The organism is Variovorax sp. W1I1, from assembly GCF_030815625.1.
Taxonomy (GTDB): domain Bacteria; phylum Pseudomonadota; class Gammaproteobacteria; order Burkholderiales; family Burkholderiaceae_C; genus Variovorax; species Variovorax paradoxus_C.
On the sequence record NZ_JAUSWZ010000001.1, the window covers coordinates 2,866,835 to 2,980,190 of the forward strand.

Genomic DNA, 113,356 nt, shown 5'->3' on the forward strand with positions numbered 1-113,356 from the left:
CGGATCGGCTCGCGAATGTGCGGGCCTGCGTGGCCGATGGGCATCGACAGCTTTGGGACACGTATAGGGGGGAGCACCCGACGTTTCGTGCTGCTGCGTTTCGCAAGGGGCAGTGCGATCCCTTGTGGCTCGAACTCGATCAGCTTCTGTTGGAGTGGCCGGCGTCTTAGGGGCCTGTTCGGGGCGGCGTGCGCAGGCCACCGGGTACTCCCCTCCGCGAATGTCCCCCGGGCTTCGCCCTCCTCCTTGATTTCGCTGCGGGGAGCACCCGATGCCCTGCGCACTTGGGCGCGCTGTCGGTGATGGGCTGAGCCACCGGTGCTCTGATCACTGCCCGCAGCTTGGATGCTTGTGCCCTTCTGTCGCGTTGGGCAGGCCCATGAAATCCAGGATGTGCGGCGTCGTGCCGTCCACCTGCAGCATCGCGGTCGCGCTGAGGTTGCCCTGGCAATAGCTGGGCTTGAGCGGGTTCGCGTAGTTGTTGTTCAGGATGAGCAAGGTGTCGCGCTCCGCCGCTGTCTGCCCGCCATGGCCGCTGCCGGTGCCGCCGTGGTCGGAGGTCACGACGATCAGCCACTCTTCGTTCGCGTAGTTCGGGCGTGCTGTGAGTGCGGCGAGCACTTGCGCAATCTGCTGGTCTTCGCCGGCGATCTTGCTCTGGTAGTTGGCGTTCAGCGAGTCGTAGCTCGGCGCGTGGATGTCGACGTTGTGCAGGTAATAGAAGATGGCCGTCGGCGGGTTCTTCCAACCGAGCCAACCCTTGACCGCATCGGTCGCCTGCTGCGAATTCTTGGCCGCGTTGGCGACGACGAAGTCGGCCTTGGCGGGGCGCAGGTTGTGGGTGATGTTGAACCAGTCGCCGACCACCGCCGTCGTGGCCGTGGGCCAGGCTTGCTTGATGAGGTCGAACACATGCATCTTCTTCAGCGGCAGGCCGGTGTCGTTCGAGGTCACGCCGTGCTTGTCGGCCCAGAAGCCGGTGAATACCGAAGACCAGCCGGGGCCGCTCACGGTCGCCTGCTTGGTGCCGCCCGCCAACACGTTGCCGTGGAAGGCACCGCCCGCGAGCAGCGCCGACATCGCGGGCGTCTGCACGCAGCCCTGGCACTGGATCGCGTCGCCGCGCAGGCCGTCGATACCGATCAGGAGCACGTGCTTGTTGCCCGGCACGGGGTTGGGAATGCCCTCGCCCGCGATCAGCGCGTAGTGGTCGTAAGGGTTGCCGGCGTAGTCGGTCTTCAGGCCGCCGACATCGCTCGCGCGCTTGTCGCTGAGGTCGCAGCGCTGCGGGGTCTTGTGGTAGTCGAAGGACTTGCACCATGCGGCGCGGCTCGCGTCGGTGCAGGCGGTGGCGCAGTCCGCGGGCGTCACGGCCTGCAGGGTCTCGGTGTTGTGGCCGCTGATCGCCGCATCGGGCGTGCGTGTGAACGCCTTCAGCGGATCGGGCTTCAGGCTGTAGTGGTCGTAGGGGTTGCCGGGGTAATCGGTCTTCAGGCCACCGACGTCGGCCGCCTGCTTGTCGCTCAAGTCGCAGCTCTGGTTGGTCTTGTTGAAGTCGAACGAAACGCACCAGGTGGCGCGCGGTGCGGACAGGCAGGCCGTCGCGCACATCTCGGGCGTGGACTGCGCCAGGTTCTCGACGTTGTAGCCCGAAATCGCGGCGTTCGGCGACTGCGTGAACGCGTCGAGCGATGCTGCGGCGGCATGGCCGGCGAGCGCTGTGAACAGGCACGCCAGGCCGGCGCGGATCGATGGCTTCATGTGATGTCTCCTCATCGCGTGAACGTTGGATGAATCCCGTGTTGCCCGCTTTTTCGCGTGGCTCCTGCAACTCCGGGCGGAGTAAATCACTGACGCCTGCTATCGATCCAATTCAAAAATCTTCGGTGTCGTATTGAGTGGGCCTATACGTCGGGCTGTCATCGGCGTGTGCTTGGCCTATGGTTTTTCGTCGGCGCGCTGCGCGGCAGGTCCCTTGCCGATCATCAGCCACGCGCTCAACGCACTGAGCACGGCCAGCCCCGCGCTCAGCAGCATCACCCAGCGGAAACCCGCCACGAACGATTCGGCCACGGCGCGCTTCACCGACGCCGCTGTGGCCGCATCGACGCCCGGCGGCATCACCGCGCCGGCGAGCTTGCTGCGCTCGCCTTCGAGGAATCTCGACACCTCGGCCGAGGCGCCCATCTTGCGCAAGCCATCGGCCAGCGCGGCATCGAAGGCCCAGGCCATGACCGCGCCGAACACGGCGATCGCCAGCACCGCCGCCGCGCGCGACACCGCATTGTTGACACCCGAAGCCACGCCCGCGAGATCGGGTCCGACCGCGTTCATGACGGTGGTGGTGAGCGGCGCGACCGTCACCGCCATGCCGAGGCCCAGCACTACGACCGCGGGCAAAAAGCCAGTCCAGTAGCTCGCACTGATGCCCGGCACCGCGAACAGCACGAAGCCCACCGCCGCAATGCTCGGCCCGATGACCAGTGGCAGCCGCGGCCCGAAGCGGTCGACCAATTGCCCGGCCCAGCCCGAGAGCGCGAACATGATGAAGATGAACGGCAGCAGCGCCGCGCCCGCCGCAGTGGCCGAGTAGCCCTGCACCTGGATCATGTTGAGCGGGAAGAAATACAGCCCGCCGCCCAGGGCCGCATAGAGCAGCAGGGTCAGCAGGTTCGCGCCGCTGAAGTTACCGATGCGCAGCAGGCCCAGCGGCAGCATCGGCGAGCGCGCCTTGCGCTCGACCGCGATGAAGCCCGCGCTGCCCACGATGCCGACGGCCAGCGCCGCGAGCACGTACGGCGAATGCCAGCCCTGTGTGGGCGCCTCGATGAAGGCATAGACCACGCCGCCCAACCCGGCGGTGGCGAGCAGCGCGCCCCACACATCGAGCCCGCCGCTGGCCGATGCGCCGTGGCTCTCGGGCACGTGGCGCCAGGTGATCCACAGCACCAGCAGCGCCATCGGCACGTTGATGTAGAAGGCCCAGGTCCAGGAAAAGTGGTCGACCAGGAAGCCGCCGAGCACCGGCCCCACGGCGGCCGTGATGCCGCTGAAGCCCGACCAGGTGCCGATCGCTTTGCCGCGTTCCTTCTCGGGAAATGCCGCGCTGATGAGCGCCAGGCTGCCGGGCACCAGCAACGCCCCGCCGACGCCCTGCACGGCGCGTGCGGCGATGAGCTGGTGCACATCGGCCGCCAGCCCGCAGGCCACCGAGGAGAGCGCGAAGATGCCGACGCCGATGGCGAAGATGCGGCGGCGGCCGTAGTGGTCGCCGAGCGCGCCGCCCACCAGCAGCAGCGCCGCCAGCAGCAAGGCATAGGACTCGACCACCCACTGCGCCTGGAAGGCCGTGGCGTTCAGGTCGGCCTGGATGGCCGGCAGCGCGACGTTGACCACCGTGCCGTCGATGAAGGCCATGCTGGAGCCGACGATGGCCGCGGCGAGCACCCAAGGTTTGGAGCGCTCGGGGCAGGCGCTTTCTTCCGCCCTGGCGCCATGCAGGATCAGCTTGTCGTCGCAGGGCGCCTTGCCGATCTGTGCCATGGGGCCTCCGATCTATCGGGTTCCGGTCTTGCCCCTTCCCCTTCCGGGGGAAGGTTGGGATGGGGGCAAGCGGCGCTTGCAATGTCGCAGCGCCTGGTCGAGGGCCGCGTGCCCCCACCCCGGCCCTCCCCCGGGAGGGGAGGGAGAAAGAAAAAGGATCAGAGCGCGCATGCCGTAGAGGCCGGATTCGCGCGCGCCGCGCTCACGCTGCGCGCCATCGCAGCGGCAGCAGCGGCCGTCACGCGCTGCGCGCCCTGCGCCACCGCGTCCATGCCGCCGGCGACCGCCTCTCCGACGTTCAACTGGCACACCACCGTGCGCGCTTCGTCGGAGCGGCGCAGCGTCCAGCTGAAGCTCGCATCGACGCGCCCGCCATCGACCGCATCGAACTGCTGCAACTGCACCGCGACGCGCCAGACCGGCTGCGAGGTCTGGCGTCCGCCCTTGGTTACGTCGAGCGCACCCAGCCGCGCGGAGATGTTGCCGGACAGCGCATCGCGCAGCTCGTTCTCGAACGACGAGGCCCAGCGGTGCTGCTCGAGCACCTCGACCTGCACGCTGCCGCCCGGCTGGCGCACCACCATCTGCGGCCGCGCGAAGCGCTCGGGCACCGACACGGGCGCGAGCTCGATGTAGAGCGGCGCGGGGCTGCCCAGCGTCGAAGGCGCCGCATCGGCGGCCGCAACCGGGCTGGCGAGCGTGTAGTACTTGTCGGGCTTGCTCGCGCAGCCGGCCAATGCCAACAGCGCCGCTGCAACGATCAGCGCAGGTTTTCCGAATGCAAAGGTCTTGCTCATCATTTCTTGTCGTCCGGTTTGCCGCGCAGCAGCGACTCGGGATGGCGCTCCAGGTAGTCGGTCAGTACGCGCACCGAGCCCGCGGCTCGGGTCAGTTCCCGCAGCGTCTGGCGCATGTCCTGTTGCAACGGCGAATCGTCGGCCAGGGTGCGCTCGGCCGTGTTGACGGTCTTGCGCACATCCTTCATGGCCGCGGCCAGCTCGGGCGTCACGTCGTTGTTGATGCGGGTCACGGTCTGCTCGGCGCTGGTGAGCGTCTTGTTGAGCGTGGCGAGCGTGGTGCGCACGTCCGCCGCGATCTGCTCGTAGGGCACCTTGTTGAGCTTGCTCGCGATTTCCTGCACCTGCGACTGGATCTCGTCGAGGCTGTTGGCCACCGTGGGCAGCTCGATCGGGTTCTTCGCGAGGTCGATCTTCACGGGCGGCGCCTTCGGGAAGAAGTCGAGCGCCACGTACACCGAGCCGGTCAGCAGGTTGCCGTTGCGCAGTTGCGCACGCAGGCCCTTCTCGGCCAGGAAGCGCAGGCGCTCCTGCTGCGTGGCGCGCGATTCGGTGCCCTGCGGCTGCCCGGTCTCGCGGCGGCGCAGGCGGTCGGGGTAGATCTGCACCAGCACCGGCATGCGGAACTCACGCTCGGCACGGTCGAACTCCACGCCGATCGACTTGACCTCGCCGATCACCACGCCGCGAAAGTCCACCGGCGCGCCGGGCACGAGGCCGCGCAGCGACTGGTTGAAGTACATGAGCAGCGTCTGCGACGGGCCGTCGGGCTCCTTCATGGCCGCCACTTCGTCCTGCGCCAGCATGAAGGCGGTGTTCTCCTTGGCCAGCGGACCCATCGCGTCGTCGGGCGCCTGGAAGGCGATGCCGCCGAGAAGGATGGTCGCGAGCGACTGGGTGCGCAGCGTGAAGCCGCTCGCGCTCAGCTGCGCATCGATGCCGCTCGCCTGCCAGAAGCGGGTGTTGACGCCCACGAACTTGTCGTAAGGCGCGTTGACGAACACCCGCAGCGTGACGCCGCGGCCGTCGCCGTCGAGCTCGTATGCGGCGACCTGCCCGACCTTGATGCGGCGGAAGTACACGGGCGAGCCCACATCGAGCGAACCGATGTCGGTGGCGCGCAGCAAGAACTGCTGGCCCGAGTCGTCGCGCGTGACGATGGGCGGCGCCTCCAGGCCCTTGAATTCGCCAGCGGTTTCCTTCGACACGCCGGCATCGGCGCCGATGTAGGCGCCCGACAGCAAGGTGCCCAGGCCCGAGATGCCCGAGGTGTCGAGGCGCGGCCGCACGACCCAGAAGCGCGAATCGTCGGAAGTGAAGCTCTCGGCGTCCTTGTTGAGCTGCACCAGCACGCGCACGTGCGAGCGGTCGCGCGCGAGGCGCAGGCTCTGCACGAGACCGATCTGCACGTCCTTGTATTTCACGGCGGTCTTGCCGGCTTCCAGGCCCTCGGCGGTCTTGAAGGTGAGCACGATCTCGGGGCCGCGCTCCAGCAGGATGCGCGCCACCAGCGTCACGCCGACCAGCGCTGCCACGATGGGAATCAGCCAGATCAGCGAGGGCAGCCAATCGCGGCGGCGCTTGACCTGGGGTTTCGGCAAGGGGGGCGCGGACGGTGCCGGTTTGCCGCCTTGCGGTTGCGGATCTTCTTCACTCATGCTGTTTGTTCTTCCCTGTTCTCGAAACTCTCTTGCATCGCCTGCGCCTCCTTGCTGTCCCAGGTGAGCTTCGGATCGAAGCTCAGCGAAGCCAGCATGGTCAGCACCACCACCGAGCCGAAGGCCGCGATGCCCACGCCCGCGGTAATCACCGCAAAGCCCTGGATCTGCACCAGCCCGGTCAGCAGCGACACCACGAACACATCGAGCATCGACCAGCGGCCGATGATCTCGATGATGTGATACAGCTTTGCCCGCTCGTGCTGGCGCCAGGTGCTCGCGCGCTGGGCCATCACCACAAGCAGGAAGAGCACCGCCAGCTTGAACAGCGGCACCAGAAAGCTCGCGATGAAGACGATGGCGGCCAGCCCGTAGGCACCCGACACCCAGAAATAGATCACCCCGCTCAGGATGGTGTCGTACTGCGCGCCGAACAGCGTGCGCGTGATCATCACCGGCAGCAGATTGGCCGGGATGTACATGATGCAAGCCGCGATCAAGAAGGCCCAGGTGCGCGTAAGGCTCTGGGGCTTCCGCGTATGCAGGTGCGTGCCGCAGCGGCCGCAGGCATCGCCCTCTTGTGCGCCTTGCCACACGGCTGCGCAGTGCGGGCAGGCCATGAGACCGAGCGACGCGGCAGTCGCGACCGGGGCGTCGGGATCGTGTTCGACCTCCTGATGCACCGGCTTCGCTTCGCGCGACCTGCGGAAAGGGAGGAACTTCATGCGGAAGCCTCCTCCCGCTTCTTGTCTTCATCACCGGCGGCGCGGAAAGTCATTTCCCAGAAGGCACCCGGGTTGAACGACAGCACCGCCGTCAGCGTGACCGTGAGTGCCATGAAGGCCCACAGCGCCGGCCCCGGCACCACGGTCGCCATGCTGGAGAGCTTGACGATGGCCACCAGCACGCCGAGCAGGAACACCTCGATCATTCCCCAGGGGCGCAGCGACTGCATCATGCGCACCAGCATCGCGAAGCCCAGCGGCCGGTGCTCGCGGCGCAGCGGAATCAGCAGGTACGCAAGGATGCACAGCTGCAGCAGCGGAAAAAGAATGGTCGTTGCCAGCACCAGCAGCGCCACCACCGACATGCCCTCGCCCGCCAGCACCACCACCGCGCCGGCCAGCGTGGTCTGGCTGCGCAGGCCGCGCAGCTCGATCTCGACGATGGGAAACAGGTTGGCGATGGCGAACATGATCAGGCTCGCCACCGTCAGCGGCAGGATGCGCTGCTGCTGCGAGCCGGGGTGCCTGTCCAGCTCGGTGCCGCAGCGCGGGCAGCGGGCCACGTCGCGCGGCTTCAGGGGCGCGCGAGTGTAGACCGCGTCGCAGCCCGGGCAGACCACGGTGTCGGGTACTTCCTTCATGGGGCCGTACCCTACCCTATTCAGTGCTGCGGCTTTGTCGTCTTCAACCGCAGGCTGCTGAAAACCGCCGCCACCGCCGCACAGCAGGCGGCCAGCACCAGCGCCACCACCGGGCCGTGCCCGCCGTGCGGGCTCCAGACGCTGAAAACCCCTGCCAGCACCACCGCGCCGAGGGTCTGGCCCGTGAGCCGCGCCGTGCCCAGCATGCCGCTGGCCGCACCGCTTCGGTGCGCGGGCGGAGAGCTGACGATGGTGTGGTTGTTGGGCGACTGGAACAGTCCGAAGCCCAGCCCGCACAACGCCATGCGCCAGGCGATGTCGGCATTGCCCGGATGCGCCGGCAGCGCCGCCAGCAACGCGAGGCCCGCAGCCAAAAGGCCGAGACCGATGCCGCCGAGCAGCCCGTCCGGATATTTGCCGATCAGCTTCCCCGCGATGGGCGCCATCACCACGATGGCCAGCGGCCACGCGGTGATGAGCAAGCCCGCCTCGATGTGGCTGCGGCCGTACACGTCCAGCAGCAGGAACGGCAGCGCGATGTAAGCCAGCATCTGCGCGCAGAACGCGGCCACCGAAGTGCCCATGGACAGCGCGAACACCGGAATGCGCAGCAGGTCGATGGGAAAAAGCGGCACCGCCTGCGTGCGCTGGCGCCGGAGGTACACGAAGCCCACCGCCAGTCCGGCCAGCAGGATAGCCCAGGCGGACCAGTGCGAGCCACCGCCCTCCACCCCGCCTTCGCGCACGCCCAGCCGGTCCACACCCAGGAACACCAGCGAGAACATCAGCACGTTGAGCGTCACGTCGATGGGCGAGAAGCGCAGCCCCGCCGCCGGTGCCACGCGGTTGAACGGCAGCGCCTTCATGCCGAGCGCGAAGGTGACGATGCCCAGCGGCACGTTGATCGCGAAGAGCCAGGGCCACGAAGCCACCGAGAGAATCGCCGCGGCCACCGAAGGCCCCGCCACGGACGACGTGGCGACCACCAGCGAGTTGATCGCCATGCCCTTGCCCAGTTGCGACGACGGGTACGTGAGCCGCACCAACGCCGCATTGACGCTCATGATCCCCGCCGCGCCCAACCCCTGGAAGGCGCGCGCCGCGATCAGCGTGCCGAGCGAATTGGCGAAGGTCGCGGCCAGCGACGACAGCGCGAACACCGCCATGCCCACGAGGTACACGCGCCGGTAGCCCACGAGGTCGCCGAGCGAGGCCAGCGGCAGCAGCATGACCAGCGTGGCGATCTGGTAGGCGTTGACCACCCAGATTGCCTGCGAAGGGCTAGCCTGCAGTTCGCGCGCGATGCCGGGCAGCGCGAGGTTGACGATGGTGCCGTCGAGCACCGCCACGATCAGCCCGAGGATGATGACCAGCATGGCCCAGCCGCGTGCGGGCGAGTCCAGGCCGTCGATGGGCTTGGGTGCGCCTTCTGTGGCGGCCGCGAGCGCGGCGCCGGGGTGTATCGAGCTCACGCTTCCTGCGTCCTTCGTGTGGGTTCGGAGCGCACGCCGCCCAGTGTGAGCCAGGTCAGCACCAGCGCGATGAGTGCACCTGCGGCCATGCCCGCCACCATCGGCAACGGCCGGCCATCGGTGAAGAGGCCCACCAGCGCCATCGCCAGCGCGCCCGTCAGCATCTGCAGCGTGCCGAGCAGCGCCGACGCGGTGCCCGCGATGGCGCCATGCATCTCGAGCGCCAGCACGCCGGTGGTTGGAATCACCAAGCCCATGAAGCCCGAGGCGATGAAGTACAGGACGATGAGCACCCAGATGCTGTCGCCGCCCATCGCGAAGTAGATGAACATCGCGACCATCGCCGCGCCGCAGCACACCACGCCGAACTTCACGAGGTTGACCAGCCCGTAGCGCTCGCCGAGCGAGCCGGTGAACTGCGAGGCGCCGATGAAGGCGGCCGCGTTCACGCCGAAGGCCACGCTGTAGAGCGCGGGTGAGAGGCCGTAGTGGTCGATCATCACGAACGACGAATTGGCCAGGTAGGTGAAGAAGCCCGCCATCGCGAAGCTGCCGATGAACACCAGCCCGAGGTAGTGCCAGTCGCGCAGCAGCAGCCAGTAGGCCGAGAGCGCGCTGCCCAGGCTGCTCTCGACGCGCTCCGAGGCGGGCCGGGTTTCATCGAGCAGCTTGACCATCATCACCAGGCCCGCCACCGCGGCGATGGTCACCGCCCAGAACACGCCGCGCCAGCCCGCCACGGCGATGACCGCGCTGCCCGCGAGCGGCGCGAGGATCGGCGAGACGCTGAACACCAGCATCAAGAGCGACATCAGCCGTGCCGCGTCGGTGCCGGTGTGCAGGTCGCGCACGATGGCACGCGGAATCGCCATGCCGGCCGCGGCGCCCAGGCCCTGGATGAAGCGCAGCGCGATCAGCGTCTGGATGTCGGTGGCCAATGCGCAGCCCACGCTGGCCAAGGCAAAGAGCACCAGCCCGGCGTACAGCGGCGGCTTGCGCCCGACCATGTCGGAGATCGGTCCGTAGAGCAACTGGCCCGCGCCCAGCGAAAGAAAGAACGCCGTGAGGCTCATCTGCACCGCGCCGATATCGGCGCGCAGGCTCTGCCCGATGGCGGGCAGCGCGGGCAGGTACATGTCGATGGCGAAGGGGCCGATGGCCGAGAGCAGGCCCAGCAGCAGGGCCATCTTGAAGAAAGGGGAAGAACGCATTGCCCCGATTGTCGCCAAGCGAGGCGATCGGCGCAGGCGTGGGGTCGAGCGCCCGTGGCCGCGCGCCGGCGCTAATTCAGTACAAAGAATCGGCTGGCAAGCCGCGGCCGGTGCGGCGTACGAACTTGGTATTCAGGCGGCCGGCCAGAACACCAGCGCCCGCAGTTCGATGCTCCGGCGTGCCGGCGCTTCGGGTGCGCCGGTCGGGTCTTCGAACGCGGTGTGCGCGGTGAAGCGCGCGGTGCCGTCCTCGCGCGAGTCGTAGATCTTCAGGAGTAGCGCCTCGTCGGGCCGCAGCCGCGGGAACCAGTACCACTGGTGCCTGGGGTTCCAGGTGAAGGAGTAGGTCTCGCCCACCCTGTCGGGGTAGACCAGGTCGCTCGGCACCATGTCCTCGCGTGCGATGGAGCGCGCGTCGCACACAGCTAGGGGCAGTCGCTCCACCGTGGCCAGCGGGCGCCACAGGTTGATGATGGCGAAGCGGTGCTTCAGGCGCTCCTCCGCTTCATCGGGCGGCAGGTGGTCGCTCACGCGGCGCGGCGCGGAGGCGAAGGTCTGGTCGTTATGCACGCGCCGCACCGGTTCGCGCAGCTCGGCCGTGCGGCGCGAGCCCTGCGCGCTGTCGCGCAGCGTGTGCTCGAAGACGACGATCTTCTCGGCGCCGGTCACGTCGCGCAGCAGCGCCTCGGCTTCGCGGTAGTAGATGTCGCGGATGGTCGCGTCATGCGAGAAGTCGGCCACCACGCTGCGGTGCGAGATCTGCGTGAAGCCGCTGCGGTCGAGCGAGAGTTCGTGCAGCGCCACGAGCGGACGGCCATCGCGAATGGCAACGCGGCGCGGCTCCAATTCCCCCGTCACCCACGGCACGCCGGGCGGCGGCTCGAAGGTGTAGCTCACCGGCCTGCCCTGCCCCGCCTTCAGGTAGTTGAGCTCCGCTTCCACCGAGGAAAGCGTGGAGGCCACCAGTTGGCCATTCGATCCAGTGCCCATGCGGCATGACTCCAGAAAACGTTCTTGAAAAGGGCTGCGGTTGCGTCTCCGCCCCCCACTCATGGCGAGAGATCGCCGGCAGTTCGTCGATGAAGGCTATACCCGCGTCCGGCGGCGCGGAACGATGCAAAGGCGATAACCATATTCGTTGGCTGGTTGGCACACGCGCGCGCTTGACGCATCCCGGAATTTCGCCGTTACGCAAACGGCGGCTACCCTATCGGCTTCCCGGACCGCTTCCACAACAACTCACAGCAATTGCTTTCCTGGAGGAGTTACCCATGGCCTTCGCCCGCACGATCCACGCCGATCTGCTTCGCGTGTTTCTTCTGACCCTCGTGTCGCTCTTCGCCATCCCGGCGGCGACGCTGGTCTTCACCGAATACGCACTGCGCTCGCAAGACGCCGAGTTCCTGCAGTCGATCGAGAACCGCATCAACACCGATGCCCGCCTCAACGCCGCCGACAAGGCGGAGGCCACCGCGTTCTACCGCAGCCATCCGCTCTCCAAGGCCTGCGACGCCACCGCGCCGGAAGACAAGAACTTCCACGACAAGGTGTGCAGCCCCTACTCGATGCAGTGGCAGTTCCACTGGGCCGACCGCGCCGCCCTCTGGACGCTGGCGCTCGGCGCGGCGCTGCTCACGGCGGCGCTCGTGCTCGGCGCGCTGGCCTTCGCGAATCGGGGCCTGCGCTACGCGAGCTTCGTCGCGGGCTGGCGGCTCATGACGGTATCGAGCGCCGTCGAGGTCGTGCTGCAGAGCGCGATGCTGGTGTGGCTCTCGTTCTGGCTCACCGCTTTCTTCTGGCACAGCTATTACGTCAAGCTGATCGCCATTGCGGGCATCGCGGCCGCGGCGGCCGTGTTCTATGCGGTGTACACGCTCTTCAAGAAGCTGCCTTCGGTCAACGCGATCGACGGCGAACTCATCGTGGAGGCCGATGCGCCGCGCCTGTGGGAGCGCATCCGCCAGCTCGCGGGCCGCGTGAAGACGGCGCCGCCCGACCAGATCGTTGCCGGCATCGACACCAACTTCTTCGTGACCGAAGCGCCCATCGAAGTCAGCGGCCGTGCCTTGAACGGCCGCACGCTGTTCGTGAGCCTTCCGCTCCTGCGCGTGCTCGACCAGTCCGAGGCCGATGCGGTGCTGGCCCACGAGCTGGCCCACCTGGGCGGCGGCGACACCCGCAGCAGCGCGGCGCTCGGGCCGAAGCTGCGGCAGTTCGACCAGTACACCTGGAAGATGCGCAGCGGCGGCCTCACCATCGTGGCGCACTACCTGCTGCGCCTCTACCGCATGATTTTCGAGTTCGCCCTGGCGCGCGACAGCCGCGAGCGCGAGTACAAGGCTGACCGCGTGTCCGCGAGCCTCACGGCGCCGAGCGCCATCGTCCAGTCGCTGATCAAGATCTCGGCCTACGCGAGCTACCGCAACGACGTCGAGCAAAAGCTCTTCGCGCAGAACCGCCAGCACGACGGCGCACTGGGCATCGCCCGCTTCGTGGCCGACGGACTGCCGCCCTATGCGAGTTCCGAGGCGTTCATCGAGACGATGAAAACCGCCGACGTGCCCCACCCCTACGACAGCCATCCGCCGCTGCTCGAACGCATGCGCAACGTCGATCACCATGTGCCCGAGAGCGTGTACGGCGCCATCGTCGCGACCCCGCCCGAGGCCACCTGGGCCGACGAGATCGAGACGGCGCCTGCCATCGAGCAGCGCCTGTGGAGCGAGTACGAGCAGCGCTTCGTGCAAAACCACGAACTGGCCCTCGCCTACCGCTACGAACCCGCCACGGAGGAAGAGCGCATCGTGGTGCTGCGGCACTTTCCGCCGCTCGAATTCGCGCTGAAGAACAACGAGCGCATCGTGGTCGACTACGCCGGCCTCCACCCGAGCGCGGACGGCGGCTCGACCATCGCATGGGACGAGGTGAAGGGCCTCACCTACAAGGACGGCAGCTTCGGCGACACGCTGATCGTCACGCACCACGACAAGGCCATGCTGGGCGCGCGCACCACCAAGGTCAAGGTGGCGGGCCTCGGCAAGCAGAAAGACAACTTCAGGGGCGCCGTCGGCCACTACTGGCAACGCCACCAGGTCATGAGGGCGCAGCAGAAAGAAGAAAAGGAAGGAGAAAACGACCCCGCGTCCTGAGCATCCTTTCCTTTTCTTTCCTTCACCTGTCACCGGACAGGCTCCACAAAAACCTTCACATAACAGGAGACGTACACACCGTGAACCCCGTCGAACAGAGAACCATCTCGAAGATCAGCTGGCGGCTCTTGCCGCTTCTGATGATCAGCTACTTCATCGCCTACCTCGATCGCGTGAACCTCGGCTTTGCCGGGTCCGCGATGTCGAAAGACCTGGGCTTCACCGCCGCCGTTTTCGGCAGCGCGGCCGGCATCTTCTTCCTCGCGTATTTCCTGTTCGAGGTGCCGAGCAACATGGCGCTGGAGCGCTTCGGCGCGCGCCGCTGGATCGCCCGCATCATGTTCAGTTGGGGCATTCTTTCCGCGGCGCAGGCCTGGGTGGGCGGCTCGACCAGCTTCAACGTCGTGCGCTTCTTGCTCGGCATTGCCGAGGCCGGTTTCTTTCCGGGCGTCATCTTCTACATCACGCTGTGGTTTCCGGCGGCGTACCGCGCACGCATCGTGGGCTGGTTCATGTTCGCGATTCCGATCTCCACCGTCATCGGCTCGCCCATCTCGGGCTACATCCTCAACATGGACGGCATCGGCGGCATGCACGGCTGGCAGTGGCTCTTCATCCTCGAGGCGATTCCCTCGCTGATCCTGACCTTCTTCATCCTGTTCTACCTGCCCGATGGCCCGAAGGATGCGAAGTGGCTCTCGAATGAAGAGCGCGACTGGCTGCAGCACACGCTCGACGGCGAGCGCCGCAACCGCGAAGCGCTCCACACCATTTCATGGAAGCAGGCGCTGCTGAATCCGCGCGTGATCGGCCTGGGTTTCGTCTACATGGGCATCACGGTGCCGCTCTATGGCCTGAGCTTTTTCCTGCCGCAGATCATCAAGGGCTTCGGCGGGCTGGGCAACGTGGAGATCGGCTTCATCAACGCCTTCCCGTACCTGATCGGCGCCATCGCCATGGTGTTCTGGACCCGTGCGTCCGATGCGAAGAAGGAGCGCAAGTGGTTCCTGTTGATCCCGCTGGCCTGCATCTTCGTCGGCCTCGTCGCGGCCGCGGAAACCAGCGCGCCCATCCCCAAGATGGCGGCCGTGACGCTCGCCGCCTTCGGCATCTTCAGCGCGCTGCCGATGTTCTGGACGCTGCCCACCGCCATCCTGAGCGGCACCGCGGCCGCGGCCGGCATCGCGTGGATCAACTCCATCGGCAACCTCGGCGGCTACATCGGCCCGACGATCTTCGGCGCGCTGAAGGACCGCATGGGGAACGATTTCTACGCCGTGCTTTTTCTGGCGCTGCTCGCAGCGCTGGGGTTCGTGCTGGTGCTGGTCATCGGGCACGACGCGCGGGCGGAGCAGGCGGCGTCTGGGCAGGCCTGAGTCGAGTCGTCAGGCGGACTTGCTGCGCGCCGTCTTCTTGCCGCCCTCGGCGCGCGGCGCAGCATCGTTGCTCGCCGGCGCATTCGCCTGATCGACCCACAGCAACGCGTCGACATACGACACGAACTTGTTGAGGTACTCGGGCGACAACTCGCGCATCAGCGTGAGCGATTGGTGCACGAGGTTGTGCGAATTCAGCGGGCCGGCGTTCTGCGGCAGCTTCGCCAGCGACTGCATCAGCCGCCGTTCGGCGCTGAGCTTCGACCAGGTGCTCCGGAAGAACGGGAGGACCTTCAGTTCGTTGGTTGCCGGGTCCATCCGCTCGGACGATCCGTGTTGCGCGAGGTGGTTGGTCAGTTCCGCGAGCGGGCCGCGTGAAGCTTGTCTTGCGGCCGCGGCAATTTCGGCGCCCGAAGCTTTCTCGAGATCCTCGCCATAGGCCGCAAGCAGCGTGGACACCCGCTCGTCCAGGATGCGCCGGGCTTCGCCGCTGTATTCAGCGGCCCGCCTGGCCAGCGTCTCGATGAAGTGAAAACGGACCGGGTCGAGGCGATGCGCCCCGCGCTCGCGCCATGCGCCGAGCGTTGCGTCGATTCCGTCGGCTTCGTCGCTGCTACTCACGTGGCTTCGTCTTCACGTCCGAACGCTTCGGCGTGGGCGCCATTTCCACGCGCCGATTCTTCGAACGGCCATCGGCATCGGCGTTCGACGCCACAGCCTGTTCGGCGCCGAATGCGGCCGCGAAGACGGAAGAAGACGGAATGCCCTCCTCGATCAGCGCCCGTGTCACCGTCAACGCGCGTTGGGCCGAGAGCTCCCAGTTGTCCGCAAACTGCCGGTTGCCGCCGCGCACCTGCCGGTCATCGGTGAAGCCGCTCACCATCAGCATCTCGTTGCGGGCCTGCAGGTAGGCGGCGAGCGGCGCGGCCAGGCTCTTGAGCAGTTGCCGGCCTTCGGGCTGCAGCTCCGCGGAATTCAACGCGAACAGCACGCTGCCGCTGATGCCGATGCGCCCGTTGTCCAGCGTCACGCGGCCCGCAGCGAGCGGGCCGGCCAGCGCCTGTTCGAGCGTCTGCAAGCGTTCGGCCTCGACCTTGCGCTGCTTGACCTCGGCTTCGAGCTTGGTCGCGAGTTCGAGCTGCATGCCGATCACGCAGACCAGGATCAGCACGAAGGCACCCAGCAAACCCGACATCAGGTCGCCGAAGACGGCCCATACCGGGACCGAGGCCTCGGTGCCGGCGTCGATGTCCTCGGTCATCACGCTTCGCTGCTCGCCACTGCGCGGTGATCGCGTTGCGCGGCGAGCTGCTGCAGGTCTTCGACGATCTGCTTCTGCGACGAGATGCTGAGATCGATGACCTCGCGGGCCTGCGCCACGTAGTACGCCAGCTGCTCGTCACTGCGTGCGATCGATTTGCCCAACGCGGCTTCGATGCGCTGCAGGTGCGCGCTCATCTTGTCGTTCGATTCGGTGAAGAGCTTCACCGCGAAGCCGAAGGCCTCGCCCAGGCTCGCGACCTCGACGGCGCTGCCGGTGATCTGCGCGGCCACGTCGGCCATCTTTCCTGTTTCGGTGTCGACCTTGTCGGTGAAGCGCGTGCCGACGCGGTCGAGCAGGTCCGCCGACGTGGCCACGAGCGCGTCGATGGCGCTGCGCTGTTCGGTGGAGGCGTGGTTCACCGCATCGAGCAGCGTTTCCAGCGTGCCGAGGATGCGGCTGCGCTCGTCGAGCATCGCGTTGTCGCGCGCCATGCTGTCGGACAGCTTCTGGCGGAGTTCGGCGATGACTTCAGCCGCGGCGCGCGGCGCCTCGGAGGCGGCCTGCATGAGCTGGCCGATTTCGGCGATGGTGCTCTTCGCGTGCGCTTCGCTCTGGGCGGAGATGTCGCTGGCGGTCTGTGCGAGCGTCTTGCAGATTTCCTGCTGCTGGGTTTCGCTGCGCGCGCCTGCCTGCTGCCATTCCTGCTGGAGCGACACGGCCATCGCTTCGAGCGCCTGTGTCCAGGATGCCAGCCGCTGCTGGTCGCGCGATGCCATCTCGGCCTGCAGGTCGGTGTGCGCCTGGCCCACCGTGTTCAGCAGCGATGCCGAGTGCTGTTCGAAAGTGGCTGCGGCGGCCGTCAATGCGCGTTGCGTGTCGCCCGAGAGGGTTTCGCTCGCGCGTTCGTGCTGCGCGAGCGCGCTGCGCCAGTTGTCGGACACGCGCTCGACCGTGGTTTCGAGGCGGGCGGAAACGCCGTCCACCAGCGAAGCCGAGCGTTGCTCGAAGGTCTGCGTGAACTGGTCGAGCGTGGCGCGCAGATCCTTGGCTTGCGCCTCGCTCGCGCGTTGCTGACCGGCGAGCGCGGTCTTCCAGATGTCCGCCACGGTGGTGGTGTTGGCCTCGAAGCGGGTGGAAAGGCCGTCCAGTTGCCGCTGCACGCCCTGCTCGACCGTGGCGTGCAGCGCGGCCGTCTCGCGTGCGATGCCGGCCATGGTGGCTTCGACCACCGGCTGGATCGTCGCGCCGGCGATGCGGGCGCTGTCGGCGAGACCTTCCTTCAGCGATTGGCCGACGGAAGAAGCCAGGCCCGCGTACACGGCCTCGGCCTTGCCGTGGAAGCTGTCCTGGCTGGAAATCAGGCGCTCGTTCAGAGCCTGGCTCTGGCGCTCCATCGTCGCCATCATCGATTGCAGGCGGTCGACCAGTACAGGCATCGCCTCGCCCTGCCGTTGCAGCAGCTTGAAGGACTCCTCGCGCTGATGCGCCTGCGAGAAGACGCGCAAGGTGGTGGCAATCCGCGTGTCGAGCAGTTGCCCGGCCTGCATCCTGTCGCGCCGGCTCAGGGCCGACAGAAGGCCCAGCGTCGCCGACGTGGCCACGCCCGCGAGCGAGGTGCCGAAGGCCACGCCCAGCCCCTTGACCGGCGCGGCCAGCGAGGCGCGCATGGCTTGCAGGTCCGACGCGCTCTCCAGCGCCGTGCCCGTGCCGTTCAGCGTGACCACCATGCCGAGGAAGGTGCCGAGCATGCCCAGCAGAACGAGCAAGCCCGCGAGATACGGCGTGAGACTCGGGCCGGGCAAGCCGACGCGCTCGCCCTCGATGCGCAGGCGCACCGCGTTGCGCAGCGACGGATGCAGCTTGTCGAGCCATTCGCCCAAGCTGGCCGGCGGGCCGGTCATGTCTGCAACGGCGGTGGTCAGCGTTGTGGTCGCCTGCCCGAAGCGGTGCAGCTCCAGCGCGCCGACCACATAGAACGCCCCGATGAGCACGGTAACCGCCAGCGCCAGCGGGTTCGAGCCGATGTAGCCGATGCCGACCCAACAGACTGCGGCCAGGCCGACGACGAAAACGATGCGATGAAGAAGTTGGGTCATGAACTCTGGTTAGCTCGCGCGAAGGGCTTCGAGCAGCCCTTCGACGGGTTGAAATCGGATTTCCATCTCGGCAAGCAGCACGTCGTGCATGTCCTTGCGGAACACGGGCAGCCATGCGCCGGGCTCGGCGTCGCTGTCGGCGAGGTTGGCATCGGCTTGGCCGAGGCGCTTGAAATGCTTCTCGAGCATCGCCGGGATGCTCCCCAGCAGCCGATGCTCCTGCGCGCTCAACACCTGCTCCATCACCACATCCACCGCCGCCAGCCGCGCCATGTCGGGCGAGCGCGTCGCCAGCGTCGAACGCAGGCGGCCGCGCAAGGGGCCGATGCTCGTCTGCATGGCCTGCTGCCTGGCGTGGTAGCGCCGGCGGTAGGCCGCAAAGTCGGTCGTGTTGTCCCTGGAGGCGCTGTGCATGTCTTCTGCGATGGCGTTGGTCATCGCGGTCCGCACCCGCTCGCATTCGCGTGCTTCGGGGTTGCCGGCCGCACGCGCGCCAGAAGACGACGCAGCCAGGCCGCCGTTCAACGCTGCAGAAAGGGAAATGGCATCGGTCCAGCCGAGCCATTGACTCAATCGATCCGCGAAAGCCTGTTTGGGCTCGGGAACTTCGATGTCGGTCAATCGAGCGAGCAAGCGAATCAGCGCCGAGCCGGTGAAGCCTGTGCGCCTTGACACTTGCACCATTACCGCCACTTGGAAAAACCTGGCAGTCTACACTGCCGCCCCCTGCTGACCGGCCGGTCGCGCCCTGGCCAAAGCGCCTTTTGCGTGACATCTTGTAGCGCGCAAAAGGCGGCCATCGGCGGGCCGGGTGCCTGCCCTTGCAGGGCTCAGTACAGAGTGGCCTGCTGCCTGGCAGGCAGTTCCCGGTCGTAGGTCGCCCCATCGAACGCGGCATTCGTCAACGCCGAAAGGATGGCCCCGGCCGTCGGCACTTCGCGCATCGCATCCGCCGCCACCGGCGCCCAGAGCTTCGAACGCTGGATCGCGCGGGCGCACTGGAAGTACACCGTCTCCACCTGCACCTCGATCACGCACTTCGGCAGCTTGCCTTCCATCTCGAAGCGCGCCAGGACGTCCGGCGCGACGGTGATGCGCGCTCTTCCATTCACCCGCAGCGTCTCGCCGACACCGGGAATCAGAAAGAGCAAGGCCACGCGCGGATCGGCCACGATGTTGCGCAGGCTGTCGATGCGGTTGTTGCCTCGTCGCTCGGGCAAGAGCAGCGTCTTCTCGTCCTGCACCATCACGAAGCCCGGCGGATCGCCGCGGGGCGATGCGTCCAGGCCGCCGGGGCCGATGGTGGCGAGCACCGCGAAAGGCGATGCGGCGATCAGCGCCTGGTAGCTCGGATGCAGGTACGGCACTTCCTTCTTCAGCGAGGCCTCGCCGGGCTGGCCGAACAGCGCTTCGAGCTGCTCGACGGTTTCGATGGCGTGGGGCCTTGTCATGACGTTCGCTCCTGCGTGGGGGGTGGTGTCGATTGTGGCGATGGATTTCGCCCGCAGGCCAACGCCATGATGGCCAGCAGCACTGCGGCAATGCCATAGAGCCACGGCGGCGATGCGACCGGCAGCAGCAACCCCGCGATGAGCGGTCCGGCGCCGGCGCCGATGTCGCGCCACACCGAGCGCGCCGCCAGCGCCTGTACGCGGTCGGGCCCTGGCGTGCGGCGCGCCACGATGGGCGACAACAGAGGCAGCTGCAAGGCACGCAGCACGACGATCAACGCCGCGCAGCTCCAGAGCCATCCGAGGCCGAAGCCCACGAGCGCGATGGCCGTCATGAGCGAAAGGCTCACCAGCAGCCGCTCCGCGCCGAAGCGGTCCGCCAGGTGCCCGCCGACCGGGCTCAGGAAAATCTCCGCCAAGTAGCGCAGCGCCATCAGCAAGCCCGCCACGATCACCGCGCCGCCCGGCAGCAGGTCCTTGCCGAGGTAGGACAGGCCGACGATGAAGAGCCCGTCGAGCGCCAGCCCTTCCATGAACGACCAGCCATCGAGGCTGTTCGGCCACTGGAAGCGCCGCGTGGGTTTTTCCGTGCGATGCGGCGCCGACGGCAGTCGCCGCGCCGCGAACACCGCCAGCAGCGAGAACACCGCGAGGATGCCGAAGATCGCGCGCGGCCCGACCCAGTGCGCCATCAACGCGCCCAGCGGCAGCGCCAGCACCGGCCCCATGGCAATGAACGCGCGCGATCGGCCGTTGCGGTGCGCTGCACCGATGGGGTCGGCCGTGGCCAGCGCCTGGGTCGACAGGTTGAGCGCCGCGAAGCACAGCCCCCACATCAGCCGCAGCGGCAGCAGCGCCCAGAAGCCCGAGAGCGTCGCGTAGCCCACGCCGCAGACGGCGGCGGCCACGACGGCGATGGTGCAGGTCGGCCGGTCGCCGTTGCGCGCATAGAAGCGTGCCACCCAGCGATAGCCGGCGATGCGCACCAGCCGGTTGGCGGCGAGCAGCATGCCGGCTTCGGCCAGCGTCACGCCGAACTGGTCGGCGTACATCGGCAGCAAGAGGTAGAGAACGACGTCGGCCGGCAGCGAAAGCCCGAGCGCGATGGCTGCGTGGCGGGAATTCAGATCGGTGGCGCTGGGCGCTGCGGGGGCTGGTGCGAGGGGCGTGGAAGGCATCGAGACCCCATCGTGCGCCGCGGCAAGGCGGGCTGACAAACGAGATTAACGCCCCTCATGCGTGAGAAAATTGCACGCATGCCGCTTCGAGAACCGCCCCTCAACGCCGTGCGCGCCTTTGTCGCCGCGGCCCGTCACCAGAGCTTCACGCGTGCGGCCGAGGAGCTGCATGTCACCCACAGCGCGGTGAGCCGGCAGATCAAGAGCCTTGAGGAATACCTGGGCGTCGCGCTCTTCGAGCGCCGCATCCGACAGGTGGCGCTGACGGCGGAAGGCCAGCAGTTCTTCGCGGAGGCCGGGCCGGCGCTGGCGCAGATCAACACGGCCGCCCATGCGCTGCAGGCGCAAGGCCCGGCCCGCGCGGTGCGGATCAACGTGCGGCCCTCGTTTGCCGTGCGCTGGCTGATTCCGCGGCTGCCCTCGTTCGTCGAGCGCCATCCCGACATCGAACCGCAGGTCGTCACCAGCACGGTGATGCCAGAGCAGGCCACCGGCAGCTTCGACATCGCGGTGCGTCGCGGCCTCGAGGGCTGGCCCTCGTCCGCCCGGGTGCATCCCTTTCTCGAAGACGAAGTGCTGGTGGTCGGCGCGCCTGCCCTGTTCAAGGCGCATCCGCTGGCCGACCTGCGCGCGCTCGCGTCGCATGTGCAGCTCTCGGCCAAGACGCGCAAGGACGACTGGGACGCCTGGAAGAAGCAGGTCGGCGCGCCGCGCACGAAGCCTGCCGGCCGCCTGCAGTTCGACCACCTGCACTTCGTGCTGCAGGCTGCGGTCGATGGCCTCGGCATCGCCCTCGCGCCGACCTCGCTCGTGTCGCACGACCTGGCCTCGGGCCGCCTGCAATCGCCGCTGCCTGCGCTGCGCATGGCGCTCGATCGCTATTACTACGGCCTCGCTTCCGACGCCGCCGCAGAAGCCCGGCACGTGGCTGCATGGTTCGAGGAGATGCTGCCCGCCACTTAACTCGCTAATGAGCGGATGACCTCGATGAGACCGACCTTGCCCTTGCGCACTGTCGCATCGCCGCCCTCGAAGGTGATCCACCCCTCGTTGAAACCGTCGAGCATCTGGATCCGCGGCATCGGGTCCTTCATTCCCTGCGAGAGAAACAGCGAACCCCAGGTCTCGCGCGGCACCGCCTCGGCCTGAACCGGGCGATCCAACACCGTCGAGAGCGCCGCGGCGATCGCGTTCGGGCTCACACGCTCCGGGCCTTCGAGTTCGACGATGCGTTCGACTGGGCCCTCCTGCACCAGCAGCTCGGCCACGACACGCCCGACATCGGCCGCGGCGACCATCGGCACCGGCCTGTCGAGCGGCTGCAGGAAGCTCGCGAAAACGCCCTGCTCGCGCGCGCCTGCAATGTCCCAGGCAAGGTTGTCGAGAAACCATGCGGGCCGCAGGAACGCGACGGGCAGCGGCAGCGCCGACAGCGCCTGTTCCATCAGGGTGCGCTGGCTCAGCAGGTTCGATTGCGTGGCCTGTGCGCCGACGGTCGAGAGGCAGATCACGCGGGCCGGCCGCGCTGCGACGAGCGCGCGGCCCACCGCGTCGATGACGGCCTTCGCTTCCGGGAAGCCGGGCGTGGGATCGAAGTTCGGCGGCGGCAGGACGAAGACACCTCGAACGCCCGTGAAGGCGCGCGTCAACGCCGCCGCATCTTCCATCTCGGCGATGGCGACTTCGCAGCCCAGGTCGGACCAGACCTGGCCCTTGGCTGCATCGCGCACCACCGCGCGAACGGAATGGCCCTCGGCCAGCAAGGTGCGCGCGACGGCGCCGCCGACATTGCCTGTGATACCGGTGATTGCGTACATGAGACTTTCCTTCTTTCTTCCAGTGAATCGATTGCGATGGAAGGAATGTAGGAATCCGGCGTCTTTGAGTAAAGCGACCCAGAGGCATATCATTCATGACACCCGATCACGAATACAGAACATGGCACTCGACGGACGACTCCTCTCCAACGTGGGCGTGCTCGCCGCTGTCGTCGAAGGCGGCAGCTTCGCGAGCGCGGCCAATGCGCTCGGCCTCACACCCTCGGGCGTCAGCCGCGCCATCGCACGGCTGGAGGTGCGCATCGGCGTGCGCCTGTTCGACCGCACGACGCGCTCGCTCAACCTCACGGACGAAGGCCGGCTGCTCTATGCCAACGTCAATCCACTGGTGCTGGGCATCGAGGACGCAGTGACCATCGCCGCAGGCGCTGCCGGCGCGGTGCGCGGGCGCTTGCGCGTCAACACCGACGCCTTCACATCGCGCCTTTTGCTCGCGCCGCATCTCCCGCGCTTTCTCGACCAGTACCCCGAGCTGTCGCTCGACCTCGTCGCACGCGACCAACTCGGCGACCTCGTGGCCGAAGGCTTCGACATCGCGGTGCGCTTCGGCGAACCACCTTCGTCATCGCTGGTCGCGCGCAAGCTCATGGACACGCGCATCGTGACCGTCGCGACGCCTGCCTACCTGAAGCGCCATGGGCGCCCCGCGAAGCCCGCGGATCTCGTGAACCACGCCTGCCTGCAGGTGCGCAACCCGGTCACGGGGCAGCCCTACACATGGGAATTCCAGCGCGGCCGAAAGCTCGTCAAGGTGCCCACCACCGGCCGGCTGCTGCTGACCGATGCAGGCACCATCCTCGCCACCGCGCTCGCGGGCGTGGGCGTTGCGCAGATCAAGGCGGTGGGCATCCAGCAGCACCTCGACAGCGGCGAGTTCGTCGACCTGTTTCCCGACTGGCCCGACGAGCGCTTTCCGCTCTATGCGCTGTACCCGTCGCGCCACCTGCCGGCGGCGAAGGTGCGGGCGTTCATCGACTTCGTGATGGCGGCGATTGCTCCCGAGGCGAAGCCCGGATCGCGCCGATGAGACGGCTGCTCGCAGGTCCCTGAGCGGCGGAACTCAGAACAGCGAAGCCATCCCGTTCGGCCGCGCATCTTCGATGCCCAGCATGCGCAGCTTCGTCAGCGCGCCGCCGCCGGCCGAGAACCCACCGGGCTTGTTGCCCGCCGCGAGCACGCGATGGCACGGCACCACAGGCGCGAAGGGGTTGTGGCCCATGGCCTGCCCCACGGCGCGCGACAGCCCCTTGTCGCCGAGCTCCTCGGCAATCTCGCCGTAGGTACGCGTCTGCCCCGGCGGAATGCTGCGTGCAATGGCGTAGATGCGCTGGTGAAACTCCGACACGCCGCGCATGTCGAGCACGATGTGGCTCAGGTCGTCGTGCACGCCTTGCAGCAGGCTTTGGATGGCGGCGATGGCGCGCTGCGCCATGTCGTTCGGCGGGCCTTCACGCAGCTCTGGAAAGCGGTGCCGCATGCGCGCCCGCGTGGCCGGCTCGCCCTCGTCGGTAGGCAGTTGCACGCCAACCAATCCATGCGGCCCCCAGGCCAGCGCGCACATGCCGATGGTGGTTTCGAACAGTGCGAAGCCGGTGGCGTCGTCTCGTTCCGTCATCCGATCTCCTTCAACGCATGCTGGCGCGATGCCAGTACCGCACCGAGCCACAGTGCGATCGCCGAAGCCACCAGCCCGCGCGCGAGGCCGCCAGGGCCGTCCGAGATCCAGCCCGTCACCGTCGGGCCGACGATCTGCCCGAGCGCGAAGACGATGGTGAACAGGCTGATGCCCTGCGCCCAGCGTGCTGGCGGCAGGTTGTGGCGCACCAGCGCGGTGGTCGAAGCCACCACCGACAGGAACACGCCGCCGAACAGCACGCCCGAGGCCAGTGCCACGGGCGCCGAAGCGCTCAGCACCGGCAGCAGCGTGGCCACGCCGAGCAGCCCGTTCAGCAGCGCCTGCGGCTGGCCGCCGCGGTAGCGGTCGAGCAGCCCGGCCCACAACCGCGACGAGGCCACGCAGGCGATGCCCAGCAAGGCATAGAACAGGGTGACGAAGCCGGCGCTGGCGCCCTGCTCCCGCAGCAGCGCGATCACGAAGGTCATGTAGCCGATGTAGCCCATGCCGAAGAGCGCGTAGCCCGCGAGTGCCCAGCCGAAGTGGCGCAGTGCGACGGGCGCTGCGTCGGCCGCGACCACAGCCGATGGGGCTCCCGAAAGTGGCGTGTCCGGCATCGCGCGCCCGGCCCAGGCCAGCAGGCAGGTCGCAACGCCGCTCGCAAGCGCCAACGCCCACCACGCCCAGGTCCAGCCGTGCGGCACATCCGACGCCGCGCGCAGCACTTGCGGCACGAGCAACGCCGACAACAGGATGCCGAAGCCAGTACCGCCGTAATAGATGCCCAGCAGCAGCCCGCTGCGCGAGGCGCCGGTCCGTGCATCCGCTTCACCGAGCCGCGCGGCGAGCAACCCGCCCGCCACGAACACCCACGCGCTGGCCACGCCCGCCAGCAGGCGCTGCAGCAGCAAGGCCGGCGCATCGGTCACGAAGCCGCTGCCCGCCATGAACACGCTGGCCAGCACGGCGCCGACGATGAGGAGCCGCGTCACGCCGAAGCGCCGCATCAGCGCCGGCGTGACCAGCGCGCCGGCCAGGTAGCCGACCGCGTTGGCGGTGTTCATGCCGCCGGCCAGCGCGTAGCTCCAGCCGAGGTCGGCGCGCATCGGCGGCAGCAGCAAGGCGTAGGCAAAACGGGTGATGCCGAGCGACACGGCCGCGCCCATCGACAGCGCGAACGCAAGGCGCAGCGTGGGCTGCGCGCGAAGGGAGGGAGAAGTGAGGGTGGTCGACATCGGATCGGGCGGCGCAGCCATTTTGCGGCAGCCCGCGCGATCCTGCCCGTGTGCCGGCCGGTTACCGCGCCGTCGAATCCGGCTTCACCACCAGGTGACGCGCCAGCAGCACCGCCACGTGCACCGCCTCGCGCTGCGCCCCGTCGCCGATCTGGTGGCGGCAACTGGTGCCATCGGCCACCACCACCGCATCGGGCTTCGCACGGATGGCAGGCAGCAGGCTCGCCTCGGCCATCTGCATCGAGACGTCGAAGTGGCTCGCCTCGTAGCCGAAGCTGCCGGCCATGCCGCAGCAGGAGCTTTCGATCAGCTCGGGCTCGGCGCCGGGAATGAGCTTGAGCACCTCCAGGATCGGGCTCACCGCGCCGAAGGCTTTCTGGTGGCAATGGCCGTGCAGGAGGATCGGCGCGGCAGATGGTTTCAGCGACAGCTTGAACCGGCTCGCCTTGATTTCGCGCGCGATGAATTCCTCGAACAGCAGTGCCTGCTTCGCCACGGTCTGCGCCTTGTCGCCGAAGCCCATCACCAGCGTCTCGTCGCGCAGCGTGAGCAGGCAAGAAGGCTCCAGGCCGACGATGGGAATGCCCGCTTGCGCGAGTGGCAGCAGCGCATCGATCAGCGCCTCGGCGCGCACCTTGGCCTCGTCCACCATGCCGCTCGCGAGGAAGGTGCGACCGCAGCAATGGTGCCCGCCGCCCTTTCCACCGCTCTTCTCGACCGTGTGCAGCACATAGCCCGCGGCTTCGAGCACGCGCGCGGCTGCAAAGGCGTTCTCGCTTTCGAAGGTGCCGTTGAAGGTGTCGACGAAAAGCACCGCCGCCTTGCCACCGCGCGCCGCCACCGACAGCACCGAGGCTTGATCCGCGAACAGGCCGGGCTCGTTGCCCTTCGCACGCCAGAAGGTGTCGCTGCGCCACTCGGGCAGCGACCGCTTCGCCGAAAAGCCCAGCAACTTTTCGCCGAGCCACGCCGCTCCGGGCACGCTGTTGCGCAGGTTCAGCAGCCACGGCATGCGGCTCGCTTTGTGCGCGTAGTCGGGCATGTAGGCGACCAGCTTGTCCTTCAGCGTATGGCCGTGGCGCTTCTTGTAGTGGTCGAGAAACTCGATCTTCATCTTCGCCATGTCCACCCCCGTCGGGCAATCGCGCTTGCAGCCCTTGCAGCCGACGCACAGGTCCATGGTCTCGTGCATGGCTTCGCTGGTGAAGGCGTCGGCGCCGAGCTGGCCCGAGAGCGTGAGGCGCAGCGTGTTGGCACGGCCGCGCGTCAGGTGCTGTTCGTCGCGCGTCACGCGATAGCTCGGGCACATGGTGCCGGCATCGAACTTCCGGCAGTGGCCGTTGTTGTTGCACATCTCCACGGCTTTCGCGAGGCCGCCGGTGCTGTCGCCGCCGGTGCCGGGCGCGGTGGTTACTTCAGTCACCGGATCGGCGTTGACGTTCCAGGCCGACCAGTCGAGCACCGGCTTGAGTTCGATGCGGCGGTAAGGCTTCGGCGCAGTCGGCGGCGCAAAGCGGAACAGCGCGCCGTCGTCCATGCGCGGCGGATCGATGATCTTGCCGGGGTTGAACAGGTCGATCGGGTCGAGCTTCTTCTTGATCGCGCGGAAGGCCTCGTTGATGGCCGGGCCGAACTGCCATTCGATCCACTCGCCGCGGCAGAGGCCGTCTCCGTGCTCGCCGCTGAAGGCGCCCTTGTACTTGCGCACCAACGCGCTCGCTTCTTCGGCGATGGCGCGCATCTTCGTGGCGCCGTCTGCCCGCATGTCGAGGATCGGCCGCACATGCAGCGTGCCGACCGAGGCGTGCGCGTACCAGGTGCCGCGGCTGCCGTACTTGGCGAACACCTCGGTCAGCGCGTCGGTGTATTCGGCCAGGTGTTCGAGCGGCACCGCGCAGTCTTCGATGAAGCTCACCGGCTTGCCGTCGCCCTTGAGGCTCATCATGATGTTGAGGCCGGCCTTGCGCACTTCCCACAGGTTCTTTTGCCGCGCGTCGTCGGGCATCTCGACCACGCTGCCGGGAAGGCCCAGGTCTCCCATCAGTTCGACCAGTTGCTTCAGTTGCGGCAGCAATGCGGCCTTGTCGGCGCCGGAGAACTCGACCAGCAGGATGGCTGCGGGCTTGCCGATCAGCGCGGTTTCCACCGTCGGCTTGAAGGCGGGGTTCGCCAGGCTCAGCTCGATCATCGTGCGGTCGACCAGCTCCACCGCTGTCGGCCCGAGCTTGACGATATGCTGCGCCGCATCCATGGCTGCATGGAAGGTCGGGAAGTTCACGATGCCCAGCACCTTCGCGCGCGGCAAGGGCGCGAGCTTGAGCTTCAGGCTCTTGGTGTACGCGAGCGTGCCTTCCGAGCCGATCAGGAGATGCGCAAGGTTCACGCTGCCATCGGCGGTGTACGGCTTCTCGCTCTGGTTGTCGAAGATGTCGAGGTTGTAGCCGGCCACGCGGCGCATCACCTTGGGCCAGTGCTCGGCCATCGCATCGCGGTGCTGCCGCGCGAGGCCGCGCACGAACTGCGCGATGCCGGCCGCACGCACGCCGAGCGTGCCCGTCGGTCCGAACTCCACCAGCTCGCCGTTCGACAACCACGCGCTCGCGCCCAGCACGTTGTGCACCATGTTCCCGTAGGCGATGGAGCGGGAACCACAGGAGTTGTTGCCCGCCATGCCACCCAGCGTGGCTTGCGCGCTGGTCGATACATCGACCGGATACCAGAGCCCGAGCGGCTTGAGCTTCGCGTTCAGGTGATCGAGCACGAGGCCGGGTTCCACCGTCGCCGTGCCCTCCTCCGCATTCACCTCGAGCACGCGCCGAAAGTGCTTGCTGTTGTCGATGACCAGCGCCGCGCCCGTGGTCTGCCCGCACTGGCTCGTCCCGCCGCCGCGTGCCAACACCGGCACCTTGAGGTCGCGTGCGATGTCGATGGCGGTCGCGATGTCCTTGTCGTTCGTCGGCACGAAGGCGCCGACCGGCGTGATCTGGTAGATCGACGCGTCGGTGGCATAGCGCCCGCGCGAACCGTCGTCGAAGAGCACCTCGCCTTGCGTCTCGGCGCGCAGCCGGCGCGAGAGCAGCTCGCAGGTGTCGTTGGGCGGAAGAACGGTTCCGGCTGGCTGCATGTGGCTGGCGGGATCGATGCGCATGGTGATGGTGGGTGTGGCGTCAGTTCGCCTTGTTGGCCTGGGGATAGATCTCGCCGGCGCGCAGCAGCTCCAGCACCGTGTCGCGCTTGCGCAGCACATGCGCGATGAGCACCTTGCGCATCGCCTGGGCATCGCGCGCGGCCAGCGCCTGGATCATCTGTTCGTGCTCGTCGACCGCATGCTTCCACTTGGTCTCGTTCTGGTTGGTGCGAAAGCGCAGCGACTGCACCCGCGCATTGATCGATCGGTAGGTGCCCGCGAGCACCGGGTTCCCCGCGGCCTCGTTGATGGCCGTGTGGATGCGCGCGTTCAGGCGGTAGTAGCCCGAGAGATCACGCCGCGAAAAGCAGGCCAACATTTCGTAGTGCAGTGCGCGCACCTCGGCCAGTTCTTCATCAGTGATGCGCTTGGCGGCAAGCTCGCCCGACATGCCCTCGAGCATCGCCAGCACCTCGAAGGTGTCGAGCACATCGGTCTCGGTGAGTTTCACCGCCACCGCGCCGCGATTCGGCAACAGGTCGACCAGCCCTTCGGCCGCGAGCAGCTTGATGGCTTCGCGCAGCGGCGTGCGCGACACGCGCAATTGCAGGCACAGCTCGCGCTCGTTGAGCTTGGCGCCGGGGGCGATGTGCCCCTCCACCAGCATGGTGCGAAGGCGCGCAGCGACCTGGTCGTGCAATGCGAGCCTGGAGATTTCGATGATTTCTGCGGTCATGGTTGGATTCCCTTGAATGCATTTTGAATGCAAAGATTAGGACCTACAACCCCAGCAATCCAGGGTAAACCAGCATACGTAAATCAATTTTGAATGCAAAACTGAAAGCGAAAGGACAGTCCATGCTGCAACTCGACATCCATCCCACCGGCCGCCATTTCCTCCAGATTCCCGGCCCGAGCCCGGTGCCCGACCGCATCCTGCGGGCCATGAGCCTGCCCACCATCGACCACCGCGGGCCCGAGTTCGGCACGCTCGGTTTGAAGGTGCTCGGCGGCATCAAGCAGATCTTCAAGACGAAGCATCCGGTCGCCATCTACCCCGCTTCGGGCACTGGCGCGTGGGAGGCCGCCCTGGCCAACACGCTGAGCCCGGGCGACCACGTGCTGATGTACGAGACCGGCCACTTCGCCTCGCTCTGGCAGAAGATGGCCACGCGCCTCGGCCTCTCGACCGAATTCCTCGCGCTCGCCGGCACCGACGAACATTTGCCGAATGCGCCGAGTTGGCGCCGCGGCGTGCAGGCCGAGCTCATCGAGGCGCGCCTTCGCAAGGACACCGAGAAGAAAATCAAGGCCGTGTGCGTGGTGCACAACGAAACCTCCACCGGCGTCACCTCCGATATCGCCTCGGTGCGCAAGGCCATCGACGCGGCCGGCCACCCTGCCCTGTTGATGGTCGACAGCATCTCGGGCCTCGCGAGCGCCGACTTCCGGCACGACGAATGGGGCGTGGACGTCACCATCAGCGGCTCGCAGAAGGGCCTGATGCTGCCGCCGGGTATCAGCTTCAACGCACTCTCGCCGCGCGCGCTCGAAGTCTCGAAGACCGCCAAGCTCCCGCGCGCCTTCTGGGCCTGGGACGAAATCGTCGAGATGAACAAGGACGGCTACTGGCCCTACACGCCGAACACCAACCTGCTCTACGGCCTGTCGGAATCGCTCGACATGATCCTGGGCGAAGGGCTGGACAACGTGTTCGCGCGCCACCAGCGCTGGGGCGCCGGCGTGCGCGCCGCGGTCAATGCTTGGGGCCTCCCGATCCAGTGCGCGGACCCTGCCGTCTACTCGCCCGTGCTCACCGGCGTGATCACACCCGAAGGCGTCGATGCCGACGCGCTGCGCCGCCTGATCCATCAGCGCTTCGACCTCTCGCTCGGCACGGGCCTCGGCAAGCTCAAGGGCCGCATGTTCCGCATGGGCCATCTGGGCGACAGCAACGACCTGACCCTCGTGGCCATGGTCGCGGGCGTCGAGATGGGCATGAAGCTCTCGGGCATCAAGCTCGCGGGCAGCGGCGTGCAGGCCACGATGGACTATTTCGCCAATCACGCGGCGGCACCGGTCGGCCTGCAGAAAGCCGCATAGGCCTGCGACACACCGGCCGCAACGCGTCGCTCGAACGAGGCGGCGGCCTCCACCTTGCCGGCCCCTTCGACAGGCCGGCACGCATCGGACCCCAACACCACGGAGACAAAGATGATGCAAAGACGTTCCCTCATTCAAGCCGCCGGCGCCGCGGCCGCCACGCTGGGCGTGCCCCGGCTCTTCGCACAGGAGTGGCCCTCGGGCCCTGTGCGCATCGTGGTGGGCTTTCCACCCGGCGGCGGCACCGATGCGCTCGCGCGCGTGGTCGCGCAGAAGCTCACCGTGATGTGGGGCCAGCAGGTCATCGTCGAGAACAAGGGCGGCGTCGCCGGTGTGCTCGCGGCCGACTACGTGGCCCAGCAACCCAGCGACGGCAGCACGCTGCTGATGGCGCACATCAACAGCCACGCGCTCGCGCCCAGCCTGCAGCCCAAGCTGCGCTACAGCGTGGAGCGCGACTTCGTGCCGATCGTGCTCGTGGGCGTCACGCCCAACCTGCTGATCGCGAACCCGGGGCAGAAGGCGTTGAGCGTGAAAGACATCGTGGCCGCCTGCAAGGCCGCGCCCGGCACGGTGAGCTTCGGCTCGGCCGGTGCGGGTTCGGCGCAGCACCTGGCGCTCGAGATGTTCAAGCTGCAAGGCGGTGTCGATGCGCTCCACGTGCCTTACAAGGGCAGCGGCCCGCTGCTCGCCGACCTGATGGGCGGTCAGATCCAGTACAGCTTCGAGACGATGACGGCCGCCACGCCGCACGTGAAGAACGGCCGCGTGATCGCTGTCGCCCAGACGCGCACCAAGCGCGCCAAGGGCCACCCGAGCGTGCCGACGATGCAGGAGCAAGGCTTCGCAGGCTTCGAGGCCACCACGTGGTACGGGCTTGTCGGCCCGGGCAAGCTGCCGCCTGCGATTGCGCAGAAGGTGAATCGCGATGTGAACACGGTGCTTGCGATGCCCGATGTGCAGGAGCGCATGGACACCTACGGCGCGGAAGACGGCGGCGGTTCGCAAGACAAGTTCAAGCAGTTCATCAGCACTGAAATTGCCAAGTGGGCGAAGGTCGTCAAGGACGGCAACGTGCACGTGGAAACCTGAAGCCCTTGTTCAGGGCGCGATCACGCCCCGAACAGCAACTGACAAAATCGCAGGATGACTCCATCCATGACCGCCCTCGCCGACGCCTTGATCGCCGCACGCCGCAGCAACCGCACCCTCGATGCCGCCCCCTGGACCGATGCGCTGCAAGACGCCGCCCAGGCCTATGAAGTGCAGGACGCCGTGGCCGCCGCGCTGGACTGGTTCGGTGACGACGGCGCCGTCCCCGGCCACTGGAAATCCGGCGGCGGCTCGCGCAGCGTGACGCTCACGCACGCGCCGCTGCCTCCATCCGGCGTACGCCAGAGCCCCGCGAATTTCGACGACCTCGTGTTCCACACGCCCGGCATCGAATCCGAAATCGCGTTGCGGCTCGGCCAGGACGTGACACTTGAACAAGCCGTCAAACTCGATCACGACAACTCGGGCTCGCTCATCGACGCGATGGCCGTCTCCATCGAAATCGTCGACTCGCGCTGGCAAGACCTCGCCTCCACGCCCGCCCTGCTCCGCCTGGCCGATTCGCAAGTCCACGGCGCGCTGGTGCTCGGTGAATGGCAACCCTATGCGGCCATCGACTGGGCCTCGCAGCGCTGCGAAACACGGATCGGCGATGGCGAAGTCGTCGTGCGCGAAGGCACCCATCCGCTGGCCGATCCGGCGTGGCTGCTGCCGATCTGGCTGCGTCACATCACGCGGCACGGGCAGACCGCGCGCGCCGGCACCGTCGTCACAACGGGCTCATGGGTCGGCGTGCTGCCCTGCCGCCGAGGCGATCAGGTGACGGCCGAATTCGCCGGCATCGGCGCGGTCCGCTTGCGCGTGTAGCGCCCGTCTCCCACACCCGAGCAGGCGACCAGGAAGTCGAGCACCGCCCGCACCCGCGCGGGCAGCGTGCCGGCCTTGCCGATGTAGACCGCGTGGATCGGTTCGACCTCGCCCGGGTTGAATTCTTCGAGCAGCGGCACCAGCCGCCCCGCATCGATGTCGTGCTGCACGTGATATAGCGACAGCCGCGTCACGCCCGCGCCTGCAATAGCGAGGTGCCGCAGCGTCTCGCCGTCGCCCGCGCGCACCGGACCCGCCACCGGGATCGCGATCGTCCGGCCATCCACGCGCAGCGGCCAGTCCGGCGTGTTGCGCCGGTAGCTCCACCCGAGCCGGTTGTGCGCCTCCAGTTCCTGCGGTGTGTGCGGCGTGCCGTATTTCTTGAGGTAGCCGGGCGAAGCCACGATGGCCTGGCTCGTTTCGCCGAGACGCCGCGCCACGAGGTCGGACGCCGGCAGTTGGCCCCAGCGGATCGCGATGTCCGCGCGCTCGTCCATCAGGTCGACGATGCGGTCGGTGAGCGCGATGTCCAGCGTGATTTCCGGATGCATCTCGAGCAGGCGCGGCACCAGCGGCACCAGCTTGTGATGGCCGAACGAAACACTGGCATTGATGCTCACCCGCCCACGCGGTGCCGCACCGGCGGCGGCGCAGCGTTCGGCCTCGTCCATGTCGGCCAGCACGCGCGTGCTGCGCTCGTAGAAATGCAGCCCTTCGGGCGTGAGCTGCAGCTTGCGGGTGGAGCGGTGCACGAGCTGGATGCCCAGCCGCAGTTCGAGCCGCGCCACCAGCTTGCTGATGGCCGAGGGCGTCATGTCCAGCAGGCGCGCCGCCGCGGAGAAACCGCCGGACTCGACCACTTGCACGAAAGCCTCCATTTCACCGGAGCGGTTGACGTCGATGCGCGGCATGGGCTTCCTTTTCTGTGACTTCAAATCACAAGTGCATGTAGCGGCGGCATTCTAGTCACAGGCCCTGAATGTCCGCACAGTACAGGGCATCATGCCAATCGCTCTACTTGCCCTCACCGCCGGTGCCTTCGGGATCGGCACCACCGAGTTCGCATCATGGGCCTGCTGATGCAGGTGTCGACGGACCTTCATGTCTCCATCACGATGGCCGGCCTCCTGATCTCCGGCTATGCGCTCGGCGTCGCGGTCGGCGCGCCCGTGCTCACCATCGCCACCCGCAAGCTGCCGCGCAAGACCGTGCTGCTCGCGCTGATGGCGATCTTCACGCTCGGCAACCTGGCCTGTGCGCTCGCACCCAACTACGAGATGCTGATGGCTGCGCGCGTCGTCACCTCGCTCGCGCACGGCACCTTCTTCGGCGTCGGCTCGGTGGTGGCCACCGGGCTCGTCGCGCCCGAGCGCCGCGCCTCGGCCATCGCGATCATGTTCACCGGCCTCACCGCCGCCACGCTGCTCGGCGTGCCGGCCGGCGCCTGGCTGGGCCTGCAGTTCGGCTGGCGCTCGGCCTTCTGGGCAGTGACGCTGATCGGCGTGCTGGCCCTCGTGGTGCTCGCGGTGTTCGTGCCGCGCGTGAAGGGCGAGGCCAAGCCCGCGCCGCTGCGCGAAGAACTCGCCGTGCTGGCCCGCCCGCAGGTGCTGCTGGGCCTGGCGATGACAGTGCTCGGCTTCGCCGGCGTGTTCGTGGTGTTCACCTACATCCAGCCGCTGCTGACGCAGATCACAGGACTCTCGGAATCGGCCGTGTCGCCGATCCTCCTGGTGTTCGGCGGTGGTCTTGCGGTCGGCAACATCCTCGGCGGCAAGCTGGCCGACCGCGCACCGATGGCCGCCGTGCTCGGCACGCTGGTGGCACTGGCCGTGGTGCTCGGCGCGATGCAGTTCACCATCGGCACGCCGTTCACCGCGGTGGTCTTCGTCGGGCTGCTGGGCGTCGCCTCGTTCGCGACCGTGGCGCCGATGCAATTGCGGGTGCTGGAGAAGGCCTCGGGCGCGGGGCAGAACCTCGCATCGAGCCTCAACATCGCAGCCTTCAACCTCGGCAATGCGCTCGGCGCGTGGGTGGGCGGTGTGGTGATCGACCATGGCCCGGGCCTGCGCGCACTGGGCTGGGTGGCGGCGCTGCTCACGCTCCTGGGACTGGCCATCGCGCTCTGGAGCCGGTCGCTCGACCGGCGGGAAACCGGTCGCCCCGTGACCGATTGCGCTTCGGCGCGGGCCTGATCGATCGTTCGGCTACTTCGAGACCAGCCGGCGCGCGAAGAACGAAAGGATCTCGTCGCGCGCCGCGATCGTCGGCTGGCCCGCTTCATCGATGAGGTGGGCCGTCACCACGCTGTGCGGGCTCGCCACCACTTCCGCGAAAAACGAAGGCAGCGATTTCTGTTGGGCCGCGCTGTCGGGCAGCACCCGTGCGACGAAGCGGGTGCCAAGCGCTTCGGCATAAGCGGCGAAGCGCTGCGCGGTGCAGAACCTGTCGCCTTCGAAGCGATAGGCTATGACGGTCAGGTCCTCGCGGTCGAGGCGCTGTCTCACCGCCGAGATTTCTTCCGGCGATATCTCGATGCCCACCGGGTTGTCCAGCGGCAAGGCCGGCTGCGACAGCACCGGCGCCAGCACCGAAGGCTCCAGCATCATCGTGAGCGCGAAGTTGCCGGTGAAGCACATGCCGATGGCACCGACGCCCGGCCCGCCGCATTCCTTGTGCGCCAGCCTCGCGAGCGAACGCAGCCACTGCGTCACCGGGCTCGACTTGTTGCCCGCGAACGCGCGGAACTCCGCGCTCAGGCAGGCATGCTGGAACACGGCCTTGCCCTCCTCTGCATCCGCCACCGCGCCATCGCGGCCGAACAGCGAAGGCATGTACACGGTGAAACCCGCATCGCGCACCCAGCGGGCAAAACGCGCGACGTGCGGGCTGATGCCGGGCATCTCGGTCATGACGATCACCGCAGGCCCGGTGCCTGCGACGTAGACCTTCTTCATCGCGTCGTCCAGGGTGATCTCGCGGCGCTCGAAGTCTTCGAGCGGGTCGGTTTCGTTGAGGTTGCGTGTCGTCGTCGGCATCGTGGCTGGCTCCTGCGGGTCTTCTTCAGGTGGATCGGAGCGCCCATTACACGTGGCGAGTCGCTAGACTGACAGTGTCTAATTCGACATTTATCAGGCGTTTCAAGCCATGCACGATTTCACTGTCCTGGTGCTGCCCAGAGCCTTTGCCACCAGCGTTTCCATCACGCTCGACGTGCTCGATGCCGCTGCAGGATTGGCGCCTGGCATGAAGATGCCGAAGCCGACCTGGCGCGTCGTGTCGCCGGACGGCGGCATGGTTCCGCTGAGCAGCGGCGTGCAGGTGACGACCTCGGCGATTCCCGCACGCGCCCGCGCCGACACATCGACGTGGATCGTTCCCGGCCTCGGTGTCGACCGCCCCGCCGATCTGGCCGAGCGCCTGACTGACGACTGCGCCACCCGCGCCATCGCCGCTGTGCGCCGCCACGCCGCACAAGGCGGCGCGGTGGCCGCATCGTGCTCCGCCGTCTTTCTGCTGCAAGCCGCGGGCGTGCTGCAGGACCGGCGAGCCACCACCACGTGGTGGCTCGCGCCGGAGCTGCGCCGCATCGAACCGCGCTGCAACGTCGATGCCGACCGCATGGTCTGCGCCGACGGGCCGGTCAGCACGGCGGGTGCCGCGTTCGCGCAGTCCGACCTCATGCTCCATCTGCTGCGCACGCGCTTCGGCCCCTCGCTGGCCGATGCGGTCGGCAAGGTGTTGCTGATCGATGGTCGCGAGGCGCAGGCGCCGTTCGTCGTGCCTTCGATGATGTCCAACGGCAGCGAGCTGATCCGCCGCCTGACGCAGCGCATCGAATCGTCGCTGCCGCATCCGCCGAGCGTCGCGCGCCTGGCCGACGAGTTCGCGATGTCGCAGCGCACATTGGCCCGCCATGTGCGGGCCGCCACGGGCCTGGGTCCGCTCGCACTGGTCCAGAGCGTGCGGCTGTCGCGAGCCAGGATGCTGATCGAGACAAGTCGGATGACGATCGACCAGGTGGCAGCGCAGGTCGGCTACGAAGACGCCACGGCGCTGCGACGCCTCATGCGCAAGGCGGCAGGTGCCACACCGAGCAAATTCCGCGCGAACCTTCAGGCGTCATAGAAACCGGGTTGCGGTCGCGCGCACAAGCCGTTCCTGACAGAATCGAGCCGCCCAAAAACGAGCTGCCGTGACACCTCCACCCATCTCCGTTCGGCCCGCGCGCGCAGCCGATGCGCACACCCTCGCCGCCCTGTCGATCCAGGTTTGGCTTGCCACCTACACCGAGGGCGTGAGCGACCTCTTCGCGCGCTATGTGCTGTCGGAATTCACGCCCGAGAAATTCCTCGCGCTGGTGAATGCGCCCGATGTCTCGCTGCACATCGCCGAGGTCGATGACCGCCTCGTCGGCTATTCACTGGTGCGCTCCGGCGTGCCGCAGCCCTTGGTGCCCGAAGCCGATTCGGAACTCTGCTCGCTGTATGTGCAGGAGCCGTTCACGCGGCACGGCGTGGGGTCCGCATTGCTGCGGGCGGCACGCGCGGGCAACGACGGGCTGTGGCTCATGGTCAATGTGCAGAACCTGCGCGCCTGCCGTTTCTACGAGAAGCACGGCTTCGTGGTTCGCGGCAGCACCGATTTCGTTCTCGGCGAAGGCCGGCACAGGAACCATGTCCTGGCGATGCCACAGGCCTTGTCTAGCGGGGACTGATCATCCGTGCGATCGCCGTCGAGCGCGCCAGCATCCGCCCGTCCGCATCGCTCAGGTGCGCCTCCAGGAACGAGAGGGTCTTGCCGAGCTGCACGACCCCGCCCCGATCGTCGCGACGGTGCTGCTCGCACTTGGCATGTCGATGATCTCGCTGCCGTTCAAGCTGTTGCTGTTCGTGATGCTGGATGGGTGGACGCGGCTGGTGCACGGGCTGGTGCTTTCGTACCGCTGAGTTCGTCCACGAGCCGGTCGACCGCGGCCTCGGCTTTGCGCATCGATTGCGCGAGCTGCTCGCCGCCGAATTCGTCGCACTCCACCGCCGCCTCATGCACATCGGTGATGCCGATGTAGCCGAACACCGAGCGCACAGAAGCTTCCGTGTGGTTCAGGTGCGCGATGCGGCCGCCCGGGTCGTAGCCATGGTCGCCGCGCGCCCCGAGCAGCACCATGCGCTTGCCGGCGTCGGCGAGCATCGGCCAGTAGGGCACCGCGCCCCGCGCGCGGTCGAAGCCGAAGGTGCGGCCCACGCGCACGATGTTGTCGATGTACGCCTTGAACTGCGCGGGCACGCTGAAGTTGTACATGGGCAGTCCCACCACGATCAAGTCGGCGGCCACGAGCTGGTCGACAAGGCGGTCGCTTTCTGCGAGCACGTCGGCCATCCAGGATTCGCGGTCAGCCGGTGCGGTGAAGGCGGCGTGGATCCAGCGGCTGTCGACGAATGCGGGCGGGTGCTGGCCGACATCGATGTGGTCGATGCGGTCGGCGGGCCGGGCCGCGCGCCAGCGCTCGACGAAGCGTGCCGAGAGGCGCCGCGTGTGCGAGCCGTGCGGGTCGGTGCCCGAGATGCCCGGGCGGGCGCTGGCGTCGATGTGGAGCAGGTTGAGGGTCATGTCTTTCCTTCGGTGAATGGATGAATTGATCTACGCTGTGTTGCGCTGTCAGAATGACTGCACAGGCCTTGAATCTATGGATACGAGCGGCCCTTCACAAACGATCATTTCTCCCGTCATGCAAGAGATTGGCTCATCCGTCCGCCCGCAGCGCCGCCTGCCTCCCCTGCTCTCGCTGCGGGCCTTCGAAGCAGCGGCCGCGCACCTGAGCTTCCAGCGCGCGGCGGTCGAACTGTCGGTCACGCCCTCGGCCATCAGCCACCAGGTGCGCGCGCTCGAAGACACGCTGGGCCAGCCGCTGTTTCGCCGGCTCACGCGGCAGCTCGCGCTGACGCCGGCGGGCCAGCGGCTCTTCGACGATCTGCGCATGGGCTTCGACGCGCTCGAAGCGGGCGTCGACCGGCTGCGCCGGCCTGCGGCTTCGCAGTCGGTCACGCTCACCACCAACACGGCCTTCGCGGCGCGCTGGGTGCTGCCCCGCATGACGGCTTTCCGCAAAGCTTGTCCCGGCATCGAACTGCGACTGCATGCAGGCGACACGCTGGTCGACCTCGCGCGCGGCGATGCGGACATCGCGGTGCGCTCAGGTAACGGCAACTGGCCGGGGCTGGTATCGAGCGAGCTGATGCCCGAGCGCTACGCGCCCTTGTGCAGCCCGATGCTGGGCCTGCGCCGCAAGAGCGATCTGCCGAAGCACCAGCTGATCCATTGCGACTGGCAGCCGAATGCGCTGGCGCCGGCGCTGTGGTCGCGCTGGTTTCGCGAGGCGGACATTGCACAGCCGCGTGGCCGTTCGGCGAAGGCCACGGGGCTGTCGTTCTCGGACGAGACGCACGCGATGCTCGCCGCACTGGCGGGACATGGTGTTGCGCTGTTGAGTCTCACGCTCGCGGCCGAGGAGTTGCGCAGCGGCGCGCTGGTGCAGCCCTTCGGACCGGCACTCGACACAGGGAGCTACTTTCTCGCGACCGCGAATGGACGCGAGAACGAGCCTGCGATCCGGGCCGTGTGGCAGTGGATCGAATCGCAGGCCAGTACCGATTGATCACGCCAACGGATCAGTGATCTCGCGAATCGCCATGCGCTTGTAGCCCTCCACCAGCGCCGCACCTTCGGCCGCATCGACCGCGATGGCCAGGCGAATGGTCGCCTCGCCCATCTCCCAGATCAGGAGGGCGGTTTGCTCGACGCGCCTGATGTCGGCACGGGCCCGCACCTTGTACACCTTGAACATCGCGTCGGCCAGCATCTGCCCGCAGACGCGGCTCTCGGCGAGTTGCAGGGTCAGCAGTTGCCTGTCGACCTGCATGCCGCTCCAGATGTCGCGCATGACGGGGCGCTCGTTGACGATGGCGTAGTACACGTCCACCAATGCCGCGAAGGACGACTGCAGGCTCGCGAGGTCCGTCACGTCCTTGAGGCCGTCGCGGATGCACTCGCGACTCGCTGCATTGATGCGCTCGGCCAGCATGCGGATCAGCGCGGCCTTCTCGGGGAAGTACTGGTAGAGCGAGCCGATCGAGATGCCGGCGGATGCAGCGACCTCGCTCATCTTCAACAGGTCGCTGCCGCTGCGCGCGATGAGCTCGGCGGCCGCTTCGAGGATGCGCTCCACGCGCGCCTTGCTGCGCTCCTGGATCGGGCTCTTTCGGGCCGAAGGCGCTTCCAAGACGGCCACCTGCGATTGCAAAGGTGCGCTGCGTTTCATGGCACGCCCCGAGGGTTGACATTCAAAATGTGAGTAACTATCATTTTTTACGTGAGCATTTCTCACATTATCTCAAGGAGATCGGAAATGGCAATCAGCAGCAGCCCCCGGGATGACGCGCATCCCATCCTGGTTCTCGGCGCGAACGGCAAGACCGGCGGACGTGTTCTGGACCGACTCCGCGCCGCCGGGCATGCCGTGCGTGTCGGCTCGCGCTCCGCGCAGCCGCGCTTCGATTGGGAAGATCGCACCACCTGGACCGCGGCGCTCGAGGGCGTGCGCGCCGTCTACGTCGCCTACCAGCCCGACCTGTGCGTGCCGGGCGCCGTCGAGACGGTGACGGCCTTCTACGACGCCGCCGCCGAGGCCGGCGTCGAAAGGGTCGTGCTCCTGTCGGGCCGCGGCGAACCCGAGGCGCAGCACGCCGAGAAGGCCCTGCAGGCCACCACGCTCGACTGGACCATCGTGCGCGCGAGCTGGTTCTTCCAGAACTTCAGCGAAAACTACTTTCTGGACGAGATCGTCGCCGGCGCGATCACCCTGCCCGAAGGGCTGGCGCCAGAGCCTTTCATCGACGCCGACGACATTGCCGACATCGCCGCCGAAGCGCTGATCGACACCCGCCACAGCCACAAGCTCTATGAGCTGACCGGATCGCAGGCCTTCACCTTCCCGGAGGCCATCGCAGAGATCAGCCGCGCGACGAATCGGCGGATCGACTGCAACATCATCTCGATGGACGACTATGCAAAGTTGTTGTCCGAAGCCGGCCTGCCGCCAGACCTTTCGTGGCTCGTCATCTACCTGTTCACCACCGTGCTCGATGGCCGCAACACGCCCATCGCTCACGGCGTGGAGCAGGCGCTGGGCCACCCGCCGCGCACCTTCGCCGACTACGTGGCACGCACGGCCCCGACCGGCGTCTGGGGAGCGAAGTGATGATGGGCAAGACCGCCACGGTGCTGATCCTCGTCAGCGCCTTCTCCATCGCGATGGTCGCCGGCATCTTCTACGCGTTCTCCTCGTTCGTGATGCCGGCACTCGCGCGCATCCAGAACAGCGAAGGCATCCACGCGATGAATTCGATCAACCTCACGGTGATCACGCCGAGTTTTATGCTTTTGTTCATGGGCAGCGCCGTGCTGGGCGTCGTGCTCGGCGGCTGGTCTCTGTTCTCGATTTCGCAACTGGATTCGCAACTCGTACTGCTCGCGAGCCTGCTCTATGTGGTCGGCTGCTTCGGCGTGACGATGGTGCTCAACGTGCCGCTGAACAACCAGCTCGCCGCGACCTCGCCCACCGGCGGCCATGTGTTCTGGCAGACCTACCTCAAGACCTGGACGCTGTGGAACAGTGTGCGGACTGCCTCTTCAGCCCTTGCCGCGATCGTCTTCATTGCAGCGGCGTTGAAACGGGCTGCCGCCTAAGACCTGTTCACCCTACGGGCTTTGCAGCTTGTGCCGCCGCACGGAACATGGTTTCATCCAAAAGAAACAGGGAGTAAGTAGAAGACCGATTCAGGAGAGGATCGAGATGAAGCACCATGACTCGCGCGCACTCGCGGCACTGGCATTGCTGACCACCTGCATGGCATCGATCGATGCGCGTGCGGCGGACGGCACCATTCATTTCACGGGCGAGATCGTTGCCGCCCCTTACGAGATGCGCCTCGCGGCGCACGCGCCGGCACCGGCGCCAACGGTGGCCCACCGCAAGAGCGGCTTGGGCCCCGTCGCCGAACTCTCCTTCGTGCAGCAACGCGTGGACCGGCCCAGCGGCACCGTGCGCATCGAAGGGCTCGGCGCCCTGCCCCTGCGCACCGTGTACACCGACGCTCAGGGCCGACAGCATTCGTTCGATCCATCGCAGGCGCAGGCACTCGGCCTGGATGGGGGCAAGCTGTCCATTGCGGCGCTGCGGCAGCCGCCTACAGGCCGCGTGGCGGCCGCCATGGTGACGGTCAGCTACAACTGACCGCGCACTTCCGATGGTTCAGGCTGCGCGAAGCTGCTCGCGCAGCTTCTGGCCGATCTCGGGCCTCTCGAGGAACGGATCGGCCGGGTTCACGACCGCCACGATGTTCTCCATCCGGGCGCGCACATTGCCCAATGCCTTGGGGTGGCTGAACACGTAGAACTGGTTGTCGCTGATCGCATCGAACACCTTCGCCGCGACTTCGGCCGCGGTGATCTTGCCGCTGCTCACCGCCTTGTTGCTCATGGCCTGGCCGATGAGCTGGCTCTTGGTGAGTTCGCTGTCCTTCGGCGCGTTCGGGCGATTGCGCTCGCTGCTCGTGATGCCGGTCGGCACGAAGTACGGGCACAGCAGGCTCGCGCCGATCTGGTCGGTAACCAGCGTCAGGTCTTGATACAGCGTTTCGGTGAGGCTCACGACCGCGGCCTTGGCGGCGTTGTAGATACCCATGTTGGGCGGCGTGAGGAGGCCCGCCATGCTGGCGGTGTTGGTGATGTGGCCGCGGTAGGCCGGGTCTTTCGCAGCGGCCTCGAGCATCATCGGCGTGAAGAGGCGCACGCCGTGGATCACGCCCCAGAGATCCACGCCCAGCACCCATTCCCAGTCGGCAACCGTGTTCTCCCACACGAGCCCGCCCGCGCCCACGCCAGCGTTGTTGAACACGAAGTGCGGCGCGCCGAAGCGCTCTTTCACCGCAGCGGCCAGCGCTTCCATCTGGGCGGCATCGGACACATCGACCTTGCGGGCCAGCACCTGCACGCCGGCAGCTTCCATTTCAGCAGCAGCCTTGTCGAGCGCGTCCTGCTGCACGTCGACCAGCACGAGGTTCATGCCGCGTGCGGCGCCGATGCGCGCGCATTCGAGGCCGAAGCCCGAACCCGCGCCGGTGAGAACGGCGGTCTTGCCCTTGAAGTCCTGAATCATTTGCCGGTGTCCTTCTTGCGTTGAATGTCTCTGACGTTAGAGCCGCTATTGAAGTACGGAACGCGCCATCGCGCAGTCACGAAGGTGCCCGACGCCGACGCTTTTCAACGCCTTCTAGGCCTCGGCTTTCTTCAGCACATAGCCGATGCGCGGAAAGTGCACATGCACCGTGCCGATGCGTTCGTCGCTGCGCTCCAGCGTGTAGTGCGTGCGCGTGGCGGCCACCAGCGTGCCCGACGTTTCCTCCAGGCCGAAGCTCTCGGCGCGAATGGTCACCGCGCTGCCGAGCGGGATGCCGTGGTCGTCCTGGAAGGTGCTGTCGGTCAGCAGCGTGTGCGGCGTCGCGGCCTTGGCCACGGCAACGGCCTCGTCGGCGCTGAACTTCTCGGGCGCACCATGGCCGATGGCGGCCATGCGGTCCATCCAGTCGACCACCGCGGGCGTCAGGTCGAGGATGGTGCGGACCGACTCGATCCGGCGCGTGTACCAGAGCGGGTGATAAGCCGCGAAGTCGCTGATGCTCGGCACCTCGCCCAAGAGGTAATGGCGGTCGTCCAGCATGTCCGACAGTCGCCGCAGGTACGACTTGTAGGCGCTGGTGGCATCGGCCGGGCGCAGGCGCGTCATGTTGCCGGCGCTCATCTTGCCGCGGTCTTCGCCGAAAGCCTTGGCTGCTTCGGGCGGCGCCTTGGCAAACACCTCGGCCGCGCCCTTGGGCTGCAGGTTCCAGGCCATCGCGGCCCAGAACAACGTCGTGTCGGCCCACTGCGCGAGGATGCGCGACAGGCCCTTCTCGGGCTCGGGGTACAGCGTGGGCTCGGGCTGCAGATGCTCCAGCACATCGGCGATGAGCGCGCTGTCGCAGTACATGTCGGCGCCGATCTGCAGGAACGGCGTCTTGCGGTAGCCGCCGGTGAGCAGCTCCACATCGGGCTTGGGCATGATCGGCGGAATGAAGACCGACTTCCACGGCAGCTGCTTGGCGCCGAGGATCAGCCGCACCTTTTCCGAGAACGGCGAGGTGGTGTAGTGGTGGAGGATCAGGTCGGCCATGGGTTGTTTTTCCTGTGGGATGTTCTTGTGTCGGGTCAGCGTGGCTGGGCCCGCCGGATGATCGAATCGAAATCGGTGCCCGCGCCCAGCGTGCCGAAGGCATTGCCCCAGTCGCCGCCGAGGCGCGATGCGCAGAACGCACCGACCACCGCGGGCGGTGCGGTCTGTGCGAGCAACGAAGCCTGCACGGCCAGCGCCACGTCCTGTGCCAGACGACGCGCCTCCACTTCGGAGGCCATCGCCTCGATGCGGGCTGGCAGTGCGTCCGCCAGGCGGTCGAGCGCGGCGTGCTGGCCACGTGCAGGAGCAAGCTCCTTGGTCAGCGCCGCCACCGCATCGCCCTTGCGCAGGCCCCGCAGCAAGTCGAGCGCCATGATGTTGCCCGCGCCTTCCCAGATCGAGTTGAGCGGCATCTCGCGGTAGACGCGGGCCATGATGCCTTCGCCGCCCTCTTCCACATAGCCGTTGCCGCCCAGGCACTCCATCGCCTCCTGCGCAAAGTGGCTGCCGCGTTTGCAGATCCAGAACTTGGCGACCGGCGTGAGCAAGCGCGCCATCAGGCGCTCGTGTTCGTCGTCCGGATGATCGAAGGCACGGGCCAGGCGAATAGCCAGCGCGGTCGAGGCTTCGCTTTCGAGCGCGAGGTCGGCCAGCACGTTCTTCATCAGCGGCTGCTCGATCAGCGGCTTGCCGAAGGCATTGCGCTGCGACGCGTGGTTGATGGCGATGCTCAACGCCTGCCGCATCAGGCCGCTCGTGCCGAGCGCGCAGTCGAGCCGGGTCATCGTGCCCATTTCGAGGATCTGCGGAATGCCGCGCCCCTCCTCGCCCACGAGCCAGGCGCTGGCGCCGTGAAACTCGACCTCGGAACTCGCATTGGCCTTGTTGCCGAGCTTGTCCTTCAGGCGCTGGATGTGGATGGCATTGCGCGTGCCATCGGGCAATACGCGCGGCAGGAAGAAGCAGCTCAACCCGGCCGGCGCCTGCGCGAGCACCAGGAAGGCATCGCACATCGGCGCCGAGAAGAACCACTTGTGGCCGGTGATCGCGTAGCGTTCGCCCCACGCATCACTGCCGTCGCGCACGGCTTGCGTGGTGTTGGCCCGCACGTCGGAGCCGCCCTGCTTCTCGGTCATGCCCATGCCCATGGTCACGCCGGGCTTGTCCTTGAAGGACTTGAGTGCCGGGTCGTACCAGAGGCTGGTGAGCTTCGGGCCCCAGTCGGCGTATACGGCCGCATTGCTGCGCAGCGCGGGTGTGACCGCATAGCTCATCGAGATCGGGCACAGCATCGACGGCTCCAGCTCGGTGAAGAGCATGAAGCCGGCCGCGCGCAGCACATGCGGCGAAGCTGAAGTGCCGGCCCACGGCGTGCCATGCAAACCGGCGCCCACGGCAGCGGACATCAGCACGTGGTAGCTCGGATGGAACTCCACCTCGTCGATGCGCCGCCCGAAGCGGTCGTGCGTGTGCAACTCGGGCGTGTGAATGTTGGCCAGCCGCGCATGCGTCTGCATCTCGGCCGAGCCGATGGTCACGCCCAGCTCCTGCAACGGCGCCACCTGCAGCTGCGGCGCATTGAACTTCAACGCATCGCGCAAAGGCCGGTTGGTTTCGAAGAGGTTGTAGTCCGCCAGCGGTGCGGGCTGGTTGAACACCTCGTGCGTCGTTTCCATGGTCGGCTCCTTTGCCGTGCGCTCAGTTCATTTCAGATCAGCTTGACGAGTTGCTTGCCGAAATTCTTGCCTTTCAGCAATCCCAGGAAGGCCTCGGGGGCGGATTCGATGCCCTGCGCGATCGACTCGCGCGGCTTGAGCTTGCCGGTGCCCACCAGCGTGCCGAGCTCGGTCAGCGCCTCGGGCCACACTTCCATGTGCTCGCTGACGATGAAGCCTTCGATCTTCAGCCGGTTGATGAGGATCAGCGCCGGGTTCGCGAGCGGCAGCGGCGCGCCGTCGTAGCCGGCGATCATCCCGCACAGCGCCACGCGCGCAAAGGCGTTGCAGCGCAGCAGCACCGCGTCGAAGATGTAGCCGCCGACGTTCTCGAAGTAGCCGTCGATGCCGTCGGGGCAGGCTTCCTTCAACGCCGCGCTCATGGACTTCACGTCGGGGTGCTGGCGGTAGTCGATGCAGGCGTCGAAGCCGAGTTCGTCGGTCACGTACTTGCACTTGTCCGGGCCGCCCGCGATGCCGACCACGCGCAGGCCGCGCGCCTTGGCCAGCGCACCGAAGGCGCTGCCCACCGCGCCGCTGGCCGCCGTGATGACCACGGTTTCGCCGGCCTTGGGCGCAATGATCTTCACGAGGCCATACCACGCGGTCACGCCCGGCATGCCGACTGCGCCCAGGTAGTGCGACAGCGGCACGTGCGTGGTGTCGACCTTCTTCAGCGCGCCGGGCTGCGAGGCATCGACCACGCTGTACTCCTGCCAGCCGCCGAAGCCCACCACCTTGTCGCCGACCGCGTACTTCGGATGCTTGCTCTCGACCACTTCGCCGACGGTGCCGCCCTGGAACACCTGGCCCACGGGCTGGTTGGCGGTGTAGCTCTTCGAGTCGTTCATGCGGCCGCGCATGTACGGGTCGAGGCTCATGTAGTGGTGACGCACCAGCACCTGGTTGTCGGTGAGCGCGGGCGTCTCGACGGTCACCAGCTTGAAGTTGCTCGCGGTGGCTTCGCCTTCGGGGCGGTTGTCGAGATGGATCTGCTTGTTCGTGGGCATGGGGTTCTCCTGGGGAATTCGTTCGTTCGGGCAGTCAGTCGGTGGAAGGCGGCCGCATTTCGTTCGCGCTGGCGGGGCCCGTCGGCAGGCGGCGCTTCACGTACTTGAAGGTGCCGGTGGCATGGGCGCACACGCGCTCCTGCTCGTCGTAGATCTTGGCTTCGGTAAACGCCAGCGTCGCGGTGCGATGAATGAGCGTGCCGCGCGCATGCAGCGGACCGACCGAAGGCTGCATGAAGCTGGTCTTCATCTCGATGGTGACCACGCCGGTCTCCGGCGCCACGCTGCGCGCGGCTGCGGCCATGGTGATGTCCAGCAGCGTCATGCAGGCGCCGCCGTGCGTCACGTCGAAGGTGTTCAGGTGCTCGGGCTTGGCGGTGTAGATGATCTCGGACTCGCCGCCCTCGAACTTCGTGAGTTCGAAGCCCAGGTGGCGCGCGAACGGGATCTGGCTCGTGTAGGAGCGGATGTTGATGTCGGAGGAAGGAGAAGAAGCGTCTGTGGTCATTGAATCTTTTCGTGAGACACCGCGGAACCGGCTTCGCCGGGCCGCTGGTGTTGCCCCTCGGTGAGGGGCTTGGCGCGCGCGACACGAAGTGCGCGCAGCCTGGGGGAGAGCCTTACGCTGCGCCGAGGACCACGCTCACGCCGCCGTCCACCGCCAGCCACTGGCCGGTGATGTGCTTGCCGGCATCGCTCGCGTACAGCAGCGTCAGGCCCTTCAGGTCTTCGTCGTCGCCCAGGCGGCCCAGCGGCGCCTGCGCGGCCATTTTTTTTCCTCACCCAGCGACTTGATGAGGCCGGCCGCCATCTTCGTCATGAAGAAGCCCGGGCAGATTGCGTTCACCGTGATGCCGTACTTGCCCCACTCGGCCGCCAGCGTACGGGTGAAGCCGATCACCGCCGTCTTCGACGTGTTGTAGGCCAGCGTCTGCATCTCGGGCGGGTTGCCGTTCAGGCCCGCAATCGAAGCGATGTTGATGATGCGGCCCGTCTTCTTCGGGATCATGTAGCCGTTGGCGATCTGCTGCGAGAGGATGAAGTAGCCCCGCACGTTGAGGTTCATCACCTTGTCCCAGGCCTCCACCGGGTGGCTCTCGGCCGGCGAACCCCAGCTCGCGCCGGCGTTGTTGATCAGGATGTCGACCGCGCCCATGCGCTGCAGCGTCTCGTCGGCGAGGCGCCGGGTGTCTTCTTCCTTGGAGCAGTCGGCGGCGATCCAGCGTGCGTCGATGCCGGCGGCCTGCAGCTCGGCCGCTGCTTGCTCCAGGTCGTCGGCCTTGCGCGAACTCAGCATGATCTTGGCGCCGGCTTCGCCGAGCGCATGAGCCATCTGCAGGCCCAGGCCGCGCGAACCGCCGGTGATGAGGGCGGTCTTGCCCGTGAGGTCGAAGAGCTGTTGGGTGGTGCGGGCGGTCATGGGGTTGTCTCCGGTGTTCTGTGAGAGGTAGGTCGATCAGATTTCGTAATCCATGCACTGGCGGGCTTCACGGACCGCGCCGATGAAAGGCTTGAGCGCCACATGCTGCGGATGATCGGCATACGCGGCGAGCGCGGCCGCGTCGGTGAATTCCGAATACAGCACCAGGTCGTAGGTGGCTTCGAGCGCGGGCTGGGCAATGGCCACCTCGAAGCGGTGCGTGCCCGGCGAGAGCTTCGCGCAGGCATCGAGCAGCGCCTTGGCCTTCAGCAGGTTGGTCGCCTTGTCGGCACCTTCGGCATGTTCCTTGAACTTCCACATCACGATGTGCTTGAGCATGGTGCGGGCTCTCCTGCCTACTTCTTCTTGCCGTCGTCCAGGCGCGAGCGCACATAGATGAGCACGACGCCGACCAGCGCGACCACGCCGCCGGGCACGGCCATCGACCAGCCGAGCGCGGTATCGAAGCGGCCCGTGGCGATCCCGAGGATCATCAGGAACAGGCCGCCGTAGATCAGGATCCAGATCCACTTCTCGAGCCGGGCGTGCGGCTTCGGGGGTTTGACGGGGGTGGGAGTGTTGGGGGTGGCGTTGGCCATTGTCAGAAAGCGTCCTCGGGCAAAGCGGTACAGGTGGGGTCGCGGCTCTCGACCACGTTGAGCCAGGCACCGATTTTCGGCAGCTCGTAGTGGAAGAAATAGTCCGTGGCGCCGATCTTGCCAGCTGTTACCGCCCTCGCCTTGTCCGCGTCGATCTCGAGCGCCCGCCGCGCCACGTCCAACCAGAGCCAGGCGAGCACCGTGTGGCCGAAGGCCTGCATGTACGGCACGGCATTGGCCAACGCGTCGGCCGGGTCGCCGGTGGACCAAGCGGCCTCTGTGGCGCTGCCGATGCGCTGCAGCGCGTCGCCCAGCGCCTTGGCATGTGCCGCGAGCGCCGGCACCTTGGCCGTGCGGGCGATGGTTTCGGTGATGCGGCCGGCCAGCAGTTGCAGGCCGCGGCCCTTTTCCATCAGCACCTTGCGGCCCAGCAGGTCGGCCGCCTGGATGCCGTGCGTGCCCTCGTGGATCATGTTCAGGCGGTTGTCGCGCCAGTACTGCTCCACCGGAAAGTCGCGTGTGTAGCCGTAGCCGCCGTGCACCTGGATCGCCAGCGAATTGGCTTCCAGGCACCACTCGCTCGGCCAGCTCTTGGCGATGGGCGTGAGCACTTCGAGCAGCAGGCGCGCGTCGTCGGCGGCCTGCGCGTCGCCGGTCTTCTGCGTGTCGACCAACCGGGCGCAGTAGAGCTCCAGCGCCAGCGCGCCTTCGCAGTACGCCTTCTGCGCGAGCAGCATGCGGCGCACGTCGGCGTGTTCGATGATGCGCACCTGCGGGCTGGCGGAGTCCTTCACAACCTGGCTGCCTGCACCCGCCTCGGGCTTCTTCACGAGGCGGCCCTGCGGCCGGCTCTTCGCATATTCGAGCGAGGCGTAGTAGCCCGCCATGCCGAGCATGGTCGCGGCCGTGCCCACACCGATGCGGGCCTCGTTCATCATGTGGAACATGCAGTGCAGGCCCTTGCCGGGCGCGCCGACGAGGTAGCCCACCGCACCCGCCTTGCCATCGACCGGGTACTTGCCCTCGCCGAAGTTCAAGAGCGTGTTGGTCGTGCCGCGCCAGCCCAGCTTGTGGTTCAGGCCCGCCAGCGCCACGTCGTTGCGCTCGCCGGTCAGCTCGCCCTTCGTGTTGACCATGCGCTTGGGCACGATGAAGAGCGAAATGCCACGCGTGCCCGGCACCAGCTTGCCGTTCTCGTCGGGGATCTTGGCGAGCACGATGTGCACGATGTTCTCGGTCAGTTCGTGGTCGCCGGAGGAGATCCACATCTTGTTGCCGGTGAGCCGATAGCGCGGACCGAGCGGATCGTCTTGGTAGTCCGCGCCATCGGGCACCGCGCGCGTGGCCACGTCGCTCAGCGACGAACCGGCCTGCGGCTCCGACAGGCACATGGTGCCCGCCCAGCGGCCCGAGAACTCGTTCTTCGCGAACACCTCTTTCTGCATCTCGGTGCCGTGCACCATCAGCAGGTTGGCGTTGCCGCTGGTGAGCATGTTGGAGCCGATGCTCACCGACGCCATTGCGAAGAAGCTGTTGGCCGCGGCCGACAGCGTGTAGGGCAGCTGCATGCCGCCGATGTCGTAGTCCTGCGCGGCGCTCATCATTCCCGATTCGACGAAAGCCTTGTGCGCGTCGTGCGTGGCCTTCGGCAGGATGACTTTCTCGCCGTCGAAATGCGGCTCCTGCGTGTCGACCGTGCGGTTGAACGGCGCGTACTTCTCGCGCGCGATGCGCTCGCAGGTGTCGAGCACCGCATCGAAGGTTTCGCGCGAGTGGTCGGCGAAGCGTTCGCTCTTGTTGAGCGACTCGGCATCGAGCCAGTCGTAGAGCAGGAAGTCGAGGGTGGGACGCAGGCTCATGGGGTGTCTCTTCTGGCTACTTCTTCGAGGATTCGGGCAGCTTCGCGATGGTGCCCTGCGCGAGCGCGCAGAGCTTTTCCACACCGCCGGTCACCGCGAAGATCTCGCAGGTGCAGACGGCTTGCGAACTGCCGGTGTGCACGGCCTTGGCGCGGGCGATCAAGCGATCGCCGACGGCCGGCCGCACATAGTTGATCTTGAATTCGGAGGTCACCACCGGCACGCGCAATGCGGTGCCGCCGGCAAAGGTCAGCGCGTTGTCGGCCATGTAGCTCACGATGCCGCCGTGGGCGAAACCGTTCTGCTGCTTGAGCTGCGCGGTCAACGGCAGCTGGAGGTCGACGTTTCCCGGCGACAGCGCATGCATTTCCGCACCGATCAGCACGCTGAAGGGCTGCGAGGCGAGAACGCCCCGCCCCATTTCGAGCATGGCCAGGAAGGCTTCGGGCGAGACCTGTGTGTCGCCGCCCGACATGATTACAAGACCTCGAACACGCCCGCGGCGCCCATGCCGCCGCCGATACACATCGTGACCAGCACCTTCCTGGCGCCGCGGCGCTTGCCTTCGATGAGCGCGTGGCCCGTCAGGCGCTGGCCGCTCACGCCGTAGGGGTGGCCCACGGCGATGGCGCCGCCGTCCACGTTCAGGCGGTCGCCCGGAATGCCGAGCTTGTCGCGGCAGTAGATCACCTGCACCGCAAAGGCTTCGTTCAGCTCCCACAGGTCGATGTCGTTGACCGTGAGGCCCAGGCGCTTGAGCACCTTGGGAATCGCGAAGACGGGGCCGATGCCCATTTCGTCAGGCTCGCAGCCGGCCACGGCAAAACCGAGGAATCGGCCGAGGGGCTTCAGGCCCTTTTGCTGCGCGTACTTCTCATCGACCACCACGCAGGCGCCGCCGCCGTCGGAGAACTGGCTGGCATTGCCGGCCGAGATCAGGCCGCCGGGCATGGCCGAGCGGATGCCGCTGATGCCTTCCTTGGTGGTGCCGGGGCGGATGCCTTCGTCGTTCTCGACCGTGACTTCCTTGGTGCGCAGGCCCATCACCGGGTCGGCCACGCCGGCCAGCACGGTGATCGGCGCGATCTCGTCCTTGAAGCGGCCGGCTTCCAGCGCGGCGGTGGCCTTCTGCTGGCTGGCTGCGCCGTATTCGTCCATCGCGTCGCGGCCGATGTTGTAGCGCTTGGCGACCTGCTCGGCCGTCTGCAGCATGTTCCAGTAGATCTCGGGCTTGTGCTTCACGAGCCAGGGGTCGGCCAGCATGTGCTTGTTGGCTTCGTTCTGCACGCACGAGATGCTCTCGACGCCGCCGGCCACGTACACGTCGCCTTCGCCCGCGATGATGCGTTGCGCGGCGGTGGCAATGGTCTGCAGGCCCGAGGAGCAGAAGCGGTTGATCGTCATGCCCGAGGTGGTAACGGGGCAGCCGGCGCGCAGTGCGATCTGGCGCGCGATGTTGGAGCCGGTGGCGCCTTCGGGCGTGGCGCAACCCATGATGACGTCATCGACTTCGGCGGCTTCGATGCCGGCGCGCGAGATGGCGTGCTGAACGGCGTGGCCGCCGAGCGTGGCACCGTGCGTCATGTTGAAGGCACCCTTCCAGCTCTTCGCGAGCGGCGTGCGGGCGGTGGAAACGATGACGGCGCTGGTCATGGTGAGGTCCTTTGAAGATGGAAGGGAAAAGAGGGTGTGGTCGTCATTGCGCCGGAGCAGCGTTGGTGTTGCTCAGGAGCTGGTGATAGAAGCCGATCATCTCGCCGTAGTTGGAGATGGGCAGGCGTTCGTTGTTGCCGTGGATGCGCGCGAGGTCTTCGTTCTTCATGCGGAACGGCGAGAAGCGAAAGACGGCGTCGCTCACGATGCTGAAGTGGCGCGAGTCGGTGGCGGCGGTCATCAGGCCGGGGGCCACCAACGCATCGGGGAAGCTCTGGCGCACGGCCTGCCGGATCGCGCGGTAGCCTGTGCTGTCGGTCGACGACACGGGTGACGGCTCCGAATTACCGGGGTAGCGCTTGATCTTGATGTCGTCGTTGGCCAGCGTCTTGCGCAGATGCGCCTCGACGCTGTCGATGCTGTCGCCCGGCAGGATGCGGAAGTTGACGGCGGCCTCGGCCCGGCCGGGCAGCACGTTGTCCTTGTTGCCGGCGCGAACGATGGTCAGCGCGGTGGTCGTGCGCAGAAGGGTGTTGCTGCTCGCGCTCTTTTCAAGCTCACGCCTGACCAGCGGCTCGGTCAGCCACAGGTTGGACAGCATCACGCGGTTGATGCCGCTCATCTCGGGCGCCAGCGCACCGAAGGTCTGACTGGCCACGCCGGTGATGCCGCCGGGCATCTGGTTGGCTTCGAGCCGGGCCAGTGCCGCACTCATGCTGCCGATGGCGCTGTGCTTCGGCGGCATCGACGAATGGCCGGGTGCGGTGTCGAGCGACAGGAAGAAGGTGCCGTAGCCCTTTTCGGCCAGCCCGATGAGCGCCGCCGGCTTGGAGAGGCCGGGCACCACGCCATCGAGCACCACCATGCCCTCGTCGAGCACCCAGTCCAGGCGCACGTTGCGCGACTTGAGCAGTTCGGCGATGGGCAGCGCGCCGCGCAGGCCGCTCACTTCTTCGTCGTCGCCCATCACGAGGTAGACGGTCTGTTTCGGCTTGAAGCCGGCGCCGATGAGCAGCTCGATGGCCTCCATCTGCGCGAAAAGATTGCTCTTGTTGTCGAGCGTGCCGCGGCCCCAGACGAAACCGTCCTTGATCTCGCCCGCGAAGGGATCGACCGTCCAGGCCTTCTCGGTGCCGGGGGCGATGGGCACCATGTCCTGGTGCGCCATCAGCGCGATCGGCTTGGCTTGCGGATCGGTGCCGGTCCATGTGTAGAGCAGCGCCTTGTTGCCCACCACTTCCTTCTTGAGGGTGGCGTGGACCTTCGGGTATTGCTGCTCGAGGTAAGCATGCAGTTTGTCGAACTCGGCCGCGTTGGCGGCCGGGTCGTCGAGGCCCGACACCGTGCGGAACGTGATCGCGGTCGACAGCCGTTTGGCGGCTGCCTGCAGGTCGACGTCCAGCTTGGGTGCGGGCGCCACCGCCAGTTGCTGCGATGGCGTGGTCCAGGTCTTGACCGCCACGGCGGCTACCAATGCCAGAAGCACCAGCAGCAGCCCGAGGAAGATGCGTTTCAACATAGGCGGTCAGACTGACGGATCAGCTGAAGGACTTGCCTTCGGCCACCAGCTTCTGGATCAGCGGTGCGGGTTGCCAGAACTCGGCGTCGTCGCGCGGGTTCTTCGCAAAGCGCTTCATCGACTCGGCCACGTTGTAGAGACCCACTTGCGACGCATAGTGCATCGGGCCGCCGCGCCAGATCGGGAAGCCGTAGCCGGTGAGGTACACCATGTCGATGTCGCCGGACTTCGACGCGATGCCGTCTTCCAGGATATGCGCGCCTTCGTTGACGAGCGCATACACCAGGCGCTGCACAATCTCTTCGTCGGAAATCTTGCGCGGCGTGATGCCCAGTTCCTTGCGGTGGTCCTCGATCATCTTGTTGACCAGGTCCGAGGGAATCGCATCGCGCTTGCCGGCCTGGTAGTCGTACCACCCTGCCCCGGTCTTCTGGCCGAAGCGGCCCAGTTCGCAGAGCTTGTCGGCCGTGCGGCTGTACTTCATGTCGGCACGCTCGGTGGCGCGGCGCTTGCGAATCGCCCAGCCGATGTCGTTGCCGGCCAGGTCGCCCATGCGGAACGGACCCATCGCAAAGCCGAACTTCTCGACAGCCTTGTCCACTTGCTGCGGCGTCGCACCTTCGTCCAGCAGGAAGCCGGCCTGACGCGAGTACTGCTCGATCATGCGGTTGCCGATGAAGCCGTCGCACACGCCCGAGACCACCGAGGTCTTCTTGATCTTCTTGCCGATGGCCATGACCGTGGCGAGCACGTCCTTGGCGGTGGCCTTGCCGCGCACCACTTCGAGCAGCTTCATCACGTTGGCCGGGCTGAAGAAGTGCATGCCGACCACGTCCTGCGGACGCTCGGTGAACGAGGCGATCTTGTCGACGTCCAGCGTCGAGGTGTTGGAGGCCAGGATCGCGCCCTTCTTGGCCACGCGGTCGAGTTCCTTGAAGACCTTTTCCTTGACGCCGATTTCCTCGAACACCGCTTCGATGATGAGGTCGGCATCCTTCAGGTCGTCGTAGCTCAGCGTGGTGCTCAGGAGCGCCATGCGCTGCTCGTACTTGTCCTGCTTGAGCTTGCCCTTCTTGACCTGGGCTTCGTAGTTCTTCTTGATGGTGGCGACGCCGCGGTCGAGCGCCTCCTGCTTCATCTCGAGGATCTTCACGGGGATGCCCGCGTTCAGGAAGTTCATCGAGATGCCGCCGCCCATGGTGCCGGCGCCGATCACGCCCACGGCCTTGATCTCGCGCTTGGGCGTGTCTTCGGGCACATCGGGAATCTTGGAAGCGGCGCGCTCGGCCATGAACAGGTGGCGCAGCGCCAGCGATTCGGGCGTGAACATCAGCGCGGTGAAGATGCGGCGCTCCTCGGCCATGCCTTGGTCGAACTTCATCTTCGTCGCGGCCTGCACGGCATCGATGCACATGAGCGGCGCCGGGTAGTTCTTCGACATGCCGCCCACCATGTTCTTGGTGAACTGGAAGTAGGCATCGCCTTGCGGGTGCTTGCACGGCAGGTTGCGCACCAGCGGGAGCGCTTCACCGGTCTTGCCGGCCACGCTCTTGGCGAAGGCCACGGCTTCGTCGAACACCGACTCGGCCGATGCGGCCAGCTTGTCGAACAGCTTCTGGCCCGGCAGGCTCGCGAGCAGTTCGCTCTTCACCGGCTCGCCGCTCACGATCATGTTGAGGGCGGTTTCCACGCCGATCACGCGCGGCAGGCGCTGCGTGCCACCGGCGCCTGGAATGAGGCCGAGCTTGACTTCGGGCAGCGCGATGCTGGTGCCCGGAGCGGCCACGCGGTAGTGGCAGCCGAGCGCCAGTTCGAGGCCGCCGCCCATGCACACGGAGTGGATGGCTGCGACGATGGGCTTGGGGGAAGCTTCGAGCGTGAGGATCACGCTCAGCAGGTTGGGCTCTTGCAGCGCCTTGGGCGTGCCGAACTCCTTGATGTCCGCACCGCCGGAGAACGCCTTGCCGGCGCCGGTGATGACGATGGCCTTGACGGCGTCGTCGGCATTGGCCTTGGCCAGGCCATCGGTGATGCCGATGCGGGTCGAGAAACCGAGACCGTTGACCGGAGGGTTGGTCAGTGTGATCACGGCGACATCGCCGAGCACTTTGTATTCAGCCGTCATGCTGCGTTCCTTGGTGTGTGAAGAAAAAGAAGAAAAAGCACGAGTGTTCTTTTTCGGAAGATTCTAGGCTTTTGTCGCGACGCAACAATGGCATGCAGTCGCTGTCGAGACAAGGCGAATCCGGGGCGTCGCCCGGATTCGCGCAAGTATCAAACCTCCAGCCACTCTTTGCGAGTGGTGGCGTCGGCACGGAGGCTGTCCGGCGTGCCGTCGAACACGATGCTGCCGTGGCCCATCACGAGTGCGCGGTCGGAAATCTGCATCGCGATGGTGAGCTTCTGCTCGATCAGCAGCACCGAAATGCCCTTGTCCTTGAGCGTACGCAGGTACTGCCCCACCAGCTCGACGATCTTGGGCGCGAGGCCTTCGGTGGGCTCGTCGATGATGATGAGGTCGGGGTCGCCCATCAGCGTGCGGCACAGCGTGAGCATCTGCTGCTCGCCGCCCGAGAGCACGCCCGCTTCAGTGTGCTGGCGTTCCTTCAGGCGCGGGAACATGGTGTACATGTCGTCGAACTGCCAGCGGCTGCCCTTGCCCGTGCCCTTTTGCCCGAGCAGCAGGTTCTGGTGCACCGTGAGCTTGGGGAAGATGTCGCGGTTCTCGGGCACGTAGCCGATGCCCAGGTGGGCGATCTCGTAGGCCTTCTTGCGCAGGATGTCCTGCTCTTTCCAGCGCAGCGTGCCTTCGGCATGCACCAGGCCCATGATGGCCTTGGCGGTGGTCGAACGGCCCGAGCCGTTCCGGCCCAGCAGCGCGACGATTTCGCCGGGGCCGACGTCGAAGGAAACGCCATGCAGCACATGGCTCTTGCCGTAGTAGGCGTGGATGTCGTGAAGCTTCAGCATGTCAGTGTCCCGCCCCTTGTGCGTCGGCCACTGAGGACCCGAGATAAGCCTCCTGCACACGCGCATTGGCGCGAACTGCAGCGGGCGTATCGAAGGCGATGACTTCGCCATACACCACCACCGCGATCTTGTCGGCGAGGCCGAAGACCACGCCCATGTCGTGCTCCACCGTCAAGAGCGTCTTGCCGACCGTCACATGCTTGATGAGCGAGATGAAGTGCGAGGTCTCGGTCTTGCTCATGCCGGCCGTGGGCTCGTCCAGCAGGATCACGCCGGCACCGCCCGCGATCGTCACGCCGATTTCCAACGCGCGCTGCTCGGCATAGGTGAGGTTCACCGCATGCACGTCGCGCTTGCGCTCCAGGCCGATCTGCTTGATGAGCTCCTCGGTGCGCGCATTGGCGTCATCGAGGTTCGAGAGAAAGCGCAGGAAGGTGTACTTGTAGCCCAGGCTCCACAGCACGCCGCAGCGCAGGTTCTCGAAGACGCTCAGCTTCGGGAAGATGTTGGTGATCTGGAAGCTGCGCGAGAGGCCCAGCCGGTTGATCTCGTAGGGCTTCTTGCCGTCGATGCGCTCGCCGTTCAGCAGCACCTCGCCGTTGGTGGGCGTGAGGCGACCGCTGATCAGGTTGAACAGCGTCGACTTGCCCGCCCCGTTCGGGCCGATGATGGCCACGCGTTCGCCGGCGTTTACCGCCAGGTCCACGCCGCGGATGATTTCGGTCTTGCCGAAGTTCTTCCGCAGCGCCTTCAATTCCAATGCGTATTGCGCGCTCATTTACGCCGCCTCCCGACGTTTGATTTCTGCTTCTATTTCTTCCTGCGCGCGACCCCAGACGCGCACGAAGCGGCGTCGTGCCACTTCCAGCGCAGCCAGGCCGATCGCCAGGATCACCGCCGCGCCGAGCCAGCTGCCCACGCCTGCCGTGTCGAGCGCCACGCCGAAGAAGTTCAGCGTCGGGCCCATCGCCGCGTTGAGCTGGATGTGATAGATCATCTCGATGAGCGCAGCCGCGCCGATGACCACCGGAACCAGCGCCACCGCGATGGCGAGATACAGCAGCCAGAAGCGGTCGAACTTGCCGAACTTGGCCACGCGCAGGTTCATCATGATCAGGCTCGCGATGCCGCCGGGGGCGAACATCACCATGAACACGAACACCAGGCCGAAGTACAGCTGCCAGGCCTTCGACAGCTCCGACAGCAGGATCGATGCGAACACCAGCAGCACCGCGCCGATGATCGGCCCGAAGAAGAACACCGCGCCACCCAGGAAGGTGAACAGCAGGTAGCCGCCCGAGCGAATCGCATTGAGGCTGTCGGCCGCGTTCACGATCTCGAAGTTGATCGAGGCCAGGCCGCCGCCGATGCCGGCGAAGAAGCCCGCGATGATGAACGCGAAGTAGCGCACGCGCTGCGTGTTGTAGCCGATGAATTCGACGCGCTCCGGGTTGTCGCGCACCGCGTTCAGCATGCGGCCGAGCGGCGTGCCGGTGAAGGCATACATGAGCGCGGTGCAGACGAAACAGTACGCGGCGATCAGGTAGTACACCTGGATCTGCGAACCGAAGTTGAAGCCGAAGAAAGTCGGGCCGTACACGCGGTCGGTGGTGATGCCGCCCTCGCCGCCGAAGAAGCTCGGGAACATCAGCGCCATCGAGGCCACCAGTTCGCCGATGCCCATGGTGATCATCGCGAAGGTGGTGCCCGACTTCTTGGTGGTCACGAAGCCCAGCAAGATTGCGAAGAACATGCCGGCGAGGCCGCCCACCAGCGGAATGAGCACCAGCGGAATCTGCATGCCGCCCTTCGCGCCCATGTTCATCGCGTGGATCGCGAGGAACGAGCCAAGGCCCACGTACACCGCATGGCCGAAGCTCAGCATGCCGCCCTGCCCCAGCAGGATGTTGTAGCTCAGGCAGATGATGATGAGGTAGCCCATCTGCGAGAGCATCGTGAGCGCCAGGCTGCTCTTGAAGAGCAGCGGCGAGACGATCAGCACGACGGCGAACAGCGTCCAGATCAGGTAGCGCCCGATGTTCCAGGGCTTGAAGCGGTAGTACTGCGTAGAAGTTGCTGTGGTCATGAGGTCAGTCCTCCCGGGTTCCAAGAAGACCCTTGGGCCGGAAGATGAGGATCAGCACCAGGAACAGGTACGGCAGGATCGGTGCGACCTGCGAGATCGTGAGCTTGAGGAGCTCATAGCCGAAGGTCTGGTCGGTCACCGTCATGCCGATGGCGCGAAGGCCGGTGGCCAGCGACTGGTCCATCGCAACCGCGAAAGTCTGGATGATGCCGATCAGCAGCGACGCGAGGAACGCGCCGGCCAGCGAACCCATGCCGCCGACCACCACGACCACGAAGATGATCGAGCCGACCGAAGCCGCCATCGCGGGCTCGGTGACGTAGGTGTTGCCGCCGACCACGCCCGCCAGGCCCGCGAGCGCGGCGCCGCCGCCGAACACCAGCATGAACACGCGCGGCACGTTGTGGCCCAGCGCCTCGACCATGTCGGGGTGCTTGAGCGCCGCCTGGATCACCAGGCCGATGCGCGTGCGCGTGAGCAGCAGCCACACCGAGATCAGCATCAGCACCGCCACCAGCATGATGAAGGAGCGCGACTTCGGGAACTGCGTGCCGTAGAGCGAGAACAGCGGACCTTGCAGTTGCGTCGGCAGTCCATAGGGCACGGTGGAGCGGCCCCAGGCCAGCTGCACCAGTTCGAGGATGAGGTACGAGAGGCCGAAGGTCACCAGCAGCTCGGGCACATGGCCGAACTTGTGGACCCGGCGCAGGCTATAGCGCTCGAACGCGGCACCCAAGAGGCCCACCAGCAGCGGCGCGATGAACAGCGCCGGCCAGAAGCCGATGATGTTCGACAGCGTGTACGCGATGTAGGCGCCGAGCATGTAGAAGCTGGCGTGCGCGAAGTTGAGCACGCCCATCATGCTGAAGATCAGCGTAAGGCCAGAGCTCAGCATGAACAACAGCAGGCCGTAGCTGACGCCGTTGAGCAGCGAGATGACGAAGAATTCGACGTTCATCGGTCTTTCGGATGCGTGAAAAAGAAAGAGGCCCGAGTGTTGAAGTCGGGCCTCGACCGGTCAGGCGACGGCGGCGGTCAGGAAGCCGCGGTGCCGGGTCGCTTCATCTGGCACGTCGTCGGGGTGCTCGAGACATAGGGCTCGTAGTACTTCACCGGGGCCAGCGTGTAGCCGGTGTTTTCGGGGCTGTACGGGTTCTTGGCGTCGGCCTTCTGCCAGCGCGTGATCCACAGGCCCTGCTGAAGCTGGTGGTCAGCCTTGCGCATCTCGACGTCGCCGTTGAAGCTCTTGAACTTCATGCCTTCCATCGCGGCCGCGACCTTCACGGGTTCGGTCGACTTGGTGCGCACGAAGGCTTCGCTCAGCATCGCGTACACCGTGTAGATGTCGGTGGTGTACAGGTCGTCGTTGAACTTCTTCTTGAACTCGTTCATCAGCGGCTGCACCGGGCCGGGCGCGTTGTAGTGGCTGTAGCCCACCTGGTAGACCTTGCCGTCCGAGGCCGCGCCCATGGCGGTCGGCGTGCCGTTGGTCACGGCGTAGTAGGTGTAGAACTTGACGTTCAGGCCCGAGTCGTTGGCCGACTTGATGAGCAGCGCGAGGTCGGAACCCCAGTTGCCGGTGATGACCGTGTCGGCGCCCGATGCCTTGATCTTGGCGATGTACGGTGCGAAGTCGCGCACCTGGGCGAGCGGATGCAGGTCGTCGCCGACGATTTCCACGTCGGGGCGCTTGGACTTGAGGTTTTCCTTCGCGTACTTGGAAACCTGTTGGCCGTGCGAGTAGTTCTGGTTGATCAGGTAGACCTTCTTGATGTCGGTCTGGTCCTTCATGAAGGTGGTGAGCGCCTCCATCTTCATGGAGGTGTCGGCATCGAGGCGGAAGTGCCAGTAGCTGCACTTGCTGTTGGTGAGGTCCGGGTCGACCGCCGCGTAGTTGATGTACAGCACTTCCTTGCCCGGGTTGCGGGCGTTGTGCTTCTCGAGCGCATCGATGATCGCGAGCGCGGGGCCGGAGCCGTTGCCCTGCACCACGTAGCGCGCGCCCTGGTCCATGGCCGAGCGCAGTGCGCTGGTGGTTTCCTGCGGGCTCAGCTTGTTGTCGATGCCGATGACTTCGAACTTCACGCCGGCCGCGTTCTTCTTGTTGAATTCTTCGGCCAGGAACTGGAAGGTCTTGAGCTGGTTCGTGCCCACCGCGGCCATGAGGCCCGAGAGCGGGTCCAGCCATGCGATCTTGACGGTTTCACCCTTCTGGGCCAGAGCACCGGTGGCACTCGCGGCAAGGATGGCGGCGGTAGCGATTTTCAGAGCGAACTTCACGATCTATATCTCCTGGTCAAACCGAATCAAAAAGCCTTGCACGAGCGTACAAGCGTTCGCAGCCCCTCCCCTCAGGGAATGCCCGTAAGGGGGTGGCCGCAAAGGCCCGTTTCTATCGCGCAGGCGACAGCGCATTTCTCCAATTGCTACCCGCCGGTAGAGCGTTGCTACCACCGAGTAGGAAATGCGTTCACAAAGACGCCTAGGGGCGCTTCATCTGGCAGGTCGTCGGCGTGCTCGCCACATACGACTCGTAGTACTTCACGGGGACGTTCGTGTAGCCGGTGTTCTCGGCGTCGTAGGGGTACTTGGCGCTCGCCTTCTCCCAGCGCGAGATGTACAGGCCCTGCTGCAACTGGTGGTCGGCCTTGCGCATCTCGACCTCACCGTTGAAGCTCTTGATCTTCATGCCCTCCAGCGCGGCCGCGACCTTGACCGGGTCGGTCGACTTGGTCTGGACGAAGGCTGCATCGAGCAACGCGAACGTGTGATAGATCGACGACTGCGTGAGGTCGTCGTTCATCTTCTTCTTGTAGCCGGCGAGCAGCTTCTGGATCTCGCCGCCCATGTTGTAGTGCGCATAGGCCACCGTGTAGACCTTGCCGGCCGAGGTGGCGCCCATGGCCGTGGGCGTGCCGGCGCCCGGCGCGTAGTAGGTCAGGAACTTGACGTCCAGCCCCGAGTCGTTCGCCGCCTTGATGAGCAGCGAGAGGTCGGAGCCCCAGTTGCCGGTGATGACCGTGTCGGCGCCCGAGGCCTTGATCTTGGCGATGTAGGGCGAGAAGTCGCGCACCTGCGCGAGCGGATGCAGGTCGTCGCCCACGATCTGGATGTCGGGGCGCTTGACCTTCAGGTCTTCCTTGGCGAACTTCGACACCTGCACGCCGTGGGCGTAGTTCTGCCCGAGGATGTAGACCTTCTTGATGTCGGTCTGGTCCTTCATCCAGGTGGTCAGCGCCTCCATCTTCATGGAGGTGTCTGCATCGAGGCGAAAGTGCCAGTAGCTGCACTTGCTGTTGGTGAGGTCGGGGTCGACCGCCGCGTAGTTCAGGTAGAGCAGTTCCTTGCCCGGATTGCGCGCGTTGTTCTTCTCGATGGCATCGATGATCGCCAGCGCCGGGCCCGAGCCGTTGCCCTGGGTGATGTAGCGCGCGCCCTGGTCCTGCGCCGAGCGCAGCGCGGCGGTGGTTTCCTGCGGGCTCAGCTTGTTGTCGATAGCGATGATCTCGAACTTCACGCCCGACGCATTCTTCTTGTTGAACTCTTCGGCCAGGAACTGCGTGGTCTTGAGCTGGTTGGTGCCCACCGCGGCCATCAGCCCCGACAGCGGGTCGAGCCAGGCGATCTTGACCGTTTCGCCCTTCTGGGCGAAGGCGGCGGTCACGCTCACCAACATGGCACAAGCAGCGACTGACTTGAGAGCAAATTGCATGAAGAGTCTCCTGGATGAATGGCGGGTATGAGGCGGGATGCCAGCGTACAAGCGCCCTTTTCTTCGCCGCACAGGGATTGCCCGCAAGGAAGCCCGCCGGAGCGGTCTTCCTATCGCGTGCGCGACAGTGCGGCGGGGCCTTGGCGGTGCTTCAGAGCGTTGGCAACTTGTAGTCCTTGAGCAGTTCGCGCAGCTTCGTTTTCAGGATCTTTCCGGTCGCGCCGATCGGAATGGCCTCGACGAAGACCACGTCGTCGGGGATCTGCCACTTGGCGGTCTTGCCTTCGTAGAACTTGAGCAGTTCCTCGCGCGTGACTTCGGCGCCGGGCTTCTTCATCACCGCGATGATCGGCCGCTCGTCCCACTTCGGATGGAACACGCCGATGCAGGCGGCCATGGCCACGGCCGGGTGCGCGACGGCGATGTTTTCGATTTCGATGGAGCTGATCCACTCGCCGCCGGACTTGATCACGTCCTTGCTGCGGTCGGTGATCTGCAGGTAGCCCTCGGCGTCGATGGTGGCGACGTCGCCGGTGGGGAACCAGCCGCGGCCCTGCGCATCGGGAATGAGCGGATCGCCGCCCTCGCCCTTGAAGTACTCCTTGACGATCCACGGTCCCTTGACCAGCAGGTCGCCGTAGGCCTTGCCGTCCCAGGGCAGCTCGTTGCCGTCGCCATCGACGATCTTCATGTCGACGCCGAAGATCGCGCGGCCCTGCTTCATGCGGATCTGCAGCTGCGCCTCGGGCGACAGCGACTCGTGCTTGTTCTTGAGCGTGCAGAGCGTGCCCAGCGGGCTCATCTCGGTCATGCCCCAGGCGTGCAGCACCTCCACGTTGAACTTCTGCTGGAACGCCGTGATCATGGCCGGCGGGCAGGCCGAACCGCCGATGACGGTGCGGTTCAGTTTGCTGAATTTCAGGTCGCCCGCCTGCATGTGGCCGAGCATCATCTGCCACACGGTGGGCACGCCGGCGGCGAAGGTCACGCCTTCTGATTCGATGAGTTCGAACACCGACTTGCCATCGAGCGCGGGGCCTGGGAACACGAGCTTGCAGCCCACCAGCGCCGCCGAGTACGGAATGCCCCAGGCGTTGACGTGAAACATCGGCACCACCGGCAGCACCGAGTCGCGCGCCGACAGGCGCATCACGTCGGGCAGGGCCGCCGCGTACGCGTGCAGCATGGTCGAGCGGTGGCTGTAGAGCGCGGCCTTCGGGTTGCCCGTGGTGCCGCTCGTGTAGCACATGCTCGAGGCGGAGTTCTCGTCGAAGCTGGGCCAGTCGTATTCATTGGACTGCGCACCCATCCAGCTTTCGTAGCTCACCAGGTTGGGAATGCCGCTGTCGGCCGGGAGCTTGTCGGCATCACAAAGCGCAATCCATTTCCGGATCGTGGGGCACTTGGCATGCACCGCCTGCACCAGCGGCAGGAACGTGAGGTCGAAGCACAGGATCTGGTCTTCGGCGTGGTTGGCGATCCAGGCGATCTGGTCGGGGTGCAGGCGGGGGTTGATGGTGTGCAGCACGCGGCCGCTGCCGCTCACGCCGTAGTACAGCTCCAGGTGCCGGTAGCCGTTCCAGGCCAGCGTGGCGATGCGGTCGCTGAAGAGCAGCTGCTCGCCATCGAGCGCATTGGCCACCTGCCGGGCACGCGATGCGATCCCGCCCCAGGTGGTGCGGTGAATATCGCCTTCGACACGGCGCGAGACGATCTCGCCATCGCCGTTGTGGCGCTCGACGAACTCGATCAGCGACGAGATCAAAAGCGGTTGGTCTTGCATCAAACCCAGCATCTACGGACTCCTAAAAGAAATGACTTCATGAAAGCTTGCGAGCAACAGATTCACGCAAGCTTCGGCCACTTCCACAATGACACAAACCCGCACTGCTGAATTGAACGAAGCGGCTCTTCAAGGGACGTTCACCGGTGTGATCTTTGCAGCCGTCGGCGTGGCGTCGAGCAGCATCTGCGAGGGCCAGGCACCCCATGTCGCACCAAGTTCGGGCGTGTTCGGGTCGCCCTTGCGCATGAAGGCGCCGACGCTCGCCATGACGGCGTTGGACAAGGCGACCCGCCCCGGCTGATTGGCCTTGCCGCCCATCACGTTGCTCAGCAGCGAGCCGTTGAAGTTGCCGAACACGAAAGGCAGGTCGAAGGCGTGCGCAGCGCCGTACACGTCGTTCCACGGTGCGGCCTCCTGCGACCAGTCGAGGCGGTAATGCCAGATGTTCGACTGGCGCGTCTTCATCGTATTGAGCAGGTTGTCGCGGTTGGCGCCGAACAGGCCCTGCGTGATGGCGTCAGTCGCCGCGTTGTAGCCGACGCCTGCCTTGTCTACCGGAAGGTAGGACGAATCGATGATGTCACCCACCGCGAGCGTGGGGGCGGCATCGGGGTCGAAGTTGAACATCATCGAAAAGCGCTGAGCGTCGGTGACGATCCAGCCCGCCTTCGGAAAGCCGATCGTGCCCAGCAGCGATGCGAACAGCTTGCCCTCGTCGCGCGTGTTGCCGGCCAACAGGGGCACCTTGACGTAGTTGTCGGCCGCAATGGCGCCGATCGGATCGACCGGCAGCACCGTGCCGTCGGGAATGGGCGCAACGCTGCCCAGACCGTTCGCAACCACCGTGGTCAAGAGCGCGCCGGCCTCCTGCGCACGCATGTAGTCGGAGATCTGGGACGGTGTGCGCGTGCCGATGTAGGCCTTCGCGGCTGCCGCGTCGGGCACGGTGCCGTCCGCCACGAGCAGTTTTTCCAGGATCGCCTGGCCCTGCGCCAGAGATGCCGAGGCCGGTGCGAGCGAGGGCAGCGTGCGCGCAGGCAGGTTGCTCGCGAGCGAAATGCCTCCGCTCATCTCGAAAGCCTTGTGGAACAGTCCCTTGGCCATCGGCGAAGTCATTACCGCCAAAAGGTTGGTTGCGCCGGCTGACTCACCCGACAGCGTGACGTTGCCCGGATCGCCCCCGAAGTTCGCGACATTGCTCTTGATGAAGCGCAGCGCCGCCATGTTGTCCAACAGCGCAAAGTTGCCCGAGTCGTCGCCCGCGGTGCCGCCCGGGCGCAGTTGCGGCATGTTGATGAAGCCCAAGACGCCCAGGCGGTAGCTGGCTGTAATGACCACCGCATTGGTGTTCCGGGCCAGCGTGGCACCGTCGTACAACGGATCGGCTGTGTAGCCCGAGATGTTGCTGCCGCCGTGAATGAACAGCAGCACCGGCAGGTTCTTCTCGGTGGTGGCCGGGCGCCAGATGTTGACGAACAGGCAGTCCTCGCTGCCGACCGGTTTGCCCAGGTTGGTGCCGATGGTGGCGTCGTAGGTGTTGCTGGTGCCCGGGCTGAAGAGCCGGCCGATCTGCAGGCAGGCGTTGCCGAACTTCGCGGCCGGGCGAATGCCGCTCCACGCCGCGGGCTCCACCGGCGCGCGCCAGCGCAGGGCACCGACCGGCGGCTGCGCGAACGGAACGCCCTTCCAGAACCAGGTGCCCGTCCTGGCGCTGTCGTCCACGCCCTCGATCTTGCCGGCGGTGGTCTGGCGGACCATGGGGCCGTCGGCGGCCGGGGGCGGTGCGGCGGGCGGCGGGGGCGCCACCGGAACGATCGGTGTGAAGGTAAAGCCGGAATCCGAGCCGCCGCCGCAGGCGGACAGCGCAATGCACGCCGTCACGGCCATGGCGCGCGCTACTGCGCCTGCCGCCGTTTGCCTGGTCGGGTCCTGGTTTTCCGTTGTCTCTGTATTCATTTGTTTGTCTCCACACCGGGTTAATCGGAATTCCTGCGCCGGTGTCCGGCGGCCATACTCCGGCCGACCGGACCCGCCAGAAAATTCTAGAAACGGACCGCGTTTCCCCCGCTATCGCAAGCGAGCCAATTCAATGACTTCAGGAGCCTCCATGCCGCATGCCCAGCGCCGCCCGCAACGCCGGCCGGACGGCGCCCGGCAGCAACCGGAACTGCGGACCAGCTCGGCCGCCTGGCTCGAAGGCGTGCTCTCGATGTTCGAGTCCGAGGGTCTGGACGTGCCCTCGCTGCTGCGCGAGGCCGGCTTCGATCCCGACTCCCTGCACCGGCAGAACGCGCGCGTGCCGGTCGACGAAATCTCCGTGCTCTGGCAACTGGCCGTGGCGCGCGCCGACAAGCCCACGCTGGGCCTGCATCGCGACCTGGCCGCCACGCACAGCAAGCTGGGCACGGTCGGCCACGCCATGTCGTGCAGCGCCGACCTGAGTGCGGCGTTGACGCGGCTCACCCGCTACATGGCGGTGATCTCGGACGCCACCGCCTTCGCGATGCAGCCCGAGGCGCGCGGCTGCTGGATGGTGATGGAGCACACCGGCGGCAGCCTGCCGATTCCGCGCCAGCGCGTCGAATACGCCTTGCTGACCGTGCTCATGCAATGCCAGTGGCTCACCCGCCGCGAACTGCAGCCGCTGGCGCTGGAGTTCGTCTACCCGCCGCCGACCGACGACCGGCTGCACCGCGAGGCCTTCGGTTGCCCGATCCGCTACAACGCGCCTGCCAACCGCCTCTTGCTGTCGGGGGCCGACATGGCGATGCCGCTGCCCACCTATCACCCCACGCTCGGCGAGATGCAGGAGCACCTGCTGGACGACCAACTCAACCTGCTGGGCCAGACCACCACCAGCACCCTGGTGTGCGCAGAAATCGCGCGCCGGCTGCCGCATGGCGAGCCGCGCCGGCAGGACGTGGCCGCGGGCCTCGGCCTTGCCGAGCGCACGCTGCAGCGGCGGCTGCAGGAGGAGTCGGTGTCGTTCCAGTCGCTGCTCGACCGCACTCGCCGCGAACTCGCGCAGCAGTACCTGGCCGAAGACCGCCACACCCTTACCGACGTCGCGGACATGCTCGGATTCGTCGACAGCAGCAACTTCTTCCGGGCCTGCAAGCGCTGGTTCGGCCTGCCGCCCGCGCAATACCGGGCGCGGATCTGGGATACGCCCGCGCTGGCCCACTGAATCGTTCCGGGCGCGATGGCCCGCATGGCAAGGGGTTACGCCCGGTGCCGGACAATCCGGACATGAGCCTGCTTGCTGAAGACACGGACGTCGCGGACCTGGGATTGCGCTGGAAACCTGGTTTCGCGGCTCTCGGCCCCGCCTTTCTCACCCACCTGCGCCCGACTCCCCTGCCCGATCCGTACTGGGTCGGCCACAGCGATGCGGTGGCGCGTGAACTGGGGTTGCCCGCCGATTGGCGGCAATCGGACACCACGCTCGCGGCGCTGACCGGCGGCCTGCCTGTAGTCGGCACCAACCCCTTCGCCACCGTCTACAGCGGGCACCAGTTCGGCGTGTGGGCCGGCCAGCTCGGCGATGGCCGGGCGATCATGCTGGGCGAAACCGAAGGCGGGCTCGAGTTGCAACTGAAGGGCGCGGGCCGCACCCCCTACTCGCGTGGCGGCGACGGCCGCGCGGTGCTGCGCTCCAGCATCCGCGAATTCCTCTGCAGCGAGGCCATGCACGGCCTCGGCATCCCGACCACCCGCGCGCTCAGCGTGACCGGCTCCGACGCCCGCGTGTTCCGCGAAGAGCCCGAGAGCGCCGCCGTCGTGGCCCGCGTAGCGCCCAGCTTCATCCGCTTCGGCCATTTCGAGCACTTCGCAGCCAATCAGCGAGAAGACGAGCTGCGCGCCCTCGCCGACTACGTCATCGACCGCTACTACCCGGCCTGCCGCACCACCGACCGCTTCAACGGCAACGCGTATGCCGCCTTCCTCGAAGCCGTGAGCGAGCGCACCGCCGCCCTGCTCGCCCAATGGCAGGCCGTGGGCTTCTGCCACGGCGTGATGAACACCGACAACATGAGCATCCTCGGGCTCACCATCGATTACGGGCCGTTTCAGTTCCTCGACGGCTTCGATCCACGCCACATCTGCAACCACAGCGACACCAGCGGGCGCTACGCCTTCAACCAGCAGCCGAACGTGGCGTACTGGAACCTCTTTTGCCTCGCGCAGGCGCTGCTGCCGCTGATCGGCGACCAGGAAGTCGCCGTCGCCGCGCTGGAGTCGTACAAGACAGTGTTCCCGAACGCCTTCGAGGCCCGCATGCGCGCCAAGCTCGGCCTCGCCGATGCGGCCGAGGCCGACCGCGCGCTGATCGAAGGCGTGCTCAAGCTGCTGGCGGCGGGCAAGGTCGACTACACGATCTTCTGGCGCCGCCTCTCGCAGTACATGGCCGACGGCAACGCGGAGCCGGTGCGCGACCTGTTCCTGGACCGCGCGGGCTTCGACGCCTGGCTGCTCTCATTTTCAGAGCGCCATGTGCAGTCGGTGCGTTCGGAAGCCGCCGATCTGATGCTTCAATCGAACCCGAAATACGTGCTGCGGAACCACCTGGGCCAGCAAGCCATCGAAGCGGCTGCGCAAAAGGACTTCTCGGGTGTGGCAACCTTGCTGACGCTGCTCGAAACCCCATTTGAAGAACACCCCGGCGCCGACGCATACGCCGGCTTCCCGCCCGACTGGGCCTCCACGATTGAAATCAGCTGCTCATCATGACCACTCCCGTACAGAAAACCGACGCCGAATGGAAAGCCCTGCTCGCTGAAAAAGGCGCGGAACCCGCCGCCTTCGAAGTGACCCGCCACGCCGCCACCGAACGCCCCTTCACCGGCAAGTACGAAGCGCACTGGAACGACGGCACCTACCACTGCGTGTGCTGCGGCGCCAAGCTGTTCGAGTCGGGCACCAAGTTCGACGCCGGCTGCGGCTGGCCCAGCTTCTCGGAAGAAGCGGTGCCCGGCGCCATCAAGAACATCGTCGACCGCTCGCACGGCATGGTGCGCACCGAGAATGTCTGCGCCAATTGCGGCGCACACCTGGGCCACGTGTTCCCCGACGGCCCGACGGAAACGGGCCTGCGCTATTGCATGAACTCGGCGTCGCTCGATTTCCAGAAAAAATAAATGAAACTGATCCTCGACTTCTTCCCGATCCTGCTGTTCTTCGGCGCCTACAAGCTCGCCGACATCTACACCGCCACCGGCGTGCTGATGGCCGCCACCGTGGTGCAGATGGCCGTCATCTATGCGATGGAGCGCAAGCTGCAGGCGATGCAGAAGGCCACGCTGGTGCTGATTCTTCTGTTCGGCACGCTCACGCTGGTGCTGCACGACGACCGCTTCATCAAATGGAAGCCCACCGTGCTCTACGGCGCGATGGCGATCGCGCTGGCCGTGGCGCTCTGGGCGCTGAAGAAGAACTTTTTGAAGATGCTGCTGGGCTCGCAGCTCGAGCTGCCCGACCGCATCTGGGGTCGCCTGAACGTCGCGTGGATCGGCTACTGCCTCTTCATGGCGCTCATCAACGGCTACGTGGCGGCCTATTTCACCACCGAGGCTTGGGTCAACTTCAAGCTCTGGGGCTATGTGTTCCCGATCGTCTTCCTGGTGGCGCAGGGCCTGTACATCGCGCCGCACCTGAAAGAAGACAAGCCGACCGCATGACGAGCACGACCACTCCCTTGCCGACGCCGGCCGCACTTGAAGCGGCACTGCGCGAAGCGCTGGCTCCCACGCAGCTCGAAGTGATCGACGAAAGCGCCGCGCACGCAGGCCACACGGGCGCCAATGCGGAGGGCTACGGCACGCATTTCCGGGTGCGCATCGCCTCCCCGCTCTTCGATGGGAAGCCTCGCGTGGCGCGACATCGCCTTGTGTATGATGCCCTCCAAGTTTTTATCGCACAGGGTCTGCACGCCATCGCCATCGAGGTGCTCTGAGTCGTCCGTACTGGTTGCACGGGGTTGCACGCGGTCTTCGCCGCGATGCCCCAGCCCTCTTTCTTCCCCCTTTTGTTCGTCTCTCTCCGCTTTCTTTCACGCGCCTTTTCCTACACGCGCACTTTCTCCCCAGCCTGATATTCATTCCATGAAAAAACACATCTTGCAGGCCGTCGCGGCCGCAGCGCTGATCGGTGCCATTCCCATGGCGGCTCTGGCGCAGAACGCAGCCATCGTGAACGGCAAGCCGGTGCCCAAGGCCCGCATGGACGTTCTGGCGCAGCAACTGGCCGCCGCAGGCCGCCCGGTGACGCCGGAAATGCAAAGCCAGCTGCGCGAGGAAATCGTGGCCCGCGAAGTGTTCATGCAGGAAGCGCAGAAGCAAGGCCTGGACGCGAACGACGACTACAAGAATCAGCTCGAACTCGCCCGCCAGGCCATCCTGATCCGCGCGCTGTTCGATAACTACCGCAAGACCAACCCGGTCTCGGACGCCGACGTGAAGGCCGAGTACGACAAGTTCGTCGCAGCCAACGGCGGCAAGGAATACAAGGCCCGCCACATCCTGGTGGAGACCGAGGACCAGGCCAAGAAGATCATGGCCGACCTGAAGAAGGGCGCCAAGTTCGAAGACATCGCCAAGAAGCAGAGCAAGGACCCGGGATCGGGCGCCAACGGCGGCGATCTCGACTGGGCCAACCCCGCGAGCTTCGTGCCCGAGTTCTCGGAAGCGATGATCAAGCTCAAGAAGGGCGAGACCACGCCAGCGCCCATCAAGACGCAGTTCGGCTATCACATCATCCGCGTGGACGACATCCGCCAGGCGCAGCTGCCGAAGCTGGAAGAAGTGAAGCCGCAGGTCACGCAGCAGCTGCAGCAGCAGCGCCTGCAGAAGTACCAAGAGGAACTGCGCGCGAAGGCGAAGGTCGAGTAAGCCTCGCGCTTTTTCCCCCCATAAAAAAAACGGCCTGCGGGCCGTTTTTTTTATGGGGCTGCCGCAGCAGCCTTCAGGTGATCAACCCACCCACTTGCGCGCGTTGCGCCAGATCTGCATCCAGGGGCTGAGCTCGCTCCGGTCGCCCGGCGTCCAGCTCATCTGGATGTTGCGGAACACGCGCTCCGGGTGCGGCATCACGGCGGTGAAGCGGCCGTCTGGCGTGGTCACCGAGGTCAGGCCGCCGGCGCTTCCGTTCGGGTTGAACGGGTACTGCTCGGTGGCGTTGCCGTGGTTGTCCACGAAGCGCATCGCCGCGATGGCCTTGGCTGCGTCGCCGCGGTGCTTGAAGTTGGCATAGCCCTCGCCGTGCGCCACCGCGATCGGCAGGCGGCTGCCGGCCATGCCTGCGAAGAAGAGGCTCGGCGATTCGAGCACCTCGACCATCGACAGGCGCGCCTCGAAGCGCTCGCTCTGGTTGGTGGTGAAGCGCGGCCAGGCTTCGGCGCCCGGGATGATGTCGGCCAGCTCGGCGAACATCTGGCAGCCGTTGCACACACCAAGGCCGAAGGTGTCTTCGCGGCCGAAGAAAGCCTTGAACTGCTCGGCCAGCTTCGGGTTGAAGGTGATGCTGCGCGCCCAGCCGATGCCGGCGCCCAGCGTGTCGCCGTAGCTGAAGCCGCCGCAGGCGACCACGCCCTTGAAGTTGGCGAGGTCCGCCCTGCCCGTCTGCAGGTCGGTCATGTGCACGTCGTAGGCTTCGAAGCCCGCTTCGGTGAAGGCATAGGCCATCTCGACATGCGAGTTGACGCCCTGCTCGCGCAGGATCGCGACCTTGGGGCGCGACTGCAGGATGGCGGGCGCCAAAGGCTGTGCGTTCGGCAGGAACACATGCATGCCGGGGTCCGAAACTTCGCCGGCCGCGGCGTGCTCGGCATCGGCGCAGGCCGGGTTGTCGCGCTCGCGGGCGATCTTCCAGCTCACCGAATCCCACACCTGATGCAAGTCGTGCAGCGATGCGCTGAACACCGACTTGGCATCGCGCCAGACTTCGAGCTTGCCCTTGCCCGCATCCATGGTCGAGCTGGCAGGCCGCGTCTTGCCGACGAAGTGGCTGTGCGCGCTGAGGCCGTGCGCGCGCAGCACCTGCATCACATCGTTGCGCTCTGCGGTGCGCACCTGCAGCACCATGCCGAGCTCTTCGTTGAACAGCGCCTTGAGCGTGAGCTCCTCGCGCCGCGCGCTGACCTGCTGCGCCCAGTTCTTGGCGTCGCCGGTTTCCATGCGGCTGTCGGAAATGCCGTCGCCTTCGGTGACCAGCATGTCGACGTTGAGCGCCACGCCGACGTGGCCGGCGAAGGCCATCTCGCAGGCGGTGGCGAACAGGCCGCCGTCGCTTCGGTCGTGCATCGCGAGGATCTTGCCGTCGGCACGCAGCGCGTTCACGGCGTTGACCAGCGCCACGAGCTGCGCCGGATCGTCCAGGTCAGGCACCGTGTCGCCGCTCTGGCCGAGCGCCTGCGAGAGGATGCTGCCGGCCATGCGGTGCTGGCCCCGGCCCAGGTCGATCAGCACGAGCGTGGTGTCGGCTTCTTCTGCGTCCAGTTGCGGCGTGAGCGTGCCGCGCACGTCGGCGAGCGATGCGAAGGCGGTGACGATCAGGCTGACCGGCGAGGTGACCTTCTTGGCCTCGTCGCCGTCCTTCCACTGCGTGCGCATCGACAGCGAATCCTTGCCGACCGGAATCGACACGCCGAGCGCCGGGCACAGTTCCAGGCCCACGGCCTTGACGGTCTCGTACAGCGCGGCGTCTTCGCCGGGCTCGCCGCAGGCGGCCATCCAGTTGGCAGAGAGCTTGACGCGCGAGAGTTCGATCGGCGCGGCCAGCAGGTTGGTGATGGCCTCGGCCACGGCCATGCGGCCGGAGGCCGGCGCGTCGAGCGCGGCCAGCGGCGTGCGCTCGCCCATGCTCATGGCTTCGCCGGCGAAGCCCTTGTAGTCGGCCAGCGTCACGGCGCAATCGGCCACGGGCACCTGCCAGGGGCCGACCATCTGGTCGCGATGGCTCATTCCGCCCACGGTGCGGTCGCCGATGGTGATGAGGAAGCGCTTGGAAGCGACGGTCGGATGCGCGAGCACGTCGATGGCGGCCTTCTGCAGATCGACGCCAGTGAGGTCGAGCGGTTTGAAGGTGCGGGCGACGGTCTTCACGTCGCGGTGCATCTTGGGCGGCTTGCCGAGCAGCACGTCCATCGGCATATCGACCGGCTGGACCGCTGCGCCTTCGTCGGCGACCAGCAGCTGGCGCTCTTCGGTCGCCACGCCGACCACCGAGAACGGGCAGCGCTCGCGCTCGCAGAAGGCCTTGAACTGTTCGAGCGACTCCGGCGCGATGGCCAGCACGTAGCGCTCCTGGCTTTCGTTGCACCAGATTTCCTTCGGTGCCATGCCCGACTCTTCGAGCGGCACGGCGCGCAGGTCGAAGCGCGCGCCGCGGCCGGCGTCGTTGGTCAGCTCGGGGAAGGCATTGCTCAGGCCACCCGCGCCCACGTCGTGGATCGCAAGGATCGGGTTGGCCGCGCCCTGCTGCCAGCAGTGGTTGATGACCTCCTGTGCGCGGCGTTCGATTTCGGGGTTGCCGCGCTGCACCGAGTCGAAGTCGAGTTCGGCCGCGTTGGCGCCGGTCGCCATCGAGCTGGCGGCGCTGCCGCCCATGCCGATGCGCATGCCGGGGCCGCCGAGCTGGATCAGCAGCGAGCCGGCGGGGAACTGGATCTTCTTGGTCTGGGTCGCATCGATGCTGCCAAGGCCGCCCGCGATCATGATGGGCTTGTGGTAGCCGCGCTGCACGGTGTCGAGGTCGCTCGTCACCGCCTGCTCGTATTCGCGGAAGTAGCCCAGCAAGTTGGGCCGGCCAAATTCATTGTTGAACGCGGCGCCGCCGAGCGGCCCCTCGGTCATGATTTGAAGCGGGCTGGCGATGTGCTCTGGCTTGCCGTAGTGGCCGCCGTCCTTGCCGTAATCGGGCCAGAGCTTCGACACCGTGAAGCCGGTCAGGCCCGCCTTGGGCTTGGAGCCGCGGCCGGTGGCACCTTCGTCGCGGATCTCGCCGCCTGCGCCGGTCGAGGCGCCGGGGAACGGGGAAATCGCGGTCGGGTGGTTGTGCGTCTCGACCTTCATCAGCACATGGCTCAGGGCGCTATTTTTCTGATAGCTCTGCGAATCGTCGGCCGGAATGAATCGCTCGATGGTCGCGCCTTCCATCACCGAGGCGTTGTCCGCATAGGCGATGACCGTGTGCTGCGGGTTCTGTTTCTCGGTGTGGCGGATCATCGAGAACAGGCTCTGCGGCTGCGCCTTGCCGTCGATGGTGAACTGGGCGTTGAAGATCTTGTGGCGGCAGTGCTCGCTGTTGGCCTGCGCGAACATCATCAGTTCGACGTCGCTCGGGTTGCGGCCCAGGCGCGTGAAGGCTTCGACGAGGTAGTCGATCTCGTCTTCGGCCAGCGCCAGGCCGAAGCCGGTGTTGGCAGCGACCAGGGCCTGGCGGCCGCCCGTTTGCACATCGACCTGTGCCATCGGCTGGGCCGGCAGTTCGCTGAAGAGGCTGGCCGCCTGCTCGACGGTGGCGAGCACCGATTCGGTCATGCGGTCGTGCAGCGGGCCGGCCACGGCGGCGAGCGTGTCGCCTTCGATGACGGGCGTCTTGCCGATCAGCGGCGACTTGAGCTTCAGGTGGTATTGCGTGACCCGCTCGACCCGGCGCAGCGCCAGGCCGCAGTTGTGGGCAATGTCCGTGGCCTTGGAGGCCCAGGGCGACACGGTGCCCAGGCGCGGCGTGACGACCACCGAAGTGCCCGCCTTGCCCGGCGCCTCGAAGGGCTCGCCGTAGGTCAGCAGCGCGGCGAAGCGGTCATGGCCGGCCGCGTCGATTGCGGCATCGGTGACCACCAAGTGAACGAAACGGGCCGAAATGCCCTCGATGCGCGGTTCGATGGCCTGAAGCTTCGGCAGCAGCTGCCGTGCTCGGAAATCGCTGAGTGCGCTGCCGCCCTCGAACAGGGTTACGACGGGAAGGGCTTGAGGTGCGGGCTGCGTCACGGTCGATGTGGGGCCTCGGGGGCCGCGTTGGGAATCAAGAAATCGAGGGCGGATGGCCGCTGACTGGGGCCATCCGCGTTAACCCGGGATTTTAGGCCAACGCCGGGCCACCCCAAGCGGGCCGCGCCCTCGGGGGCAGCGGGAACACGAAGTGTCCCGCGTTGGGGGCAGGCTCGTTCTCCGATGGGATAATTCGGGCCATGAGCATTACCTACAAAGACGCTGCGGGCATCGAAGCCATGCGCGTCGCCTGCCGCCTTGCCTCCGAGGTGCTGGACTACCTCACGCCCCTCATCAAGCCCGGCATCACGACCAACGACGTGGACCGGCTCGCCGCCGAATACATGGTCAAGCAGGGCACCACGTCGGCCACTGTGGGCTACATGGGCGCCAGCAGCGTGCCTTTTCCGAAGTCGCTCTGCACCTCGGTGAACCACGTGGTGTGCCATGGCATCCCGAACGACAAGCCCCTGAAGAAGGGCGACATCATGAATGTCGACGTCACCGTCATCAAGGACGGCTGGTTCGGCGACAACAGCCGCATGTACGTGATCGGCGACGCCTCCATCGCCGCAAAACGCCTGTGCAGCATCACCTTCGAGGCCATGTGGCACGGCATCCTGCAGGTGCGACCCGGTGCGCATCTCGGTGACGTGGGCCATGCGATCCAGAAGTTCGCCGAGGGCCAGGGCTTCTCGGTGGTGCGCGAGTTCTGCGGGCACGGCGTGGGCCAGCGTTTCCATGAAGAGCCCCAGGTGCTGCACTACGGCCGCCCGGGCACCATGGAAGAGCTCAAGCCCGGCATGATCTTCACGATCGAGCCGATGATCAACGCCGGCAAGCGCGACGTGAAGGAAGACTTCAAGGGCGGCCAGTACGACGGCTGGACCATCGTCACCCGCGACCATTCGCTGTCGGCCCAGTGGGAGCACACCGTGCTCGTCACCGAAACCGGCTACGAAGTGCTGACGCTCTCCGAAGGCAGCCCGCCGCTGCCCTCCTTCGTCACTTCGACAAAAACCTGACGCGCCGAAGCGCGCCCCCGCCGTGATCGAAGCAGCCAAGATCGATGTGGCGACGCTGCGCGAAGCCTATCGCGCGAAAAAGCTCGCCCTTTTCGACACCCTGCGCTTCGCACGCGCGCCCACCCGCAGCGTCCATACGGTGCTGCGCCAGCTCTCGGCGCTGGCCGACCAGACGCTGTGCAGCCTGTGGCAGGAAGCCAATTTCGGCGATTCGCTGACCCTGGCCGCCGTCGGCGGTTTCGGCCGCGGTGAGCTGTTCCCGTATTCCGACGTCGATGTGCTCCTGCTCTTGCCGCCCGAAGGCCACGAGAGCGAGATCGATCCGGCCCGCATCGAAGCCTTCATCGGCCACTGCTGGGATGCGGGCCTGGAAATCGGCTCCAGCGTGCGCACCGTCGAAGAATGCCTGGCCGAGGCCGAGAAGGACGTCACCGTCCAGACCTCGCTGCTCGAAGCCCGGCTGATCGCGGGCAACAAGAAGCTCTTCGTCGCTTTCCGCCGCCGCTTCACGCGAGCCATTGATCCGCAGGCCTTCTTCGTGGCCAAGTCGCAGGAAATGCGGCACCGCCATCAGAAGTTCGACAACACACCCTACGCGCTCGAACCCAACTGCAAGGAATCGCCCGGGGGCCTGCGCGACCTGCAGACCATCCTCTGGATGACCAAGGCCGCCGGCTACGGCAGCCGCTGGGACGACCTGGCCAAGAACGGCCTGGCCACCTCCTTCGAGGCGCAACAGATCAAGCGCAACGAGGCGCTGCTCTCGCTCATTCGCGCCCGCCTGCACGTGATTGCCAACCGGCGCGAAGACCGCCTGGTGTTCGACCTGCAGACGGCGGTGGCCGCCAGCTTCGGCTACGAAAGCGAATCGCAGCGCAAGTCCAGCGAGGCGCTGATGCGGCGCTACTACTGGGCGGCCAAGGCCGTGTCGCAGCTCAACCAGATCCTGCTGCTCAACATCTCGGAGCGGCTGCAGCCCGTGGACGAGCAGCACACGCCGATCAACGAGCGCTTCTACGAGCGCGCCGGCCTCATCGAGATCGCGAGCGACGACCTCTACGAGCGCGAGCCGCATGCGGTGCTCGAGACCTTCCTGCTCTACCAGAAGACCATCGGCGTGAAGGGCCTGTCGGCGCGCACGCTGCGGGCGCTCTACAACGCGCGCCATGTGATGGACAGCAAGTTCCGCAACGACCCGGTCAACCACGAGACCTTCATGCGGATCCTGCTGCAGCCCTACGGCATCACGCATGCCTTCCGGCTGATGAACCAGACCTCGGTGCTCGGGCGGTACCTGCGCGTATTCCGCAGCATCGTGGGGCAGATGCAGCACGACCTGTTCCACGTGTACACGGTGGACCAGCACATCCTGATGGTGCTGCGCAACGTGCGGCGCTTCTTCATTGCCGAGCATGCGCACGAGTACCCGTTCTGCTCGCAGCTCGCGGCCGGTTGGGACAAGCCCTGGATCCTGTACGTGGCGGCCCTCTTCCACGACATCGCCAAGGGCCGCGGCGGCGACCATTCCACGCTGGGTGCACGCGACGTGCAGCGCTTCTGCAAGCAGCACGGCATTGCGCGCGAAGACTCCAAGCTCATCGAATTCCTCGTGGCCGAGCACCTGGTGATGAGCCAGGTGGCCCAGAAGCAGGACCTGAGCGACCCCGAGGTGATCGGCGCCTTCGCCAAGCGCGTGGGCAACGAGCGCTACCTCACCGCGCTGTACCTGCTCACCATCGCCGACATCCGCGGCACCTCGCCGCGCGTGTGGAATGCATGGAAAGGCAAGCTGCTCGAAGACCTGTACCGCTACACGCTGCGCGCCCTCGGTGGCCGAATGCCCGACCCGGACGCCGAAGTCGAATCGCGCAAACGCGAGGCGCTGGTGCAGCTGGCCCTGCACGCGCAGCGCTTCGAGGCGCACAAGGCGCTGTGGGACACGCTGGACGTCGGCTATTTCATGCGCCACGACGCCACCGAAATCGCCTGGCACGCCAAGCAGCTCTCGCGCTTCGTGCCGCCGCCGAACGTGCCGATCGACCCGAAGGCGCCGCCCATCGTGCGCGCGCACCTGTCGCCGGTGGGCGAAGGCCTGCAGGTGGTGGTCTACACGCCCGACCAGCCCGACCTGTTCGCGCGCATCTGCGGCTACTTCGACCAGTCGTCGTTCAGCATCCTGGATGCCAAGGTGCACACCACGAGCAACGGCTACGCGCTCGACACCTTCCAGGTCGTGACCACCTTCCTGCCCGACCACTACCGCGACCTCATCAGCATGGTGGAGTCGGGCCTCGCGCAAACGCTCACCGAAGCCGGTGCCCTGCCCCCGCCGAGCATGGGCCGGGTGTCGCGCCGGGTGCGGAGTTTTCCGATCAAGCCGCGCATCAGCCTGTTGCCCGACGACAAGGCGCAGCGCTGGCTGCTCAACATCTCGGCCAGCGACCGCGCGGGTCTTCTGTATTCGGTGGCACGGGTGCTCGCGCGCCATCACCTCAATCTGCAGCTCGCCAAGGTCACGACCCTCGGCGAGCGGGTGGAAGACACCTTTCTGATCAGCGGCCCCGAACTCCAGGGCCAGAAAACGCAGCTGGCCATCGAGAAGGACCTGATGGAAGCGCTGGCCTGAAAGCAGTCAACCGGGGTCGGCATCGCCGCGTTTTCATCAACTTCTGCAAACAAAAAGATTCATTTTTGAGTCTTTGACCGTTCAGAATGGCCTTCATGGACCCCTTGCTGCTTCAGCTTTCCGACTCGGTTTCTTCCGCCAGGACCCTGGAGGACCTGACGCGTCCCATGCTCGAGATGCTCGAGGCCGTGAGCGGACTGGAGTCGACCTATCTCACGATGATCGACCTGGACAAGGGCCTGCAGCACGTCCTGTATGCGCGCAACGCCAGGCAGATGCAGATTCCCGAGGGCCTGAGCGTTCCCTGGGACGACACGCTCTGCAAGCGCGCCCTCGACGAGGGCCGCTCCTACACCGGCAACGTCGCCGAGTGCTGGGGCGATTCGGATGCGGCGCGCGACCTGGGCATCCAGACCTATGTCAGCATGCCCGTGCGCACCGACAGCAGCGGCCTCTACGGCACGCTGTGCGCGGCCAGCGCCGCGCAGGTGTCGCTGCCTCCGAATGCAGAGAACGTGCTAGGCCTGTTCGCCAAGCTCATCGGCCAGCATGTGGAGCGCGAGCTGCTTTTCGCGCGCCTCACGCAGGCCAACTCCGAACTGGCCAGCCACGCCGCCACCGACATGCTCACCGGCCTGCCGAACCGCCGCTCGCTCGACGAGGCACTGGACCGCCTGCTCGCGCAGAGCCAGCGCAACGGCACCTGCGTCCTGGTGGCCTTCATCGACCTGGACGGCTTCAAGCAGATCAACGATGCGCACGGCCATGAGGTGGGCGACGAGTTCCTGCTCGCCATGGCCACCCGGCTCAAGACAACGTTGCGCGCCGGCGACATGCTCGCGCGGCTGGGCGGCGACGAGTTCGTGGTGATCGGCGCCGGTCCCGCCTGCGACGCGGCAGGCGATGCGCCGGCCGCCGCGGCCGAGGCGCTCGCCCAGCGCATCATGGCCGCGGCAGTGGGTAAGTTTCAACTGCCGGCGCTGGTCATCGACTACGGCGGTGCGAGCGTCGGGGCGGTGGCGGCCGATCCGCGCGTCACGTCGGCCCGCGATGCCCTGCGTCAGGCGGACGCCGCCATGTACGACATGAAACGGGCGCGCCGCGCGCTCTCGCGGGAACGCAACCTGCACGCCTGACCGGCCCGTGGGCCGCGGCTGCCCCACGCCTCTCCCGCGGTCCACCCGATCGGACCACCCGACCCGGTTCGGTGCCGCAGCGCCAGACCTCAGGTCGGCCGTTTCCACGCGGCCTCTCTTGCCACAGCACGCTCACGCATCACCGATGCGCCGGGCTGGGTACCCACGCGCCGAAAAATTCTTCTCGTCCTGAATCCAATCCCGCCGCAACTACGTATGCGTCGCCAATGGTTTCCATTTTAGAAACATTGTTTGACATGTGTTGTCGATCGTTATCTGCTCCAACACAATGCCCCGATATGGACATCGAAGAGAACGTTTTTCAGTACTACGAACGTCGGGCATGCAGCGCCCAGTGGCTGGCATTCAACCGGGGCATGGCCGCCGAATTGAGCGCCGGCTTGCCGCCTGAAGACATTCGGCAGCTTTTCTTTCGCATCGGCCAGCGGGTGGCCGAAGCCCTGCCCGTCGCGCCCTGCGAGACCCTGGCCGACCTGCAGTCGCAGTTCAATGCGCACTGGCACGGCATCGACTGGGGCTTCAGCAGCCTGCGCGAGGAGGCCGATTGCGTTGCCATCACCCACGCCTGCAGCCCTATCGCGATGGCCTTCGGTCCCGAAGCGACCGGCTGGAGCACCGGCTTCTTCGAAGGCGTCTACCAAGCTTGGTTCGATGCCCAGCGCATGCCGCCTTCGCTGCGCGTGATGGCGCTCGAGGGCGGCGCGCCGGCGGGCCCGGTGGTCGAACTGCGCCTCGGCAGGAGTTCGCCATGAGCCGCGACGACCGCTCCGCCGAAGACGTCGCCGGCCTGTTTCGCAAGTTCGGCGGGGACGCACACAACTACAGGGAGTTCAGCGCACCCGAGGCGGACGCTCAGGCCCCCGGCAACTGGCCGCTGCTCTCGGGCGGGCCGATCGATCGCCCGCCGGTGGCACCGCCTGCGCCCGCGGTGGCGCCGGCCATTGCACCGGTTGCACCAGTTGCAACGACCGCGCCGGCCGTATCGGTCGCCCCGTTCGCGCCCGTCGCCCCGTTGATCCCGGCACTGGCCGCCGCGACCCAATCCGCTCCCGCCCCGTCGGCCGGAGCCGCGCCCAGCGAACTGCAGGCGCTGTTCGCCCGCCTCGCGGAGCCTCAGCGCCCCGCAGCGGCGCCGGGCCCCATGTCACGCTGGCGACGGCCGACGTGACGATGGTTGTCGTTCCTGTCATTTCCTCCAAGGGCGGCGTCGGCAAGACAACGGTTGCCGCGAACCTGGCCACGACCCTCGCAGCACGAGGACGCCAGGTGCTGGCCATCGACCTCGATCCGCAGAATGCGCTGCGCTTCCATCTGGCGAACGATCCGCGCGGCTGCGAAGAAGGCCTGGTCGCCGCGGCGAGCGGCCAGTTGCCCTGGACGCAGGCGATGCGCCCCGCGCACGGCGGCGTGGTGCTCTTGCCCTTCGGCACGGTCGACGACGAGCGGCAGATCGGCTTCGAGCACGACCTCTCGCGCCATCCCGGCTGGCTGGCCGACACGCTCGCCCGGTTCGGCCTGCCGGCCGACATGCTGGTGGTCGTCGACACCCCGCCCGGCCCCACCGTCTACCTGCAGCAGGCCCTGCGCGCAGCCGACCTCTGCGTGATCGCGGTGCTGGCCGATGCCGGCTCGTTCGCCACGCTGCCGATCGTCGAGCGAATGGTCGACAAGTACTGCCGGTCCCGTGCGGATTACCGCGGCAGCGCCTATGTCATCAACCAGGTCGATCCCGGCCAGCGGCTGAACCACGACGTTCTGGCGGTGCTGCGCGCGCGCCTGCAGCCCGAGCTGCTGGGCGTGCTGCACCTGGACGCCTCGGTGTCCGAGGCGCTCGCCTCCGCCCTGCCGGTGCAGCGCTACGCACCCTTGAGCCAGGCGGCCGAAGACGTCTCGGTGATCGCCGACCGGCTCCTCGCGTGCATCGCAGCCCCCGCGCCTTCACCCTCATCCGCGCATGCCTCGCCGCTGCGCCAGGAAACGCCCCGATGAAAAGCAATACCGGCAACTCCGGGTACGTGCCCCGCGAAGCGCCCGGCTTCCTGCGCCTGTGGCCGGTGCGCCTGGCCGGCTGGCTCATCGCGCTGGCCGTGCTGCCGGCGCTGATCATCGCGCCGATGACCTTCGAGCAGCAGCTGGTGCTCTCGATCGGCATCTTCGTGGCGGCGCTGGTGGCGAACCGCTTCCAGGGCCGCTTTGCCGGGCTGGTGATGATCGTGCTGTCGGTCGTCGTGTCCTCGCGCTACACCTACTGGCGGGTGACCGAGACGATGTACATGGACAACCCGCTGGACCTGGTGCTGGGCGCGGGCCTGCTGATGGCCGAGCTCTACGCCTTCGTGGTGCTGCTGTTGGGCTATGTGCAGACCGCCTGGCCGCTGGAGCGCAAGCCGGTGCCGCTGCCCGAAGACACGACGCTGTGGCCGACCATCGACCTCTTCATTCCGACCTACAACGAGCCGATGTCGGTGGTGCGGCCCACGGTGCTGGCGGCCCAGTCGATCGACTGGCCGCGCGACAAGATCAAGATCTTCGTGCTGGACGATGGCCGGCGCGAGGAATTCCGCGTGTTCTGCGAAGAGGTCGGCGTGACCCACGTCACGCGCGACAACAACCGCCATGCGAAAGCCGGCAACATCAATGCGGCGCTGAAGAACACCACCGGCGAGTTCGTCGCGATCTTCGATTGCGACCACATCCCGACCCGCTCGTTCATGCAGATCGCCATGGGCTGGTTCGGCCGCGACCCGAAGCTGGGCATGGTGCAGCTGCCCCACTATTTCTTCTCGCCCGACCCGTTCGAGCGCAACCTGGACACCTTCGGCACCGTGCCCAACGAAGGCGAGCTGTTCTACGGACTCATCCAGGACGGCAACGACCTCTGGAACGCCACCTTCTTCTGCGGTTCGTGCGCGGTGCTCCGGCGCACCATCGTCGAGGAAGTCGGCGGCGTCGCGGTGGAAACCGTGACCGAAGACGCGCACACCGCCCTCAAGATGCATCGCCGCGGCTACAACACCGCTTACTTGGCGCTGCCGCAGGCGGCCGGCCTGGCCACCGAGAGCCTCTCGAGCCACGTGGGCCAGCGCATCCGCTGGGCGCGGGGCATGGCGCAGATCTTCCGCATCGACAACCCGCTCTTCGGTCGCGGGCTGCACTGGGCGCAGCGGCTGTGCTACCTGAATGCGATGCTGCATTTCCTGTATGGCCTGCCGCGCCTGATCTATCTCACCGCGCCGCTGGCCTACCTGTTCTTCGGCGCGAGCGTGATCCACGCCTCGGCCTCGATGATCTTTGCGTTCGCGCTGCCGCACATCCTGCATGCGAACCTCACCAACAGCCGCATCCAGGGACGCTTTCGCTACCTGCTGTGGAACGAGGTCTACGAGGCGGTGCTGGCCTGGTACATCTTCCGGCCCACGCTGGTGGCGCTGATCAACCCCAAGCTGGGCAGCTTCAACGTGACGGCCAAGGGCGGCCTGGTGCGCGAGGAGTTCTTCGACACCCTGATCGCCAAGCCCAGCCTGGTGCTGCTGCTGCTGAACTTCCTGGGCGTGGGCGCTGGCCTGTGGCGGCTGACCTGGGTCGATCCGCAGAACATTGCCACCGTGTGGCTCAACCTGGCCTGGACCTTCTACAACCTGATGATCCTGGGCGCCTGCGTGGCGGCGGCCAACGAATCGCGCCAGGTGCGGGGCGCGCCCCGCGTGGCGCTGCAGGTGCCGGCCACGCTGTACTTCGCGGATGGGCATTCGGTGCGCTGCACCACGTCCGACTTCTCCGCCGGCGGACTGGGCGTGGAGCTGCCGGCCGACATGCAGCTTGCGCAGGACGCGAACGTCGTGGTGGCGCTCTACCGGGGCGAAGCCGAGTCGCGCTTTGCCACCACCGTGCGTTTCAGCAAGGGGCGGCGCATCGGCCTTCACTTCGCGCCGATGACCCTCGCCCAGGAACGCGCGCTGGTGCAATGCACGACGGCGCGCGCCGACATCTGGGCCGCGCGGTGGGGCAACCACCCGCGGCAGGGCATCCACCGGGTGCTCGGCCATATCGTGAGCATCAGCGGGACCGGCTTTCGCAACATGTTCTCCCATTACTACCGCGCCGCCACCTCCCGGCTGCGCCCCACCGCGGCTTCGTCGTCGAAGCCGCCCGTCGAAGCGAAGGAACCCGTGTGACGACCTCCCTGCAAGCGCCCGGCCGCGATGCACCTGCCCTGCGCCCGGCGCCGAACCGCGGAGCCACCGTGCTGGCGTTCGCCCTGGCCGCCGCAACAACGGGCGGCGCGTGGGCGCAACCCCAGCCTCAACTCCAGCCCCAAACCCAGGCCCGGCCGGCCATTCCGGTGGCCGCGGCCGCCGCATCCGGCGGTGCGGTCCGCGAACTCAACCTCACGCAGCTGGGCATCGACTACGCGGTGCAGCTGCGCGGCATCAGCGGCACCATCGGCATTCCATTCAACGTGCGCGCCGACGAGCTGGTCACCGCCGCGTCGCTCAAGCTGAACTACGCCTACTCGCCCTCGCTCATTCCCGAGCTCTCGCACCTGAAGGTCACGGTGAACGACGTGCTCGTCGCCACGCTGCCGGTGAACCGCGCCGAGGCCGGCAAGCCGCAGACGCAGGACATCCCGATCGACCGGCGCCTGATCACCGAGTTCAACCGCATCAACGTCGAGCTGGTCGGGCACTACACGCGCGAATGCGAGGACCCGGCCCACACCAGCCTCTGGGCGCGCATCGACGCGTCGAGCACGCTCAAGCTGACCGTGTCGCCGCTCAAGCTCACCAACGACCTGGCCACGCTGCCGCAGCCCTTCTTCGACCGCCGCGACGTGCGGCGCGCCCGCATCCCCTTCGTGTTCGGGGGGGCCGAGTCGCCGCCGCTGCTCGAGGCGGCCGGCATCGTCTCCTCGTGGTTCGGCGCGCTGGCGGACTACCGCGGCGCCACTTTCCCGGTCACGCGAGGCGAGCTGCCCGCCGGGCATGCCGTGGTGTTCGTGCTGCCCGACACCCAGATCCCGAACCTTTCGCTGCCGTCCATCCAGGGGCCGGCGCTGGCGGTCGTGGACCATCCGCAGGACCCGGCCTCCAAGCTGCTGCTGGTGATGGGCCGTGACCCGGCCGAGCTGCGCACTGCCGCGGCCGCGCTGGCGCTGAACAGCCGCGCGTTCTCGGGCGATCGCAGCAGCATCGCCGCGTTCCAGGAACCTCCGCCGCGCAAGCCCTACGATGCGCCGCGCTGGGTGCCGAGCGACCGTCCGCTGCAACTGGGCGAGCTCACCGACGCCGCCGGGCTTTCGGTGTCGGGCTACACGCCCGACGTGGTGCGCGTGAACCTGCAACTGCCGCCCGACCTTTTCACCTGGCGCAGCCGCGGCATTCCGCTCGACCTGCAATACCGCTACACGCCGCGCGTGCGGCCCGACCAGTCGACGCTCAACCTGAACGTCGACGACAACTTCATCGGCGCGCTGCCGCTGCGCTCGGCGAACCCGGCGGGCGACCGCTGGTGGAACCCGCTGGCCGTGAAGGTGATGCCCGACGGCACAGTGGCCGAGAACCGGCAGGTCATGCTGCCGCCGCTCGCGCTGGGCCCGCGCAGCCAGTTGCGCATGCACTACTACTTCGAGCCTTCGGGCGGACGCTGCCAGCCGCTGCTGGACAACGTGCGCGGCGCGATCGACCCGACCTCGAAGATCGACGTGTCGGGGTTCCCGCACTACATCGCGATGCCCGACCTGGCGGCCTACGCCAACGGCGGCTTCCCGTTCTCGCGCATGGCCGACCTTTCGGAAACCGCGGTCATCCTGCCGGACCAGGCCGATCCCGCGGACACCGAAACCTATCTGGGCCTGCTCGGCCAGATCGGACATGCCACCGGCTACCCCGCGCTGCGCGTGAAGGTGGGCCGCGCCGCCGAGGTGTCGCAGTGGGCCGACAAGGACCTGCTGGTGATCGGCAACCTGCAGAACCAGCCGCTCTTCGCGCAATGGGCGGCAAAGATGCCGCTGCAGCGCAACGGCACTTCGCCGCAACTGAAGCTCGACAGCTGGCTGGACACCGCCATCGACTTCGTCATCGGCGCGCGCAAGCGCGAAGACCTGGCCGGCGGCATGCAGATCGCGGTGAGCGAGGACGGCCGCGACGCTGTGCTCGCGGGCTTTGAATCGCCGCTGCGCAACGGCCGCAGCGTGATCGCCGCCGTCACCAATCCGGCCTCGAAGGAAGCGCTGCTGAGCGCGCTGATGACGCCCGAACGGCTCAAGCGCATCCAGGGCAGCATGGCCATCGTGCGCGACACGCAGGTGCACAGCGTGCTCGGCGAGGACACCTATTACGTCGGCCGCCTGCCGCCGATGGCCTGGCTCCAGTGGAACCTGTCGCGCAGCCCGCTGCTGCTCGCCGGGCTGGTGGTGGCGCTGGCCCTTCTGGGCGCGGCGGTGGCCTTCGCCAGCCTGCAATTGCGCGCACGGCGCCGCCTGCGTTGAAAGCGGTCCCCGCCATGCCAACCGCCGCATCGCCGCCATCCATCGACACGTGCATCGGCACGCGCATCGGCAGGCGGCCGCTGCTCGCCGCGGCGGCGCTGGGCTGGGCGGCGTCGCGCCCGGCCTTCGCGGCGCCGCCGGCCGCGGCGTGCCATCCGGCGTCCGACTGGGCCGCGTTCGCCGCGCGCCACATCCAGCGCGACGGGCGCGTGATCGACTTCAACACGCCGCAGCAGCAGTCGACCTCCGAGGGGCAGTCGTACAGCCTCTTCTTCGCGCTGGTCCACAACGACAAGCCGACCTTCGCGCGCGTGCTCGCGTGGACCGAAGCCAACCTCGCGCAGGGCAGCCTGGCCAGCAACCTGCCGGCCTGGCAATGGGGCAAGAAGCCCGACGGCGGATGGGGCGTGCTCGACGCGAATGCCGCCTCCGATGCCGACCTGTGGATCGCCTATGCGCTCATGGAAGCCGGCCGGCTCTGGAACGAGCCGCGCTACGCGAAGCTCGGGCGCAGCCTGCTGGCGCTGGTGGTGCGCGACGAAGTGGTGGCGCTCCCCGGTCTCGGCCGCATGCTGCTGCCGTGGCCCGCGTCGGTGGCGAGCGGTCCGGTGTGGCGACTCAACCCGAGCTACATGCCGCTGCAGTTGCTGCAGTACTTCCAGCATGCCGATCCGCGCGGACCGTGGCGCGAAGTGGCGGACAACACCCTGCGCCTGCTCGACGCCGTCGCACCCAAGGGCTTCGCGCCGGACTGGTGCGGCTGGTCGCAGACGGCCAATGCCTTTGTCGCCGATCCCGAGAAGGGCACCGTGGGCAGCTACGACGCCATTCGCGTCTATCTCTGGGCCGGCATGCTGTCGCCCAGGGCGCCGGAACACAAGGCATTGATGCAGCGCCTAAACGGCCCGCGCCAACTGCTTGCAGAGCATCGCCCGATGCCCGAATCGGTGGACACCGCCACCGGTGCCGGGCGCGGCACCGGGCCGCTCGGCTTCGCCGGCGCGCTGCTGCCTTATCTGAAAGCGCAGGCTCTGCCCGATGTGCTGGCCACCGAGTCGGCCCGGCTCCCGGGAGGACGCGCCGAAATTCCATCGGCGGCGGCTACGGGCGCTCCGACGCCTCCGATGCCTTACTACGAGCAGGTGCTGTCGATCTTCGGACAGGCCTGGCTGGACGGCCGCTACGAATTCGATCGCAACGGCCAGTTGCAAACCTCATGGAGACTGCTATGTCGACCCACCCGAGCGGCATGAAGCCGCTGTGTCCACCCTGGCTGCGCCGCGGCCCGGGCCGCATTCCCGCCTCGCAGTGGATGGCATGCCTCGGCCTGCTTGCAGCCGTTTGCGCGAGCAATCCCGCGCGGGCGCAGGCGGATGCCAGCGCCGCACTCGTCGAGCAGGGCAACTACTGGCAGACGCAGGGCCGCGCGGACCTCGCGGAAGAGAGCTGGCGCAAGCTGCTGCGGGTCGATCCGCAATCGGCCGATGCCATGTACGGCATGGCGCAGGTCGAGCTGTCGCGCGGCAATGCCGAGCCGGCGCGCAGCTGGATCTCGCGGCTGCGCGCCGCGCACCCGAACGACAGCCGCCTCGCGCGCCTGCAGCAGCAGGCCCAGCAACCCGGCCAGGGCAGCACGCTGCAGCGCGCACGCGCGGCGGCACGCGCGGGCCGCGGCGCGGAAGCGGTCGAGCTCTATCGCAGCCAGTTCGACAACCGCCCGCCGCCCGAGGCCCTGGCGCTGGAGTACTACCAGGTGCTGAGCAGCACGCCGCAAGGTGCCGACGAAGCGCGCAAGGGCATCGAGCAGCTGGTGAAGGACCATCCGGACAACGCCAACTACAAGCTCGCGCTCGCGCAACTGCGCACCTACAGCGAATCGACGCGGCGCGAAGGCATCCGCAGCCTGGTCGAGCTGGCCAAGCAGCCCACCGTGGGCACGGCCGCGCGCACGAGCTGGCGCCAGGCGCTCATCTGGCTCGATGCGCGCGCACCCGACATTCCGCTCTACCAGGACTACCTGGCGAGCAATCCGAACGACGCCGCGGTGTCGGCGCGCCTGGAGACGCTGACCTCCGGCAAGACCGCGGCCGCCGCCTCGCCGGGTGTGCCGCTCGGCGAAGGGTTCCGGGCGCTGGACCGCGGCGACCCGGCCACCGCCGAGCAGCGCTTCCAGCAGGCGCTGCGCACCAAGGCCGACGATCCCGAGGCGCTCGGCGGCCTCGGCTTGGTACGGCTGCGCCAGGAACGTTTCGGCGAAGCGCAGGAACTGCTGGAACGCGCCGCGCGCGGCTCCGGCGGCAGCAAATGGAATTCGGCGCTGCAGAGCGCCACCTACTGGAGCCTGGTCGGCCAGGCCCGCGCGGCGCGCGAGAAGAACGACGCGCGCGGCGCGCAGGCGCTGCTCGAACGCGCGGTGCGCATCGACCCGCGCGAGAGCGTCGGACAGGTCGCGCTGGCGGACCTGCGCGCCGCCGCCGGCGAGCTGCCGCAGGCCGAACAGGGCTACAAGCGCGTGCTCGAAAGCAAGCCCTCGGACACCCAGGCCTTGCGCGGCCTCATCGCCGTGTACGGCCGCCAGGGCCGCGCCGACGAAGCGCTCGCGCTGGCCCGGCAGCTCACGCCCGAACAGGCCAGCCAGCTCGGCGGGCTGCGCGACATCCAGGTCGAGCAGGCGCGCGCCAAGGCCCGCCAGCAGGCCGATGCGGGCGATGCGCCCGGCGCGCAGCGCACGCTCGAAGATGCGATGCTCGCCGCGCCCGACAGCCCGTGGGTGCGGCTCGACCTTGCCAACATCTACCGCCGCCAGGGCCTTGTGGCCGAGGCGCGCGGCGTGATGGAGGGCCTCCTGATGTCGCAGCCCGACATGCCCGATGCGCTCTACGCGAGCGCCCTGCTCGCCTCCGAGACCGGCGACGCGGCTGGCGGCATCCAGTACCTGGAGCGCATTCCCGCAGCCTCGCGGACGCGCGACATGGCGGCGCTGCAGCGCAGGCTCTGGGCGCAGTCGCAGGCGCAGCGCGCGCAGGCGCTTGCCCGCCAGGGCCAGGTGGACGCGGCGCGGCAGGTGCTCGGCCAGGCCGAGGCGGCGCTCAGCAGCGACATGCCGGCCGAACTCTGGGGCCAACTGGCCGGCGCGTATGCGGAAATCGGCGATGCGCCCCGCGCGCTCGCCATGAGCCGGCAGCTGCTCGCGCGCAGCCCCAACCCGGGCATCGGCGACCGGCTGCTCTATGCGTCGGTGCTGCTCAAGACCAAGCAGGACGTGGAGCTCTCGGCGGTGCTGCGGCAGCTGCAGCCCGCGGGCATGACAGCCGCGCAGCGCAGCGACTTCGACAGCCTGCGCATCGCCTTCGCGCTGCGCCAGACCGATGCGCTGCGAGAGGCCGGCAACCTCGAAGCCGCCTACAACGCCATGGCGCCGGTGCTGGCCGAGCGGCCGGACGATCCGAGGGCGATGGCGGCGCTCGCGCGGCTCTACTCCGCCGCACGCGACGAAACCCAGGCACTCGCGCTCTACCAGCGCGTGCTGCAACGCAGCCCCACCGACCTGGACGCCCTGCTCGCCGCAGCCGCCAGCGCCAGCGCGCTGCGCCAGCACAGCGAGGCCGAGAACTACGTGATGGCCGCGCTGAAGCAGGCGCCCGACCAGTCGCGCGTACTGGCCGCCGCCGGCCGCGTCTACCGGAATGCCGGCGACAGCCGCAAGGCGGAGCAGTACCTGCGCGCCGCGGTGGACGCCGACAGCCGCGTCGCGACCGGGTTCGCGCCCGGCGTTGCGCCGGGAGGGCTGCCCGCGGCGAATCCGTTCGCGGGCATGACGGGCGGTGCCCCAGGCACGGCCGCGCCCGGCGCCTACCCCGGCGCGGCCGGCAATCCTTTTGCGCAGGCGCGCATGCAGCCGGTGGCCTATGCGGCTGCACCGGCCTATGCACCGGCCTACCCCGCGGCACCGCCTGCGTATCCGGCCTATCCCGCCGCCCCCGCGAACACGGGCTATCCCGTCGCGGGCGCGGCGCCCGGTGCGCTTCCCTGGGCCTCCGGTACGGCACCGGTTCCGGCTGCGAACAGCAAGGGCCGGCGCACGGCGACGGCCACGGCTTCGTCGCGCAACGCCGCCGCCCGCAACACGCCGCAGGCCTCGGCCTATGTCGCGCCGCCGGCACCGCAGCAATACCCCGTCGCCGGCATGCAGCCGGTCGCGCCGGTCTATGCACAGGCGCCGCAGGCCGGGAGCTATCCGCAGGCGTATCCGCCCGCCTACCCGTACCCCCAGGCGGGCGGCGCCCCGCTGCCGGTTCCCGGTGCGGGCAACACCGGCTGGAACGCACCGCTGCGCGCCGCGGCGCCCGCAGATCCGGTGGCCGCCGAACTGCGCGAACTGCAGGCGCAGCGCTCGATCAGCCTGACTGCCGGCACCGTCTACCGCAACCGCGCCGGCGAAGCCGGGCTCAGCCAGCTCTCGGACTTCCAGATTCCCATCGAGGCGCGGTTCCCGGTCGGCGAAGGCAAGATCGTCGTGGGCGTCACGCCGACGGTGCTCGATGCCGGAACGCCCTCCGCCGACTACCCCACCGGCAGCCGCTTCGGCGGCGGCCCGGGCGCGGCGATCGCCGGCCTGCAGAACGGCACCAGCGCCGGCCAGCAGAACGCCTCCGGCGTGGGGCTGAGCGTGGGCTACGAAGGCAAGAACTTCGGCGCGAGCATCGGCACCACGCCGCTCGGGTTTCCCGAGACCAACGTGGTGGGCAACGTGTCGTACGCGGGCTCGTTCGGCGACTCGTGGAACGCGAAGGTCGACGTGTCCCGCCGCGCGGTCACCGACAGCCTGCTGTCGTTCGCAGGCGCCAAGGACCAGCGCACCAACGAGCGCTGGGGCGGCGTGGTCGCCACCGGCGTACGCGGCGACCTGGGCTACGACGACGGCACCTACGGCGTCTACGGCTATGCCGCGATGCACGGCATCACCGGCAAGAACGTCGCGAGCAACAGCCGCTTCGAGACCGGCGGCGGCGCCTACCTGCACCTCATCAGCAACCCGAGTTCGAAGCTCACGCTGGGCATGAACCTGGGCCTCATGGGCTACGACAAGAACCTGAGCTACTACACCTTCGGCCAAGGCGGCTACTTCAGCCCGCAGAGCTTCGTGAGCGTGGCCTTCCCGGTGGACTGGAGCGGACGCAGCGACCGCCTGTCGTGGCGCCTGAACGCCTCGCTGGGCGTGCAGTCGTTCACCCAGAAGGAGTCGCCCTACTTCCCGACCGACAGCCGGCGCGCGGGCGATGCGGGAAGCGCGGCCGCCTATGCCGCCTCGCTGGGGCTGAGCAGTGCGCCCTTCACCGGCATGTACCCGAAGACCTCGAAGACCGGCCTGGCCTACAACCTGGCCGCGATCCTCGAATACCAGCTCGCGCCCAAGATGTTCCTGGGCGGCTCGATCGGCCTGAACAACGCGCAGAACTACCGCCAGCTCACCGGCGGCCTGTACATCCGCTACGTGTTCGACGGCGCGAGCTCGCTGGGCGTGCCGAGCGGCACCACGCTGCGCCCGCTGGTCTCGCCCTACACGCCGCTGCTTTGAGGCGGCGGCGCTGAAGGCGTCGAGCCCGGCGCGGCGGGCGCCGCCTGCGAGCCCTGTGGCGGCTCCTTGCGGCCCCACGGCGGCGCGCACTCGAACCCGGCCACCCAGCGCTGCATCTGGTCGGCCGCCATCGGCTTGGCGATGCCGTAGCCCTGGGCCAGCGTGCAGCCCATGGCGAGCAAGGCCTCGCCGTGGGCCGGGGTCTCGACGCCTTCGGCCACCGCGGTGCGCCCGAGCGCCTTCAGCAGCAGCAGGATGCCCTGGACGATCGCGCGGTCCGGCTCGCTGTCGAGCATTTCGCGGATGAAGGACTGGTCGATCTTGACCGACGACACCGGCAACTGGCGCAGGTAGGTGAGCGACGAATAGCCGGTGCCGAAATCGTCGATGGCCACCGCCACGCCGAGCGCGCGGCAGGCCTCCACGAAGCGCGCGACCGTGGCGAACTGGCTGATCGCCGTGGTCTCCAGTATCTCCAGCTCCAGCGCGCCGGCGCCGAGCTTCGGATACTGCGCGAGTTGCTCGGTGAGCCGGTCGACGAAGTCGTGGCGCATCATGTGCAGCGGGCTCACGTTGACGCTCACCGACATCCGAAGCCCCGCCTCGCGCCAGTCGTAGAGCTGCCGAAGCGCGGTGCCGATGACCCACTGGCCGACCTGCTCGGCGAGCATTTCATCCTCCAGCAGCGGCACGAAATGAATGGGCTGCAGCAGCCCGCGCTCCGGATGCCGCCAGCGGATGAGCGCCTCCGCACCCACGACGACGCCGCGGCGCATGTCGACCTTGGGCTGGTACTCGAGGAAGAACTCGTCCTGCGCCAGCCCCTCCTGGATGCGCTGGCGCTGGCGCACGACCTGTGCATCGGCCTTGGCCTGCGGCGCGTCGAAGTAATGCACCTTGCCGTCGGCCGCGCGCTTGGCGAAGAAGGCCGCATGCTGGGCATCGCGCAGCGCGATTTCGGGGGCCGGACCGGTGCTGTCCATCAGCCGCGCGCCGAGGCTGCCCTCAAGGTTCGCGGTGAGGCCGCGCCATTCCCAAGGCTCGGCCAGCGCCAGGAGGATGCGCTCGAGCACCTCGTGGCATTGCGGAAATCCGAGCCCGGCGAAGACGGCGCCGAACTCGTCGCCGCCGATGCGCGCCATGACCGATTCGCGCGGCAGCTGGGCCTTGATCCGGCGAGCCGCCTCGACCAGCGCGGCATTGCCGCCGGCCATGCCCAGGCGCTGGTTGACTTCGGCGAAGCGGTCGAGGTCGATGTCGCAGACGATCGCCAGGCGCTTGCCCGCGCGCGCCCAGTCGTCGATGAGCGGAGACAGAACCTCGTCGGGAGGAAGGCGCTTCAGCTCTTCGTCCGGCGGCAGGGAAACCTGAGCGTGCTTGTTCGGCAAGTGAATCGGGCTCCGGAAAATGCAGGCTGGTGTTTTCCGGATTCAGCCTGTCCGCTTCCCCGATGGCAAGGGATTTTTCGCCCGCCGTGTGTGCCGATCGAAACCCTGGATTTTTTCCTACGACGAAAGAACTCCTGGCCGGCAGGCGACGGCCAGTTCCGGCCTAGCCGCAATAGGCGCCGACGATCCGGCCCGTGGGTTCGACCTGCAGGTTGAGGCGCGTGGGGTCTTGCGCAGTGCTCGCGGTTTCCGTCGCCGGCACGGTGCGGCCGGTCTTGGCGCCCGCACGCTGCATCATTTCCTGCAGCAGGGCCTGGGTCGCCTGCAAGCCGAGCCCGAAGCGAACGGCCGAGGCCTGGCAGGTTTCCGGCGGCGGCGCGAAGCTGGGCGGCTCGGGCACCTCGGAGGTCAGCGGACGGTCCTTGGGTGGGGCTTCGCAGCCCGCCACCAACAGGGCCACGACCGACAGGCACAACCAGCTTCGACCATTCTTCATGCGCATACTTTCTTGCTCCTTGAACTGGACGAAAGCTTAGTCGCCAAAAGCGACATGCCGTCTACAGGTTAATCCGGCCGAACACAAAGCATCAACTAATTCACGATCGTATCGGGGACGCCTTTTCGATGGCGTATCCTGAACGCGATGCATGCAGCCAAGGCCCGATGGGCACCCCCTTCATGACACAGCAACCCGGCACCGTTTTCCTGATCGACGTCGACAACACCCTGCTCGACAACGACGGCGTCGTCGGCGACTTGCGTGCCCACCTCGAAGACGCCTTCGGCACCGAGAGCGCGAACCGCTACTGGACCGCCTTCGAGGCATTGCGCAGCGAGCTCGGCTACGTCGATTACCTCGGCGCATTGCAGCGCTACCGCGCCGAGGAAAGCAAGCGCGGCATGAGCGATTCGCGGCTGCTGCTGATGTCGGGCTTTCTCATCGACTACCCGTTTGCCGACCGCCTCTACCCCGGCGCGCTCGATGCGCTCAAACACCTGCGCCGCTACGGCCCGACGGTGATCCTGTCCGATGGCGACGTGGTGTTCCAGCCGCGCAAGGTGCAGCGCTCGGGCCTGTGGGATGCGGTCGAGGGCCGCGTGCTGATCTACGTGCACAAGGAGCAGATGCTCGACACCATCGAGGAGTGCCACCCCGCGGCGCATTACGTGATGGTCGACGACAAGCTGCGCCTCCTCTCGGCCATGAAGGCGATCTGGGGGCCGCGGCTCACCACCGTCTTCGTGCGGCAAGGCCACTACGCGCTCGACGAACAGGCCATTGCCGCCTACGCGCCCGCCGACATCACCATCGAACGGATCGGCGACCTCATTCAAATCGACGACTGGGCACCCAAGACATGAGTCAAAAAACCAATCCCCTCGCGGGCAAACCCGCGCCCCTCGAACTGCTGGTGAACGTGCCGCGCCTGATCTCGGCGTACTACACCGGCCGGCCCGATCCATCGGTCCCCGCGCAGCGCGTGGCCTTCGGCACCTCGGGCCACCGCGGCTCGTCGTTCGACGACGCATTCAACGAATGGCATGTGCTGGCGATCAGCCAGGCGATCTGCGACTACCGCAAGCAAAAAGGCATCGACGGCCCGCTGTTCCTCGGCATCGACACGCACGCGCTCTCCACGCCCGCCTTCAGCAGCGCGGTCGAAGTGCTGGCGGCCAACGGCGTCGAGCTGATGCTGTCGAAGGACGACGAGTACACGCCGACGCCCGCCGTGTCGCATGCGATCCTGGTCTACAACCGCGGCCGCACGAGCGGCTTGGCCGACGGCATCGTCATCACGCCTTCGCACAACCCGCCCGAGAGCGGCGGCTTCAAGTACAACCCGCCAAACGGCGGCCCCGCCGGCACCGACATCACCTCCGCCGTCGAAGCTGCGGCCAACAAGATGCTGGCGAACGGGCTCGAAGGCGTGAAGCGCATGCCGCTCGCGCAGGCGCTGAAGGCTTCGACCACGCACCGGCACGACTACCTGAACACCTACGTCGAAGACCTCGCGCAGGTGCTCGACATGGACGCGATCCGCGGCGTGGAGATCGACCTCGGCGTCGACCCGCTCGGCGGCGCCGGGGTGCACTACTGGCCGGCCATCGTCGAGCGCTACAAGCTCAAGCGCCTCACCGTGCTGAACCAGGAGGTCGACCCGACCTTCCGCTTCATGTCGCTCGACTGGGACGGCCGGATCCGCATGGACCCGTCGTCGCCCGACGCGATGCACAAGCTGATCGCGCTGAAGGACCGCTTCGGCATCGCCTTCACCTGCGACACCGACCACGACCGCCACGGCGTGGTCACGCGCAGCGCGGGCCTGATGCAGCCGAACAGCTACCTCGCCGTGATGATCGATTACCTCTACACGCACCGCCCGCAATGGCCGGCGGGTGCGGCCGTCGGCAAGACGGTGGTGAGCAGCCAGATGATCGACCGCGTCACCGCCCGGCTCGGGCGCAAGCTCTACGAAGTGCCGGTGGGCTTCAAGTGGTTCGTCGACGGGCTGGTGGAAGGATCGCTGGGCTTCGGCGGCGAGGAAAGCGCGGGCGCGACCTTCTTGCGCCACGACGGCTCCGCGTGGACCACCGACAAGGACGGCATGGTGCCCGCCCTGCTCTCGGCCGAGATCGCCGCGCGCACCGGACGCCATCCGGGCGAGCGCTATGCGGAGCTGACGCAGGCACTCGGGCAGCCGGTGTCCGACCGCGTGGATGCGGCCGCGACGGTCGAGCAGAAGAAGAAGCTGTCGAACCTGTCGCCGCAGCAGGTCAGTTCGACCGAACTGGCGGGCGACAAGATCGAGGCCGTGCTGAGCCATGCGCCCGGCAACGGCGCGGCCATCGGCGGCGTGAAAGTCGTCACCGCCAACGGCTGGTTCGCGGCGCGGCCCTCGGGCACGGAGAACATCTACAAGGTCTACGGCGAGAGCTTCAAGGGCGCGGAGCACCTCGCGCGCATCCTCGAAGAGGCGCAGCAGCTGGTGGACAAGGCGCTGTCGAGCTGACGCCGACCATGGAAGCCCACGCGCTGCGCCTGAACCCGGGCGACGATTTGCGCGCGGCGCTCGATGCGGCGCTGAAGCAACGCGGCGCCGAAGCGGCTTTCGTGGTCTCCGGCATCGGCAGTCTCCGCGGTGCGCGCATCCGGTATGCCGGCGTGGAAAGCGCTGCGGTGCTGGATGGCGATCTTGAAATCCTCACGCTGTCCGGCACGCTCTCGCCGGATGGCGCTCATCTGCACATCAGCGTGTCGGATGCGGTGGGCCAGGTGCGCGGCGGGCATGTCGCACCGGGCTGCATCGTGCGCACCACCGCTGAAATCCTGATCGCCTGGCTGCCCGAATGGCGCTTCGCCCGCGAGCACGACCCGGCGACTGGCTATCCCGAACTGGTGCCGCGTCCGAGGTCCTGAACCTCGCACCGCTCAGGTCGGCCCGCTTGCCAGCCTGCGCTCCAGCCACACGCTGTAGCGCGAGAGCCCGAAGCACAGCACCCAGTACACGGCGGCGATGAAGAGATAGCCCTCGAGGTAGAACGGCCGCCAGACCGGATCGCCGCCGAGCGCAAGGCCCAGCGCGCCGGTCAGCTCGAAGAGGCCCACGACGGTGACGAGCGAGGTGTCCTTCAGCGTGCCGACGACGCTGTTGGTCAGCGCCGGCACGACGAGGCGCAGCGCCTGCGGCAACACGATGTCGCGCTGCACCGGCCAGCGCCCGAAGCCCAGCGCCATCGCCACCTCGGTCTGCCCGCGCGGCACGGCCTGCAGGCCGCCTCTGATGATCTCGGCCAGGTAGGCAGCGACGAACAGCGTGAGGCCCGCGAGCACGCGCACCAGCACGTCGGGCTGCCAGCCCGCGGGCCACAGCAGCGGCAGCAGGAACGACGCCATGAACAGCACCGAAATCAGCGGCACGCCGCGCACCAGCTCGATGTAGCTCGCGCTCAGCGTGCGGACCACCGGCCAGCCCGAACGCCGGCCCAGTGCGAGCAGCAGCGCGAGCGGAAAGGCCAGCGCCAGCCCGACCACCGCCAACCCGATGGTGAGCGGCAGGCCGCCCCAGCGACTGGTCGGCACATGACTCAGCCCCATGACACCGCCGCGCATCAGCAGCACGAACAGGAGCAGTGCGACGACCCACAGCGGCACCAGCCACCAGCGCCAGCTGCGCGGCCACGCACTCAGCACGGTGACGGCGGACAGCACGACCACCGCGATGGCCGGGCGCCATTGATCTTCGTAAGGGAAGCGGCCGAACAGCATCGGCCGCCACTTCTCGGCCACCACGCCCCAGCAAGCGCCGTGCTGCACCGCGCGGCAGGCCTCGGCATCGGCACGGAACACCGCGTGCACCACGGCCCAGTCGACGATGTGAAAACCGACCCACGCGAGCAGCACGATCAGCAGCACCGTCGCCAGCGCGCGCAGCGGCGAACCCCAGAGTTCACGGCGCCACGCAATCGGGCCCTGCGACACGTTTCTCATCGCCACCCCCGCAAAGCGACGCGCGCGTTGTAGCGGTTCATGCCGAAGGAGATCGCGAGCGACAGCAGCAGGTACACCGCCATGATGATCGCGATGCACTCGAAGGCCCGGCCGTTCGAGCCGATGGTGGTGTTGGCCACCGACACCAGCTCCGGATAGCCCACGGCCACCGCGAGCGACGAATTCTTGACGAGGCTGAGCAACTGGTTGGTGAGCGAGGGCACGATCACCCGCAGCGCCTGCGGCAGGATCACGATGCGCAGTTGCTGCACCGACGACAACCCCAGTGCCTGCCCCGCCAGCACCTGCCCCTGCGAGACCGAGAGGATGCCGGCCCGCACGATCTCCGCGACGAACGCGGCCGAATAGAACGACAGGCCCGCGACGATGGTCACATACTCGGGGCTCAGCGCTGCGCCGCCGCTCACGCCGAAATCGCCGCGCTCGGGCCATTCGAAATGCGTCGGCCACCAGCCGCCCTCGCCCGCCACGGGCCATGGCACGCTGAGCCCGCCCTTGCTGAGCCACACACCCGGCAAGAGGCGCACGGGTTCGGTCGGATCAGGCAGCAGGTTCGCCATCGCGAAGGCCAGCATCAGCAACTGCACCAGCAACGGCACGTTGCGCAGTAGCTCGACATAGGCGGTGCAGATGCCGCGCAGCAGCACGTGCGGCGCGAGCCGGCCGATGCCGATCAATGTGCCGAGCACGACCGAGAAAATCGCTGCGGGCACCGCCGCCCGCACCGTGTTGATGAGGCCCGCGAGAAAGGCGCGCCAGAACGGCTGGCTGGCGTCGAAATCGAGCCAGCCCTCGCTGATCGAGAAGCCCGCGGGCTCGGTGAGAAAGTCGAAGCCGGATCGAACGCCGCGTGCGCGCAGCACGTCGAGCGCGTGATGCACCACCCAGAAGGCGCCGGCCACGACGGCCAGCACCAGCAGCGCCTGGACGGTCCAGGCCAGCCAGGCGCCGCGGCGCGAGGCCTCCCGGCTCATCGAACCGGTGGTGCGTAGATCAGGCCGCCCTTGCTCCACAAATTGTTGGAGCCGCGCGGCAGCTTGAGCACCGACTTCGGCCCGACGTTGCGCTCGAACACCTCGCCGTAGTTGCCCACGGCCTTGATCGCGCGGAACGACCAGTCCTTGTCCAGCCCCAGCAGCTTGCCGAGGTCTTCGCCGGCGCCGACCAGGCGCTGCTGCGCCGGGTCCTTGCTGCTCGCCTTGAGTTCGTCGGCATTGGCCTGGGTGACGCCCGCTTCTTCCGCCTCGATGAGCGCGTTGGGCACCCACTTGGCGATGGCGAACCACTCGTCGTCGCCGCGGCGCACCAGCGGCGCGAGCGGTTCCTTGGAAATCAGCTCGGGCAGGATGATGTAGTCGTCGGGGTTCGGCGCTTCCTTGTTGCGCAGGCCCGCGAGCGCCGAGGCGTCGGTGGTAAAGGCCTGGCAGCGGCCCGAGAAGAAGGCCTTGAACGAGGCTTCGAAGCTCTCGAAGACGACGGTCTTCACCGGGATGTTCTGGGCGCGGAAGTAGTCGGAGACGTTCTTCTCGTTGGTGGTGCCCGACTGCGTGCAGATGGTGGCGTTCTTGAGCTGCTTCGCACTCGTCACCTTGAGCTTCTTCGGTACCAGGAAGCCCTGACCGTCGTAATAGGTGATGGTGGTGAAGTTGAAGCCGAGCGAGGCGTCGCGCGTGAGCGTCCAGGTGGTGTTGCGCGCGAGGATGTCGATCTCGCCGGCCTGCAGGGCCGAGAAGCGCTGCTGCGAATTGAGCGGCACGAAGTCGACCTTCTTCGCATCGCCGAGCACGGCCGCCGCAATGGCGCGGCAGGTGTCGACATCCAGGCCCGACCAGTTGCCCTGGGTGTCAGGAGCGGAGAAGCCCGCCACGCCGTTGGTCACGCCGCACTTGACGGTGCCGCGCTGCTTGACCGCATCGAGCGTCTTTCCCGCGAAGGCCGGAGCGGCGGTGGCAAGGGCGACCAGGGATGCGGCGGCGATCAGCGCCGGGCGGAATCGATTTTTCATGGGGGTGTTTCTCCTCAACAGACAACAAAAGCCAGTGTACGGGGCGTCGCGCGGCCGCGCCAAAGACGGGTCGGTTGGATGCATATGCCCTTTGCAGCGCCAATACCGCAATACCATACGGCCCTTTATCAACTCTCCCGAACAGGAATCACACAATGTTCAAGTCCGACGACACCGGCAAGCTCGTTCTGCGCCTCGCGCTGGGCATCCTCATCCTGCTGCACGGCGTGTCCAAAGTCACCAAGGGCGTCGATGGCATCGGCGGCATGCTGGCCTCGCACGGCCTGCCGGCGTTCCTGGCGTACGGGGTCTATGTCGGTGAGATTCTCGCGCCCGCGCTGCTGATCGTCGGCCTGTTCACGCGGCCGGCCGCGGTGATCGTGGCGATCAACATGCTGGTGGCGATCTGGCTGGTGCACCGCAAGGACCTCGGTGCGATCAACGGCCAAGGCGGCTGGGCGCTGGAACTGCAGGGCATGTTCCTGTTCGCGGCGATCTCGCTGGCCTTCACGGGCGGCGGCCGCTTCGGCCTCAGCAACAAGTAAGCGCGACGGCTCCGGCCTTCAGTCGTCGTCGGCTGCATCGAGTCCCGGGAACAGGACCTCGGTGTAGCCGAAGCGCGAAAAATCGCGCACCCGCATCGGGTACAGCTTGCCCAGCAGGTGATCTACTTCATGCTGCACCACGCGCGCATGAAAACCGCTGGCGACCCGGTCGATCGGGTCGCCGTACGGATCGAAGCCGGTATAGCGGATGTTGGCGAAGCGCGGCACCACGCCGCGCAGGCCCGGCACCGAAAGACACCCTTCCCAGCCCTCTTCTTCGTCCTCGCCGATGGGCGTGATGACGGGGTTCAGCAGCACGGTGCGGGGCACCGGTGGCGCGTCGGGATAGCGGGGGTTGACGATGTCGGTGCCGAAGATCACGAGTTGCTGATCCACGCCGATCTGCGGGGCCGCAAGGCCGGCGCCATTGACCGCATGCATGGTCTCGAACATGTCGCGCACCAGGAGGTGCAGCTCGTCGGTGTCGAAAGCGGCGACCGGCTGCGCAATGCGCAGCAGCCGGGGGTCGCCCATCTTGAGTATTTCGCGAATGGCCATCGCGGGATTATCGCGATGGCCTTAAGCCAGGATCACGGAGGGGCCTGGTTCGAGTTCTTCGAATCCGGCGAGGTCCACAGCCGCGCTCGGCCTTGGGGCATCTGCTGCGGCTGCGAGGGCGTGATGCCCGGAATGCCACCACCGGCGGTTCCGGGCCCCGTACGACCACCGCCCCAATCGGCCCGCGGAGGACGCCCGGCAGGATAGCCAGGCCTCACCGCGGGATAGCTCGGACGCACGGCCGGATAGCCGGGGCGGCCGTAGTACGGACGGCGGTCGTAGTAGCGGCCGCGCTCGTAATAGCCCCCGCCTTGGATGTAAACCGGCGCCGGCGAAACGACCACGGGCGAGGGATCGGAGTAGTACGGCTCGGAATAACCGCCGGAGTAGCCACCCGAGTAGTACGGATCGCCGGGAACCGCAACGCAGCCCGTCAGCAGCGCAACGCCACCGAGGGCAATGCTGGCACCAAGAACGCGAATTTTTTGCATGAGGGGCTCCTTGTTGGCCTTCAGTTGTCTTTCAACGCCAGGTTGTAGACCCTGTTGACTGCGCTCTGATGAAGCTGCGTAACGGCGGGTAAAGAGGCCCGCCCGCCGCGCCTCACCTCATTCCGTGACGCCGTTCTCGAGAATCTCCAGCATACGCGCCTCGTCGATCACCGCCACCCCGATTTCCCGGGCCTTGTCGAGCTTGCTGCCGGCTTCTTCGCCGGCCACGAGGTAATGGGTCTTCTTGCTGACGGAGCCGGCGACCTTGGCCCCGGCTGCCTCCAATTTATCCTTCGCCTCGTCGCGGCCCAGCGTAGGAAGGGTGCCGGTGATCACGAAGGTCAGGCCCGCCAAAGGCTTGGGCGCGCGAGCCGCAGGCTCGCCCTCTTCCCAGGCCAGCCCGCAGGCGCGCAGTTGCTCGACGACCTCGCGGTTGTGCGGCTGGTCGAAGAAGGTGCGCAGGCTCTGCGCCACCACCGGGCCCACGTCGTTGACCTCGAGCAGCTGCTCTTCGGTCGCGTCCATGATCGCGTCGAGCTTGCCGAAATGCTTGGCCAGGTCCTTCGCCGTGCTTTCGCCCACGTGCCGGATACCCAGCCCGAACAGGAAGCGCGGCAGCGTGGTTTTCTTGGACGCTTCGAGTGCGTCGACCAAGTTCTTGGCCGACTTCTCGGCCATGCGGTCCAGCCCCGCGAGCGTGGTGAAGCCGAGCTTGTAGAGATCGGGCAAGGTGCGGATGAGGTTGGCGTCCACCAGTTGCTCGACCAGCTTGTCGCCCAGCCCGTCGACATCGACCGCGCGCCGCGCCGCGAAGTGCAGGATGGCCTCCTTGCGCTGCGCCGCGCAGAACAGCCCGCCGGTGCAGCGGTAGTCGACTTCTTCCTCTTCGCGCACGGCTTCCGAGCCGCACACGGGGCACTGGTGCGGCATGGTGAAGACCGGGCCACGTTCGCCCTCTGGCTTGGCCAGGCTCTCGGGCACCACGCCGACTACCTCGGGAATCACGTCTCCGGCACGCCGCACGATGACCGTGTCACCTACGCGCACGTCCTTGCGGCGGGCCTCGTCCTCGTTGTGCAGCGTGGCGTTGGTCACGGTCACTCCGCCGACGAACACCGGCGCGAGCTTGGCCACCGGCGTGAGCTTGCCGGTGCGACCGACTTGGATCTCGATGCCCAGCACCTCGGTCAGTTGCTCCTGCGCCGGGTACTTGTGGGCCACGGCCCAGCGCGGCTCGCGCGAGACGAAGCCCAGCTGCCGTTGCAGCTCGACGCTGTCGACCTTGTAGACCACGCCATCGATGTCATAGGGCAAGGCATCACGCTGGCGGCCGATGTTTTCATGGAACGCGATCAGCTCGATGGCACCGGTCGCCCGCGCGGTCTGCGTGGCCACTGGAAAACCCCAGGCATGGAACTGCTGCAGCCAGTCGAACTGGGTCGGGCAATCGGGGCCGCCTTCGCTGGCCGGCGTGACTTCGCCAAGGCCGTACGCAAAGAAGCTCAGCGGCCGCGCCGCAGCAATCGCCGGGTCGAGTTGCCGCACCGCACCGGCCGCCGCATTGCGCGGATTCACGAACACCTTCTCGTTCTTCTGGCCGGCCGCGATCTTCTCGCGCTGGCGTTCGTTGAGCGCGTCGAAATCGGCACGCTTCATGTAGACCTCGCCGCGCACTTCGACCACAGGCGGCGCTTTGCCGCTGAGCCGCAGCGGAATCTCGCGCACTGTGCGGATGTTCTGCGTGACGTCTTCGCCGACCTCGCCGTCGCCGCGCGTCGCGGCCTGCACCAGCACGCCGTCTTCGTAGCGCAGGTTCATGGCGAGGCCGTCGAACTTGAGCTCGCACACATATGACACCTGCGGCCCGTCCTCGGCCAAGCCCAACTCCTTCCGCACACGCGCATCGAAGGCACTGGCACCGCCCGGCGTGATGTCGGTCTCGGTACGGATCGACAGCATCGGCACCTTGTGGCGCACCTTGGTGAAACCGTCGAGCACCTTGCCGCCCACGCGCTGCGTCGGCGAATCCGTCGTGCGCAGCTCGGGAAATTCAGTCTCCAGCGCCTGCAGGCGCTGGAACAGCTTGTCGTACTCGGCGTCGGGCAACTCGGGCGCGTCGAGCACGTAATAGAGGTGGGCGTGCTTGTGAAGCTGTTCGCTCAGTGCGGCGGCTTCGCGTGCCGCTTCGTCGCGCGTCGTCATGTGGGTGTCTCCCGAAGGTCGGAGTTAGCTGAAGAGGCGCCGTGCGAGCGGTGAACCCGCCGCGAGATCACGCGCATCGAGCGTGTCGTAGAGCTGCTCGAGGTCGTTGCCGATGACGTCCATCGTCTCGTCGCGCAGCAACTGACCGTCGCTGTCGGTCACCACGCCGTCCATCTCGCGCGCGAGCGTGGCGGCGGCTTCACGCATGCGGCGGAACGGCTCTTCGGCGCGATCGACCTGCGGCACGTCCAGGCTCAGGCTGAGTTCGCGGATGGCCGATTGCGCCGGATCGTCGGCCAGCGCTGCTTGCGTATCGAAGGCCAGTCCGAGGATCGGCGGCAAGCCGGCTTCACCGGTCGGCAGCACCATGCGCCCCGGGATGATGCCTGTCACGAAACCAAGCCGCGCGGCGTTCTGCTGCACGTAGCCCGGGCTCCAGGCCGCGTGCAGCGCACGCAGCACGAAGCCGAGCTGGGCGTCGTGCGCGCTCGCGAACTGGTCGAGCTCGCGGGCCCGCGCCACCTCGTCGAGCATCTCGGGAAATTCGGGCGAGCCGTTGACCGCATCGGCGAAAGCCTGTGCCTTGACCACGAATTCGGAGTATTCGATCTCGTTGAGCGCGCCCGTGCGGTTGGCCAGTTGCACGCCGACCTGGAACGCGCTGTAGCGCTGCCCGGCCACGGGCGGCTCCCATTGGCCGGTGTGCTCGTTGAGGCCTTCGATCGCGACCGGCTTGCTCCCCGCACGCCGCGTCGGCGGCATGGCCGCGATGGCGGCGTCGCCCGAAGCGAGTCCGTCCAGCGACACCGGCGCGATCACGTCGATCAGCGGATCGAGCCCGCCGCGCCGCTCGCCGGTGGCGACCGGAACGCCGCTGGGCGCCGGCAGGTCGGGATCGAACAGCGGCTCGTGACGGTCTTGCGCCGATATCTGCTTCGGATCGACATGCAGCATCGGCTCCACGCCGTCGCCCGACGACATCGAGCGCTCCACATCGGCCAGCGCGGTATCCACCGCATCGGGCTGGCGCGGCGCATTGCGGCGCGACATGAAGGTTTCGTAGCCGACGACGGCCGCGAGAACGAGGCCTCCAAGAATGGAGAGAGCGAGAGTGAGATTGCTCATGCGCGCCGCCAGCTCAAGCGGCCTCGACCATGGAGGCCGCGGCCTCCATGTCCACCGCCACGATGCGCGAAACGCCCTGCTCCTGCATCGTGACGCCGATCAACTGCTCGGCCATTTCCATGGCGATCTTGTTGTGGCTGATGAAGAGGAACTGGGTTTCGCGGCTCATGGCGGTCACGAGTTTGGCATAGCGCTCGGTGTTGGCGTCGTCCAGCGGCGCGTCCACTTCGTCCAGCAGGCAGAACGGCGCCGGGTTGAGCTGAAAGATGGCGAACACCAACGCAATCGCCGTGAGCGCCTTCTCGCCGCCCGAGAGCAGGTGGATGGTCTGGTTCTTCTTGCCGGGCGGCTGCGCGAGCACCTGCACGCCGGCGTCGAGGATTTCGTCGCCCGTCATCACCAGCCGCGCATTGCCGCCGCCGAAGAGCTCGGGGAACATGCGGCTGAAGTGCTCGTTGACGATCTTGAAGGTGCCGCCGAGCAGGTCGCGCGTTTCGGCGTCGATCTTGCGGATCGCGTCTTCGAGCGTGCCGATGGCTTCGTTCAGGTCGGCCGACTGGGCATCGAGGAAGGTCTTGCGCTCGCTGGCAATCGCGAGTTCGTCAAGAGCGGCGAGGTTCACCGCGCCGAGTGCGACCACTTCGCGGTTGAGGCGGTCGATTTCGCTCTGAAGTCCGGTCAGGCGCACCTTGTCGGTCTCGATGGATTGCGAAATGGCTTCGAGATCGGCGCCGGCATCTTCCAGCAACTGCTGGTATTGCTCGACGCCCAGGCGCGCGGCCTGCTCCTTCAACTGGAATTCGGTGATGCGCTGGCGCAGCGGATCGAGCTCGCGCTCCAGTTGCAGGCGGCGCTCGTCGCTGGCGCGCAGCTTGAGCGTGAGGTCGTCGTACTGGCTGCGCGCCGCGCCGAGCGAGGTTTCGCGTTCGAGCTTGAGCGACAGCGCGTCCTGCAGGCCGGCCTGTGCGGCAGCGTCGGAGAGCCGGCTTAGCTCGGCGCGGGCGCGCTCGTCTTCATCGGTGAGCGCCACGACCTGCTGCGAGGCGGTCTCGATCGCACGATTTAGTTCGGCACGACGGGCTTCGAGCGTGCGCTGCGAGAAGGTGGCCTCTTGCGCCTGGCGCTCCAGGCTGCGGTGCTGCTCGCGGCTGGCATTCAGCGCACGGCCGGCTTCGATCACGAGCTCGTCGAGTTGCGCATGGCGTTCCTGGCTGTCGGCCAGTTGCATGTCGAGCTCTTCGAAGCGGCCTTCGGCGGCGATGCGCTTCTCTTGCAGTTCTTCAAGCTGCGCATCGACTTCGCCGAGGTCGGAAGCCAGCTGCTGGCTGCGCGCACGCGTCTGCTCGGCGAGCTGGGTCATGCGCAGGGTTTCGACCTGCAGTTCGTGGGCGCGCGACTGGGTGTCGGCGGCTTCGCGGCGTGCGGTCACGAGGCGTTGCGCTGCGTCGCCGTACGCGGCTTCGGCGCGAATCAGCGCGGTGCGCGCCTCTTCGTTGATGAGGGTCTGAGCGCGGAGCTGGCGCTCCAGGTTTTCCATTTCCTGCTGGCGGGCCAGGAGGCCGGCCTGCTCGGAATCGGGTGCGTAGAAGTTGACGCTGTGCGACGACACGGCATGGCCGCTCTGCACGTAGATGACTTCACCCGGCTGCAGCGTGGCGCGCTGCGCCAGCGCTTCTTCGAAGCTGGCGGCGGTGTAGCAGCCGTGGAGCCAGTCGTTCAGCAAGGCTTGCTGGCCGGCATCGTTCAGGCGCAGCAGGCTCGACAGCCGCGGCAGCGCGGCAGCGCCCTGCGGTGCTCCGGCCGACGGCGGGCTGTAGAACGCAAGCTTGGCCGGCGGCGCGTCGTTGCCGAAGGCGCGGACCATGTCGAGCCGGCTGACTTCGAGCGCACCCAGGCGCTCGCGCAATGCGGCTTCGAGCGCGCTTTCCCAGCCCTGCTCGATGTGAATGCGGCTCCACAGGCCCTGCAGGCCGTCGAGCCCATGCTTGGCGAGCCAGGGGGCCAGCTTGCCGTCGGTCTTGACCTTTTCCTGCAGCGCACGGAGCGCCTCGAGCCGCGCCGAGAACTCGGCGTGGCGCGCGCCTTCGGTGTTGACGGCCTGCTGCTTCGCGCGGCGGTCGTCGTCCAGTTGCGGCACGGCTTCCTGCAGCTCGTGCAGGCGGGCCTCGGCTTCGCTCGCGGTTTCCTGCGCGGCGGCGAGTTGCTCCTGCATGTCGAGCAGACGCGCCTCGTCGGGCGCGGCCAGCGCGTTCTGATCGGCGCGCAGGCGCTCGCTGCGCAGCGTGAGCTGTCGGCTCTGGTCTTCGATGTTGCGCTGGTCGGCGGCCAGCACCTGGATCTGCTGCTGCACCTGCGACACGGTCGTGCGCTGGCTGTTGGCTTCGTTCTGGGCGCGCTGCACGGCTTCTTCGAGCTCGGGCATGCGCGCGTCGTGTTCTTCGAGCTGGGCGGCCAGCAGGATCGCCTGCTCTTCGGCATCGACACCCCCTCCCGGCCAGCGTCTCAATTTCGGTCTCCGCCTCTTCGCGGCGCGTGCCCCACTGGCCCATCTGCTCGCGCAGCTGCAGGAGCCGCTGCTCGACGCGCTGGCGGCCTTCGACCACGAAGCGGATCTCGCCTTCGAGCCGGCCGACTTCGGCGCTGGCCTCGTAGAGCTTGCCCTGCGCCTGATTGACCTGGTCGCCGGCCGCGTAGTGGGCTTGGCGCACGGTCTCGAGTTCGGCTTCGATGTGGCGCAGATCAGCGGTGCGCGATTCGAGGTCGTTGATCGCCCGCTCCGAATCGGCCTTGATCTTGGCCTGGTCGGCATCGCTCTCGCTGCGCTTCAAGAACCACAGCTGGTGCTGCTTCTTCGTGGCTTCGCCCTGCAGCGTGTTATAGCGCGCGGCCACCTCGGCCTGCTTCTCGAGCTTCTCGAGGTTGGCATTGAGTTCGCGCAGGATGTCTTCGACGCGCGTCAAGTTCTCGCGCGTGTCGCCCAGGCGGTTTTCGGTCTCGCGGCGACGCTCCTTGTACTTGGAGACGCCGGCTGCTTCCTCGAGGAACAGGCGCAGTTCCTCGGGCTTGGATTCGATGATCCGGCTGATCGTGCCCTGGCCGATGATGGCGTAGGCGCGCGGGCCGAGGCCGGTGCCGAGGAACACGTCCTGCACGTCGCGGCGGCGCACCGGCTGGTTGTTGATGTAGTAGCTGCTGGTGCCGTCGCGCGTGAGCACGCGCCGCACCGCGATTTCGCCGAACTGGTTCCACTGGCCGCCGGCGCGGTGGTCGGCGTTGTCGAACACCAGCTCGACGCTCGAGCGGCTGGCCTGCTTGCGGGTGGTCGTGCCGTTGAAGATCACGTCCTGCATCGACTCGCCGCGCAGTTCGGAGGCGCGCGATTCGCCGAGCACCCAGCGCACCGCATCCATGATGTTCGACTTGCCGCAACCGTTGGGCCCGACCACGCCGACCAGTTGGCCCGGCAGCAGGAAGTTGGTGGGTTCGGCGAACGACTTGAAGCCCGAAAGCTTGATGGAATTAAGACGCACGACTTGTCGGCCTGCCTTGGCGTTAACGCCAAGGTATTGATTTGTAAGGAAAATTGCACGGGCTCGCTGCTCGAAGCGAGCCGCCGCCCCAGCCGTGGATGATAACGTCAGGGCATGAGTGTTTCTCCGGTTTTACCCCTTGCGGCGCGGCGCACCTGCCTCTTGGCAGGCGCCGCGTCCTTGCTCGGCCTGGCGGGCTGTTCTTCGTTTCGGTCGACCGACCGCGCCGAGCCCTATGCCAATCAGGAATGGTTGCAGTCCGGCGCCAACCGCATCGCGAACCTCTCGCTGCGCGACAACCTGCAGTCGATCCGGCGCGTGCAGACCACGCTCTACCGGCGCAACCCGCGGGAGTGGCGCAAGTCGGCCGCGAGCATCGACGAAGCCATCCAGCGCACCTGGGACGCCATCCTCAAAGGCCCCGATCTGCCCGAGCTGCGCGGCGCCAACGGCATCGAGGCAATCCGTCTGGCTTTCGAGACCGGGCCGCAGTCCTACCAAGGCGATCGCGTCGCCGCGCTGGTGGTCGGCTGGGCCGCGATGCTCAAGCAGGCCAACGGCGGCACCTGGGAGCAGACCATGATCGACGGCGTCGACGCCGAGAACAGCTACCGGGCCGCGCGCAATTTCGAGATCTCGCTCTGGCTGATCTCCTCCAAGACCGGTCCCGACGGCCAGCCGCTGCTGCTGGCGACCGAGATCAGCGAGCGCGGCCGCAACCTCGTGGCCGACCGCGAGCTGTCGAAAGTGGTGGCCCGGCTCGACCTGCTGGCCGCGCAGGCCGACGAGAAGTACCGCCGCGCGGCACTCGATTTCGGCCAGAACTGGGTGATGGGCGTGGTCATGCCTTTGTTCACCCTGGTGCCCAAATAAGCTGGATAGCCGCGACACCGTCCAGGAAATATATTTCCCAAAATGGAGTTTCCGGTAATATCTTTCCGTGAACAGACAAGAGCTCATCAACACCCTGGTCGCACGGCGCGATGCGTCGGGCCTCTCGACCGCCGAGATCGCGCTGCGCTCCGGGCTCACCGAGCGCTCGGTCCGCAATGCCCTGAGCCTTCAGGGCAATCCGCAAATGTCCTCGTTGCTCGCGCTGGTCGATGCACTCGGGCTGGAACTGCAACTCGCGCCCAAGGGTTTCGGCGAAACCACAGGCACCGATCCCGGCTATCGCCCTGTCGCCACCCGCGTGGGCCACGCGGTCGCGCAGGCGCCGGCCCCGCCGCCATACACCACCAACAACAAGCGACGCTCGCCATGAACGTCAAGATCCTGGAGATCTCGCTCGGCACACGGCGTTTCGGCAAGCTTTTCCAGTACGCCGACCTGTGCCGCTTCGTGGCGGAGCCCGAACTGATCGCCGCGCCACCGCAGGAGGTGCTCTCCCTCTCGATGGTGGCGAGCGACCCCGCCACGCAAGCCGCCCTCTGGGCCGACGTGAAGAACCCGCTCTTCAATGCCCAGGGCGGGCAGCTCCCGCGCTTCTTCCAGAACCTGCTGCCCGAGGGCGTGCTGCGCAGCCACATCGCGCAGTTGCGTGGCTGCCGCGAAAACGACCACTTCGAACTGCTCGCGGCCTGCGGCGGCGACCTGCCCGGCGCGGTGAGCGCCAAGCCGGTGTCGGTGGACCGCGGCACGCTGCAGCGGCTCATCACCCAGGACCAGGACGCGCTCGAGATGTCCGTGGTCGAACTGCCGATGCCGCAGGGCATCTCGGTATCGGGCGTGCAGCCCAAGCTGGGCCTGCGACGCCAGGGCGGGCGCTACGTGGCGCGCACGCGGGCCGGTGCGAGCACGCGCGTGATCGCCAAGCTGCCGGTGGCGGGCCGGCCGCACATGCCGCAGCTCGAAATGCTCTCGCTGCAGATGGCGGGCGCCGCGGGTGTCACGGTATGCGAGGCCAAACTGGCACCGCTCTCGGCCATCAAGGCCGAGCACAGCTACGCACTGCCCGACGAGCCCGACTTCCTCGCCGTGACGCGCTTCGACCGCGACGGCGCGCGCCGCATCCACTTCGAGGACTTCGCGCAGGTGCTCGCAGTCGACCCGATGCACAAGTACAGCGCGAGCTACCTCGACATGGCGCTCGCCATGCAGGCGTTCCCGTCGCTGGGCGAAGACGCGGTGCTCGAACTCGTGCGGCGCCTCGCGGTGAACGACCTGCTCGGCAACCCCGATGCCCACCTGAAGAACTTCGGCGTGCTGTACGCCGACGGCATCGCGCCACGGCTGGCGCCGGCCTACGACATCGTCGCGTACGCAGCGATCCAGGGCGTCGACGGCCATGCCCTGCCGCTGCTACCGAATGCAGGCGCCACGCCCAAACGCACTGCCCTCTTCACGCCCGCCAATGTGCGCGCCTTCTGCTTCTCGACCGGCCTGCACGAACCGCTGGTGCGCCGCGTGGTCACTGACACGGCACGGCTCGCACGCAGTCTCTGGCCCGAAATGATCGACGCCTCGACGCTCCCCGCGCCGTGGAAAAAACGGCTGCAGCAACGCTTGCAGGCACACCCCTTGCTGCAAGGCATGGCCAAGCGCGGCAAATAAACAAACAGAAAAACACGCCCCCTAGAATGATTCAGCCCTTCACCCCTCAACCCATTCGAGGCAGCAGCAACTCATGAGCTCCATCAATTTCATCGGCGGCGAAAAAGGCGGTGTCGGCAAGTCGGTCACGGCGCGCGTCCTGGCCCAGTACTTCATCGACCGCAGCCGCCCTTTCACCGGCTTCGACACCGACCGTTCGCACAGCTCGTTCACCCGCTTCTACGAAGGCTTCGCCTCGCCCGTCGTGGTCGACAGCTACGAAGGACTCGACACGGTCGTGAACGGCTTCGAAACCAACCCGAAGCAAAGCGTGATCGTCGACTTGGCCGCCCAGACGCTGGCCCCGCTGTCGCGCTGGATCAAGGAGTCGGACCTGTTCGACGTGTTCGCCGAGATCGGCGTCACGGTCAATTTCTGGCACGTGCTCGACGACGGCAAGGACTCCACCGACCTGCTCGGCACGCTGATCGACACCTTCGGCAACCGGCCCAACTACATCGTGGTGCAGAACTACGGCCGCGGCAGCGATTTCGGGATGCTGCTCGCCTCGCAGTCGCTCTCCAAGGCGAATGCGAACGGTGCGCGGGTCATTGCGTTGCCGCGCTTGCACGAAGCCAGCATGCGCAAGATCGATGCACAGAACACGAGCTTCTGGAAGGCCGTGAACGACCGCGAAGGCGCGCATGCCTTGGGACTGCTGGAACGCCAGCGCGTGAAGTCGTGGCTGGCTACAGCCTACGCGGCGTTCGACACGCTGCCGCTGTAAAGCCCAGCCGCAGGCCTCAGATCATCCCGCCGTTGATCGAGATCACCTGCCCGGTGATGTAGGCCGCTTCGTCGCTGGCCAGGAACGAGGCCAGCGCCGCAACTTCCTGCGGCGTTCCCGCCCGTTTCACCGGCACCATCTGGTTGATGACCGCGGGATCGAACACCGCATCCGCCATCGGCGACGTGATGATCCCCGGCGCGATCGCATTGACCGTCACGCCGCGCGACGCCACCTCGAGCGACAGCGCCTTGGTCGCGCTGTTGAGCGCGCCCTTGGCCGCGGCGTAGTTCACCTGCCCCCGGTTGCCCGTGATCGCGGACACCGACGAGATGTTCAGGATGCGCCCCCAGCGCGTGCGCATCATCGGCAGCAGCAACGGCTGCGTCACGCGGAAGAAGCCGTTGAGGGACACGTCGATCACCTTGTGCCACTGATCGGCGCGCATGCCCGGCAGCACCGCATCGTCGTGCACGCCGGCGTTGTTGACGAGGATCTGGACCGGCCCACCTTCCAGGATGCGCGCGCATGCCGCCGCCGAGGCTTCATCGCTGCGCAGGTCGAACACATGGCATTCCGCCTTGCCGCCCGCCGCCGTGATCGACGCCGCCAGTTGCTCGACCGCCTCCGGCCGCGAGTTGGCATGCAGCAGCACTGTTGCGCCGTCCCGCGCAAAACGTTCGGCCATGGCCGCGCCGAGTGCGCCGCTGGCGCCCGTGATCAGCGCGCGTTTTCCTTCGAGACTCATGCTGCAGTGCTTTCTTGTGTTGCGAGTGGCGTGTTCAGGACCACCACGGCCCGCCCCTCGGCGAGCGTGCGGCCGTCGTCGGCGCTGACCGCGAATTCATAGAGAACCTGCCGCTCGTCGCCCGACAGACGCCGGGCCTGCACATGCAGTTCGCCCTCGACGTCGTCGAGCCGCGCGACGGCCAATCGCACATTGCGTGCACTCGCCAGAAAACCAGCCGACGGCGCGCTGCCTTCCACGGCGAGCAATCCGCCATGAAGGGCCATGGCCTGCGCCGCATATTCGATGGCGTTCGGCGCGAGCAATCCTCCGGTCGTGCGCAGCGGGTTGTCCAGCAAACGGTGTGTGGTCGTGCTGCAGCGGATCACCTCAGCATCCCACCCGTCGAGCCGCTCCAGCAGGCACATGCTGCCGCTGTGCGGAATGCGCGCGGCGATGCCCGCGCGGTCGAGCGTCTGCGGTGCCGTCAAGCAGCGGCCTCCAGATCGGCCACCAGCAGCACGTTGGCGAACGGCGTGCCTTCGCTCATCGGAATGCTCTGCACGCGGAAACCCAGGCGCTGCAGCAGCGCCGTCCATTCGGCGAGCGGACGGCCCCAGGTCGGCGAGACCTTGTGGCCGCGGATGCGCGTCACCGTGCGATCGACCCACTGGCTGATCGCGAAACCGCGGCGGCTCGACGCGTCGCCCACGCGCAGCAGCAGCCGCGCCTTCGGGTTGCCGCCGCGCCGGAGCGCATCGCGCACACGCGTCAGCACGCCCTCTTGCGCCGCGAGGTCCACGTAATGCAGCACGTCGAGGATCACGACGAGGTCGCAATCGGGCAAGGCGGCCGAGCACATGTCGGCGCACACCAGGCGCGGCGTCGGCTGCAGATGGCCGACAGATGCCTCGGCGCGCGCCACGTCCTTGGGCATCAGTTCGATACCGGTGTAGTCTGCGGCGGCCGGCGTGGCCGGCCATGAAGCAGGCCAGCGTCCTTGCTGCTGCATCGCGCTCATCGAGGCAAGCAGGCTCACGAAGAGGCCCTGACCGCAGCCGATGTCGACCACGCGCCGATGCTGCGCGTCGATCAGCCCGC

Annotated in this window: 94 protein-coding genes and 5 pseudogenes (2 of these 99 cut by a window edge); 40 read left to right on the forward strand and 59 right to left on the reverse strand. The window is 67.2% G+C overall.

All coding sequences use genetic code 11. The annotated features are described in order from the left end of the window. Positions 1-170, forward strand: the end of a protein-coding gene (locus tag QFZ83_RS13405; protein WP_307507116.1) for an HD domain-containing protein. It extends 343 nt beyond the left edge of the window; 170 of the gene's 513 nt are visible here — the last part of the coding sequence; its start codon lies off the left edge, out of view; the stop codon is at positions 168-170. Positions 171-327: 157 nt separating this feature from the next. Here the strand turns inward: QFZ83_RS13405 and QFZ83_RS13410 are convergent, their stop codons facing one another. The 9 genes from QFZ83_RS13410 to QFZ83_RS13450 form a co-directional block, all read right to left on the reverse strand. Further along, a complete protein-coding gene (locus tag QFZ83_RS13410) occupies positions 328-1,761 on the reverse strand; it encodes a PAN domain-containing protein (protein ID WP_307507119.1) in 1,434 nt (477 codons plus the stop codon). Between the two features lie 177 nt (positions 1,762-1,938). After that, positions 1,939-3,543 (reverse strand): MFS transporter, encoded by a 1,605-nt coding sequence (locus QFZ83_RS13415; RefSeq protein ID WP_307507122.1) that lies wholly within the window; start codon positions 3,541-3,543, stop codon positions 1,939-1,941. Between the two features lie 158 nt (positions 3,544-3,701). Then, positions 3,702-4,343, reverse strand: a complete 642-nt coding sequence (locus tag QFZ83_RS13420) for a membrane integrity-associated transporter subunit PqiC (RefSeq protein WP_307507125.1) — start codon at positions 4,341-4,343, stop codon at positions 3,702-3,704. Further along, complete coding sequence (locus QFZ83_RS13425; protein ID WP_307507128.1) at positions 4,340-5,998, reverse strand: intermembrane transport protein PqiB; 1,659 nt, start codon at positions 5,996-5,998, stop codon at positions 4,340-4,342. The genes QFZ83_RS13420 and QFZ83_RS13425 overlap by 4 nt, the downstream gene beginning before the upstream one ends. After that, the gene (locus QFZ83_RS13430; protein ID WP_013541550.1) at positions 5,995-6,723 is read right to left on the reverse strand and encodes a paraquat-inducible protein A; all 729 of its coding nucleotides are present in this window, start codon (positions 6,721-6,723) and stop codon (positions 5,995-5,997) included. The genes QFZ83_RS13425 and QFZ83_RS13430 overlap by 4 nt, the downstream gene beginning before the upstream one ends. Beyond that, positions 6,720-7,364 carry a paraquat-inducible protein A gene (locus QFZ83_RS13435; protein ID WP_307507138.1) on the reverse strand — a complete coding sequence of 215 codons (645 nt, stop codon included), beginning with the start codon at positions 7,362-7,364 and terminating at the stop codon, positions 6,720-6,722. The genes QFZ83_RS13430 and QFZ83_RS13435 overlap by 4 nt, the downstream gene beginning before the upstream one ends. Positions 7,365-7,384: 20 nt before the next feature. Beyond that, positions 7,385-8,740 carry an MFS transporter gene (locus tag QFZ83_RS13440; RefSeq protein WP_307512705.1) on the reverse strand — a complete coding sequence of 452 codons (1,356 nt, stop codon included), beginning with the start codon at positions 8,738-8,740 and terminating at the stop codon, positions 7,385-7,387. Positions 8,741-8,832: 92 nt separating this feature from the next. Next, complete coding sequence (locus QFZ83_RS13445) at positions 8,833-10,047, reverse strand: multidrug effflux MFS transporter (protein ID WP_307507140.1); 1,215 nt, start codon at positions 10,045-10,047, stop codon at positions 8,833-8,835. A 132-nt stretch (positions 10,048-10,179) separates the two neighbouring features. Next, complete coding sequence (locus tag QFZ83_RS13450) at positions 10,180-11,037, reverse strand: CmcJ/NvfI family oxidoreductase (protein WP_307507144.1); 858 nt, start codon at positions 11,035-11,037, stop codon at positions 10,180-10,182. Between the two features lie 281 nt (positions 11,038-11,318). On the opposite strand from QFZ83_RS13450, the gene QFZ83_RS13455 reads away from it, so the two are divergent. Beyond that, positions 11,319-13,196, forward strand: coding sequence for a M48 family metallopeptidase (locus QFZ83_RS13455; protein WP_307507147.1), 1,878 nt, complete (start codon positions 11,319-11,321; stop codon positions 13,194-13,196). 80 nt (positions 13,197-13,276) lie between these two features. Next, the gene (locus QFZ83_RS13460) at positions 13,277-14,572 is read left to right on the forward strand and encodes an MFS transporter (protein WP_013541556.1); all 1,296 of its coding nucleotides are present in this window, start codon (positions 13,277-13,279) and stop codon (positions 14,570-14,572) included. 9 nt (positions 14,573-14,581) lie between these two features. Here QFZ83_RS13460 and QFZ83_RS13465 read toward each other — a convergent pair whose 3' ends face one another. From QFZ83_RS13465 to QFZ83_RS13490, 6 genes are all read right to left on the reverse strand, one after another. Beyond that, positions 14,582-15,193, reverse strand: a complete 612-nt coding sequence (locus tag QFZ83_RS13465) for a DUF2894 domain-containing protein (RefSeq protein ID WP_307507150.1) — start codon at positions 15,191-15,193, stop codon at positions 14,582-14,584. After that, positions 15,186-15,833, reverse strand: coding sequence for an OmpA family protein (locus QFZ83_RS13470; protein WP_306879503.1), 648 nt, complete (start codon positions 15,831-15,833; stop codon positions 15,186-15,188). Before QFZ83_RS13470 ends, QFZ83_RS13465 begins: the two co-directional genes overlap by 8 nt. Beyond that, positions 15,833-17,932, reverse strand: a complete 2,100-nt coding sequence (locus QFZ83_RS13475) for a DUF802 domain-containing protein (protein ID WP_307507153.1) — start codon at positions 17,930-17,932, stop codon at positions 15,833-15,835. Before QFZ83_RS13475 ends, QFZ83_RS13470 begins: the two co-directional genes overlap by 1 nt. Before the next feature lie 9 nt (positions 17,933-17,941). After that, a complete protein-coding gene (locus QFZ83_RS13480; protein ID WP_307507156.1) occupies positions 17,942-18,616 on the reverse strand; it encodes a DUF3348 domain-containing protein in 675 nt (224 codons plus the stop codon). A gap of 146 nt (positions 18,617-18,762) precedes the next feature. Beyond that, positions 18,763-19,383: a pyridoxamine 5'-phosphate oxidase family protein gene (locus tag QFZ83_RS13485; RefSeq protein WP_307507159.1), complete on the reverse strand. Its 621-nt coding sequence runs from the start codon at positions 19,381-19,383 to the stop codon at positions 18,763-18,765. Continuing rightward, a complete protein-coding gene (locus tag QFZ83_RS13490) occupies positions 19,380-20,561 on the reverse strand; it encodes an MFS transporter (RefSeq protein WP_307507162.1) in 1,182 nt (393 codons plus the stop codon). Before QFZ83_RS13490 ends, QFZ83_RS13485 begins: the two co-directional genes overlap by 4 nt. Positions 20,562-20,639: 78 nt before the next feature. Between QFZ83_RS13490 and QFZ83_RS13495 the strand changes: the two genes are divergently transcribed. After that, entirely contained in the window at positions 20,640-21,524 is an 885-nt protein-coding gene (locus QFZ83_RS13495) for a LysR substrate-binding domain-containing protein (RefSeq protein WP_307507164.1), read from the forward strand. Here the strand turns inward: QFZ83_RS13495 and QFZ83_RS13500 are convergent. Then, the gene (locus tag QFZ83_RS13500) at positions 21,521-22,378 is read right to left on the reverse strand and encodes an NmrA family NAD(P)-binding protein (RefSeq protein WP_307507166.1); all 858 of its coding nucleotides are present in this window, start codon (positions 22,376-22,378) and stop codon (positions 21,521-21,523) included. The genes QFZ83_RS13495 and QFZ83_RS13500 overlap by 4 nt on opposite strands. Positions 22,379-22,499: 121 nt before the next feature. Here QFZ83_RS13500 and QFZ83_RS13505 point away from each other — a divergent pair, with 121 nt between their 5' ends. Further along, on the forward strand, positions 22,500-23,426 hold the full coding sequence (locus QFZ83_RS13505; RefSeq protein ID WP_307507168.1) for a LysR family transcriptional regulator: 927 nt from the start codon (positions 22,500-22,502) through the stop codon (positions 23,424-23,426). Between the two features lie 33 nt (positions 23,427-23,459). Here the strand turns inward: QFZ83_RS13505 and QFZ83_RS13510 are convergent, their stop codons facing one another. From QFZ83_RS13510 to QFZ83_RS13525, 4 genes are all read right to left on the reverse strand, one after another. Next, positions 23,460-24,014 (reverse strand): methylated-DNA--[protein]-cysteine S-methyltransferase, encoded by a 555-nt coding sequence (locus tag QFZ83_RS13510; RefSeq protein WP_307507170.1) that lies wholly within the window; start codon positions 24,012-24,014, stop codon positions 23,460-23,462. Next, positions 24,011-25,249 carry a YbfB/YjiJ family MFS transporter gene (locus QFZ83_RS13515; protein WP_307507172.1) on the reverse strand — a complete coding sequence of 413 codons (1,239 nt, stop codon included), beginning with the start codon at positions 25,247-25,249 and terminating at the stop codon, positions 24,011-24,013. Before QFZ83_RS13515 ends, QFZ83_RS13510 begins: the two co-directional genes overlap by 4 nt. 61 nt (positions 25,250-25,310) lie before the next feature. Beyond that, positions 25,311-28,397 carry an FAD-binding and (Fe-S)-binding domain-containing protein gene (locus QFZ83_RS13520; protein WP_307507174.1) on the reverse strand — a complete coding sequence of 1,029 codons (3,087 nt, stop codon included), beginning with the start codon at positions 28,395-28,397 and terminating at the stop codon, positions 25,311-25,313. A gap of 19 nt (positions 28,398-28,416) precedes the next feature. Next, on the reverse strand, positions 28,417-29,112 hold the full coding sequence (locus QFZ83_RS13525) for a GntR family transcriptional regulator (protein ID WP_013541574.1): 696 nt from the start codon (positions 29,110-29,112) through the stop codon (positions 28,417-28,419). Between the two features lie 122 nt (positions 29,113-29,234). On the opposite strand from QFZ83_RS13525, the gene QFZ83_RS13530 reads away from it, so the two are divergent. From QFZ83_RS13530 to QFZ83_RS13540, 3 genes are all read left to right on the forward strand, one after another. Next, positions 29,235-30,479 (forward strand): alanine--glyoxylate aminotransferase family protein, encoded by a 1,245-nt coding sequence (locus QFZ83_RS13530; protein WP_013541575.1) that lies wholly within the window; start codon positions 29,235-29,237, stop codon positions 30,477-30,479. A gap of 114 nt (positions 30,480-30,593) precedes the next feature. Beyond that, positions 30,594-31,571 (forward strand): tripartite tricarboxylate transporter substrate binding protein, encoded by a 978-nt coding sequence (locus QFZ83_RS13535; protein WP_306879520.1) that lies wholly within the window; start codon positions 30,594-30,596, stop codon positions 31,569-31,571. 66 nt (positions 31,572-31,637) lie between these two features. Next, the gene (locus QFZ83_RS13540; RefSeq protein ID WP_307507177.1) at positions 31,638-32,399 is read left to right on the forward strand and encodes a 2-keto-4-pentenoate hydratase; all 762 of its coding nucleotides are present in this window, start codon (positions 31,638-31,640) and stop codon (positions 32,397-32,399) included. Here QFZ83_RS13540 and QFZ83_RS13545 read toward each other — a convergent pair. After that, positions 32,348-33,310 (reverse strand): LysR substrate-binding domain-containing protein, encoded by a 963-nt coding sequence (locus QFZ83_RS13545; RefSeq protein WP_307507180.1) that lies wholly within the window; start codon positions 33,308-33,310, stop codon positions 32,348-32,350. The genes QFZ83_RS13540 and QFZ83_RS13545 overlap by 52 nt on opposite strands. A 91-nt stretch (positions 33,311-33,401) precedes the next feature. Here QFZ83_RS13545 and QFZ83_RS13550 point away from each other — a divergent pair. Beyond that, positions 33,402-34,591 (forward strand): annotated as a pseudogene (locus tag QFZ83_RS13550) (MFS transporter). A 12-nt stretch (positions 34,592-34,603) separates the two neighbouring features. Here the strand turns inward: QFZ83_RS13550 and QFZ83_RS13555 are convergent. Next, positions 34,604-35,434 (reverse strand): dienelactone hydrolase family protein, encoded by an 831-nt coding sequence (locus QFZ83_RS13555; protein WP_307507182.1) that lies wholly within the window; start codon positions 35,432-35,434, stop codon positions 34,604-34,606. Between the two features lie 109 nt (positions 35,435-35,543). Here QFZ83_RS13555 and QFZ83_RS13560 point away from each other — a divergent pair, with 109 nt between their 5' ends. The 3 genes and pseudogenes from QFZ83_RS13560 to QFZ83_RS13570 form a co-directional block, all read left to right on the forward strand. After that, entirely contained in the window at positions 35,544-36,524 is a 981-nt protein-coding gene (locus tag QFZ83_RS13560) for a GlxA family transcriptional regulator (protein WP_307507184.1), read from the forward strand. Between the two features lie 67 nt (positions 36,525-36,591). Further along, entirely contained in the window at positions 36,592-37,113 is a 522-nt protein-coding gene (locus QFZ83_RS13565) for a GNAT family N-acetyltransferase (RefSeq protein ID WP_307507187.1), read from the forward strand. A gap of 106 nt (positions 37,114-37,219) precedes the next feature. Beyond that, positions 37,220-37,345: pseudogene (locus QFZ83_RS13570) on the forward strand (EscR/YscR/HrcR family type III secretion system export apparatus protein); the annotation flags it as partial. Here QFZ83_RS13570 and QFZ83_RS13575 read toward each other — a convergent pair. Further along, a pseudogene (locus QFZ83_RS13575) lies at positions 37,341-38,006 on the reverse strand (FMN-dependent NADH-azoreductase); the annotation flags it as partial. The pseudogenes QFZ83_RS13570 and QFZ83_RS13575 overlap by 5 nt on opposite strands. 118 nt (positions 38,007-38,124) lie before the next feature. Between QFZ83_RS13575 and QFZ83_RS13580 the strand changes: the two are divergent. After that, positions 38,125-39,051 carry a LysR substrate-binding domain-containing protein gene (locus QFZ83_RS13580; protein WP_307507190.1) on the forward strand — a complete coding sequence of 309 codons (927 nt, stop codon included), beginning with the start codon at positions 38,125-38,127 and terminating at the stop codon, positions 39,049-39,051. Here QFZ83_RS13580 and QFZ83_RS13585 read toward each other — a convergent pair whose 3' ends face one another. Next, a complete protein-coding gene (locus QFZ83_RS13585) occupies positions 39,052-39,714 on the reverse strand; it encodes a TetR/AcrR family transcriptional regulator (RefSeq protein WP_307507193.1) in 663 nt (220 codons plus the stop codon). Between the two features lie 87 nt (positions 39,715-39,801). Here QFZ83_RS13585 and QFZ83_RS13590 point away from each other — a divergent pair, with 87 nt between their 5' ends. From QFZ83_RS13590 to QFZ83_RS13600, 3 genes are all read left to right on the forward strand, one after another. Beyond that, positions 39,802-40,653, forward strand: a complete 852-nt coding sequence (locus QFZ83_RS13590) for an NAD(P)H-binding protein (RefSeq protein WP_307507195.1) — start codon at positions 39,802-39,804, stop codon at positions 40,651-40,653. Continuing rightward, positions 40,653-41,141, forward strand: a complete 489-nt coding sequence (locus tag QFZ83_RS13595) for a DUF1772 domain-containing protein (protein ID WP_307507198.1) — start codon at positions 40,653-40,655, stop codon at positions 41,139-41,141. The genes QFZ83_RS13590 and QFZ83_RS13595 overlap by 1 nt, the downstream gene beginning before the upstream one ends. Positions 41,142-41,247: 106 nt before the next feature. Then, a complete protein-coding gene (locus tag QFZ83_RS13600; protein ID WP_307507201.1) occupies positions 41,248-41,688 on the forward strand; it encodes a hypothetical protein in 441 nt (146 codons plus the stop codon). A gap of 18 nt (positions 41,689-41,706) precedes the next feature. On the opposite strand, the gene QFZ83_RS13605 is transcribed toward QFZ83_RS13600, so the two are convergent. The 21 genes and pseudogenes from QFZ83_RS13605 to QFZ83_RS13705 all read right to left on the reverse strand — a co-directional run bounded on the left by QFZ83_RS13605 (position 41,707) and on the right by QFZ83_RS13705 (position 65,950). Then, complete coding sequence (locus QFZ83_RS13605; RefSeq protein WP_306879536.1) at positions 41,707-42,612, reverse strand: SDR family oxidoreductase; 906 nt, start codon at positions 42,610-42,612, stop codon at positions 41,707-41,709. 114 nt (positions 42,613-42,726) lie between these two features. After that, entirely contained in the window at positions 42,727-43,665 is a 939-nt protein-coding gene (locus tag QFZ83_RS13610) for a glutathione S-transferase family protein (protein WP_307507203.1), read from the reverse strand. Between the two features lie 35 nt (positions 43,666-43,700). Beyond that, positions 43,701-45,341, reverse strand: coding sequence for an isovaleryl-CoA dehydrogenase (locus QFZ83_RS13615; RefSeq protein ID WP_307507206.1), 1,641 nt, complete (start codon positions 45,339-45,341; stop codon positions 43,701-43,703). A gap of 32 nt (positions 45,342-45,373) precedes the next feature. Continuing rightward, positions 45,374-46,390 (reverse strand): NADP-dependent oxidoreductase, encoded by a 1,017-nt coding sequence (locus tag QFZ83_RS13620; protein ID WP_307507208.1) that lies wholly within the window; start codon positions 46,388-46,390, stop codon positions 45,374-45,376. Between the two features lie 34 nt (positions 46,391-46,424). Further along, positions 46,425-46,898, reverse strand: a complete 474-nt coding sequence (locus QFZ83_RS13625; protein WP_206179147.1) for a PaaI family thioesterase — start codon at positions 46,896-46,898, stop codon at positions 46,425-46,427. A gap of 112 nt (positions 46,899-47,010) precedes the next feature. Beyond that, a pseudogene (locus tag QFZ83_RS13630) lies at positions 47,011-47,810 on the reverse strand (SDR family oxidoreductase). A gap of 36 nt (positions 47,811-47,846) precedes the next feature. Continuing rightward, positions 47,847-48,149: a Dabb family protein gene (locus QFZ83_RS13635; RefSeq protein WP_307507212.1), complete on the reverse strand. Its 303-nt coding sequence runs from the start codon at positions 48,147-48,149 to the stop codon at positions 47,847-47,849. Between the two features lie 17 nt (positions 48,150-48,166). Next, the gene (locus tag QFZ83_RS13640; protein ID WP_307507215.1) at positions 48,167-48,409 is read right to left on the reverse strand and encodes a hypothetical protein; all 243 of its coding nucleotides are present in this window, start codon (positions 48,407-48,409) and stop codon (positions 48,167-48,169) included. Positions 48,410-48,411: 2 nt separating this feature from the next. Then, the gene (locus QFZ83_RS13645; protein ID WP_307507218.1) at positions 48,412-50,268 is read right to left on the reverse strand and encodes an acyl-CoA dehydrogenase; all 1,857 of its coding nucleotides are present in this window, start codon (positions 50,266-50,268) and stop codon (positions 48,412-48,414) included. Between the two features lie 16 nt (positions 50,269-50,284). Beyond that, positions 50,285-50,743, reverse strand: a complete 459-nt coding sequence (locus QFZ83_RS13650) for a PaaI family thioesterase (RefSeq protein ID WP_307507221.1) — start codon at positions 50,741-50,743, stop codon at positions 50,285-50,287. Positions 50,744-50,745: 2 nt separating this feature from the next. Beyond that, the gene (locus QFZ83_RS13655) at positions 50,746-51,921 is read right to left on the reverse strand and encodes an acetyl-CoA C-acyltransferase (RefSeq protein ID WP_307507224.1); all 1,176 of its coding nucleotides are present in this window, start codon (positions 51,919-51,921) and stop codon (positions 50,746-50,748) included. Between the two features lie 43 nt (positions 51,922-51,964). Then, on the reverse strand, positions 51,965-53,440 hold the full coding sequence (locus QFZ83_RS13660) for a M20 family peptidase (protein ID WP_307507226.1): 1,476 nt from the start codon (positions 53,438-53,440) through the stop codon (positions 51,965-51,967). Positions 53,441-53,459: 19 nt separating this feature from the next. Next, positions 53,460-55,565, reverse strand: coding sequence for a 3-hydroxyacyl-CoA dehydrogenase NAD-binding domain-containing protein (locus tag QFZ83_RS13665; protein ID WP_307507229.1), 2,106 nt, complete (start codon positions 55,563-55,565; stop codon positions 53,460-53,462). A gap of 149 nt (positions 55,566-55,714) precedes the next feature. Then, a complete protein-coding gene (locus tag QFZ83_RS13670; protein ID WP_307507232.1) occupies positions 55,715-56,410 on the reverse strand; it encodes an ABC transporter ATP-binding protein in 696 nt (231 codons plus the stop codon). Position 56,411: 1 nt separating this feature from the next. After that, positions 56,412-57,188: an ABC transporter ATP-binding protein gene (locus QFZ83_RS13675; protein ID WP_307507234.1), complete on the reverse strand. Its 777-nt coding sequence runs from the start codon at positions 57,186-57,188 to the stop codon at positions 56,412-56,414. Further along, positions 57,189-58,496 carry a branched-chain amino acid ABC transporter permease gene (locus tag QFZ83_RS13680; protein WP_307507236.1) on the reverse strand — a complete coding sequence of 436 codons (1,308 nt, stop codon included), beginning with the start codon at positions 58,494-58,496 and terminating at the stop codon, positions 57,189-57,191. It abuts the gene before it with no gap. 4 nt (positions 58,497-58,500) lie between these two features. Next, positions 58,501-59,454: a branched-chain amino acid ABC transporter permease gene (locus tag QFZ83_RS13685; RefSeq protein ID WP_176657545.1), complete on the reverse strand. Its 954-nt coding sequence runs from the start codon at positions 59,452-59,454 to the stop codon at positions 58,501-58,503. A 77-nt stretch (positions 59,455-59,531) separates the two neighbouring features. Beyond that, positions 59,532-60,776: a branched-chain amino acid ABC transporter substrate-binding protein gene (locus QFZ83_RS13690; protein ID WP_306879558.1), complete on the reverse strand. Its 1,245-nt coding sequence runs from the start codon at positions 60,774-60,776 to the stop codon at positions 59,532-59,534. 202 nt (positions 60,777-60,978) lie between these two features. Then, positions 60,979-62,208 (reverse strand): branched-chain amino acid ABC transporter substrate-binding protein, encoded by a 1,230-nt coding sequence (locus QFZ83_RS13695; protein ID WP_013541606.1) that lies wholly within the window; start codon positions 62,206-62,208, stop codon positions 60,979-60,981. 151 nt (positions 62,209-62,359) lie between these two features. After that, on the reverse strand, positions 62,360-64,003 hold the full coding sequence (locus QFZ83_RS13700) for a 3-(methylthio)propionyl-CoA ligase (RefSeq protein ID WP_307507239.1): 1,644 nt from the start codon (positions 64,001-64,003) through the stop codon (positions 62,360-62,362). Between the two features lie 117 nt (positions 64,004-64,120). After that, positions 64,121-65,950 (reverse strand): carboxylesterase/lipase family protein, encoded by a 1,830-nt coding sequence (locus QFZ83_RS13705; RefSeq protein WP_307507242.1) that lies wholly within the window; start codon positions 65,948-65,950, stop codon positions 64,121-64,123. Between the two features lie 151 nt (positions 65,951-66,101). On the opposite strand from QFZ83_RS13705, the gene QFZ83_RS13710 reads away from it, so the two are divergent. The 6 genes from QFZ83_RS13710 to QFZ83_RS13735 all read left to right on the forward strand — a co-directional run bounded on the left by QFZ83_RS13710 (position 66,102) and on the right by QFZ83_RS13735 (position 70,881). Beyond that, a complete protein-coding gene (locus tag QFZ83_RS13710; protein ID WP_307507244.1) occupies positions 66,102-67,181 on the forward strand; it encodes an AraC family transcriptional regulator in 1,080 nt (359 codons plus the stop codon). 62 nt (positions 67,182-67,243) lie between these two features. After that, the gene (locus tag QFZ83_RS13715) at positions 67,244-68,725 is read left to right on the forward strand and encodes a YdiU family protein (RefSeq protein ID WP_307507247.1); all 1,482 of its coding nucleotides are present in this window, start codon (positions 67,244-67,246) and stop codon (positions 68,723-68,725) included. Further along, on the forward strand, positions 68,722-69,132 hold the full coding sequence (gene msrB / locus QFZ83_RS13720) for a peptide-methionine (R)-S-oxide reductase MsrB (RefSeq protein ID WP_307507250.1): 411 nt from the start codon (positions 68,722-68,724) through the stop codon (positions 69,130-69,132). The genes QFZ83_RS13715 and msrB overlap by 4 nt, the downstream gene beginning before the upstream one ends. Then, positions 69,133-69,672, forward strand: a complete 540-nt coding sequence (locus QFZ83_RS13725) for a septation protein A (protein WP_013541612.1) — start codon at positions 69,133-69,135, stop codon at positions 69,670-69,672. After that, positions 69,669-69,947 carry a BolA family transcriptional regulator gene (locus QFZ83_RS13730; protein ID WP_307507253.1) on the forward strand — a complete coding sequence of 93 codons (279 nt, stop codon included), beginning with the start codon at positions 69,669-69,671 and terminating at the stop codon, positions 69,945-69,947. The genes QFZ83_RS13725 and QFZ83_RS13730 overlap by 4 nt, the downstream gene beginning before the upstream one ends. 148 nt (positions 69,948-70,095) lie before the next feature. Further along, positions 70,096-70,881: a peptidylprolyl isomerase gene (locus QFZ83_RS13735; protein WP_013541614.1), complete on the forward strand. Its 786-nt coding sequence runs from the start codon at positions 70,096-70,098 to the stop codon at positions 70,879-70,881. An 81-nt stretch (positions 70,882-70,962) separates the two neighbouring features. On the opposite strand, the gene purL is transcribed toward QFZ83_RS13735, so the two are convergent. Beyond that, positions 70,963-74,982, reverse strand: a complete 4,020-nt coding sequence (purL, locus tag QFZ83_RS13740; protein WP_307507255.1) for a phosphoribosylformylglycinamidine synthase — start codon at positions 74,980-74,982, stop codon at positions 70,963-70,965. Positions 74,983-75,182: 200 nt separating this feature from the next. On the opposite strand from purL, the gene map reads away from it, so the two are divergent. The 10 genes from map to QFZ83_RS13790 all read left to right on the forward strand — a co-directional run bounded on the left by map (position 75,183) and on the right by QFZ83_RS13790 (position 91,855). Beyond that, the gene (map, locus tag QFZ83_RS13745) at positions 75,183-76,007 is read left to right on the forward strand and encodes a type I methionyl aminopeptidase (protein ID WP_013541616.1); all 825 of its coding nucleotides are present in this window, start codon (positions 75,183-75,185) and stop codon (positions 76,005-76,007) included. Between the two features lie 22 nt (positions 76,008-76,029). Continuing rightward, complete coding sequence (locus QFZ83_RS13750) at positions 76,030-78,633, forward strand: [protein-PII] uridylyltransferase (RefSeq protein ID WP_307507260.1); 2,604 nt, start codon at positions 76,030-76,032, stop codon at positions 78,631-78,633. 95 nt (positions 78,634-78,728) lie between these two features. Then, complete coding sequence (locus tag QFZ83_RS13755) at positions 78,729-79,769, forward strand: sensor domain-containing diguanylate cyclase (protein WP_307507263.1); 1,041 nt, start codon at positions 78,729-78,731, stop codon at positions 79,767-79,769. A gap of 299 nt (positions 79,770-80,068) precedes the next feature. Then, a complete protein-coding gene (gene bcsD, locus QFZ83_RS13760) occupies positions 80,069-80,542 on the forward strand; it encodes a cellulose biosynthesis protein BcsD (RefSeq protein WP_306879569.1) in 474 nt (157 codons plus the stop codon). After that, positions 80,539-80,958, forward strand: a complete 420-nt coding sequence (bcsR, locus tag QFZ83_RS13765; protein WP_307507267.1) for a BcsR/BcsP family cellulose biosynthesis protein — start codon at positions 80,539-80,541, stop codon at positions 80,956-80,958. Before bcsD ends, bcsR begins: the two co-directional genes overlap by 4 nt. 2 nt (positions 80,959-80,960) lie before the next feature. Beyond that, complete coding sequence (gene bcsQ / locus QFZ83_RS13770) at positions 80,961-81,779, forward strand: cellulose biosynthesis protein BcsQ (protein ID WP_306879573.1); 819 nt, start codon at positions 80,961-80,963, stop codon at positions 81,777-81,779. Continuing rightward, complete coding sequence (gene bcsA, locus QFZ83_RS13775; protein WP_307507270.1) at positions 81,776-83,965, forward strand: UDP-forming cellulose synthase catalytic subunit; 2,190 nt, start codon at positions 81,776-81,778, stop codon at positions 83,963-83,965. The genes bcsQ and bcsA overlap by 4 nt, the downstream gene beginning before the upstream one ends. After that, on the forward strand, positions 83,962-86,277 hold the full coding sequence (gene bcsB / locus QFZ83_RS13780) for a cellulose biosynthesis cyclic di-GMP-binding regulatory protein BcsB (protein ID WP_307507273.1): 2,316 nt from the start codon (positions 83,962-83,964) through the stop codon (positions 86,275-86,277). Before bcsA ends, bcsB begins: the two co-directional genes overlap by 4 nt. Before the next feature lie 14 nt (positions 86,278-86,291). Continuing rightward, on the forward strand, positions 86,292-87,530 hold the full coding sequence (gene bcsZ / locus QFZ83_RS13785; RefSeq protein ID WP_307507278.1) for a cellulose synthase complex periplasmic endoglucanase BcsZ: 1,239 nt from the start codon (positions 86,292-86,294) through the stop codon (positions 87,528-87,530). Then, the gene (locus tag QFZ83_RS13790) at positions 87,506-91,855 is read left to right on the forward strand and encodes a cellulose biosynthesis protein BcsC (RefSeq protein WP_307507282.1); all 4,350 of its coding nucleotides are present in this window, start codon (positions 87,506-87,508) and stop codon (positions 91,853-91,855) included. The genes bcsZ and QFZ83_RS13790 overlap by 25 nt, the downstream gene beginning before the upstream one ends. Here the strand turns inward: QFZ83_RS13790 and QFZ83_RS13795 are convergent. Both QFZ83_RS13795 and QFZ83_RS13800 read right to left on the reverse strand, forming a co-directional pair. Next, entirely contained in the window at positions 91,837-93,243 is a 1,407-nt protein-coding gene (locus QFZ83_RS13795) for a bifunctional diguanylate cyclase/phosphodiesterase (RefSeq protein WP_307507286.1), read from the reverse strand. The two genes, QFZ83_RS13790 and QFZ83_RS13795, sit on opposite strands and share 19 nt — an antisense overlap. 163 nt (positions 93,244-93,406) lie before the next feature. Then, positions 93,407-93,739 (reverse strand): hypothetical protein, encoded by a 333-nt coding sequence (locus tag QFZ83_RS13800; protein WP_234974754.1) that lies wholly within the window; start codon positions 93,737-93,739, stop codon positions 93,407-93,409. A gap of 182 nt (positions 93,740-93,921) precedes the next feature. Here QFZ83_RS13800 and QFZ83_RS13805 point away from each other — a divergent pair, with 182 nt between their 5' ends. The 3 genes from QFZ83_RS13805 to QFZ83_RS13815 are packed head-to-tail and all read left to right on the forward strand — an operon-like array spanning position 93,922 to position 96,661. Beyond that, positions 93,922-94,605: an HAD family hydrolase gene (locus tag QFZ83_RS13805; RefSeq protein ID WP_307507289.1), complete on the forward strand. Its 684-nt coding sequence runs from the start codon at positions 93,922-93,924 to the stop codon at positions 94,603-94,605. Further along, complete coding sequence (gene pgm / locus QFZ83_RS13810; RefSeq protein ID WP_307507292.1) at positions 94,602-96,254, forward strand: phosphoglucomutase (alpha-D-glucose-1,6-bisphosphate-dependent); 1,653 nt, start codon at positions 94,602-94,604, stop codon at positions 96,252-96,254. Before QFZ83_RS13805 ends, pgm begins: the two co-directional genes overlap by 4 nt. Before the next feature lie 8 nt (positions 96,255-96,262). After that, complete coding sequence (locus QFZ83_RS13815) at positions 96,263-96,661, forward strand: PPC domain-containing DNA-binding protein (protein ID WP_307507295.1); 399 nt, start codon at positions 96,263-96,265, stop codon at positions 96,659-96,661. A 12-nt stretch (positions 96,662-96,673) separates the two neighbouring features. Here the strand turns inward: QFZ83_RS13815 and QFZ83_RS13820 are convergent, their stop codons facing one another. Genes QFZ83_RS13820 through QFZ83_RS13830 form a run of 3 tightly spaced genes read right to left on the reverse strand, consistent with a single transcriptional unit; the run spans position 96,674 to position 99,758 of the window. Beyond that, on the reverse strand, positions 96,674-97,732 hold the full coding sequence (locus QFZ83_RS13820; protein WP_307507298.1) for an amino acid ABC transporter permease: 1,059 nt from the start codon (positions 97,730-97,732) through the stop codon (positions 96,674-96,676). Next, positions 97,729-98,727, reverse strand: a complete 999-nt coding sequence (locus QFZ83_RS13825) for an amino acid ABC transporter permease (RefSeq protein WP_307507300.1) — start codon at positions 98,725-98,727, stop codon at positions 97,729-97,731. The genes QFZ83_RS13820 and QFZ83_RS13825 overlap by 4 nt, the downstream gene beginning before the upstream one ends. After that, positions 98,724-99,758, reverse strand: a complete 1,035-nt coding sequence (locus QFZ83_RS13830) for an amino acid ABC transporter substrate-binding protein (RefSeq protein WP_307507302.1) — start codon at positions 99,756-99,758, stop codon at positions 98,724-98,726. Before QFZ83_RS13830 ends, QFZ83_RS13825 begins: the two co-directional genes overlap by 4 nt. 155 nt (positions 99,759-99,913) lie before the next feature. Between QFZ83_RS13830 and QFZ83_RS13835 the strand changes: the two genes are divergently transcribed. Continuing rightward, positions 99,914-100,303, forward strand: coding sequence for a DoxX family protein (locus QFZ83_RS13835; protein ID WP_013541634.1), 390 nt, complete (start codon positions 99,914-99,916; stop codon positions 100,301-100,303). Between the two features lie 18 nt (positions 100,304-100,321). Here the strand turns inward: QFZ83_RS13835 and def are convergent, their stop codons facing one another. The 5 genes and pseudogenes from def to smc all read right to left on the reverse strand — a co-directional run bounded on the left by def (position 100,322) and on the right by smc (position 108,209). After that, complete coding sequence (def, locus tag QFZ83_RS13840) at positions 100,322-100,861, reverse strand: peptide deformylase (protein WP_013541635.1); 540 nt, start codon at positions 100,859-100,861, stop codon at positions 100,322-100,324. A gap of 32 nt (positions 100,862-100,893) precedes the next feature. Then, a complete protein-coding gene (locus QFZ83_RS13845; RefSeq protein WP_307507308.1) occupies positions 100,894-101,352 on the reverse strand; it encodes a hypothetical protein in 459 nt (152 codons plus the stop codon). Between the two features lie 117 nt (positions 101,353-101,469). Beyond that, positions 101,470-103,554, reverse strand: coding sequence for an NAD-dependent DNA ligase LigA (gene ligA / locus QFZ83_RS13850; protein WP_307507311.1), 2,085 nt, complete (start codon positions 103,552-103,554; stop codon positions 101,470-101,472). 24 nt (positions 103,555-103,578) lie between these two features. Next, complete coding sequence (locus QFZ83_RS13855) at positions 103,579-104,679, reverse strand: cell division protein ZipA C-terminal FtsZ-binding domain-containing protein (RefSeq protein WP_013541638.1); 1,101 nt, start codon at positions 104,677-104,679, stop codon at positions 103,579-103,581. A gap of 13 nt (positions 104,680-104,692) precedes the next feature. Next, positions 104,693-108,209: pseudogene (gene smc / locus QFZ83_RS13860) on the reverse strand (chromosome segregation protein SMC). A 114-nt stretch (positions 108,210-108,323) separates the two neighbouring features. Here smc and QFZ83_RS13865 point away from each other — a divergent pair. From QFZ83_RS13865 to QFZ83_RS13880, 4 genes are all read left to right on the forward strand, one after another. Next, complete coding sequence (locus QFZ83_RS13865; RefSeq protein WP_041942926.1) at positions 108,324-109,082, forward strand: hypothetical protein; 759 nt, start codon at positions 108,324-108,326, stop codon at positions 109,080-109,082. A 67-nt stretch (positions 109,083-109,149) separates the two neighbouring features. Next, positions 109,150-109,473, forward strand: a complete 324-nt coding sequence (locus QFZ83_RS13870) for a transcriptional regulator (RefSeq protein WP_307507316.1) — start codon at positions 109,150-109,152, stop codon at positions 109,471-109,473. Further along, complete coding sequence (locus QFZ83_RS13875; protein WP_307507318.1) at positions 109,470-110,762, forward strand: type II toxin-antitoxin system HipA family toxin; 1,293 nt, start codon at positions 109,470-109,472, stop codon at positions 110,760-110,762. The genes QFZ83_RS13870 and QFZ83_RS13875 overlap by 4 nt, the downstream gene beginning before the upstream one ends. A 73-nt stretch (positions 110,763-110,835) precedes the next feature. After that, positions 110,836-111,528 (forward strand): mobilization protein, encoded by a 693-nt coding sequence (locus QFZ83_RS13880; RefSeq protein WP_307507321.1) that lies wholly within the window; start codon positions 110,836-110,838, stop codon positions 111,526-111,528. Between the two features lie 16 nt (positions 111,529-111,544). On the opposite strand, the gene fabG is transcribed toward QFZ83_RS13880, so the two are convergent. The 3 genes in view from fabG to QFZ83_RS13895 are tightly spaced (each overlapping or abutting the next) and all read right to left on the reverse strand, a layout consistent with a single transcriptional unit that may run on beyond the window. Then, complete coding sequence (gene fabG, locus QFZ83_RS13885) at positions 111,545-112,276, reverse strand: 3-oxoacyl-ACP reductase FabG (protein WP_307507324.1); 732 nt, start codon at positions 112,274-112,276, stop codon at positions 111,545-111,547. Then, a complete protein-coding gene (locus QFZ83_RS13890; RefSeq protein WP_307507328.1) occupies positions 112,273-112,746 on the reverse strand; it encodes a hydroxymyristoyl-ACP dehydratase in 474 nt (157 codons plus the stop codon). The genes fabG and QFZ83_RS13890 overlap by 4 nt, the downstream gene beginning before the upstream one ends. After that, positions 112,743-113,356, reverse strand: partial view of a class I SAM-dependent methyltransferase gene (locus QFZ83_RS13895; RefSeq protein WP_013541646.1) — the 3' portion only. It continues 142 nt past the right edge of the window; 614 of the gene's 756 nt are visible here — the last part of the coding sequence; its start codon lies beyond the right edge, outside the window; the stop codon is at positions 112,743-112,745. Before QFZ83_RS13895 ends, QFZ83_RS13890 begins: the two co-directional genes overlap by 4 nt.

What these genes read in the sequence shown, in the direction of transcription:
- QFZ83_RS13410 (WP_307507119.1), bottom strand. Translation starts at nt 1,761, where the DNA reads ATGAAGCCATCGATCCGCGCCGGCCTGGCGTGCCTGTTCACAGCGCTC.
- QFZ83_RS13415 (WP_307507122.1), bottom strand. Translation starts at nt 3,543, where the DNA reads ATGGCACAGATCGGCAAGGCGCCCTGCGACGACAAGCTGATCCTGCAT.
- QFZ83_RS13420 (WP_307507125.1), bottom strand. Translation starts at nt 4,343, where the DNA reads ATGATGAGCAAGACCTTTGCATTCGGAAAACCTGCGCTGATCGTTGCA.
- QFZ83_RS13425 (WP_307507128.1), bottom strand. Translation starts at nt 5,998, where the DNA reads ATGAGTGAAGAAGATCCGCAACCGCAAGGCGGCAAACCGGCACCGTCC.
- QFZ83_RS13430 (WP_013541550.1), bottom strand. Translation starts at nt 6,723, where the DNA reads ATGAAGTTCCTCCCTTTCCGCAGGTCGCGCGAAGCGAAGCCGGTGCAT.
- QFZ83_RS13435 (WP_307507138.1), bottom strand. Translation starts at nt 7,364, where the DNA reads ATGAAGGAAGTACCCGACACCGTGGTCTGCCCGGGCTGCGACGCGGTC.
- QFZ83_RS13440 (WP_307512705.1), bottom strand. Translation starts at nt 8,740, where the DNA reads ATGCTGGTCATCATCCTCGGGCTGATCGTGGCGGTGCTCGACGGCACC.
- QFZ83_RS13445 (WP_307507140.1), bottom strand. Translation starts at nt 10,047, where the DNA reads ATGCGTTCTTCCCCTTTCTTCAAGATGGCCCTGCTGCTGGGCCTGCTC.
- QFZ83_RS13450 (WP_307507144.1), bottom strand. Translation starts at nt 11,037, where the DNA reads ATGGGCACTGGATCGAATGGCCAACTGGTGGCCTCCACGCTTTCCTCG.
- QFZ83_RS13455 (WP_307507147.1), top strand. Translation starts at nt 11,319, where the DNA reads ATGGCCTTCGCCCGCACGATCCACGCCGATCTGCTTCGCGTGTTTCTT.
- QFZ83_RS13470 (WP_306879503.1), bottom strand. Translation starts at nt 15,833, where the DNA reads ATGACCGAGGACATCGACGCCGGCACCGAGGCCTCGGTCCCGGTATGG.
- QFZ83_RS13475 (WP_307507153.1), bottom strand. Translation starts at nt 17,932, where the DNA reads ATGACCCAACTTCTTCATCGCATCGTTTTCGTCGTCGGCCTGGCCGCA.
- QFZ83_RS13480 (WP_307507156.1), bottom strand. Translation starts at nt 18,616, where the DNA reads ATGGTGCAAGTGTCAAGGCGCACAGGCTTCACCGGCTCGGCGCTGATT.
- QFZ83_RS13485 (WP_307507159.1), bottom strand. Translation starts at nt 19,383, where the DNA reads ATGACAAGGCCCCACGCCATCGAAACCGTCGAGCAGCTCGAAGCGCTG.
- QFZ83_RS13490 (WP_307507162.1), bottom strand. Translation starts at nt 20,561, where the DNA reads ATGCCTTCCACGCCCCTCGCACCAGCCCCCGCAGCGCCCAGCGCCACC.
- QFZ83_RS13495 (WP_307507164.1), top strand. Translation starts at nt 20,640, where the DNA reads ATGCCGCTTCGAGAACCGCCCCTCAACGCCGTGCGCGCCTTTGTCGCC.
- QFZ83_RS13500 (WP_307507166.1), bottom strand. Translation starts at nt 22,378, where the DNA reads ATGTACGCAATCACCGGTATCACAGGCAATGTCGGCGGCGCCGTCGCG.
- QFZ83_RS13505 (WP_307507168.1), top strand. Translation starts at nt 22,500, where the DNA reads ATGGCACTCGACGGACGACTCCTCTCCAACGTGGGCGTGCTCGCCGCT.
- QFZ83_RS13510 (WP_307507170.1), bottom strand. Translation starts at nt 24,014, where the DNA reads ATGACGGAACGAGACGACGCCACCGGCTTCGCACTGTTCGAAACCACC.
- QFZ83_RS13515 (WP_307507172.1), bottom strand. Translation starts at nt 25,249, where the DNA reads ATGTCGACCACCCTCACTTCTCCCTCCCTTCGCGCGCAGCCCACGCTG.
- QFZ83_RS13520 (WP_307507174.1), bottom strand. Translation starts at nt 28,397, where the DNA reads ATGCGCATCGATCCCGCCAGCCACATGCAGCCAGCCGGAACCGTTCTT.
- QFZ83_RS13525 (WP_013541574.1), bottom strand. Translation starts at nt 29,112, where the DNA reads ATGACCGCAGAAATCATCGAAATCTCCAGGCTCGCATTGCACGACCAG.
- QFZ83_RS13530 (WP_013541575.1), top strand. Translation starts at nt 29,235, where the DNA reads ATGCTGCAACTCGACATCCATCCCACCGGCCGCCATTTCCTCCAGATT.
- QFZ83_RS13535 (WP_306879520.1), top strand. Translation starts at nt 30,594, where the DNA reads ATGCAAAGACGTTCCCTCATTCAAGCCGCCGGCGCCGCGGCCGCCACG.
- QFZ83_RS13540 (WP_307507177.1), top strand. Translation starts at nt 31,638, where the DNA reads ATGACCGCCCTCGCCGACGCCTTGATCGCCGCACGCCGCAGCAACCGC.
- QFZ83_RS13545 (WP_307507180.1), bottom strand. Translation starts at nt 33,310, where the DNA reads ATGCCGCGCATCGACGTCAACCGCTCCGGTGAAATGGAGGCTTTCGTG.
- QFZ83_RS13555 (WP_307507182.1), bottom strand. Translation starts at nt 35,434, where the DNA reads ATGCCGACGACGACACGCAACCTCAACGAAACCGACCCGCTCGAAGAC.
- QFZ83_RS13560 (WP_307507184.1), top strand. Translation starts at nt 35,544, where the DNA reads ATGCACGATTTCACTGTCCTGGTGCTGCCCAGAGCCTTTGCCACCAGC.
- QFZ83_RS13580 (WP_307507190.1), top strand. Translation starts at nt 38,125, where the DNA reads ATGCAAGAGATTGGCTCATCCGTCCGCCCGCAGCGCCGCCTGCCTCCC.
- QFZ83_RS13585 (WP_307507193.1), bottom strand. Translation starts at nt 39,714, where the DNA reads ATGAAACGCAGCGCACCTTTGCAATCGCAGGTGGCCGTCTTGGAAGCG.
- QFZ83_RS13590 (WP_307507195.1), top strand. Translation starts at nt 39,802, where the DNA reads ATGGCAATCAGCAGCAGCCCCCGGGATGACGCGCATCCCATCCTGGTT.
- QFZ83_RS13595 (WP_307507198.1), top strand. Translation starts at nt 40,653, where the DNA reads ATGATGGGCAAGACCGCCACGGTGCTGATCCTCGTCAGCGCCTTCTCC.
- QFZ83_RS13600 (WP_307507201.1), top strand. Translation starts at nt 41,248, where the DNA reads ATGAAGCACCATGACTCGCGCGCACTCGCGGCACTGGCATTGCTGACC.
- QFZ83_RS13605 (WP_306879536.1), bottom strand. Translation starts at nt 42,612, where the DNA reads ATGATTCAGGACTTCAAGGGCAAGACCGCCGTTCTCACCGGCGCGGGT.
- QFZ83_RS13610 (WP_307507203.1), bottom strand. Translation starts at nt 43,665, where the DNA reads ATGGCCGACCTGATCCTCCACCACTACACCACCTCGCCGTTCTCGGAA.
- QFZ83_RS13615 (WP_307507206.1), bottom strand. Translation starts at nt 45,341, where the DNA reads ATGGAAACGACGCACGAGGTGTTCAACCAGCCCGCACCGCTGGCGGAC.
- QFZ83_RS13620 (WP_307507208.1), bottom strand. Translation starts at nt 46,390, where the DNA reads ATGCCCACGAACAAGCAGATCCATCTCGACAACCGCCCCGAAGGCGAA.
- QFZ83_RS13625 (WP_206179147.1), bottom strand. Translation starts at nt 46,898, where the DNA reads ATGACCACAGACGCTTCTTCTCCTTCCTCCGACATCAACATCCGCTCC.
- QFZ83_RS13635 (WP_307507212.1), bottom strand. Translation starts at nt 48,149, where the DNA reads ATGCTCAAGCACATCGTGATGTGGAAGTTCAAGGAACATGCCGAAGGT.
- QFZ83_RS13640 (WP_307507215.1), bottom strand. Translation starts at nt 48,409, where the DNA reads ATGGCCAACGCCACCCCCAACACTCCCACCCCCGTCAAACCCCCGAAG.
- QFZ83_RS13645 (WP_307507218.1), bottom strand. Translation starts at nt 50,268, where the DNA reads ATGAGCCTGCGTCCCACCCTCGACTTCCTGCTCTACGACTGGCTCGAT.
- QFZ83_RS13650 (WP_307507221.1), bottom strand. Translation starts at nt 50,743, where the DNA reads ATGTCGGGCGGCGACACACAGGTCTCGCCCGAAGCCTTCCTGGCCATG.
- QFZ83_RS13655 (WP_307507224.1), bottom strand. Translation starts at nt 51,921, where the DNA reads ATGACCAGCGCCGTCATCGTTTCCACCGCCCGCACGCCGCTCGCGAAG.
- QFZ83_RS13660 (WP_307507226.1), bottom strand. Translation starts at nt 53,440, where the DNA reads ATGTTGAAACGCATCTTCCTCGGGCTGCTGCTGGTGCTTCTGGCATTG.
- QFZ83_RS13665 (WP_307507229.1), bottom strand. Translation starts at nt 55,565, where the DNA reads ATGACGGCTGAATACAAAGTGCTCGGCGATGTCGCCGTGATCACACTG.
- QFZ83_RS13670 (WP_307507232.1), bottom strand. Translation starts at nt 56,410, where the DNA reads ATGCTGAAGCTTCACGACATCCACGCCTACTACGGCAAGAGCCATGTG.
- QFZ83_RS13675 (WP_307507234.1), bottom strand. Translation starts at nt 57,188, where the DNA reads ATGAGCGCGCAATACGCATTGGAATTGAAGGCGCTGCGGAAGAACTTC.
- QFZ83_RS13680 (WP_307507236.1), bottom strand. Translation starts at nt 58,496, where the DNA reads ATGACCACAGCAACTTCTACGCAGTACTACCGCTTCAAGCCCTGGAAC.
- QFZ83_RS13685 (WP_176657545.1), bottom strand. Translation starts at nt 59,454, where the DNA reads ATGAACGTCGAATTCTTCGTCATCTCGCTGCTCAACGGCGTCAGCTAC.
- QFZ83_RS13695 (WP_013541606.1), bottom strand. Translation starts at nt 62,208, where the DNA reads ATGCAATTTGCTCTCAAGTCAGTCGCTGCTTGTGCCATGTTGGTGAGC.
- QFZ83_RS13700 (WP_307507239.1), bottom strand. Translation starts at nt 64,003, where the DNA reads ATGCTGGGTTTGATGCAAGACCAACCGCTTTTGATCTCGTCGCTGATC.
- QFZ83_RS13705 (WP_307507242.1), bottom strand. Translation starts at nt 65,950, where the DNA reads ATGAATACAGAGACAACGGAAAACCAGGACCCGACCAGGCAAACGGCG.
- QFZ83_RS13710 (WP_307507244.1), top strand. Translation starts at nt 66,102, where the DNA reads ATGCCGCATGCCCAGCGCCGCCCGCAACGCCGGCCGGACGGCGCCCGG.
- QFZ83_RS13715 (WP_307507247.1), top strand. Translation starts at nt 67,244, where the DNA reads ATGAGCCTGCTTGCTGAAGACACGGACGTCGCGGACCTGGGATTGCGC.
- msrB (WP_307507250.1), top strand. Translation starts at nt 68,722, where the DNA reads ATGACCACTCCCGTACAGAAAACCGACGCCGAATGGAAAGCCCTGCTC.
- QFZ83_RS13725 (WP_013541612.1), top strand. Translation starts at nt 69,133, where the DNA reads ATGAAACTGATCCTCGACTTCTTCCCGATCCTGCTGTTCTTCGGCGCC.
- QFZ83_RS13730 (WP_307507253.1), top strand. Translation starts at nt 69,669, where the DNA reads ATGACGAGCACGACCACTCCCTTGCCGACGCCGGCCGCACTTGAAGCG.
- QFZ83_RS13735 (WP_013541614.1), top strand. Translation starts at nt 70,096, where the DNA reads ATGAAAAAACACATCTTGCAGGCCGTCGCGGCCGCAGCGCTGATCGGT.
- map (WP_013541616.1), top strand. Translation starts at nt 75,183, where the DNA reads ATGAGCATTACCTACAAAGACGCTGCGGGCATCGAAGCCATGCGCGTC.
- QFZ83_RS13755 (WP_307507263.1), top strand. Translation starts at nt 78,729, where the DNA reads ATGGACCCCTTGCTGCTTCAGCTTTCCGACTCGGTTTCTTCCGCCAGG.
- bcsD (WP_306879569.1), top strand. Translation starts at nt 80,069, where the DNA reads ATGGACATCGAAGAGAACGTTTTTCAGTACTACGAACGTCGGGCATGC.
- bcsR (WP_307507267.1), top strand. Translation starts at nt 80,539, where the DNA reads ATGAGCCGCGACGACCGCTCCGCCGAAGACGTCGCCGGCCTGTTTCGC.
- bcsQ (WP_306879573.1), top strand. Translation starts at nt 80,961, where the DNA reads ATGGTTGTCGTTCCTGTCATTTCCTCCAAGGGCGGCGTCGGCAAGACA.
- bcsA (WP_307507270.1), top strand. Translation starts at nt 81,776, where the DNA reads ATGAAAAGCAATACCGGCAACTCCGGGTACGTGCCCCGCGAAGCGCCC.
- bcsZ (WP_307507278.1), top strand. Translation starts at nt 86,292, where the DNA reads ATGCCAACCGCCGCATCGCCGCCATCCATCGACACGTGCATCGGCACG.
- QFZ83_RS13790 (WP_307507282.1), top strand. Translation starts at nt 87,506, where the DNA reads ATGTCGACCCACCCGAGCGGCATGAAGCCGCTGTGTCCACCCTGGCTG.
- QFZ83_RS13800 (WP_234974754.1), bottom strand. Translation starts at nt 93,739, where the DNA reads ATGAAGAATGGTCGAAGCTGGTTGTGCCTGTCGGTCGTGGCCCTGTTG.
- QFZ83_RS13805 (WP_307507289.1), top strand. Translation starts at nt 93,922, where the DNA reads ATGACACAGCAACCCGGCACCGTTTTCCTGATCGACGTCGACAACACC.
- pgm (WP_307507292.1), top strand. Translation starts at nt 94,602, where the DNA reads ATGAGTCAAAAAACCAATCCCCTCGCGGGCAAACCCGCGCCCCTCGAA.
- QFZ83_RS13815 (WP_307507295.1), top strand. Translation starts at nt 96,263, where the DNA reads ATGGAAGCCCACGCGCTGCGCCTGAACCCGGGCGACGATTTGCGCGCG.
- QFZ83_RS13820 (WP_307507298.1), bottom strand. Translation starts at nt 97,732, where the DNA reads ATGAGAAACGTGTCGCAGGGCCCGATTGCGTGGCGCCGTGAACTCTGG.
- QFZ83_RS13825 (WP_307507300.1), bottom strand. Translation starts at nt 98,727, where the DNA reads ATGAGCCGGGAGGCCTCGCGCCGCGGCGCCTGGCTGGCCTGGACCGTC.
- QFZ83_RS13830 (WP_307507302.1), bottom strand. Translation starts at nt 99,758, where the DNA reads ATGAAAAATCGATTCCGCCCGGCGCTGATCGCCGCCGCATCCCTGGTC.
- QFZ83_RS13835 (WP_013541634.1), top strand. Translation starts at nt 99,914, where the DNA reads ATGTTCAAGTCCGACGACACCGGCAAGCTCGTTCTGCGCCTCGCGCTG.
- def (WP_013541635.1), bottom strand. Translation starts at nt 100,861, where the DNA reads ATGGCCATTCGCGAAATACTCAAGATGGGCGACCCCCGGCTGCTGCGC.
- QFZ83_RS13845 (WP_307507308.1), bottom strand. Translation starts at nt 101,352, where the DNA reads ATGCAAAAAATTCGCGTTCTTGGTGCCAGCATTGCCCTCGGTGGCGTT.
- ligA (WP_307507311.1), bottom strand. Translation starts at nt 103,554, where the DNA reads ATGACGACGCGCGACGAAGCGGCACGCGAAGCCGCCGCACTGAGCGAA.
- QFZ83_RS13855 (WP_013541638.1), bottom strand. Translation starts at nt 104,679, where the DNA reads ATGAGCAATCTCACTCTCGCTCTCTCCATTCTTGGAGGCCTCGTTCTC.
- QFZ83_RS13865 (WP_041942926.1), top strand. Translation starts at nt 108,324, where the DNA reads ATGAGTGTTTCTCCGGTTTTACCCCTTGCGGCGCGGCGCACCTGCCTC.
- QFZ83_RS13875 (WP_307507318.1), top strand. Translation starts at nt 109,470, where the DNA reads ATGAACGTCAAGATCCTGGAGATCTCGCTCGGCACACGGCGTTTCGGC.
- QFZ83_RS13880 (WP_307507321.1), top strand. Translation starts at nt 110,836, where the DNA reads ATGAGCTCCATCAATTTCATCGGCGGCGAAAAAGGCGGTGTCGGCAAG.
- fabG (WP_307507324.1), bottom strand. Translation starts at nt 112,276, where the DNA reads ATGAGTCTCGAAGGAAAACGCGCGCTGATCACGGGCGCCAGCGGCGCA.